Raw genomic sequence first — 111,205 nt, forward strand, 5'->3', positions numbered from 1 at the left:
AACCATCCGTGAATGGGTGCTGGCGCGCATCGCGCAGCGCCTGCCGGGGGAGGCCGCATGAGTTATCCGATTGAGCGCGTGCGCAGCGATTTCCCGCTGCTGGCGCGCGAGGTCAACGGCAGGCCGTTGGCCTACCTCGACAGCGCCGCCAGCGCGCAGAAACCGCAGGCGGTGATCGACCGCGAGCTGGATTTTTATCGCCATGGCTATGCCGCGGTGCACCGCGGCATCCACACCCTGAGCGCCGAGGCGACGCAGGAGATGGAAGCGGTGCGAGAAAAGGTGGCGCGGTTTATCAACGCCGCCTCGCCGGAAGAGACGGTGTTCGTCAAGGGCACCACCGAGGGCATTAATCTGGTGGCCAACAGCTTCGGCCGCCACTTGCTGCAGCCGGGCGACAGCCTCATCATCACCGAAATGGAACACCACGCCAACATCGTGCCCTGGCAGATGGTGGCGCAGGAGCGCGGGCTGAACCTGCGGGTCTGGCCGCTGCAGGCGGACGGCACCCTGGATCTGGCGCAGCTGCCGGGCCTGATCGACCCGTCGACCAAGCTGCTGGCGCTCACTCAGGTGTCCAACGTATTGGGCTGCGTCAATCCGATCGGTGAAATCATCGCCCGGGCCAAGGCGCTGGCGCCGGCGTTGAAGGTGCTGGTGGACGGCGCGCAGGCGGTGATGCATCAGCGGGTTGACGTGCAGGCGCTGGGCTGCGATTTCTACGTGTTCTCCGGTCATAAGCTGTACGGGCCTTCCGGCATTGGCATTCTGTACGGCCGCCGGGCGCTGTTGCAACAGATGCCGCCGTGGGAAGGCGGCGGGGCGATGATCCAGCAGGTCAGCCTGACCAACGGCACTACCTTCGCCGAACCGCCGTGGCGCTTTGAGGCCGGTTCGCCCAATACCGCCGGCATTATGGGGCTGGGGGCGGCGATCGACTACGTCAATGCGCTGGGGCTGGAGGCGATCCACGACTACGAGCAATCGCTGATGCACTATGCGCTTGAGGCGCTGCAGCAGGTGCCGACGCTGAAAATCTACGGCCCGGCGGATCGCGCCGGGGTGATAGCCTTTAATCTGGGCGAACATCATGCCTATGACGTCGGCAGCTTCCTCGATCAGTACGGTATCGCCATTCGCACCGGCCATCACTGCGCTATGCCGCTGATGGCGTTTTATCAGGTGCCGAGCATGTGCCGCGCCTCGCTGGCGTTATATAATACGCGGGAAGAGGTAGACCGGCTGGTGGCCGGTTTGCAGCGTATTCATCAGCTATTGGGCTAGGCCGGGGCGAACCCGGCGTAACTGAAAGGATCCTCATGGCGAATTTGCCGGACAAAGATAAATTGGTGCGTAATTTCTCCCGCTGCCTGAATTGGGAGGAGAAGTACCTGTACGTGATCGAGCTGGGCGCTAAGCTGCCGGCGCTGGACGACGCCGAGCGCCGGCCCGGCAACCTGATTTCCGGCTGCCAGAGCCAGGTGTGGATAGTGTTGAACCGCAGTGAGCAGGGGCTGGTGGAGTTTCACGGCGACAGCGATGCGGCGATTGTCAAAGGGCTGTTGGCGGTGGTGTTTATCCTTTACCAGCAGCTGACGCCGCAGCAAATTGTCGATCTCGACGTGCGGCCGTTCTTCGCCGAGCTGGCGCTCAGCCAGCATCTGACGCCGTCGCGCTCTCAGGGGCTGGAGGCGATGATCCGCGCCATCCGCGGCAAGGCCGCCCTGCTGGCCTGAGCCGATTTCCCTCTGAATTTATAAAGACTCATTGGTTTATTGCTATTGTCAATGAGTCTTTACAATCCCTTCACGCCATCCCCTTGTTTGTGCTAATTCAGTGACATATCAGCAGCTTATCTCTTGACGAACGCTTGACAATCGCATGCGGCAATTACGTTATAACATGTTGATTTTTAGAGGACTTATTGCCTTTGGTGCCAGCGTTGCTAGTATTAATCAGGTATTGTCTGATTTACCCACCGCCAAGTGCTCGTTAGCCTTGAGGCCGAACCGTAATAAAAAATATAGGGATGATAATGAAACGTGCGTTGAGTTTAATGGGCATGCTATTTGCCACCGTACTGACCGGCACCCAGGCTGCCAGCGCGACCGAGTATCCGCTGCCGCCGCCGGACAGCCGCCTGATCGGCGAGAATACCACCTATACCGTGCCGAACGACGGTCGCCCGCTGGAAGCGATCGCCGCCGATTACAAAATTGGCCTGCTGGGCATGCTGGAGGCCAACCCTGGCACCGATCCCTTCCTGCCAAAGCCGGGCAGCGTGCTGACCATTCCAACCCAGATGCTGCTGCCGGATACCAAGCGTGAAGGGATTGTCGTCAACCTGGCGGAGCTGCGCCTGTATTACTATCCGAAAGGCGAGAACAAGGTGATCGTCTATCCGATCGGTATCGGCCAGACCGGCATGCATACGCCGCTGCAGGTAACGTCGGTCAGCCAGAAGATCCCTAACCCGACCTGGACGCCGACCGCCAATATCCGCAAGCGCTATCAGGCTAAGGGCGTAACGCTGCCTGCGGTGGTGCCGGCCGGCCCGGAAAACCCGATGGGGCTGTTCGCCATGCGCCTGGCGATGGGCCACGGTGAGTACCTGATTCACGGCACCAACGCCAACTTCGGCATCGGCATGCGCGTCAGTTCCGGCTGTATCCGCCTGCGCCCGGCGGATATCGAGGCGCTGTTCAATATGGTGCCGCGCGGTACCCGCGTGCAGGTGATCAACGATCCGGTGAAGATTTCGGTTGAGCCGGACGGCAAACGCTATGTGGAAGTGCATCAGCCGCTGTCGCGCGTAGAGAGCGACGACCCGCAGACCATGCCGATCGCCTTGTCCAAAGACGAGAAAAGCTTTGCTGCCGATGGCCAGACCGATAAGGCAGTGTTCGACAGCGCGGTTGTACGCCGCTCAGGGATGCCGGTACTGGTTAACCTGGGGCAGAACCCGTCCGAGGTGAGTTTGACGCCTGCAGCGGCTCCTGCGGCGAATAAAAGCCCATTCGGCGGGGCACCTATCAGTTCGGTGAATTAAATACGAGATAAGGCTGAGAATTTGCCAAGGGGTTCAGCGCGCTGAGCCTCTTTTTTTTGCGTTGCAATGGGTGAAACGGTGGGGTTGGGGGAGTTGCGGCCAAAAAAAACGGCGCACAATGTGCGCCGTTTCAATAACCGAAGCTATCTTACTTTTTGTAAGCGTGAGCTTGGTTGTCCAGACGCTGGTTAGCGCGTGCTGCGTCGTCTTTAGCTGCTTGAACGTCAGAACGGATTGCGTTCACGTCGTTGCTCAGCTGGTCAACTTTAGCGTTCAGAGTCTGAACGTCAGAAGACAGTTGATCGATTTTAGCGTTGCTAGAGCAGCCTGCCAGCATAGTGGAAGCCAGGATTACCGCGCCCAGTACCAGTTTAGTACGATTCATTATAACACCCTCTAGATTGAGTTAATCTCCATGTAGCGTTACAAGTATTACACAAACTTTTTTCGAAAGAGAATAATTTTTTTGTATTGAGGCGCTTTATTTTGATCGTTCGCTCAAACTTGCATCTGCTTTTACAAAATAGTTAAAAAAACGAGGGAAAACAGCCGGATTCCATGGGACTACTCTGATTTGTAATTAGCCAAATAATGAGCAGTGCACGGTTGCGTTTTTGAAAAAACTGTTTACTGCTGCTAAAAAAAACGCCGCAAAGCGGCGTTTTCGTCAAGACAATTATGTCACGTTTATATTAAAGCACGTGTACCGAGGCGGTATTGGTGGTGCCGCTTGGCACCAGCGCGCCGGAAACCATCACCACCACGTCGCCTTTTTGCGCCAGGCCGCTGGCCAGCGCGGCTTCTTTGCCGATGCGGTAGAAGTCGTCGGTAGAGGCGATTTCCTTGACCATCTGCGGGATCACGCCTTTGCTCAGGATCAGCTGGTGGGCGGTGACTTCGTTGGTGGTCAGCGCCAGGATCACCGCGTTCGGGAAGTATTTGCGCACGGATTTGGCAGACTTGCCGCCGCTGGTGGCAACGACGATCAGCGGCGCGTCCAGCTTCTCTGCGGTTTCGACCGCGCCGCGGCAGACGGCTTCGGTGATGCGCAGTTTACGGTTGTCGTTCAGGCTGTCGATGCGGCTCGGCATCACGCGATCGGTGCGCTCACAGATGGTCGCCATGATGGTGACCGCTTCCAGCGGGTATTTGCCCTTGGCGCTCTCGCCGGACAGCATAACGGCGTCGGTGCCGTCCAGAATGGCGTTGGCTACGTCACCGGCTTCCGCACGGGTAGGGCGCGGGTTCTTGATCATCGAATCCAGCATCTGGGTTGCGGTGATCACCACTTTGCGCGCGCGGTTGCATTTTTCGATCATCATCTTCTGCGCGAAGATAACTTCTTCTACCGGGATCTCAACGCCCAGATCGCCGCGGGCAACCATGATGCCGTCGGAGGCTTCCAGAATTTCGTCGAAGTTGTTCAGGCCTTCCTGGTTTTCGATCTTGGAGATGATCTGGATCTGCTCGCCGCCGTGGGCTTTCAGGTGTTCACGGATCTCCAGCACGTCGGAACGCTTGCGGATGAAGGACGCAGCAACGAAATCCACGCCTTGTTCGCAACCGAAGATCAGGTCGCGTTTGTCTTTTTCCGCCAGCGCAGGCAGTTGAATGGAAACGCCCGGCAGGTTAACGCCTTTGTTTTCGCCCAGGTCGCCGTTGTTCAGCACCTTACAAACCACTTCGTTTTCGGTCACGTTGATGACTTCCATGCCGATCAGGCCGTCGTCAACCAGCACGGTGTTGCCGATTTTCAGGTCTGCGGAGAAGCCGGCGTAGGTTACCGCAACGCGTTCGCCGTTGCCGATCACGCTCTGGTCGGTGGTGAAGGTGAAGGTTTGGCCGGCGATCAGAGCTGCGTCTTTGCCGCCTTCCAGTTTCATGGTGCGGATTTCCGGGCCTTTGGTATCCAGCAGAATACCGGCATTCAGGCCGGTTTTAGCCATTACGGCGCGCATGTTCTTGATGCGGTTGCCGTGCTCTGCATAATCGCCGTGGGAGAAGTTGAGACGCATAACGTTCATGCCCGCGTTCAACAGGTTGGTCAGCATTTCTTCCGATTCGGTTTTTGGACCGATGGTACAAACAATTTTGGTCTTTTTCATGACGGAGTTTTCTACAAGTTGTGATGGATAAAAAAACGAAGTAAACCGGTGGCAAAGCCACGGGTAAGGAATTTGAATCGTGCCTGGTGGTGCAAAACATCGTTAAGGATAGGTGACGACAGTTGAAGTGGTGCGGAAAAATTCGGCCCGCGCCGGGGTGCGGGGATGCTGCGCAACGGGGTGAGGTGACAATATGTTGTTATTGCGTTTTCGCAGATCAAGGGCTGAAACCATTCAACTGAAAGACGTTGCGCATTATAAAGGCTAAGCGGCGGGAAACAAAATAAAAAACCGCTGGCCTCTATCCGATCCGTTAAATCGCCAGCAAATGTGGCGCAAATGTTCATCTTCTGAGGGCGGTTGTTGCGCAAATAACCTTGCTGTGCGTGGCGCAATCACGTGGTCTGGGTAATCTCCAGCAGAGTACCGGCCGCCAGGCAGAAGCAGCCGCTGGCGACGTTGGCCGGAACCTCCAGGGTTTCCCCGGTGAGCAAGATTTGCGTGTCGCCGCCGACGGTGAACTCGAACTCGCCCGATAACACCCGGGTTTGCAGCGCGCGATCGCGCTTTTGCAGTTGGCCGAAAGCGCCGGCCGCGAAACGCACTTCCACCGCCGCCAGGCCGTCGCTCATCGTGCCTTCGCGCCGGGCCAGGCCATTATCCAGCGGCTGAAAAGCGGTCTTGGCGATAAATGTGGTCATAATGCACTCCTGATGGGCGAGGGAGACTAAGGGTAACGCAACCTTGGGCGGAGATAAATCAACGGAAGTTTTGCACGGAAGGGAAGAACCGGTGATGGCAAATTTTGGTGCGTCCGAGTGGACTCGAACCACCGACCCCCACCATGTCAAGGTGGTGCTCTAACCAACTGAGCTACGGACGCACTGTATTGCTTCAGATTTTGGTGCGTCCGAGTGGACTCGAACCACCGACCCCCACCATGTCAAGGTGGTGCTCTAACCAACTGAGCTACGGACGCACTGTACTGCTTCAGGAATTTGGTGCGTCCGAGTGGACTCGAACCACCGACCCCCACCATGTCAAGGTGGTGCTCTAACCAACTGAGCTACGGACGCATCTTTTCCTGTCTGTCATGGCTGACAGCGGGGACGAATATTAACGAGCTACCTGCCTGCTGGCAAGGGGAAAAGCGCAATTTTATCCGGTATTTCACGCGATTGCTGCGCTTGTGTGCAGTCAGGCGGTTTTTTCCGCAAAGGCTGACGAGGAAGCCGGCGGCCGGAGAGAAATCGGCCGCCGGCAAGGGGTTAGCGGGTCGAGCGTTGCAGGATTAACGCCGCCGGCTGCTTCTGCAGCCAGCGCATGCGCAGCGCCATCATAATGGCCGCGAAGGTCAGGCCGATGATAAAGCCGAACCAGAAACCGCTCGGGCCCATCGCCGGCACGACGATGTCGGTCAACGCCAGCAGATAGCCGCTCGGCAGGCCCAACACCCAATAGGCGATAAAGGTGATGAAAAAGATCGAGCGCGTGTCCTTGTAGCCGCGCAGGATGCCGCTGCCGATCACCTGAATCGAATCGGAGATCTGATAAATCGCCGCCAGCAGCATCAGGTGCGAAGCCATCGCCACCACCGCCGGGCTGTCGTTGTACAGCAGGGCTATCTGTTCGCGGAAAGTGGCGGTGAACAGCGCGGTGCAGGTCGCCATGGCGATCCCGACGCCGATGGCCGAGTAGGCGGCCACGCGAGCGCCCTCCACCGAGCCTTGGCCCAGGCTGTAGCCGACGCGGATAGTGGCGCCGACCCCGAGGGACAGCGGCAATACAAACATCAGTGCGCTGAAGTTGAGCGCAATCTGGTGCCCGGCGACGGAAACAATGCCCAACGGCGAGACCAGCAGCGCCACCACGGCGAACAGCGTCACTTCGAAGAACAGCGCCAAAGCCACCGGCAGGCCGATGCCGACCAGGCGTTTGAGCGCCGCCCAGTCCGGTGCGCCGTTATCGCTTTCCTGCCGTTTGATATCGCGTTGCGACGGCGCATGCGTGACGTACCAGCGCATCAGCAGGAACATAATCCAGTACACGCTGCCGGTGGCCACGCCACAGCCAACGCCGCCCAGTTCCGGCATGCCGAACAGGCCGTGAATGAAGACGTAGTTGATCGGAATGTTAACCAACAGGCCGATAAAGCCGATCACCATGCCCGGTTTGGTTTTGGACAAGCCTTCGCACTGGTTGCGCATCACCTGGAAGAACAGATAGCCCGGCGCGCCCCACATGATGGCGTGCAAATAGCCGACCGCTTTGTCCGCCAGCTGCGGATCGATATTGTGCATCATGTCGATGACGAACTTGCAGTTGTACAGCACCGCGATCAGCAGCACCGAGACGCCGGAAGCCAGCCAGAAACCCTGGCGCACCTGGTGAGCGATGCGGTCGCGGCGGCCTGCGCCGTTGAGCTGGGCGATAACCGGGGTCAACGCCAGCAACAGCCCGTGGCCGAACAGGATCGCCGGCAGCCAGATCGAGGTGCCGACCGCGACCGCCGCCATATCCGTGGCGCTGTAGGCGCCGGCCATAATGGTATCCACCACGCCCATTGCGGTTTGTGATATTTGCGCGATGATCACCGGGATAGCGAGAGCCAATAAACTACGCGCTTCAATTAAGTACTTCTGCACGCATACACCTTTCTATTTATTTATGATGGAGGGAGGGTCGTCGCGAGAGGACAACAATTAAAAATAGCGGAATTTTGTCAAAAAGATTGTACCTGCTCGGCGTCGTTAAGCAAACGTTGTGATCAAATAGTTATTAAATGCGCACACGCAGATTTTTTGCCTCGGCGGATTTGGTTTTCCGCGCCATCTGGGGCAAACTGCCGGAAGCGCTTTAACACTTTCAGAAAGAAGAGGCATACATGTTCACCGGTATCGTACAGGGCACCGCGCCGCTGGTCGCCATTGATGAGAAACCCAACTTCCGCACCCACGTGATTGAGATGCCTGCCGAGCTGCTGCCTGGGCTGGAGCTTGGCGCGTCGGTCGCACACAATGGCTGCTGCCTGACCGTGACCGCGGTCGAAGGCAACCGCGTCAGTTTCGATCTGATCAAAGAAACGCTGCGTCTGACCAACCTCGGCGAACTGGCGTTGGGCGACGTGGTCAATATCGAACGCGCGGCCAAATTCAACGACGAAATTGGCGGCCACCTGATGTCCGGCCATATTATCTGCACGGCGGAAGTCGCCAAGATTTACACCTCGGAAAATAACCGCCAGGTGTGGCTGCGTATGCCGAATGCCGAATTAATGAAATATGTCCTGCATAAAGGCTTTATCGGCATCGACGGTATTAGCCTGACCATCGGCGAAGTGGTGAATAACCGTTTTTGCGTGCATTTGATCCCAGAAACGCTGGAGCGCACCACCCTGGGTAAAAAACGCCTGGGCGACAAGGTGAATATCGAGATCGATCCGCAAACCCAGGCGGTGGTGGACACCGTGGAACGGGTGCTCGCCAGCCGCGAGGCGGCCCTGGCGCCTGCGCACAAAGACTGACCCAGGTTCGGGCGCCGTCGCCGGGACCGCATCATAACCAGAGAGGAGCATACGCGTGAAGTTTTATGGGAAAACGTTAATGTTAACCGCGCTGCTGGCGCTCAGCGCCTGCAGCAGTTCACCGGAGAAGGGCGCTGATCCGCAGACGGCCGACGCGGACGATACCTGCGGCGCGTCGCAGTATCAGAGCTATGTCGGCAAACCGATGGCCTCGCTGGAGGGCCTGCAAATTGATGCCAAGGTTCGCGCCATTCCGTACAACTCGGCGGTGACCATGGACTTTAACCTGCGTCGCCTGAACTTCCTTGGCGACAGCGACGATAAAATCATTCGCGTTTATTGCGGTTGATGCGCAGTTTGCTGCCCGCAAAATAAAAATAGCCCCGGTTTAACGCCGGGGCTATTTTTTTACGCGGGGTCAATCAGCGGCTGACGCGGATACCGCCTTCGACGCCTTTCGGGCTGAATACCACCTGCCACAGCTGAATATCGCGCGCACGGAACGCGCCGGCGCAGGCGTTCAAATAATAGCTGAACATGCGTTCGAAACGTTCCGAATACCGCTGGGCCAGCTGCGGCCAGGCCTGTTTAAATCGTTCATACCAGGCCATCAGCGTGCGATCGTAATCGGCGCCGATATTGTGCCAGTCTTCCATCACGAAATGGCCTTCACTGGCTTCGGCAATATGGCTGACCGACGGCAGGCAACCATTCGGGAAGATATATTTGTTGATCCAGGGATCCACATTCATATCCGTCCGGTTGGAACCTATGGTGTGCAGCAGGAACAAACCGTCCGGTTTTAAATTGCGTTCGACCACCTTGAAATAGGTGCGGTAGTTTTTCGGACCAACGTGCTCGAACATGCCGACGGAAACGATGCGTTCAAACTGCTGATGCAAATCGCGGTAGTCCTGCAACAGAATTTCCACATCCAGCCCGGCGCAGCGTTGCTGCGCCAGCTTCTGCTGCTCGGCGGAAATGGTCACGCCCACCACCGAAACGCCGTAGTTTTTCGCCGCGTAGGCGGAAAGGCCGCCCCAGCCGCAGCCGATATCCAGCAGCCGCATGCCGGGTTTCAGCTGCAGTTTTTCGCAGATCATTTTCAGCTTGGCTTCCTGCGCCTGTTCCAGCGTAGTGGCGTCTTTCCAATAGCCGCAGGAATATTGCATATAAGGATCGAGCATCAGGGTAAAGAGATCGTTCCCCAGATCGTAATGTTCTTTGCCGACGATCCAGGCGCGCTTCTTCGACTGCAGATTGGTTAATCGCGCGGCGGCTATGCGCAGCGTATCTTTAAGATGGTGGGGGAGTTTCTTTTCCAGCCCGGCGCTGACCACGCGTTGAAAGAATATATCCAGCCGCTCGCACTCCCACCAGCCGTCCATATAACTTTCGCCCAGCCCCAAAGAACCTTCCTGCAGCACGCGTTTAAAAAAATCGGGGTTTTTAACCTGAATGTCGAAGGGGCGCGATCCGTTGATTTCAATACCGGCCATGCCGAGCATTTCATGAGCGATACGGTACCATTGGTTATCCTGAATGCTCAGATCTTCTATACACGATGAACTCATAGCTTCTCCATCACCTTCTTCTGACTGATGACCCGCAAGGAAAAAGCTTAGACAATTTCTGCGGGCGCATACGTTTACCGCGGAAAAATTACCCGCAGCGTCTGATATCCGACTATGAACAGAGGAAAATTTTAAGAAGGCTCCCAACGCAAAGGGCGCAGGATAAACACATCCTTAAAAAAGTGTGACGCCATACGCGTACACAATAGCTACTTGAGATATAGAGATTATAAGGTGTTACTTTAAAAGGTTGTTTTTGAGTATAGGCGTGCCGAGGCGCTTACTCAACCGTAAATCGCGCTCGGCAAAAATATTCTTTAAGTGACTATTAACCCAGGTAATTATGACGCCTGGTTAGCATGTTCCCGCGGCGCTTTCTGCTCCGCGTCGGCCGTTTTTCCCCGCTGCAGCCAATAGCCCAACGCGGCCAAAATCACCGTGGAAACCATCACCGTTACCGTCGCCAACAGCGGCTGGGCGATAAACGCCGAAACCAGCATGCTGGCGACAAAGCACAGGCCCAGCTGCAGGGTATTTTGCAGCGCCGCCGCCTTGCCGCTGCTTTCCGGGAACGGCGTCAGCGCATTGGCCACCATGATCGGGTAGCCGGCGCCGTTAACCAGTGCCATAACGCAAAACGGGATCAGCAAAGTGGTCAGGGTCGGTTCGGTTAGCGTCGCCACCAGATACAGCGCCACCATACTTATGCCGTAGGTTACCAACAGCCAGGGCAGCAGGGCTTTACCATTAATGCGTTTTAACGCGGCGCGGCAGCCATAGCCGCCGAGCAGGAAGGCCAGGGTTTGCGGCACATAACTCAGGCCGATATCATTCGGGCTGTAGCCCATGTCGCCAAGGATGAACGGCGAACCGGTCAGCCAGGCGAAAAAGCCGGCCGAGCAGGCGGCGAACATGGCGACGTTGCCGCTGAATACCGGCGACTTCAACAGCTGCCAGAAGCTGACGCCGCGGTTCTTTTCGGCGCTGGCCGCCGGTTGCGGTTTGGCATTTTCTTTCAGCAGCAGGGTCGGCAGCAGCAGCAGTACGGTGATGCCCAGCAGCACGGCGAAGATCGTCCGCCAGCTGCTATGGTTCAACAACCAGGCGCCCAGCAGCGGCGCCAGCGCCGGCGACAGCGCCACCAGCGGCATGATGGTGGCGAATACGCGGTTCGCCTTGCCGTCGCGGTAGCGATCGACCACCAACGCCTGCCAGGTCACCGCGGCGGAGCACACGCCGATCGCCTGAATAAAACGTAGCGACCACAGCTGCACGGCATTTTGCACCCATAGCATGCCGAGACAGCCGAGGGCGAACAGCGCCAGGCCGATCAGCAGCACCGGTTTACGGCCCAGGTGGTCGGAGAGCGGCCCCCACAGCAGTTGCGCAAAGGCGAAGCCGGCCAGGAAGATACTGAGGCTGGCGCTGATGGCGCCGGCGGAAATTTGCAGCTCTTCCCGCATGGCGCCGAAGGCGGGCAGGTACATGTCGGTCGCCAGATAACCCAGCATACTCAGGCCGGCGAGATAGAACATAAAGCCAAAGGAATTTCGCATGGTATTTCTCGTTAATATTTTGTTGTCGCAGGTTTTTAGCGCCGGCAAGTGTATCCGGCTGGATCTCTGCTTGTGAAACGGTAATATTTGCAAAGTGCTGTTAAAAAAATTGAAGGCAAGACAATGTGGTCTGAATACTCTCTGGAAGTGGTGGACGCAGTGGCGCGCACCGGCAGTTTCAGCGCGGCGGCGCAGGAGCTGCACCGGGTGCCGTCGGCGGTCAGCTATACGGTGCGCCAGCTGGAGCAGTGGCTGGCGGTGCCGCTGTTCGAGCGGCGCCATCGCGACGTGGAGCTGACGCCGGCCGGCGCGCTGTTTATCAAGGATGCGCGGGTTGTCATCAAAAAAATGCTCGACACCCGCCGGCAGTGCCAGCAGGTGGCCAACGGCTGGCGCGGCCAGCTGAACATCGCGGTGGACATCATCGTCAAACCGCAGCGCTGCCGCCAGCTGGTGCTGGACTTTTATCGGCACTTTCCCGACGTGGAACTGCAGGTTCAGCCGGAGGTATTCAACGGCGTGTGGGATGCGCTGGTCGATGGGCGGGCGGAGATGGCGATCGGTGCGACGCGCGCGGTGCCGGTCGGCGGCGGTTTTGCCTTCCGCGATATGGGGTATATGAACTGGCTGTGCGTGGCCAGCCCAGGGCACCCGCTGGCGCAGTTGGCCGGCCCGCTGCATGACGACCAGCTGCGGCCCTATCCCTCGCTGTGCCTGGAAGATACCTCGCGCAACCTGCCGAAGCGCGTAACCTGGACGCTGGATAACCAGCGGCGGCTGGTGGTGCCGGATTGGGTTTCGGCGCTGGATTGCCTGTGCGCCGGGCTGTGCGTCGGCATGATGCCGGCCCACCGGGTTTTGCCGTTGGTGCAGCGGGGCGAACTGGTGGCGCTGCAGCTGCAGCAGCCGTTTCCCGCCAGCCCCTGCTGCCTGACCTGGCAGCAGGATAAACCCTCACCGGCGATGGCCTGGCTGCTGGAATATCTGGGGGACAGTGAAACCCTGAACCAAGAGTGGCTGGGTGAAACGCTGCCGGAAGCCGCGCGGGCTCCCGGCAGCGGCGATTAGCGGCGGTAGTCGATGAACGGACCGTCGGCGACCGAACGGCGCTCGATCAGCTTCGGATGCACCTCTATCACCTGCGACTCTTCGCGCTTGCTGATGATGCGATCCAGCAGCATGGTGAAGGCCATTTCGCCCAAACGCTCCTTGGGCTGGTGGATAGTGGTCAGCGCCGGGGTGAAGTAGCGGGCGTTGCGCACGTTGTCGTAGCCGATCACCGAAATATCCTGCGGCACCCGCAGGCCCAATTCGTCGGCGGCGCAGATGGCGCCCATCGCCATGATGTCGCCGCCGCAGAACACCGCGGTCGGGCGCTGTTTTTGCGACAGGATCTGATGCATCGCCTTGTAACCGGATTCCGGTTCGAAGTCGCCCTGGACTATCCATTCGTCGCGCACCTCGATATTGGCTTCCTGCATCGCCTTCAGGAAGCCCTGATGGCGGCCGCCGCCGGTGTTGCGCGCCAGCTGGCCGGGAATGGCGCCGATATCGCGATGGCCGCGTTCGATCAGATAACGGCCGGCCAGGTAGCCGCCTTCGAAGGCGTTATCGATGATGGTGTCGGTAAAGTCACCGCGCGCCGCGCCCCAGTCCATCACCACCATTGGGATATTGCGGTAGTCTTCCAGCATGCCCAGCAGTTGGTCCGGGTATTCCGAGCACATCACCAGCAGCCCGTCGACGCGTTTTTGCGCCAGCATCGCCAGGTAGGCGCGCTGCTTGTCCAGGTTGTTGTGCGAGTTGCACAGGATCAGCGTATAGCCCTTGCTGTAGCAGCTGTTTTCCACCGCCTCAATCACTTCGGCAAAGTAGGGCGCCTCGCTCGAGGTGGCCAGCAGGCCGATCGACTTGGTGTGATTGACCTTCAGGCTGCGCGCTACGGCGCTCGGTGAGTAATGCAGTTCTTTGATTGCGGCCCACACGGCCGCTTTGGTCTCTTCGGCGACGAAACGAGTCTTATTGATGACGTGCGAAACGGTGGTGGTGGAAACGCCAGCGCGTTTGGCCACATCTTTAATCGTTGCCATGTAAGAAATGACTCCTGAACTTACATGTTGCAGCATGTAAGTGTGATGTTAATCGTTTGCCTGCGTAGATCCTCCTCCAGAGAAGCGAAAACTGAGTTTTTAGTGTATTGAAGTCGTCAGCGCTTGGTCAGGAGGGGCATTGTTGCCGGTACGCAGTTGTGAACTGCGAATTTTGTCGCATATTGAGCAAAAGGGGAAGAGGTAATCGGTATTATAAACAGGGAAATGATAACAAGATTTTATTGGCGAACTGTGGGAAAATGATTTGACGTACTAATTGTGCGCCTTTTATCCTTGGGAAAGCCTATCTGAGAAGGAGTAGTAATGGATACCGATCTGAAGATGTCGCTGTTCACCACCCTGTGTGCGCTGGCCGTGATCATTGCCTTCAGCTTCACCGCCGCGTTGAACTGAATCCCCGGCATTAAAAAGGCGCAGCTTGCTGCGCCTCGTCGCTCTCCCCGGCGGTTATCCGCGTTTTTCTGCAGCACAGGTCCGGTACGCCAACGCCCGGAGGTTCTCCAGGCATTTCGGTCGCGTATCGCGCCAGCCTGGTATTAGCGGATGGTTTTCGGCGTCACTACCCGGCGGGCGCCGATGTAGTGGTTCTGCCAGTAGTCGTTGTCGAGCTGGCTGATGCGGATCTCTTCGCCGGTACGCGGAGACTGGATAAACTTGCCGTTGCCGAGGTAAACGCCGACATGATCGGCCACGCCGCGGTTGTTGATGCGGAAGAACACCAGGTCGCCGCTTTCCAGTTCGTTTTTCTTGATCGGCGCGGCGTCGCGCAGGTGATACATCTCATTGGCGGTGCGCGGCATCTTGATTTTTACCACGTCCTTATAGGCGTAATAAATCAGGCCGCTGCAGTCAAAGCCGGTGCGCGGCGAGCTGCCGCCCCAACGATAAGGCTTGCCCATCTGATCCATCAGCTTGGCCATGGCAGTTTGTTTGGCGTGCTGATAGCGTTTTTTATGCGCCGGGCTAAGCTTCAGCGGCTTATCATCGAGCACCAGTTTGGCGGTTGCCATACCGGCTTCGCGGTGGCGACCGTAGCCTTTTTTGTAGCCCTTTTTCGGTGGGGTGACTTTGATCTTGGCGATTTTCTGGGGTTTGGCTTTCGACTTGGCGCTGACAATCTTTTTAGCGGTTTTCTCGGGTTTGGCCTTGGCGATCTTGGTTTTTTTCTCGCTTGCCGTGACTTTGGCTTTTTTGCCGGCCTTTACCGCTTTCTTTTTTTTGCGGTCATCCGGCCGTGCTTCATTAACATGGCTCTTGCGCTGCTCGGCGGCAACACGCGCCTGTGGCGCAGCGTGCGCCAAATTGAAGAATAGCTGCGTAAATAACAGCACAAAAAGCGTAAGAATTAAACGCATGTCGATGTCACCAACCTTGGCCCCGAAACGGATATCGAAAGAGTCACAGTATTCCCGAATTTCGCCATATAAAACAGCGAAGAACTCATAAATGATAATCCATATTGTGAGAAAAAGTTAATAGCATTTTTTTTGGTTTAAAATCAACCTGTTGATGTATAAAAAAACATCACCTCGTTTCCGTGGATATTATAAAGCGGGCGGTTGGGCCGCCAAAATATATTAGTGAAATGGTCGGATTAAAAATGTTATTCTGAGCGTATGTTTTAACCGGAATGGCGTTGCCGGTGAAGCGCGATCGGCGGCGGGTGAATGCCCTTGCAAAAGATGGCGTTTTCTTGCGGCTGTTCCAGCCGCTACAATAGCCCGTGTGATGCATGTTGTAGCCATGAGATGTGGCCTGAGGAAGCAATAAATGACGACGACGATTGAAAAAATTCAGCACCAGATTGCTGAGAACCCGATTCTGCTGTACATGAAAGGCTCGCCAAAGCTGCCAAACTGCGGTTTTTCCGCACAGGCGGTTCAGGCGCTGTCCGCCTGTGGCGAGCGCTTTGCCTACGTTGATATTTTGCAAAACCCGGACATCCGCGCCGAGCTGCCTAAGTACGCCAACTGGCCGACGTTTCCACAGCTGTGGGTTGACGGCGAATTGGTCGGCGGCTGCGATATTATCATCGAGATGTATCAGCGCGGGGAACTGCAGCAGCTGATCAAAGAAACCGCAGAGAAATACAAAGAGCAGGAAGACCAACAGCCTTAATCGGCCGGCGGCTTGTTGCCATCGCATATCGGGCGGCGCCAGTGCAGACTGGGCCGCCCGATTTTTTTGTCAGTCGTCGAGGTCGCCGGCGGCCAGCGGCCAGCCGCCGAGGCGTTTCCAGCGGTTGACCAGCTCGCAAAACAGCAGGGCGGTTTGCTCGGTGTCGTACAGCGCCGAATGCGCCTGGCTGCTGTCAAATGGCATGCCGGCGGCGATACAGGCTTTCGCCAGCACCGTTTGGCCCAGCACCAGCCCGCTCAGCGCCGCGGTATCGAAGGTGGCGAACGGGTGGAACGGGTTGCGCTTCAGGCTGGCGCGCTCGGCGGCGGCCATCAGGAAGCTGTGATCGAAGTTGGCGTTGTGCGCCACGATAATGGCCCGGTTGCAGCCGCGATCCTTGATGCCTTTGCGCACCGCTTTGAAAATGGCGTGCAGCGCGTCATATTCGCTGACCGCGCCGCGCAGCGGGTTGTGCGGATCGATGCCGTTGAACGCCAGCGCCTCCGGTTGCAGGTTGGCGCCTTCAAAAGGCTCAACGTGAAAGTGCAGGGTTTCATCCCGCTGCAGCCAGCCGTCCTCGTCCATTTTCAGCGTGACGGCGGCAATTTCCAGCAACGCGTCGGTTTTGGCATTAAAACCGGCGGTTTCAATATCTATTACTACGGGATAAAACCCACGAAAACGACCACTCAGGGCGTTAAGATCACTTTTTTCGGCCATCAGTTTCTTATCTTCATCGAATGCAGCGCGCATTATGGCAAATTTTGCGCCCGGTTGCAGGCGCTTATCACGGGATAAAAAGAAGGGCGCCGCTGCGCCCTGGGGTAGCCTTACTTGCCGAGGCCGTGGCCGGCGTGCTTGTTCTCGATCAGTTCGATCTTATAGCCGTCCGGATCTTCGACAAAGGCGATCACCGTCGTGCCGCCCTTGACCGGGCCGGCTTCTCGGGTCACTTTGCCGCCGGCGCGGCGAATGCCGTCGCAGGTGGCCGCCACATCGTCGACGCCCAGCGCCAGATGGCCGAATGCGGTGCCCATTTCGTAGCTTTCGGTGCCCCAATTGTAGGTCAGTTCAATCACTGCGCCTTCGCTTTCATCGCTGTAGCCGACAAACGCCAGCGAATATTTGTATTCCGGGTTCTCGCTGGTGCGCAGCAGGCGCATGCCTAATACCTTGGTATAGAAGTCGATGGAGCGTTGCAGATCACCGACGCGGATCATGGTATGGAGTAAGCGCATAATTCCTCTGATTGGCTGTGCCGTTGCCAACGGCGGGTGGGTCGAGGCGAAACTCAGTATAGCGTTGTCGCACAAGGGAATTCAACGCAGTATGAGTGACAGCGTCACACCTGTTGACCGAAAAAAAACGGCCATGATGCTGTCATGGCCGCTGGGGGGGATAAAGGTTCGTTAGTTGGTCAGGAACGGATAATCGGTATAGCCTTCGGCGCCGCCGCCGTAGAAGGTTTCCGGCTTGGGGTCGTTAAGCGCGGCATGCTGCTGCAGGCGCTCCACCAGATCCGGGTTGGCGATATAGCTGCGGCCAAAGGCCACCGCATCGATAAAGCCTTTATTGATCAGATCTTCGGCCTTCTCGGCGGTGTAGGCGCCGGCGCCGACGATCACCCCTTTATAGTGGGCGCGCACCGAATCGCGGAAGGCGTCGGAGTAAGGCTTGCCGCCGGCCCAGTCCGGTTCGGAGATGTGCAGGTAGGCCAGATTGCGCTTGTTCAGCTCTTCCACCAGGTACAGCGCGGCTTCTTCCTGATCTTCGCCGTTGTCCAGGCCGTTGAACGGGCCCAGCGGCGAAATGCGGATGCCGATGTGCTCGGAGCCCCATTCGGCGACGGCGGCGTCGACCACTTCCAGCGTCAGGCGGGTGCGGTTTTCGATGCTGCCGCCGTATTGATCGGTGCGCTGGTTGGAGGCCGGCGACATGAACTGGTGCAGCAGATAACCGTGCGCGGCGTGCAGCTCGATGTAATCGAAGCCGGCCTCGCGCGCGTTGGCGGTGGCCTGGCGGAAATCGTTGACGATGCCCGGGATCTCGTTGAGCTCCAGCGCGCGCGGGGTAGAGGTTGGCACCCGCACCCAGGCGCCGGTTTCGTCACGCACCGTAGTGCGGCTGTCGGCATTGATCGCGGATGGCGCTACCGGCGCCTGATGGCCCGGCTGCAGGCTATCGTGGGAGATACGGCCCACGTGCCACAGCTGCACGGCGATGTGGCCGTTTTTGTCATGCACCGCCTGGGTGATTTTTTTCCACGCGGCGATCTGCTCTGGCGTGTGCAGCCCCGGAGCGCCGGCGTAGCCCTTCGCCTGGAAAGAAATCTGGGTGGCTTCGGTCACGATTAACCCGGCGCTGGCGCGTTGAGCATAATACTCACCCATCAGCGGCGTCGGGATATCGCCAGGTTCGATGCTGCGCAGGCGCGTCAATGGCGCCATAAACACGCGGTTGGGCAGGGTGGTGGCGCCAACCTTCAGCGGGGAGAACAATTTTTCAATCTTCATGATGCATCCTATGTTTAATAGACCGGTCGACTAGTAACTGACTGACAAAAACTCAAAACCGTCATGTCGCGTAAGTTCAGGGTGTTACGCTCACTGCTGCGGCGGGCGCAACAGCAACTCAATGCTTTCCAGCGCGCTGGTCAACGGCGCCAGCGAACGGCGGATTTTGGCGCGCAGCGAAGCGCCGAGCCACAGCGAATACAGCGTTTCCGCCGTGGCCGCAGAGCTCATGGCAATCGACAGCGACCCTTCACGGATGCCGCGTTCGATGGCCGCCTGCAGGTGGCCGACCACCCGTGAAGTGCCGGTTTCCAACGCATGGCGCATCGGTTCCGACAGGTCGCTCACTTCGGCGGACAGCTTCACCGCCAGACAGGCGTTATGGCATTCGCTGCGGCAGTGGTAGCTGATCGCCTGGGCGTAATAGCTCAGCAATTGGTGGCGCGCATCGCTGTGGCCATCGTTAAACAGCTTTTGCATTTCGGCGTCGTAGTGCGCGAAATAGCGCTGCAGCATCGCTTCGCCGAAGGCTTCCTTCGAGCGAAAATAGTGGTAGAACGAGCCTTTAGGCACGCCCGCGGTGGCCAGCAGTTCGCTCAGCCCCATGCCGGTAAAGCCCAGGCGCAGGCTGAGGGTTTCGCCGGTAGCGAGCAGGTGTTCACGTGTGTCCACGGGGCAATGCGTTGATTTAGTCATAATGGCGATGAGCATAATAGACCGATTGGTCTAGGTCAAGAAGAATAAAAAACCGGCGTCGGAACGCCGGTGGTCTGTAGGGTATTTTGCCCCAGCGGGGCGTGGAAGTTAAGCCCTTATGCGCCGCTGCGGCAGCGCTGCAGGATATCCAGCTGCGGCTGATACTCGCGGGTTTGCACGTTCAGCATGCCCAGCAGGGTGTGGAACAGGTCGTCCTGCGAAACTTCGTCCTTTTCCGCCAGCGCAGTCAGGCATTGGCGATCGATGCCGAAATTGCGCTGGTAGTCGGCCGACATCCACATCAGGAAAGGCACGTGGGTCTGCTGGCTCGGGGCGAACACGTAAGGGGTGCCGTGCAGATACATGCCGTTTTCGCCCAGCGATTCGCCGTGATCGGAGAGGTAAACCAGCGCGGTGTTGAATTTGTCGCTGTACTGCTGCAGCAGCTTGATGGTGTCGTCCAGCATCGCATCGGTATACAGCAGCGAGTTGTCATAGGTATTCACCAGCTGCTCGTGGGTGCAATCCTGGATCTGATTGCTGTCGCAGGTGGGCGAAAACTTCTGGAATTCCGGCGTGCTGCGGCGGTAATAGGCCGGCCCGTGGCTGCCCATCTGGTGCAGTACGATCACGCCGTCGTCCTTCAGGCCGCCGATGTAGTCGTTCAGTTTGTACAGCAATACCTTGTCCATGCAGACATCGCCGTCGCAGTCCTGCGGCAGTTTCATCTTGGTCATGTCCACATGCGGCACGCGGTCGCAGGCGCCTTTGCAGCCGCCGTCGTTTTCGCGCCACAGCACGTTGACGCCCGCATGCGCCAGCACGTCGAGCATCCCTTCCTGGTGGGTCGCCAACGTGGCGTCGTAATCTTTGCGCGGCATATTGGAGAACATGCAGGGCACTGAAATCGCCGTTTCGGTACCGCAGGAGCTGGCGTTTTTGAAATACACCACGTTGTCTTGTTTCAGACGCGGATTGGTTTCTCGCGCATAGCCGCCCAGCGAGAAGTTCTCGGCGCGGGCGGTTTCGCCCACCACCAGGATCACCAGCGTTTTCTTTTGCTGCCCGGCGATCAGCGGGCCTTTATGCGCATCTTCACCGATTTTCACCAGCGGCAGGTTGTGGGTGAAATAGCGTTGCTGAGTAAATTTGATGGTGCCGGACACAAAGTTGGACGGCGTCAGCATTTTCACCACGCTTTTATTGTTGCGGATCAGCGAAGCGTAATCTTTGTAGAACAGCGCGGCGATAATCAGGATCACCACCAGCGACAGCATCACGTTGGCGGCGCGCAGCCCGAGCATGTACCACCAGGGGCGAGTTTTGCGGATGTGGGTGAAGCAGACCGCCACCGCCGGCAGGATGCCGAGCAGCGCCAGCCACAGCCCCATGCGCGGCGTCAGCAGCGCGGTCGCTTCCTGCGGGTTGGTTTCGAAGGCGTTTTGCATCATGTTGCCGTCGATCACCACGCCGTAGCTGTACATGAAGTAGTTGGCCGCCGCGCTGCCGAGCAGGAAGAAAATCATCAGCGGTTTGCGCAGGAAGGGCACGGTCAGCACGCTGAAGATGATGTTTAGCGCGCAGAAAATCACCACCGGCATGGTGGCGGCGAAAATCATGCTGTGAAGGTCATCGAAGCGGATATATGACCAGGCCTGGTGCAGGAATAACGCGTTCTGGAACAGGGTGAAAAACAGGGCGCTGGCGAGGATAAAACCGAGGCTGTTGCACTCTAAGCGTTGACGTAACCACATTGCCAAATCTAGATCCTGATAGTAGGTAATGCGTCGAAATATACAGGATGAAACTTAAGAAAACCTTAGAGAATCAGATTACTGGCGGGGCGCTTTATGGGGAGGCCAGGCCGGAGCCTGGCCGTATCCTTAATAGGCGGCGGTGAACTGCGCGCGGATAAACTGCGGTTTTTCGATTTCGTCGACAATCGCCACCGCCAGATCCTCCACCGAAATGCTGGCCGGCGCCTGGCCGTTCATCAGCAATTGGGTGGTGCCAAGGCGGAACTGGCCGGTGCGTTTGCCCGGTTCCAGCAGCGCAGCGGGGGACAGATAGGTCCAGTCCAGCGTAGATTCATCGCGCAGCTGGTTGCGTAAATCTCGCACCGCCTGTGCGCCCGGGCGAATATTTTCCGGGAACTGCGGGGTATCTACCAGCTCAACGCCGGGGGCCACTTCCAGGCTGCCTGCGCCGCCGACCACCAACAGGCGCTTCACGCCGGCCTGCGCTATCGCGCTGAGGATCTGCTGCGCGCCGCGGCGGGTTTTTTCATACAGATCGTCTTCGCTCCAGCCCGGATTATAGGCGCTGATTACTGCGTCCTGGCCGCTCAGCTGTTTCGCCAGCCAGGCGGTGTCGGCGATGTCGCCCAGCGCGACGGTCAGATTGGCGTTCTCCGGCAGGTCTTTCTTCTGACGGGCGATCGCCGTCACTTGCAAACCGCGGGACAGCGCTTCATCCACCACGCGGCGGCCTACAAAACCCGTTGCTCCAATAATGGCTACTTTCATCTGTTTGCTCCTGTCGGAAATGCGTTCACTGTCATTGTGCAGGCCGCTTGGCCTGCTGCTGAGTTCTACTCTAGTCCTTAACAATAGACTTGATTAGTGCCATATTCATGCTTTCTTGATTAAGTAAAACTTCATAATCGTGGATAAACTCAATCGAATGGCCGTGTTCGCCACCGTGGTGGCGGAGGGATCGCTGGCCGGCGCGGCCCGGCGGCTGGGCATGACGCCGTCGGCGGTCAGCCAGCATATGCGTTCGCTGGAGAAAGCGCTCGGCGTGCCGTTGCTGCACCGTTCCACCCGCCGGCTGGCGCTGACCGAGGCGGGCGAGGCGTTCTATCCCGGCTGCGAGGCGATGCTGCTGCAGGCGCAGCAGGCCGAGCAGCGGTTGGCGGAGCTGCGGGATACGCTGGTGGGGGAGCTGCGCATCGCCAGCACCGTCGGTATCGGCGGCCGGCCGCTGGCCGAGGCACTGGCGCCGCTGCTGCAGGCGCACCCCAAGCTGAGGCTGCGCGTGCTGGCGGATGATCGCATCGTCGACATGATTGAACAGCGGATAGACATTGCGCTACGGGTCAACCGCCAATTGGCGGACGCCAACATGATAGCCCACCCGCTGGCGGAATGGCCGATAGTGCTGTGCGCCGCGCCGCGTTACCTCAGCCAGCACGGGGTGCCGGAAAAGCCGCAGGACCTGGTGCGGCACAGCTGGATTTCCAGCGGTTACGTCGGCGTGCACCTGAATTTGCATCATCAGTCCGGCGAGCAGGTGAAGTTGCGCCTTGAGGAAGGGCAGATTATCAGCGGCAGCATGAACGTCATACGCGCTTTCACCCAGGCTGGGCTGGGGATCTCTTTCCAGCCGCTGTATGAAATCGGCGACGAACTCAAACGCGGCGAGTTGATCCACCTGATGCCGGAATGGCGCCCTGCGCCGCTGCGGTTGCATGCCCTGACGCTGGAACGGGCGATGCCGGAGAGGAACCGCCAGGCGCTGCGCTATTTGCGCGACTATTTTCGCCGCAAGTGTGAAAAGACACTTGCCAGCGGCGTCGATGACGTCTTCAATTAGCAAGAGAATGCAGGAGGCCCCGTGGCGCAGCAGCTTGAGTTTTTCGACATTCCCAGCCCGTGCCGCGGCATCTGCCAGGCCGACGAGCGCGGTTTTTGCCGTGGCTGCCTGCGCAGCCGCGAGGAGCGCTTCGGCTGGATGCAAATGAGCGACGCGCAAAAACGCGACGTGCTGCGCCTGTGCCGCCAACGCCTGCTGCGCCTGCAGCGGGCCAATAAACAGCCCGATGAGCCTCAGCCGGAGCAACCGTCGCTGTTTTAATCCTTTCCTGATCTGCCGCACGTTAGGGCGGCTTTCCGCTTTCCAGTTGCGCATCCGCTTGTGTATGCTGGCGTCAACTAATGTCATGAGGTTTTCGCAATGGTAGATCGTATTCGACTCGCGCCGCAGGGGCCTGAATTTTCCCGCATGATTTGCGGTTACTGGCGTTTGATGGAGTGGGGCATGACCCCTCAGCAGTTGCTGGGGTTTATTGAGCAGCATCTTGAGCTGGGCGTGACCACCGCCGATCATGCGGACATTTACGGCGGTTATGCCTGCGAACGGGCGTTTGGCGAGGCGCTGCGGCTGAAGCCGGCGCTGCGCCAGTCGCTAGAGCTGGTGTCCAAATGCGGCATCGCCACTACCGCCAAACCGGGCAACCCGATTGGCCATTACATTACCGACCGCGACCATATCGTGCACAGCGCCGAGCAGTCGCTGCAGCATCTGCATACCGACTACCTCGACCTGCTGCTGATCCACCGCCCGGATCCGCTGATGGACGCCGATGAAGTGGCGGAAGCCTTTGCGGCGTTGCACAAGAGCGGCAAGGTGCGCCATTTCGGCGTTTCCAACTTCACCCCGGCGCAGTTCCAGCTGTTGCAGTCGCGTCTGCCGTTTTCGCTGGTGACCAACCAGGTGGAGATTTCGCCGATCCACCAACCGGCGATCCTCGATGGCACTCTCGATCAGTGCCAGCAGTTGCGTATCAAACCGATGGCCTGGTCCTGCCTGGGCGGCGGGCGTCTGTTCAACGACGCCGAATTCCGGCCTTTGCGCGACGAGCTGCAGGCGGTGGCGCAGGAAATCGGCGCCGAGACCATCGAACAGGTGGTGTATGCCTGGGTGATGCGCCTGCCGTCTGCGCCGCTGCCGATTATCGGTTCCGGCAAGATTGAGCGCGTACGTTCGGCGCTGAAAGCGCAGCGTCTGGCGCTGAGCCGCCAGCAGTGGTTCCGTATCCGCAAGGCGGCGCTGGGCTACGACGTGCCTTAATCGGCAAAAATAAAAGCCGGGCAGCGCGGGCCGCCCGGCTTTTTTACGCCCGTCATTTATGCCAGCACGGCCTGGCCTTCGTTAAAGTGATCCAACGCAACGCCAACCAGCGTGACTTTACTGGCGCCGAAGGACAACACCAGATCGTTGTCCTGTTGAGAAATATAGTCGCCGATGTTGCTGCTGGCGCCTTGCGTGCCGATAAACACCAGTTTGTCGGTGGCGCTGAAGTTGTACAGCCGGTCGCTGCCGAACTCGCCGCTGAACAGGAAGGTGTTGTGGCCGCCGGCGCTTTTCAGCGTGTCGTCGCCGCTGCCGCCGACGAAGGTCAGCTTGCCGCCGGCGTGGCCGAGAAGCGTATCGTTGCCGTCCTTGCCGAACAGCCAGGCGTCGCCGGCCCGGGCCTGCAGAGTATCGTTACCCTCAGTGCCGTTGGTGGAGGCGGCATAGGCCTGCAGGCCGGCGTCCGATTTCAACCCGGCGGCGGTGACCTGGTGATCCACCTCTTTACTGAAGATAAGCCAAGAGGTTTCCTTGCTGCGCAACGTGCCGATATCGTCCGCCAGGGTGATGCCCCCCTTGGCGTCGCGCAGATAGAGCGTCTCGCCGTCGTAGGCTACCTGGGTATTTTTCAGCGCCTGCTGGGTATCGAAGACGTTATTGCCCTTGCCGCCGGAAACGATGTTGTAACCGCCGTCGTCGCGGAAAACATCATTGCCGTCGCGGCCTTCGAGATAATCGTTGCCGCTTCCGCCCTTGATCAGATCGTTGCCGTCGCTGCCGATGATAAAGGTCGGTCCGGTGTGGGTTTCGGCATTGCGATTCAGATCTTGCACCCAGGTATTGCCGCGGGTGACGTCGGACAGGTTGGAAACGATGATGGTCGAGTCTTTATCGGTGAGCGAATAAAACTCCGAGTTCAGCACCCGCATCAAACCGTCCTGATAAAAGAACGGCAGGTGAGACAGCCAGGTGGGGATATTCAGGATGGAGAACGGCAGCAGGTTCCAGGCGGCGGAGGCGTAATGGTCGTTGAAGTTGACGATATTGTTGGTGGCTGAATCCTGCGGCGCATCGTGCACCCCCAATGAGGCCGGGGTCAGCGTGGTGCCGTCCAGCGCGCGGAACACCGGGTCATTCTCATAGCCGATGTTGAGCACCTTGCCGCCGGTTTCATACTGGGTCGGCGAAGCGAAGGCCAGGTAGTTGGACTGAGAATAAAAACCGCCCCAGTTATCGTCGCTGAGCGCCGCCATGCTGTTTACCGCCAGGCCGCCCAGGCTATGGCCGCTAACGACAATATCATCCCCGGTCAGGCCGTTTGCCTGGGCGAATTTGGCTACGTCGCCCAGCAGCGTGCCAAAGGCTTTCAGCGTGTAATTGTCGGCGTAACCGGCCGGGCCAAATCCCGCCAGCAGGTCATTAATCACGTCGCCAATGGTATCTGTTATCAGGGATTCGCGCGGGCCGCTGGTGCCGCGGAAGGAGATGCCAATGGAGATGAGATTGCCGCCGCTGTCGTATTTGCCCAGCACTTCGGCCTGGGCGGTGGTGTAGCCCGCCGTTTCGCCATAATAGGTGCCGCGCGCGTCGGTCTTGCCCGCGTAGCCCAACTGGTCGGCGCCGATCACCGACCAGCCGGCGTTATTTACCGCTTCGGTCGCCGCCTGTTCAGAGTCGGGATTCCAGGGGATACCGGGCAGGCCGCCCTGTGACTGGGTGCTGCCGATCAGCGCGGTCAGCAGCGTCAGCGGCAACCCCAGGCCGAACCCGGTCTGGTGGTAGCCCTGATCGAAGCCGTTATCGATATTGTGATAGGCGTAGGTAGAGATCGCCAGCGCGTCGGAAAACAATGTCTTTGATTCGGACTCATCAAGATCTTTGTAGTTAAAGATGCCCATAACAGTTCCTTATGAGTATGCTGCCTGGCCCCGTTTCTTCATCAAAGGCTTCGGCCGCGGGGTAGAGTACAGGTATGCCGAACCACAGCTGGTCAGAGGACCAACATCGGTCAAATTATTATTAGCGTGAAATATTAATAATGCGAATTAAACGGCAAGATTGGCGCTGCCGGCCGGCAGTGGCGCGCATTCTCCTATACTGAAAGTTCACAACCTTGTTAAGGAGATGGATTGATGAAACGTTATTGGTATGCGGCGCTTGGCCTGATGGCCTGCGGCGCCGCTCAGGCGGCGACGGTCGAGGTGAAAATGAATTTGGTGACCGGGCAGGGCATTGGCCAGGATATCGGCAAGGTCAGCATCAGCGAAACCCCATACGGGCTGCTGTTTACGCCGCAGCTCAAAGCGCTGCCGGCCGGGGTGCACGGTTTTCACGTGCACGAGAAAGGCAGCTGCGAGCCGGGCATGAAGGACGGTAAGGCAGTGGCGGCGCTGGCGGCCGGCGGCCATCTGGATCCGCAAAAAACCGGCAAACACCTCGGGCCTTATGGCGACGGCCATTTGGGCGACTTGCCGGCCATTTACGTCACCGACGACGGCACGGCCACTTATCCGGTATTGGCGCCGCGGCTGAAAAAAATCAGCGAAATCGAAGGCAAGGCGTTGATGGTGCACGCCGGCGGCGATAACAGCGCCGATCATCCGATGCCGCTGGGCGGCGGGGGCGAGCGTTTCGCCTGCGGCGTGATTAAATGATCAACGCGCCGCGGCGGCCTGAGCCGGCTCGGGCGGGGTAATTGCCTGCTGCAGCTGCTGCAGCGAACAATAGAGCCGCCAGATCAAACCGGCCAGGTCGCGCGCCGCCTGCTCCGGGTGGTGCGCCAGCGCGTTGCTCATGCGCTGCAGCTCCTGCAAGGTGGCGTCCAGCGAACTGTGCTGTACGCCTTTCTCGGTCATGATGCCGCGCAGGCAGTGAATGCAGACGTCGCGCACCGCCGACAGCGGGTCTGAGCGGGTTTGCCAGTCGCGCAGTTGCCAGACGATATGGCTGCAGTTCAGCAATACCACGCCCCAACGCAGCAGCCAGCTGCGCGCTTCCTGATCCTGGCTCTGATTGAGCTGGCTGATGCGGTGATAGATCAGCGATTCAAATTGGCTTTCGCTCTGCTGCGGTTTCTTGCTCAGCTGATCGATAAAGTCGCGCCGCAGTGCGCGGATGATGCGGCGGCTTTTGCGCTTGTCCGAGCTGGGGCGCAGGATCTGGAACGCCAGGCCGGCCAGCAGCACCCCGACAATCTTGCCGATATTGTCATTGATAAACGACTGGTAGTCGTAGCTGGGCGGATTGGTAACGGTGAGAAACGACCCCATAAACACGATCAGTTGGCCCCACAGCGCCGCGTAACGCGGGTTCTGCAGTTTCAGCATTTGCATGGTGACCAGGATCGGCAGCAGGAAGGCGCAGAACACCCAAAAGTCGTCGATCTGAATCATCAGGCCAAATTTCACCACAAAGCAGCCGACGGAAAGCAGCAGCACCGCCTTGAGCAGCGTGGTGACGCTATTGATCGGCGAAGGCGTTGAGGAGTAGAGCACGCAGCTGATGGCGGTCAGGGTCAGGGCCGAGCTGCCGGCGTCCCACTGGGTGTTGATCCAGTAGGCGCAGCCGATGATGATGCACAGGAAGGTGCGCAGGCCGTTATAGGCCGCTTCATAGCTGTCGGTATGGCGCGCCAGCGAGGTGACGTGCGGCGGCTGGATGTCGCTCACCGGCGTCGCGCTTTCCAGCCGCAACAGCCAGCGGCTGCTGCGCAGATAGAGCCAGCAGAAATGGCGCAGCCGCAGCCAGAAGGCGCGGTGGCGGTAATCGGCGGCATCCTGCGGGGCAATTTGCTGCAGGATGCGCGCCAGCCGGTATTTGTCGGTGTCGGGATCGCGCAGCTCGGTCAGCAGCTGTTCCAGCACCGGCATCAGGTTGGCGGGGCGATCGGGCCAGTTCAGCAGCATGCGGCGCAGGCTGGATATCACGCTGGTAATGCGCAGCTGCTGGTGCAGCAGGTAGTTGAGCAGGTTGTTCTGCCGGCGTAGCCGGTAATGGCTCCAGAACGCCTGGATGCGCAACAGGTTCATGGTCAGGATCTGGCCGATGACGCCTTCATGCGAGGTGCGCATCTGCGCCGTCACCTCCGGCTGCCACAGCATGGCGGCGTGTTCCAGCAGCCGCAGCTGCATGCGGCGCAGCGAGGTCAGCAGGGCTTCGCCGTCCGAGGTGCTGGGCAGGATCATCATCATCAGCCCGCCGCACAGAATGCCGGTGATCACCTCGCACACCCGCGCCTGGGCGATATCGAAAATCTGTTGGGTATCGGTGACGTTGACCGTGGCGAAGGCGATGATGGCGGCGGTATAGCCGGCCAGCGCGAAGGCGTAGGAGGCGTTGTTCTGATAATGGTTGGAGATATAGGTGCACAACCCAATCCAGCTGGCGATAAACAGCGTGAACAGCCAGGGATCATTCAGGCAGTGCCCGGCGATCGCCACCGAGGCGGCGGCGCCGAACAGGCTGCCGATAATGCGGCCGATGCTCTTGCTGATCACGCCGCCCATGGTGGGGAAGCTGACCACTGCGGCGGAGGTCAACGCCCAGTAGGGCTCGTCGAGGTTGAGCGCGAAGGCCACCCACAGCGCCAGGCACATCGCCAGGGAGTTGCGCAGCGCATAACGCCATTGGCCGCCGGTCGCTTTGCCCCACGGGGTCCGGCTCCACTCAAGAAACGGCAGGTTCACACTTTAGCCTTGCTGATGAATTGAGATGGTGCAGGTGGTGCCCGCCACCAGCGGCAAATCGGCGGGAACCTTGAGCAATTTTATCCGCACCGGCACGCGCTGCGCCAGGCGAACCCAGGGCACGTTGGGTTTGACGTCCATTAATAAATCGCCGCTGCTGTCGACGCTTTGATCGTAAATGGCGCGGCCAATACTCTCCACCTGCCCCTGCAGCGGAATGTTGCCGTTATATAAAACGATATCCGCTTTATTGCCCTCTTTTATATGCTTCAGCTTGGTTTCTTCAAAATAACCGAGCACATAAAACGAGTGAACGTCCACCAGCGCCACCAGCGGCGTTCCTGCGCTGGCATAGTTTCCTACCCGCGCCTGTAAATTGGTGATGTATCCGTCCGTCGGGGCGTAAATTTTGGTTTTGCTTAAATTCCATTTCGCCTGTTCCAGATTGGCCTGGGCGGCTTTATAGGCGGCTTTCATTGCCTGTGCGGCTAAATTTGACTCGTCCATGTCTTCGGCGGAAATAACGCTTCTCGGCAGGCCGCGCCGGCGTGCGGCTTCATGCTCCGCCTTGGCCAGATCGGACTGCGCTTTCGCCAGCGCGGCCTCGGCGCTGGCGAGCGCGATCTGATACGGCACCGGGTCGAGAGTGAAAATCAGACTTCCCGCAGGTACGAACTGATTGTCATTAGCGTTTATTTTCTCTAATCTTCCAGAAACTTCTGGTGTGATATTGACGAGTTCGGCGCGCACTTTTCCATCACGCGTCCATGGGGATTGCATATAATAATTCCACAGCCACCAACCGGCGCAAAGGGCAAAGGCGCAGACGATCACCGTCGAAAAATACTTTAATGTTTTATGCTTCATGCGTTACCAACTCGCTAAAATCCATAGGGAACCGCTGACGGTCAGCACAAAAATAGACAAATCCATCAGCATGGGATGCCAGATTTCGCCGGAATAAATCCAGTCTCGTAACAGGTGATGTATCAGTAACCATAAAACCAGGCCCAGTAAAAAAGCTTTAAATATTGGTGGAAAATAAAGCGATGCGCCTAACACCAAATCGGGCAGGGGAGACGCAGTGTGTAACCATGATGTATTCACATTAACAATCCCTAAGGGTGAATATGTTGAATATTTGCATAACGTTTAAACAACAGCTGTTAAAAAGGGTGGCTATTTCCACAATATACATTATATACATTTGTGTTTTTAATGTGAGTTACCCAAAATAGACTAAACTCTGGGAAGGTAATGTTAGCATGCTAATTATAAGGAGGGGGAAGTGGAATCTACGTTAGGTTCGGATTTAGCACGATTAGTTCGTGTTTGGCGCGCGCTCATCGATCATCGGCTCAAGCCGCTGGAGCTGACCCAAACGCATTGGGTCACCTTGCACAATATCAATCGTTTGCCGCCGGAGCAGTCGCAGATCCAACTGGCTAAGGCGATCGGCATTGAGCAACCGTCGCTGGTTCGTACGTTGGACCAACTGGAGGAGAAGGGGCTGATTACACGTCATACCTGCGCCAATGACCGCCGAGCGAAGCGCATCAAGCTGACCGAAGCGGCCGATCCCATCATCAGGGAAGTGGACAGCGTCATCACTTCGACGCGCAGTGAGATTTTGAGCGGCATTAGCGCCGATGAAGTGCAGCTGTTGGTAGGTCTGATTGGCAAGCTGGAACAAAACATCACCGAACTGCAAAACAAACAATAATATTCTTTTTCTTTAGTACGATTACATTTCACAGCATCGGAAAGAAAAACCGGAGGCCATAGCCTCCGGTTTTACCCTCTCTATTACGCCAGCTTACAGCGGCGAGACGGTGATGGTATCGCCCATCTGCGCCAGACGTACGCGCTGCCCTGGGCTGAACTTGGTTGCGCCGGCCTTCTGAACCACCACAATGTTGTCTTTCTGATCGGTTTTGATTTCCAGCTCCAGGCCGTCGGTACGGCCCGCCGCCGCGCCAATCTGGTCGCCCGCTACGCCGCCGGCTACTGCGCCCGCCGCGGTTGCCAGGCTGCGGCCGGTACCGCCGCCGATGGTGTTACCCAGGAAGCCGCCCAGCACGGCACCGCCGATAGTGCCAATCATGTTGGAGCCGCCTTCGCCCTGGATCTTGACCGGACGCACCGAAACCAGCGTGCCGTAACGCACGTTCTGCACCTGTTTGGCCTGTGAGGCGCTGTAAACGTCGCCGGACATGGAATCATTGGAGCACCCCGCCAGAGTGACGGCGGCGATGGCAACGACGAGAAGACGCTTGATCATATAAAACTCCTGATAGTAGTAGTCCATAACCTGGGGAACCTTTCCAGGCCAGATTCAGTGAAAATGATAGACAAAGTATGGCGTAAAGCTACGTATATCACCATTCCCCATCGCTGCACGCAGCTTAACTTTCCTCTGTTCAACCAATAATAAACCGTGGTTTAGCTTTATGACAGCGCCGGGGAAGATTCCGTTGCAGGTTGAGCCGCGGTTTAACACGGATAATCAAAGCCTGTGCGGCCCGGCAAACGGACGCTGCGCTCACGGCAATGAAAAAAGGCATCATAATTCATGGCGTTAATCCTTTAATTCTGGTTTATTTGTCAGGTTAAAAGTTTGCTTCCCCGTGCGGGGTTAAAGGATGTCGCTATGAAGTCAGGCCGCTATATAGGTGTTATGTCCGGCACCAGTCTGGATGGCGTAGACGTGGTGTTGGCCGCGATCGACGAACGTATGGTGGCGCAGCAGGCCAGCTATAGCCACCCGATGCCGATCCAGCTGAAGAAAGACATTTTGGCTATGTGCCAGGGGCAACAGACCACGCTGGCCGCCGTTGGCCGGCTGGACGCGCAGCTGGGTACGCTGTTTGGCGAAGCGGTGCTCGGCTTGCTGAAGCAAACCGGCATTCCGCCGCAGCACATCACCGCTATCGGCTGCCACGGCCAGACGGTGTGGCACGAACCCGAGGGCGACGCGCGCTTTTCGATGCAGTTGGGCGACAACAACCGCATCGCGGCGCTGACCGACATCACCACCATTGGCGATTTCCGTCGGCGCGACATGGCCTACGGCGGCCAGGGCGCGCCGTTGGTGCCGGCCTTCCACCAGGCGTTGTTGGCGCATTCCACCGAACGCCGGATGGTGCTGAACATCGGCGGTATCGCCAACCTGTCGCTGCTGCTGCCCGGCACGCCGGTGCGCGGTTTCGATACCGGGCCGGGCAATATGCTGATGGACGCCTGGGTCTGGCGCCATTTATCGCAGCCTTACGACAAGGACGGCGGCTGGGCGATGCAGGGGCGCGTTTGCCTGCCGCTGCTGCAACAGATGCTGGCGGATCCCTATTTTGCCTTGCCTGCGCCGAAGAGCACCGGCCGTGAATACTTCAATATCGCCTGGCTGGAGCGGCAGCTGGCTGGCTTGCCGGCGGTCAGCCCGCGGGATGTGCAAACCACGTTGGCGGAGCTGACGGCCATCAGCATTTGCGAACAGGTGCAGTTGGCCGGCGGCTGCGAACGGCTGCTGGTGTGCGGCGGCGGGGCGCGCAACCCGTTGTTGATGGCGCGCATGTCGGCGATGCTGCCGGGCACCGAGGTGGGGCTGACCGACGATTTCGGCGTCAGCGGCGACGACATGGAGGCGCTGGCCTTCGCCTGGCTGGCGTTTCGCACGCTGTCCGGCCAGGCCGGCAACCTGCCGTCGGTGACCGGCGCCAGCCGCGAAACCCTGCTCGGTGGGATTTATCCGGTTTTGCCTTTAGGGCGTCGTTAGCTCTGTTAGGATAGAAATGGATTGATATCCCTAAGGAGCAACAGCATGAAAAAGGTCATTTTCGCCGCAGGCGCGCTGGCGCTGTCCGGTTGCAGCTACTTGCTGCCGCAAAGCAGCCAGACGCTGCATTATCAGTGCGGCACCACGCCGCTGACGGTATCGCTGGACGGCAAGGCCAGCGAAGTCAGCTTGCTGATGGACGGCGAACAGCTGCATCTGAAGCAGGTGTTGGCGCTGACCGGCGCCAAGTACAGCGACGGCAAGTACACTTTCTGGTCCAAGGGCCAAAACGCCTACCTCGAACGCAACGGCAAGGTAGTGATGAGCGACTGCGTACAGGCTAACTGATTGGCCGGCGGCGTCAGAACGATTGAGATCCTGACGCCGCAGGCGCAGAATGTAACGACACATTTTTCGGTTGGTTGATAAACCAGATGATTGAAAAGAATGAGTTTGATGTTGCGGACCTGCGCCGTGAATATACTCGCGGCGGGCTGCGCCGTAACGATCTGACCGCCAATCCGCTCGAGCTGTTCGAACGCTGGCTAAAACAGGCCTGCGATGCGCGCCTGGCGGACCCCACCGCCATGTGCGTCGCCACCGTAGACGAAAACGGCCAGCCTTATCAGCGCATCGTGCTGCTCAAGCATGTCGACGATAAAGGCCTGGTGTTCTATACCAACCTCGGCAGCCGCAAGGCGCAGCAGCTGGCGCACAACCCGCGCATCAGCCTGCTGTTTCCCTGGCACATGCTCGACCGCCAGGTGATCTTCCTCGGCCAGGCGGAGCGCCTGTCGACGCTGGAGGTGCTGAAGTACTTCCACAGCCGGCCGAAAGACAGCCAGATCGGCGCCTGGGTCTCCCAACAGTCGTCCCGCATCTCCGCGCGCGGCGTGCTGGAAAGCAAATTCCTCGAACTGAAGCAAAAATTCCAGCAGGGTGAAGTGCCGCTGCCCAGTTTTTGGGGCGGGTTCCGGGTGAATTTCGACTCCGTCGAGTTCTGGCAGGGCGGCGCCAACCGCCTGCATGACCGTTTCCTGTACCAGCGAGACGGGAATGACTGGAAAATTGACCGACTGGCACCCTGAAGACGGAAAATCCCTTCTAAGCGCTGGCACTGACGTCGCCGGCGCTTTATTCTATGCGCTACCCTGAATTTCGTATTTCGCCACTGGGCGGAAAGCCGTGTACCGGCAAAGGTGCATTCGTTTATACATGGAGTCATTGATGGCAAGCAGCAACTTGATTAAACAACTGCAAGAGCGGGGCCTCGTTGCCCAGGTTACGGATGAGGAAGCGTTAGCGGAGCGACTGGCGCAAGGGCCAATTGCACTGTATTGCGGTTTCGATCCGACCGCCGACAGCTTGCATTTGGGCCATCTGGTTCCTCTGTTGTGCCTGAAGCGCTTCCAGCTGGCCGGCCACCAGCCGGTAGCGCTGGTGGGCGGCGCCACCGGTCTGATCGGCGATCCGAGCTTCAAAGCGGCCGAGCGCAAGCTGAACACCACCGACACGGTGAACGAGTGGGTGGAGAAGATCCGCAAACAGGTTTCGCCGTTCCTCGACTTCGACTGCGGCGGCAACAGCGCTATCGCCGCCAACAACTACGACTGGTTCGGCGGCATGAACGTGCTGACCTTCCTGCGCGATATCGGCAAACATTTCTCCGTGAATCAGATGATCAACAAGGAAGCGGTCAAGCAGCGTCTGAACCGTGACGATTCCGGCATCTCCTTCACCGAATTCTCCTACAACCTGCTGCAGGGCTTTGACTTCTCCGAGCTGTACAACCGCCATCAGGTTGAGCTGCAGATTGGCGGTTCCGACCAGTGGGGCAACATCACCTCCGGTATCGATCTGACCCGCCGCATGCATCAGAAGCAGGTGTTCGGCCTGACCGTGCCGTTGATCACCAAAGCGGACGGCACCAAATTCGGTAAAACCGAAGGCGGCGCAGTCTGGCTGGCGCCGGAAAAAACCAGCCCGTACAAGTTCTACCAGTTCTGGATCAACACCGCCGACGCCGACGTTTACCGTTTCCTGAAGTTCTTCACCTTCATGAGCCTGGAAGACATCAACGCGCTGGAAGAAGAAGACAAGAACAGCGGCAAGGCGCCGCGCGCCCAGTACGTGCTGGCGGAAGAAGTGACCGGGATGGTGCATGGGGCGGAAGGCCTGGCTGCGGCCAAGCGCATCACCCAGAGCCTGTTCTCCGGTGCGCTGCACGACATGACCGAAGCGGACTTCGCCCAGTTGGCGCAGGACGGCATGCCGACCATCAAACTGGATGGCGAGGCGGACCTGCAGCAGGCGCTGGTGAATGCCGAGCTGGTGCCTTCACGCGGCCAGGCGCGCACCATGATCGGCTCCAACGCGGTGACCATCAACGGCGAAAAACAGTCTGACGCAGAATACCGCTTCAGCGATGCGGACCGCCTGTTCGGCCGCTACACGCTGCTGCGCCGCGGCAAAAAGCATTACTGCCTGGTGGACTGGAAGTAACGGAACAACAACGTCAAGGGGCCCCGGAGGCCCCTTTATTTTTGGCTATGCAGGGTAAAATGAAAAACATTCTTTCTATTCAGTCCCATGTGGTATTTGGCCATGCCGGCAACAGCGCAGCGGAGTTTCCCATGCGCCGTATGGGCGTCAACGTCTGGCCGTTGAACACCGTGCAGTTTTCCAACCATACCCAGTACGGCAAGTGGACCGGCTGCGTGATGCCGGCCAGCCACCTGACCGAAATCGTTCAGGGGATAGCGAATATCGACCAGTTGAAAAACTGCGATGCGGTGTTGAGCGGTTATATCGGCTCGCCGGAGCAGGGCGGCCATATCCTGGAGATCGTGCGCCAGGTCAAGCAGGCCAACCCGAACGCCTGGTATTTCTGCGATCCGGTTATGGGGCACCCGGAAAAAGGCTGTATCGTGGCGCCGGGCGTGGCGGAGTTCCACTGCCGAGAGGCGCTGCCGTGCAGCGACATGATCGCGCCGAACCTGCTGGAGCTGGAAATGCTGAGCGGGCGGGAGGTCGCCGACGTAGGCCAGGCGGTGAGCGCCGCCCGCGAGCTGATCGCCAAGGGGCCGAAACTGGTGCTGGTCAAGCACCTGAGCCGTGCCGGTTATCATGCGGACTGTTTCGAAATGCTGCTGGTAACGGCGGATGAAGCCTGGCACATCAGCCGCCCGCTGGTGGATTTCGGCGCGCGCCAGCCGGTTGGCGTGGGTGACCTGACCAGCGGCCTGCTGCTGGTGAGTTTGCTGAAAGGCCTGGCGCTGGACAAGGCGTTGGAACACGTTACCGCAGCGGTGTATGAAGTGATGCTGACGACGCAGCAAATGGGCGAGTACGAATTGCAGGTCGTGGCGGCGCAGGATCGGATAGCGCAGCCGCGCAGCGCATTCAAAGCGGTAAAACTGTAATCGGCATCGGGCCCCGGCTTTTGCGGCCGGGGCGGCGATATTACTTCAATCCTTCGGCGTTCAGCGCCGCATCAACCGCCGGCCGCGCCGCGACGCGATCGAACCAGGCCGCCAGATGGGCGTGCTGGCGGATATCAAACTGCAGGGCGATCGCCCAACGCGTCACGGTAAACAGATAGGCGTCGGCGACGCTGAAACGGCTCCCCAACAGGAAATGCTGCTTAGCCAGCACCGAATCCAGATAGCTGAACTGATGCTCCAGCTTGGCGCGCGCGAGGGCCTTGTACTCGTCCGGCGTTTTCGGGTTGAACAACGGGCTGAAGCCCTTATGCAGCTCGGTGGCGATATAGTTCAGCCATTCAATCGCATGGTAGCGCGACAGCGTGCCCGCCGCCGGGATCAGATTGCGATCCGGCACGCGGTCAGCCAGGTATTGCACGATAGCCACGCCTTCGGTCAGCAGGCTGCCGTCGTCGAGCACCAGCGCCGGCACCTGTCCTTTCGGGTTAATGCTCAGGTAATCGGCGCCGCTCTCGGTTTTTTTCTGCGCCAGGTCGACCTTTTCCGCCGTAAAATCCAGGCCGGCCTCGCGCAGCACGATATGCGGGGAGAGAGAACAGGCGCCGGCTTTATAGAACAGTTTCATCGATAGCTCCTTGATAGTGATGAATGACAGGCATGCTTAACCTCTCATCCTAGTTCCATAGCGCTAAAATTACAGCGGTTTAGCTAACAAATTTAGTCGATCAGCGCATCAGTCGGCTGCAGCCGTGCCAGCGTAGCGGCGATCTGCTGTTGCAGCGCCTGCGGGGCCGCCTGCATCGGTGAACGCAGCTCGTTGCGAATCAGCCCCTGCTGCGCCAATGCCGCCTTGACCGGCGCCGGGTTCGGGAAGCTGAACATCTGGTGGATCATCGGCAGCAGCGCGTAAAAGTTGCTGCGCGCCGCCGCCAGATCGCCATTGGCCACCTGCTGCACCAGCTGAACAAAGCGTTCCGGGTGCAGGTGTGCGGAAGCGGAGATGGCGCCGGTGCCGCCGAGGCACAGGGTGGTGAGGATCAGGTTGTCTTCGCCGGTCAGTACGTCAATCTCACCGTCGGCGATCAGCGCCATGGTGGCGTCCGGGTTGCCGCCGCAGTCTTTCACCGCCGCGATGCGCGGATGGCGGGCCAGTTGGCGCAGGGTCGCCAGCTCCAGCGGGATGCCGGTGCGCTGCGGGATATTGTAGAGGATCACCGGCACGCTGGCGGCGTCGGCCAGTTGGGTAAAGTAATCCACCAGGCCGCACTGCGACGGGCGAATGTAATAGGGCGCCGGGATCAGCAGGCCGGCGATGTCGCGCAGCTGAATGGCTTGCTGCATCTGCAGGGTGGCGGCCATGTTGTTGCCGGACAGCCCCATCACCACCTGGCGCGGCGGCGCCACTTCCAGCACGGCGTCAAGCACCGCCAGCTGTTCTTCTTTGCTCAGTGCGGCGGCCTCGCCGGTAGAACCGCAGACCACCAGCCCGGACACGCCGGAGGCGAGCAGGTGTTGCGCCAGCCGTTTGGTTGCCGGCAGGTCAACGGCGTCGTTATTGAAAGGGGTAACCAGCGCAACCCAAATACCGGAAAATGAGGCCATATAATGTTCCTTCTTGTGACCGAGCGAGAAGCCAGATGAGAAAGTCAGGGGAGGCGGCGTGCGCAGCGTCCCGAAAGCGGATGTGGGCTGATAATGAATATTCTTCATCAGGCTGTCAATTTACAACAGATTGATAACATTGTTATTCATGATTGCCTGGGGCGGATGAGTTTATCTAATAAATGAAAATCCCCGCCGCGGCGGGGATTATGATGGCGATTAGCGCGGGGGACGCGTGCTGATCGAGGCGGACCAGCTGAAGGTTTCGCCGCTCGGTTTGACCCGGTTGGCCTTGCGTTCGGCGCGCACTGCCTTGGCGATTTTTTCCCTGGCGGCCATGATGCGTGTTATCACTTCATCTTTGACCTTGTTCTGCTCGGCGTTGGTCAGCGGGCGCCCGTGCAGCTTGCGCGCCTTGTCCAGTTCGGTTTTTACTTCACGTTGCTCGCTTTCCGTCATTTCTTTCAGCGTCAGTTTTTTCATCTTTGCAGCCCGTTCGGTAACGTTGGCCGCCAGTGTAGCGGATTTATGTGACTGAAGATGCAACGGCGGTAACAGCGCGTCACATTTCTTCCAGCAGCGCGTCGCGAAAATGCCGCATACGCTCGGTGCGTTGCTGCGCCAGCCGGCGGCCGGCGGCGGTCTGGAATCCCTCCTGCAGTTTGAATAGCTTGGTTTCGAAATGATCGAGGGTGAAGCGTTTGTCGTCATACTGACGCTGCTGCGCCAGCGGATCGGCGGCATCGTACAGCGCGCTGCGCATGCGGCCGCCAATGTAAAAGCAGCGCGCTACGCCAATCATGCCGATGGCGTCGAGGCGATCGGCGTCCTGCAGGATCTTCGCTTCCAGCGTTTTCGGCGGGATGGCGGCGGAGAAACTGTGCGCTTCGATGGCGTGCGCCACTTGGGCGATGTCGTGCGCCGCCCAGCCCATCTGCTCCAGGGTCAGCGACGCCTTTTGCGCCGCCATGCGCGAGGCCAGGTGGCGCTGCGGCGAATTCTTCTCGACGGCCACGCAGTCATGCAGCAGCACGGCGGCGCAGAGAATGCGGCGATCGCCGCCTTCCTGTTCGCCGATTTGGCGGCAGTTCTTCCACACCCGGTGCAGATGCGCCACGTCGTGCGAGCCGTCATCGGAGCTTAAGGTCAGCGGCAACAGCGCCTGCGCCAGCTCCCGGTAGGGGGCGAACGGCAGCAGCAGCGCCGGAGAAAGGGGAGATAAATGCACGTTTTGCTCCTGATAGCGGGAAATCGTCAATAATCATAGCAGCCGCAAATACCGGTAACATGCCGCCGAAGCAGGGGATTGTTTACCCTATTGCAATTGACTATTGCCATAATTACGGTTTTTGTCGCGAATTAAGCAACCTACAATGGTCTGATTCCGGTCGTCCCCGCTGGGTGTTAGCCCTGTGTCTGTGGGGGCTTGGCCGGAATACCCCCTTTCAGCCACAGGAGAAAAGACATGCCAACCCATCTTGAGATCGTACGTGCGACCTATGAAGGCAGCTCCGAGGAAAATGGCCGCAACCTGCTGGCGGCGCTGGCGCCCGATGCGGAATGGACCGAAGCCGCCGGGTTCCCCTATGCCGGCACTTACATTGGCCCGGAAGCGATCATCAAAAATGTGCATCAGCGTTTGGGAACCGAGTGGCAGGGCTATCGCGCCGATGTCGACCATTTCTACGACGCCGGCGAACACGTTATCGCCCAGGGTTTTTACCATGGCACTTACAAGGCGACCGGCAAATCATTCAGCGCGTCCTTTGCGCATATTTATACGCTGCGTGATGGCAAGATAGTCAAGTTCGTACAGATTGTCGACAGCGCCAAGGTGTTGGAGGCGATGCAGGCTTAACCGCCGCTGTGCTTGCCGAATTTGCGGTCGTACTCGCGCCGATAGCCGCGGGCCTTGTTGCGATCGCGGATCCATAAATAGCCGCATACCAGCGCGACCGAGCCTGAGAAGGTGACGTTGCGCATATCCCGGTCATACCAAAACACCAGCACCGCATCCAGCGCAGCGATCAACGCAATCCATTTGTACATATGGGATTGGCGTCGCGTGGCGGCGTTAAGTCGCTTTAACTGTCTGGCTTCGTGCAGCACCGGCTTTTGTTGCATAGCAGTCCATCGGCAAGAGTTTTCTTACCGCTAAATTAGCAGAATCCTGGCAAGCGCCGCAAAGGGTAACGCACGCCGTCGCATTGTTTTTGTCCCCGCAGGCCCGACGCCCAAATTTCGCGCACGTCATCTTGAATTAACCTTGAAGCGTGATAGGTTATTTATTCGTTATTTGTGGTTTTTTATTCAAATTTACGACTGTATGCCGGCACCCTTGTCATCAAGATGCAGCAAAGCCTGGTTACCATCACCGATCCTGATGCGTGCGGCGGTATTTCTTCCCTTTAACCTCGCCTGGAGGATGTTATGAACGGTAAAACGATTCGTCCGGAAGATGTGGTTCAGCGGCAGCTGGACGCCTATAACGCCCGTGATATCGAGGCGTTTATCGCCTGCTGGGCGGAAGATGCGCAGTACTATGAGCACCCGGATACGCTGCTGGCCGGCGGCAAGGCGGCGATCCGCGAACGCCACGTCGCTCGCTTCAAAGAGCCGAGCCTGTACGGTGAGAAGGTGAAACGCATGGTGGTGGGCAATATGGTGGTCGATCAGGAAGTGGTGACGCGCAATTTCCCGCAGGGGCGCGGCAAAATGGACGTGATCGCCATTTACGAGGTGGATCAGGGGCGGATTGCCAAGGCCTGGTTCAAAATCGGCCCCTGCCGGCTGGACCAAGGTTCACTGTAGCCCCGCGCATTACACCGCCATCACCGCCTCTATCTCCACGTTGACCTGGGGAGAAAACAACGCGCTGACCGCCATCAAAGAACAGGCCGGCAGCGCGCCGTCAAAGTAATCAAACAGCACCGGCCGGATCGCCGGCAGGTCGGCGATATCGGTTAAAAACACGCTAATCTTGATCAGCGACTTGAGGTTGGTGCCTTCGGCCGCGGCGATGGTCGCCAGCTGTTCCAGGATTGCCTGGGCCTGCTGCTGCGCCGTCTGGCCCTGAGCCTCGGTGGCGAACGCCGTCAGGCCCGAAACGTACAGCAGACTGCCGTGGCGCACCGCGTGCACATAGGGCCCGCCCGGGGTGGGCAACTGCGGATAATTAATGCGTTTTAATGACGTCATGATAAAACCCCTCGCGAGATTTATTAAAAAAATCGGCAAACTTGGTTAGGATACCGGCGTAAACATCGGGAAAACGCTGTGATCTATTGATATCTAATAGTATCACTAACATTTATTTCCATATGCCGCATCTTTCACGCAACGGATAAAGAGGCGGCGTATCACCGCAATAAGGACGCCTGGGCGATGAACCCGCTATTTGTTCCCTATATGCAACGCTGGCGGCTGGAGCCGGACGGTAAAGCCTTTGAGACCCACAGCAGCCTGTTAATGCCGGTGCGCTATCGGGGCGGCGCCGCGATGCTGAAAATCGCCCGCGAACAGGAAGAAAAGTTCGGCGGCCTGCTGATGTGCTGGTGGCAGGGCGAGGGTGCCGCGCAGGTGTTGGCGTGGCATGAAGACGGCATTTTGCTCGAGCGCGCTCAGGGTGAAGGTTCGCTGGCGCAGTTGGTGCGTGACGGCGCGGATGAACAGGCCACGGAGATCCTGTGCCGGGTGATCGCCGGCCTGCATGCGCCGCGCGCGCAGCGGCCGCCGGAGCTGATCCCCTTGCATCAGTGGTTCAGCTCGCTGTGGCCGGCGGCGCAGGCGCATGGCGGCATGCTGCGCCTCAGCGCCACTGCGGCGGCCGAGTTGCTCACCAGCCCGCGAGAGGAAGGCGTGCTGCACGGCGATATTCACCATGATAACGTGCTGGATTTCGGCGAACGCGGCTGGCTGGCGATAGACCCCAAACGGCTGAGCGGTGAGCGCGGCTTCGATTACGCCAATATTTTCTGTAACCCCAATTACGGCGTGGCCACCGATCCGGACATTTTCCACCGCCGGGTGCAACAGGTCTGCCGGCTGGCCGGTTTGGATCGCCGCCGCCTGTTGCAGTGGATCCTGGCCTGGGCGGGGCTTTCCGCCGCCTGGTTTATGGAGGACGGCGAAGCGGCCGACATCGATTTTCGCGTGGCAGAGCTGGCGGCGCGCGCGCTGGGCCTGGCGCTGCCGGGCGGCGACTCAGGGTTCATCCTGCCAGTAATCGAGCGAGGCTGAAGGGCGCTGCAGGTAGCGTACCTGCTGCCCGTCGCCGCCTGCCGCGATCGCCTGAAACTTGCCCGAGTCGGGGTATTCCACCAGCTCCGGCTGTTCGCGCGTGCTGACCGACAGGTACTTCAGCGGCGCATCAGAGGTGTTGATAATCTGATGCGGATAGTCCGGCCCCGGCGGAATAAAAATGATATCGCCGGCGACAATCGGCAGCATCTCGCCCGCCACCCGCAGCGTGCCGCTGCCCTCCAGAATGATAAACATCTCCTCCTGCGCATAGTGAAAATGATAGGGGCAGGCGCGCATGCCCGGCGCCAGCAGGTCGATGGAGGCGCCCAGCTTGCTGGCGGCGGTGCCGGTGCCCAGCCGGGCGCCGAGGCTGTCATACAGCGGTGGCCGCTGGTCGCGATGTTTTTCTACCCGATCAACGTTGCGGATCAGGCGTTGGGCGAGCAGTGTGGCTTGTTCGTTCATAAGCTCCCTCGTGACAATGTCACCTAATAGTTGACGATGGCGAGGGAAAATCCGTCCCATCCCTTGCTGCCCACCGTTTGCAGGGCGGTGGCGCTGAGGCGCGGTTCTTGCGCCATCATGTCGAAGAAGCGCCGCACCCCCTGCACGCTGGCGTCCTTGCTGGCGGCATCGGTCACCGCACCGTTGCGTACCACGTTATCGCCGACGATCGCCGTGCCGGGGCGCGATAGCCTCAGCGCCCACTGCAGGTAGTCCGGGTTACCGGGCTTGTCGGCGTCGATAAATATCAGGTCGAACGGGGCCTCGGCCTGCAGCTGAGGCAAACTGAGGAGTGCGGGCCCTACCCGCAGCGCCACCTGGGCGCTCAGGCCGGCGTTGGCCACATTGCGCCGGGCCACCGCCGCGTGCCGCTCATTGGCCTCCAGCGTCACCAGCGTTCCGTCTGGCGGCAAGGCGCGGGCCAACCAGATGGTGCTGTACCCGCCAAGGGTGCCGATTTCCAGTATGCGTCTGGCGTTAACCATGCGGGCAAACAGCTGCAGCAGCTTACCCTGATTCGGCGCCACGTCGTGGTCCGGTAGCCCTGCGGCGCTGTTGGCGTCCAGTGCCTGCAGCAGGGGATCGTCCTGTTCAACCAGGCAGTCGACGATATAACGATCGACCTGCGCCCATTGTTCAATAGGGGTCATTTTGCCTCTCTAAAATGTGCTGTGGGCCGGCTGGCATAGGAAAGTCAAGGCGGCGACGGCGTCCTTGTCAAACCGGGGCGCACATTTGTTCCAGACATGGCATTATTTGTCTGCTTAGATAATCTGCCAAGAAGCTGTCACGGGGTGAATATGGGCAGTTGGATCGCATTGAAAAAAGACCCGCCTACCGGTATTGAACTGATCCGCGCCCATTTTGGCGGGCATCAGCACGCTTACGATCCGCACTGGCACGATGATTATCTGGTGGGCGTAACGGAACAGGGCGTCCAGCAGTTTCACTGTCGTCGACGGCGGCATCGCAGCACCCCCGGGCAGGTATTTTTGCTCGAGCCGGGTGAGGTGCATGACGGTGATGCGCCGGCCGAAGAGGGCTTTACCTACCAGATGTTGTATATCAGCCCAGGGTGGCTGGATGAGCAGCTGCGCCAGCTGTTTTCCCAGGTGCCGGACAGCTATCAGCTGAGCTTCGCCGCCACGCTGTCCGACGATCGGCTGTTGGCGCAGGCGACGATGCGCGCCTTTAGCCAACTGCAACAGCCGCAGCTGGGAGCATTGCAGCGCCAGCATGCGCTGGACGGTCTGCTGTGCGGTCTGACGTGTCATCTGCACTGGCGGCGGAGGCCGGTGCATGAAACCTCGCCTTACCAGGCGCAGCGCATTCGGGATTATCTGCATGCCAATAGTCAGCAGGACATTCGCATGGAGTCGCTGGTGGCGCTGACCGGCCTCGATCGTTTTCGTATCACTCGACTGTTTCGCCAAACCTACGGGCTGCCGCCCCATGCCTACCTGGTGCAGTTGCGGCTGGCGCAGGCGCGCCGCTTATTGGCCGCCGGCGGCAGGCCGGTAGAGGTGGCGGCCCGGGTGGGGTTCGCCGATCAAAGCCATCTGGGGCGCTGGTTTCAGCGCGCCTACAGGCTAACGCCGGCTCACTACCGCAATCTTTGCACAAAGCTTCCAGAATAAGCCGCGGTGCTTGGTTATGCTCAACGGCCCATTCAAAGACAGGAAGAACATCATGCACTCTGATTTGCCTGCCGCGTTCAAAGCGGAACGCTGCGTCATCGTCATCAATCGGGATTTGCCTCTGGGCAATATGGCCAACGCAGCGGCGGTGCTGGCGCTGACGCTGGGGCAGCGCCACCCGGCGCTGGTCGGCGACATGCTGGAAGACAGCGATGGTTTGCGTTGGCCGGGGCTGATCCCGATCGGCATCAGCGTGCTGGCCGCCGGCGAACAGGAGCTGAGCGAGTTGCTGCACCAGCCGCAGGCGGCGCAGCTGGATCGCATCCTGTTTCCACTGGATGGCCAGCAAACTACCGACTATGCGGCCTTTCGCGCCAGCGTGGCGGCCAGGCCCAGCCACCAGTGGCGTTTGCTGGGGGTGGCGCTGGCGGGGGAAAAGAAAGCCGTGCGCAAACTCACCGGCAAGCTGAAGCTGCTGGCCTGACGCCTTCAGCCCGCATTGCGCCGCGGCAGCGAAAGCAGCAGATGGGCGATGGCGCCGCCGACAATGCCCCAGAAGGCCGAGCCCACGCCCAATAGCGTCACCCCGGAGGCGGTGATCAGAAAGGCAATCAGGGCGGCGTCGCGCTGCTTTTCATCGTGCAGCGCGCGCTGCAGGCTGCCGCCGATGGTGCCGAGCAGCGCCAGGCCGGCGATGCAGTGGATAAGCGCCGGCGGCAGCGCGCCGAACAGCATGCCGATCATCCCGCCGAACAACCCGGCCAGCAGATAGAACCCCCCGGCGGCGACAGCGCCCATATAGCGGCGCTGCGGATCGGGGTTGACGTCCGGCCCCATGCAGATGGCGGCGGTGATGGCGGCGATGCACACTGAAAAACCACCGAACGGCGCCAGCAGCAGGGCGGCCAACGCCGTCCAGGCGATCAACGGAGAAGTGGGCACGCTGTAGCCGGCCGCCTTCAGCGTGGCGATGCCGGGGGCGTTTTGCGAAGCCATGGTGACCACGAAAAACGGCACGCCAATGCCCAGCAGCGTCGGCCAGCTGAAGTGCGGGGCGATAAACGCCGGCGAGGCGAACGCCAGCGGCTGTTGGGCGAGATGAATATTGCCCTGCAGCGCGGCGATCGCCAAGCCGGCCAATAAGGTCAGCACGATGGTATAACGCGCCAGATAGCGGCGGCCAAGCAGATACACCAGCCCCATAGCGGCGCTGAGGGTGAAGTTCACCTGCAGCGAAGCGAAGGCGTCGAGGCCGAACCGCAACAGTATGCCCGCCAGCATCGCCGCCGATATCGCCTGCGGTATGTGGTCCATCAGCCGGGCGAACAGGCCGGTGACGCCGCACAGCAGGATCAAGCCGGCAGCAAAGACAAACACCCCGACGGCCTCGTTGATCGGCGTGCCGGGCAGGCTGGTGACCAGCAGCGCCGCGCCGGGCGTCGACCAGGCGGTGAGGATCGGCGTGCGGTAATACAGCGAAAGCCCGATGGAGGTAACGCCCATGCCCAGCCCCAGCATGCTGAGCCAGCCGCCGATTTGCAGCGGGGTGGCGCCAGCGGCGGCGGCGGCCTGAAAGATGATGGCCGCCGAGCTGGTGTAACCCACCAATACGGCCACGAAGCCGGCCATGACGGCGGGCAGGGTCAGATGACGCAAAGCAAGGGCAGGACGCATGGCGGGCTCCGGTAACAATGTGCGTTATAACGCACAGTGAAAATCAGCATAGCATCGTGCGTTATAGCGCACAAGTGGTTATAATCGGCGCCAAACCGCTGCGGAGAAAACGATGCAAGAACTTGCCGGCCATCTGGCGCACACCCTACGCGCGCTGCGCGCCCAACGCGGCTGGAGCCTGACGCAGGCGGCGGAGAACACCGGCGTCAGCAAGGCGATGCTCGGGCAGATAGAACGCGGCGAGTCCAGCCCGACGGTGGCGACGCTGTGGAAGATCGCCACCGGCTTTAACGTGGCGTTTTCTGCCTTTCTCGAGGCTTCGCCGCTGCAACAGCAGGCCACGCTGCACCGCTATGGCGATCTGCCGGTGTTTAATCAGCATAATGCCGCGATGCGCGTGGTGCCGCTGTTCCCGTTCGACAGGCAGCTGGGCTTCGACATGTTCGTCATCGATCTGGCGCCGGGGGCGCTCAGCGAATCGTCGGCCCACGAGCCGGGGGTGATCGAACATGTGATCGTCATCAGCGGCCGGTTAGAGCTGGCGGTTGACGGCCAGTGGCACAGCCTGGGCGCCGGTGAGGCGCTGCGCTTTCAGGCCGATTGCCCGCACGCTTACCGCAATGCCGGCCAGGAAACGGTGCGCATTCACGATCTTATCCACTATCCTCAATCCTGACTCAACGCGCAGGGCGCAGCCTTTGACTCTGCGCCGCCAAACGCCTACCTTGTTGAAAATGCCTCTTATTCATGTTCAAAAGGAGCTTGATTTGCCGGTCAGCAATCGACGCCAGTTTATTAAACTCAGTGCGCAAACCGCAGGAGCCGTATTCGCGATGACTTCATTACCTAACAGTATCCGCCTGGCGATGGCGGCAGAGGGCGGCAGCGCCGCCAGCGATGAATTCCTGTGGCTGGAAGAGCTGCAGGGCAAGGCCGCCCAGCAGTGGGTGCAGCAGGAAAACCAGCGCACCGTCACGCGTTTTGCGCAGGGCGACGGTTTCCACCGCTTGGAACGGCAGGTGCTGGATATCCTCAATAAAGACACTCAGATCCCCTGGGTCAGCAAACGCGGCGATTATTACTACAATTTCTGGCAGGATCAGGCCAATCCGCGCGGCCTGCTGCGCCGCACCACGCTGCAAGAGTACCGCAAGGCCAAGCCGGCCTGGGAAACGGTGCTGGACATCGACGCGTTGGGCAAAGCGGAGGGCAAGGACTGGGTATTCCAGGGATCGCAGCCGCTGGCGCCGGAATACCGCTATTGCCTGATCCAGCTGTCGCCGGACGGCGGGGACGCCACCGAAATCCGTGAATTCGATCTGACCGCCAAAACCTTCGTCAAGGGCGGTTTTACGCTGCCTGCGGCCAAAAGCCAGGCGGCGTGGGTCGATCGGGATACGCTGTACGTCGCCACTGATTTCGGGCCCGGCTCGATGACCCAGTCCGGTTATGCGCGCATCGCCAAGCGCTGGCGGCGCGGCACGCCGCTGAGCGCCGCCGAGACGCTGTATGAGGCGCAGCCGGAAGATATGGCGGTATTCGCCTATCACGATCGCACGCCGGGCTTTGAACGCGACTACGTGGGCCGCAACCTGGATTTCTACCGCCGCGAATACTTCCTGCTGACGCCGCAGGATCAAAAAATCAAGATTGATATCCCGGCAGACGCCGAGTTCAACACCCATCGCGAATGGCTGTTGATCAAACTGAGCAGCGACTGGCAGGTGGGCGGCAAAAGCTATCCTTCCGGCGCGCTGCTGGCGGCGCATTTCGACGACTATTTGGCGGGCAAGCGCGAGCTGCAGGTGCTGTTCACGCCAACGGCCCAGATGGCGTTGAGCGGCTACAGCGGCACGCGCGGGAGCCTGATCCTCAGCATCATGGACAACGTGGTGAACCGTCTGGAGGTTCTGACGCCGCAAGGCGACGGCTGGCAGCGGCGGCCACTGGGCAACCCGGGCGGCATCAGCACCATTTCCGCCGGCGGCATAGATGAGGAAACCAACGATTATTTCCTGACCATCAGCGGCTTCCTGCAGCCGACCTCGCTGTACATGGGCAATCTCGACGGCGGCGAAGCGGAGCTGCTCAAGCAGGGGCCGCAGGACTTCGACGCCAGCGGCTACCAGGTCAGCCAGCATTTTGCCCGTTCCAAAGACGGCACCCGGGTGCCGTATTTCCAGATTGCGGCGAAAGATCTCAAACTGGATGGCGGCAACCCGACGCTGCTGTACGGCTACGGCGGCTTTGAAGTGTCGTTGCTGCCGGGCTATATGGGCAGCAAGGCGCCGGCCTGGCTGGAGCGCGGCGGGGTATACGTGGTGGCCAATATCCGCGGCGGGGGGGAATATGGCCCGGCCTGGCACCAGGCGGCGCTCAAGCAGGATCGTCAACGCGCCTACGAGGATTTCGCGGCGGTGGGGGAAGATCTGATTGCGCGAAAAGTGACGTCGTCACAGCACCTGGGCGCCCGCGGCGGCAGCAACGGCGGCCTGCTGGTCGGCAATATGTTGACGCAGTATCCGCAGCTGTTCGGCTGCATCGTCTGTGAGGTGCCGCTGCTGGACATGCAGCGCTATACTCAGCTTTCCGCCGGCGCCTCCTGGATCGCCGAATATGGCGATCCGTCCAAACCGGAGCAGTGGGCCTACATCAAGGCCTTTTCGCCGTATCACAATATCAAGCCGCAGGTGGCTTATCCGCCGGTGCTGTTCTATACCGCCACCAGCGACGATCGGGTCAACCCGGCGCATGCGCGCAAGATGGCGGCGCGCATGCAGCAGATGGGTTATCAGCAGGTGTATTTCTACGAGAATACCGAGGGCGGGCACAGCGCGGCGGCCGACAAGCAACAGGCGGCCTTCCATAGTGCGCTGGTCAGCGAATTCATGTGGGCTCAGCTGAGCCGCAAGCCGGCCTAAGGCGTCAGCTATTTTTCCTGCCATAAAAAAACCGGGGCTTTGCCCCGGTTTTTTTATAATGCGTAGCTAGCCTGCCGGCAATCAGTGGGCCGTGGCGGCGGCCTGCGCTTTCTTCTGGGTATCTTCAGCGTTATCCAGGGTCATGCGGTACAGCTTCGGCGCAGTCAGCATCATCAGGATGGCGATCACCGCGGTAGCGATACCGATTTGCATAAACACGTGGCTGTAGATGGCCAGCGAAGCGTGCGCGTCGCTGATGTCGCTCGGCACTGCGGTCAGGCCGGCGACTTTACCGGCGATCAGCGCGGCGGCGGCGGTGGTCAGGAACCATGAACCCATGATGAAGCCCATCAGGCGCTGCGGCACCAGCTGCGCCACCATCGCCAGGCCCAGGCCCGAGATCATCAGCTCACCGATGCTCTGCAGCGCATAGCTCAGGATCAGCCAGTTAACGGAGACGATGCCCTGTTCGTTGGCGAAGCTGGCGCCCCACGGCAGCACCAGGAAGGCGCAAGAGCACAGGATCATGCCGAACGCGAACTTGTGCGGCATTGGCAGGCGGTCGCCCATCTTGTTGTACAGCGCGGCCAGAATCGGGCTGGCCAGCATGATCCAGAACGGGTTCAGCGCCTGGTACTGCTCAGGCTCGAACGCCACGCCGAGGATGCTGTGTTCCACGTTGTGGATGGCGAAGAAGTTCAGGGAGGTAGGCATCTGGCTGTACAGCACGAAGAATACCACCGCTTCCAGCATCAGCAGGAAAGCGACAATCATCTTGCGGCGTGCGGCGCCGTGCAACGCAAAGGTCTCTTTGGCGAACACGATAACGATGCCGGCCGAGATGATCGCCAGCGCCCAGCGGGCAATCACCTGGTTGTGCAGCAACCAGCTGGAAACCGCGATCAGCGCCACCACGCCAACCAGCACCATCAGCAGCTTCGGCAGGTGCAGCGGTTTGAAGTCCGGTTTGGAGCCGTGCTTTTTCACCCATTTGTGGCAGAACATAAAGTTGACCAGGGTGATCAGCATGCCCACCACGCTCAGAGAGAAGGCGACGCTCCAGCCGTATTTCGCCGCCAGCCACGGGGTGGCCAGCATAGAGAAGAAGGAACCGATGTTCACCGACATATAGTACATGGTGAAGGCGCCATCGAGGCGCGGGTCGTCTTTCTCGTAGCAGGTCGACAGCAGCGAGGATGGGTTGGCCTTGAACAGGCCGCTGCCCACGGCGATGGTCGCCATGCCCAGATAAACCCAGAAGATCTCGTGGCCGGAGTAGGCCACCATCGCGTAACCGGCGGCCAGCACCAGCGCGCCCAGCACGATCACGCGCTTGGACCCCAGCACTTTGTCGCCCAGCCAGCCGCCGATGGCGACAAAGCCGTACACCAGCGCACTGAAGGAGGAGAACAGGGTAATGGAGTCGGCTTCGCTCAGGCCAAGCATCTTGACCAGGTAAACCGCCATGATGCCTTGCAGGCCGTAGTAACCGAAGCGCTCCCAGAGTTCGATCGAGAAGATCAGGTAGAACGCCTTAGGCTGTTTGAAGGCGTTGAGACTCACGCTTTCCGGTTGTTTGCTGTTGTTGTTTGCTGTTGACACTGGTACCTCTGTTTTTTCGCAGCCCGACTCAAGCAGACGGGAAAGTGCAAAAGGTGATGCGGAACTGCATCCTTCTGCGTTGTTATAGGATGGAATGACGGCGGTTAATGTTCACTATCTTTGTCAACGAGGCAAGCCGTTTGTCATATTCGGTTACATATATCGCTGGCGGGATTATGCAGCGATGTTGCAAATGTTATGCAGTATTAACTTTTGAGTTTGTATGCTTTGCCGATTTTTTATCTTGATTAAAAGCTATACGGAATTTAAACAGGTGTATATTCTGCTGATTTGCTGTTTTTTGGTTCATCTCGGTAGTGGTGGTGAATAATCCATTGGATTGTTGTGCATATGGGGTGTTTTGTAAAATTATAGAAATTTAAGAAAATGAGGCTGGCATTTGTAAACGCAATGTGATCCCGAAAGCGTGATGTTTACCGCAATTTTTAACTAATTTTCCGCTTGAAATTAACGTTGGGATGGGTTTTTCGCTGAAATCCTCGATAACACCGGGGTTACTGCTGCGCAATATCACATTTCTGATAAAAAATAAGCCGCAGAGCGAGGAGGTTAACGGCGGGCGCGGGGAGGCGCCCTGCAGGCATCAGGCGTCGGGATACACCTTCTCTTTAAACTCGCACAGGTCTTCGATAATGCAGGAGCCGCAGCGCGGCTTACGCGCGATGCAGGTATAGCGCCCGTGCAGGATCAGCCAGTGGTGGCAGTCGACCTTGAACTCGGGGGGAACCACTTTCAGCAGCTGCTCCTCGACCAGATCGACGTTCTTTCCCGGTGCGAAGCGAGTGCGGTTGCACACCCGGAAGATATGGGTGTCTACGGCGATGGTCGGCCAGCCAAAGGCGGTGTTGAGCACCACGTTGGCGGTTTTGCGTCCTACGCCCGGCAGCGCCTCCAGCGCAGCGCGGTCTTCGGGCACCTCGCCGCCGTGCAGCTCCAGCAGCATGCGGCAGGTTTTAATCACGTTTTCGGCCTTGCTGTTGAACAAGCCGATGGTCTTGATGTATTCCTTTACGCCGTCAACGCCCAACGCCAGCATGGCGGCGGGGGTGTTGGCGACCGGATAGAGCCTGGCGGTCGCTTTGTTGACGCTGACGTCGGTGGCCTGCGCGGAGAGCAGCACCGCAATCAGCAGTTCGAATGGGGTGCTGTACACCAGCTCGGTTGTCGGATGCGGGTTGTTGTCCCGCAGCCGGGTCAGAATTTCCAGTCGCTTCTGCTTATTCATCAGGCTTTCTCTGCGCGTCCTTGTGTCAACGTCGGTTCGACGGCCAGAGCCTGACTCTTGCGCGCCTTCATTTTCTCGTCAATCAGGTATTTCACCGCCAGCAGCAGGCCCAGGCCGATAAAGGCGCCCGGTGGCAGCATCGCCAGCAGGAAGGGGCTGTCGAAGTGCACCACTTCGATGCGCAGCACCTTGGCCCAGCTGCCCAGCAGCATGTCGGCGCCGTCGAACAGCGTGCCGTTGCCCAGCAGTTCACGCATCGAGCCCAGCGTCACCATCACGCCGGTAGCGCCGAGACCGATGGCCAGGCCATCCAGCGCCGACAGGCCGACAGGCTTCCTGGCGGCTACCGCTTCGGCGCGCCCAACCACGATGCAGTTGGTGACGATCAGGGGAATAAAGATCCCCAGCGACTGATACAGGCCGAAGGCATAGGCGTTGATCAGCATCTGTACGATGCTCACTACCGCCGCGATAATCATCACGTAAATCGGGATGCGCACTTCGCTTGGCACCCAGCGGCGCACCGCCGAGATGGAGGCGTTGGTCAGCGTCAGCACCAGGGTGGTGGCCAGCCCCAGGCCGAGCGCATTGGTCACGGTGGAGGTCACGGCCAGCAGGGGGCACATCCCCAGCAGCTGCACCAGGGCGGAGTTGTTCTTCCACAACCCCTGGACGATCAATTCTTTGGCTTCACTACTCATTCGCTGGCTCCACAGGCAGGCAGGTTATCAAGTTTAGGCGGCAGCGTTTCCATATACAACGCCGTGCGGCGCACTGCATTCACTACCGCGCGCGGGGTGATGGTGGCGCCGGTGAATTGATCGAACATACCGCCGTCTTTCTTCACCGCCCAGCGTTTATCGTCCGGGCCTTCAATTTTCTTGCCGCTGAAGAAGGAAATCCAGTCGGAAATACGCAGTTCGATTTTGTCGCCCAGGCCCGGGGTTTCGTGGTGCGAGATAACCCGGGTGCCCAGCACCGTGCCGCTGAAATCGGCGCCGACCAGCAGCTGAATCGCGCCGGAGTAACCATCCGGCGCGGTGGTTTCCAGCGCGGCGGCGCTCGGCTGGCCGTTCTTGCGCGCCAGGTACAGGCGATGCGGCGCGTCGTTGCCCAATGCCGGGTTGCTGACCAGGAAGCACTCGGTTTGCATGTCGTTGTCGTAGTTTTCCGGCGGCACTACCTGATCGAGCAGCGCTTTCTGCTGCAGCGCCGCCTGATGCGCGATGGTTTTCTGCGTCAGGCCGTTCACCACCGCGGTCAAACCTGTGGTCACCGCCGCGAAAACCGCCAGCGTAGTGCCATGCTTTCTCATTGACTTAAGCATCGCGGCTCCTTAACGATGGCCGTACACGCGTGGCTGCGTGTAGTGGTCGATTAACGGTACGGTGATGTTGGCCAGCAACACGGCGAAGGCGACGCCGTCCGGATAGCCGCCATACACGCGGATCAGCCACACCAGCAGGCCAATCAGCGCGCCGTAGATCAGTCGGCCTTTGGGGGTGGTGGAGGCGCTGACCGGGTCGGTAGCGATGAAAAACGCGCCCAGCATGCTGGCGCCGGAGAACAGATGGATCAGCGGTGACGCCTGATGGGCAGGATCCAGCATCCAGGCCAAGCCGGAACAAACGGCGATCGCCGCCAGCATGCTGAACGGGATCTGCCAGTGAATCAGCCGGCGGGCCAGCATAAACAGGCCGCCGGCCAGGAAACCGAGGTTGACCCACTGCCAGCCAATGCCCGCCAGCACGCCGCCGAACAGCGGCTGCTGCAGCATCTGCTCGACGCTGTGGCCGCTGCGCAGACCGGTTTTGAAGCCGTCGAGCGGGGTAGCCTGGCTGATGCCGTCCACGCCCATCTGCAGTTCATGAATAGTGGCGCCCTGCAGGGTGTGGCCGCTGAAAATGGTCAGCAGGGTATCCTGGAACGACAGCGCGGTGGCGCGCAGCGCGTCCGGCGGCAGCCAACTGGTCATCTGCACCGGGAAGGCGATAAGCAGCACTACATAGCCGACCATCGCCGGGTTAAACGGGTTCTGCCCCAGACCGCCGTACAGCTGTTTGGCGATCACGATGGCGAAGAAGGTGCCGATGACGATCATCCACCAGGGGGCCAGCGGCGGCAGGCTGACGCCGAGCAGCAGGGCGGTCAGCAGCGCTGAGTTGTCCGCCAGCCGGCTGCGCACCGGCAGCTTGCGCAGCGCCAGAATGGCGCCTTCAGCCAACAGCGCGACGATCATCGCCAGCGCGGTCTGCACCAGCGTGCCGTAACCGAAAAACCACAGCTGCGCGGCAATGCCGGGGATACAGGCCAACATCACCCACAGCATGATGCGGCTGGTGCTTTGCTGGTTATGGGTAAAAGGTGAACTGGCGATGTGTAAGCCTTTGGCGGCTGTGGGTGATATCGGCCTGAACTTCATAGAGTAACGACACCTTGCTTTGCCGGACTTGCGGCAGTTTCATCGCGCCGCACGACAGGGCGCTGTAAAAATTATAGCCGAGCATTCTACCTGATTCGCCGCAAGGGTAATACGCCTTAATAATAAGGGTATTCGGCTTTTAGCACACATTGAGGGGGCTATGAATCGGCGTGGCGCGATCGGATTTTTTTTCATCAGGAAAATGCGGTAATTTGTCTGCATGATGCGAAAATGCCTCGAAAAAATCCGCCGGGTAAGACTGGATAACCCCATGAATAAAATGTGGTTTTTGGTTCATTTTTTCGCACAAAATAACAACTTTTGCATAATCCATGTGGGTTACTATCCCGACCATAACTGAGTTAGTGAAAGCATAATAATGACAAATGAAGACATTTTTTTTATTGAAGAGCTAATAGAGTGGGTTGAGATACATCTGGAGAAAAGGCCTAACCTGGACGAAGTCGCGCGCATTTCCGGTTATTCCAAATGGCATCTGCAGCGTAAGTTCAAACGCATTACCGGCATTCAGCTCGCCACCTATATCCGTTCGCGTATCCTGACGCGCGCCGCGGTGGCGCTGCGCATCACCCGTCGCTCCATCATCGAGATTTCCGATGAGCTGGGGTTCGACTCGCAGCAGACTTTCACCCGCATGTTCAAGCAGCGCTTTGGCACCACCCCCAACCGTTACCGCTCAATGGATCACTGGGAGGTGAAGAATCTGATGCCGCGCTTCAACTTCGAAGCGAGCTACGGCGCCGGTTATTACCCGGAGGTGAAGCGCCTGATGATGCCGGACCTGCAGCTGGTGGGCTTTACGCGCCAGCTGGACTTCAGCACAGAGCAGGAAATCGAGTATTCCTCCTGCATGGCGATGAAAGACGAAATCTTCAACGACTTTTTCAAAGGCTTGAACGTTGATTGCCACCGCATCTACAGCATTCATTCGGTCCGCAATCAGCACGTGGATGATTTTTCATTTACCCACGTGATGGCGGTGGAGCCCGAAAACCGCAAGGATATTCTTTCCGGTCACCAGATCGAAAATATCCATATCCCCGCGCGTGAGTATATCTCGATCAATCATCAGGGATCGGCCAAAGAGTGCCTGCAATTCTTCGGTTATCTGGTGTCCCATGTGATGCCGGGGCTGCGGCATGAGGTGAAGGGCAGCGTGGAGCTGGAAATCATTCAGACCAAGGACTGGACGCCGGAATCCAAAATGCGCCAGATTGAAGTGGATTATACCTACCTGATTTCTATCGACTGAATAACGCCTTGCGCAGTGCAAGGCGTTATCGTCTTACTTTTTGTCTGCCTCAGTGGTCGCCGTTTCCCGCGCGGCCTTTTTGGCTTTGGCGCGGGCGATGGCTGCCGCTACCGCCGCCTTGCGCGGATCTTCCGGCGCGGCGTCCTGCACCTCTGGCGCCGCGCTGTCGGCCTGCGCCGCTTCTTTCTTGGCCTTCACCCGCGCCAGCGCCGCGGCAACCGCCGCCTTGCGCGGATCTTCCGGCGCGGCGTCCTGCACCTCTGGCGCCGCGCTGTCGGCCTGCGCCGCTTCTTTCTTGGCCTTCACCCGCGCCAGCGCCGCGGCAACCGCCGCCTTGCGCGGATCTTCCGGCGCGGCGTCCTGCACCTCTGGCGCTGCGCTGTCGGCCTGCGCCGCTTCTTTTTTGGCCTTCACCCGCGCCAGCGCCGCGGCGACCGCCGCCTTGCGCGGATCTTCCGGCGTGGCGTCCTGCACCTCTGGCGCTGCGCTGTCGGTCTGCGCCGCTTCTTTCCTGGCCTTCACCCGCGCCAGCGCCGCGGCAACCGCCGCCTTGCGCGGATCTTCGCCGTCAACGGTGGCGGCGGGGGCAGCCATCGCCTGAGTTTCCTGCTGGGCGCGGCGTTCGCGCGCCTGCGCCTTGCGCGCTTCACGGGCGGCGATCATTTCGCCGTTGTCCGGCAGCTGGCCGGTAACCGGTGCCGCCGTGGCTTCGGCGTTTTTGCTGCGCACCCGTGCCAGTGCGGCCTGCACGGCGTTTTGATCGTTGTCGGTCAGTTTGACCGCGGCTTTCTTATGGCGCTCTTCGCGCGCCAGTTTTTCACGTTCCAGCCGCGCCAGCTTGGCCTCATAGCGCGCCTTGGCTTCGGCGGTGCGCGCCGCTTCCTGATCGATAGCCTTGATTTCAGCCTTTTCCTGGCGGTAATACTGCACCAGCGGAATGTTGCTCGGGCAAACGAACGCACAGGCGCCGCACTCGATGCAGTCGAACAGGTTATGGTTGCGCGCCTTATCGTGTTCCTGGCCGCGGCTGAACCAGTAAAGCTGCTGCGGCAGCAGGCCTGCAGGGCAGGCGTCCACGCACAGACCGCAGCGGATACAGGATTGCTCATCCTCCTGCGGCGCCATTTCGTTTACCGTCGGCGCCAGTATGCAGTTGCTGATCTTCACGATTGGCACATTGAGGGCGGGCAGGGTAAAGCCCATCAGCGGGCCGCCCATCACCACCATCTGCTGCGCCTGCGGCTGGAAACCGGCAAACTCCAGCAGGTGCTGCACCGGCGTGCCGATGCGCGCCCACAGGTTGCCCGGCCGGCTGAGCGCTTCGCCGGTCAGGGTCACTACGCGCTCGATCAGCGGCTCGCCGTCGACGATGGCGCGCTTGATGGCAAAGGCGGTGCCGACGTTTTGCATCAGCACGCCGATGGCGGAAGAGTGTTTGCCGTGCGGCACTTCCTTGCCGGTCAGGATCTTGGTCAGCTGCTTGGCGCCGCCGGAAGGATATTTGGTCGGGATCACCCGCAGGTCTATGCCCTGCCGGCCGCGCAGCGCCTGCTTCAGCGCCGCGATGGCTTCCGGTTTGTTGTCTTCGATGCCAATCAGGGTGATTTTAGGCTGCAGCAGATGGCGCAGGATCTGCGTGCCTTCGATAACCTGGTCGGCATGTTCCTGCATCAGGCGATCATCGGCAGTGATGTAGGGTTCGCACTCGGCGGCGTTGAGGATCAGCGTTTCCACGCCGCTCATGCCGCCCTGCAGCTTGCTGGCGGTCGGGAAACCCGCGCCGCCCAGGCCGGCGATGCCGGCCTGATGGATGCGTTGGATCAGCGCCGCCGCCGGCAGTTGGCGATAATCCGCCACCGGTTCGCGCTCGCACCAACGGTCTTCGCCGTCCGCCTCAAGGATCACGCACAGTTCGGCCAGCCCGGACGGGTGGGCGGTGATGTGCGGCCTGATGGCGCTGACGGTGCCGGAGGTGGGCGCATGGACCGGAACGGTGCGGCCGCGGCCGACGGTCAGCGGTTGGCCTTTCAGCACCCGATCGCCGGGGTTGACGCACAATTCGCCTTCCGGCCCCAGATGCTGTTGCAGCGGAATAATAAAGGTCGTGGGCAGTGGAGCGGCACGCAGCGGCACGCCGCTGGACTGAGTCTTCATTTCCGGCGGATGGATCCCGCCATCGAAATCCCAAATCCGGTCTTTTTTAAAGGCGGCGAACAGATTAAGCATGTTGCTCCACGTGGATCACTTGCACCGGGATCGTCTTCATGTCCCACTTCCAGTTGGCGGTAGTGGTAGCGACCGGTCGCATTTCAATACAGTCGGTAGGGCACGGTGCGACGCACAGGTCGCAGCCGGTACAGAGGTCGGTAATCACGGTGTGCATGGCGCGGGTGGCGCCGACGATGGCGTCCACCGGGCAGGCCTGAATGCACTTGGTGCAGCCGATGCAGTTGGCTTCGTCGATATAGGCGACCTGGCGCACCGGCTCGGCGGCGGCTTCGCTGCCCAGCGGCTGCGGCTCGACGTTGAGCAGTTCGGCCAGCTTCAGCATGACCTGCTCGCCGCCGGGGGCGCATTTGTTGATCATCTCGCCGTTGGCCACCGCCTCGGCGTAAGGGCGGCAACCCGGGTAGCCGCACTGGCCGCACTGGCTTTGCGGCAGGATCTCGTCGACCTGCTCGGCGACCGGATCCTCTTCCACCTCAAAGCGGCGCGCGGCGAAGCCGAGCACCAGGCCGAACAGCAAACCCAGCGCGCTTAGAGCCGCGATAGCAATCCACAACGCGCTCATTAGAATTTCACCAGCCCGGTAAAGCCCATAAAGGCCAGCGACATCAGCCCGGCGGTAATCAAGGCAATAGAAGAGCCGCGGAACGGCGCCGGCACATCGGCCACGGCCAGGCGTTCGCGGATGGCAGCGAACAGCACCATCACCAATGAGAAGCCGGCGGCGGCGCTGAAACCATAGACCGCAGACTGCAGGAAGTTATAGCCGAGGTTGACGTTAAGCAAGGCCACGCCGAGCACCGCGCAGTTGGTGGTGATCAGCGGCAGGAAGATGCCCAGCAGGCGATACAGCGCCGGGCTGGTTTTACGCACCACCATCTCGGTGAATTGCACCACCACGGCGATCACCAGAATGAATGACAGCGTGCGCAGGTACACCAGATCCAGCGGAACCAGAATAAAGGTGTTGATCACCCAGGCGCTGACGGAGGCCAGCGTCATCACGAAGGTGGTGGCCATCCCCATGCCGATGGCGCTTTCCAGCTTTTTGGAAACGCCGAGGAACGGGCACAGGCCAAGGAACTTCACCAGGACGAAGTTGTTCACCAGTACGGTGCCGACAAACAGGAGCAGGTATTCGGTCATTGCGATGCCTAAAAAAATAAAAGCCGCCTATTATCGGGAATTGGCGGCGTAACGACAACACATGTATAGCAGGGTTATTGCTCTTTTTGGCCTGTTTTGGCGAAAATTTACACAACAAACCAGATAAAACGTGCTACAAGGGCGCTCACCTTTCGGTAAAGGTCCCTTTGACCCGCTGCGATCGTTTCATATACGGCACCAGCAGCGCCGCCATCAGCAGCGGCCAGCCCAGGCTGCGCACCGCGATTTCATCCGGCACCGGCGCAAACATGAAGGCTTTGATCGCCAGCAGCACCGTTACCAGCAGCCATGCCAGGAACAGCTTGGGGAAACGCTGCGAGCGGTGGCAGAACAGCCACAGCAGCCACAGGGTGAAACACCACATCGCCAGGGTCGTCAGCACCGAGAAATACCACTGCAGGGTAAAAGCCTGAGCGTTGGTCAGCAGGTATTCGCGCGATTCCGGCATGAAAATCGCCATGGCGTACAGGAGCAGCATCAGGCTGGCGCTGAGCAAGGTAACGATCAGATAGGCCATCGGGGCCAGCAACCAACCGCCGATACGGGAGTATTCAGCTTGGGACATAAACGGCTTCCTGAATGAAACAGAGGTAACAGGCGGCATAGCTTAGCGGGTAATGCGGGGTTCGTCATCAATATCAAACGGATGGCGCGCGGGAAAGGGCGCAGGCAGCACGTTTGGCTACCGGTTGCCGGCAAAAGCCCGCGAGAAGGGCCGCGCATCGCCCGGTATTAACATTACATTTACTTCTTGTTCCCGCCTGCATCATGGTGTCAAATCGCAAGAGTCCGTCTGGAGTCAGTAACCTGTAGAGGAAACACCATGGCTGAGAAAATTCGGGTTGGGCTGGTCGGCTACGGCTACGCCGGCAAAACCTTTCATGCACCCTTGATCGCAGGTACGCCAGGCCTTGAGTTGGCGGCCGTTTCCAGCAGCGATGCCGCAAAGGTGCGCGCCGACTGGCCGTCGATGGCGGTGGTTGACGATGCGCAGGCGCTGTTCAGCGATCCCACCCTTGATCTGGTCGTCATCCCCACGCCCAACGATACTCACTTCCCGCTGGCGCAGCAGGCGTTGGCGGCCGGCAAACATGTGGTGGTAGACAAACCTTTTACCGTGACGCTGTCACAGGCAAAAACGCTGCAGCAGCAGGCGCAGCAGAGCGGTTTGCTGCTCTCGGTGTTCCACAACCGCCGCTGGGACAGTGACTTCCTCACGCTCAAGGCGCTGCTTAAAGACGGCGTTTTAGGCGAGGTGGTTTACTTCGAATCGCATTTCGACCGCTTCCGCCCCGAGGTGCGCCAGCGCTGGCGCGAACAGGGCGGCGTCGGCAGCGGGGTCTGGTATGATTTAGCGCCGCATTTAATCGATCAGGCGTTGCAGCTGTTCGGCAAGCCGGACCGGTTATTCGTCGATTTGGGCGAGCTGCGCCCGGGCGCACAGGCGGTGGATTATTTCCACGCGTTGCTGAGCTATGGCGATCGCCGGGTGGTGCTGCACGCCACCCTGCTGGCCGCGGCGGAAAGCGCGCGCTACATCGTGCAGGGTACGCGCGGCAGCTATATCAAGTTCGGTCTGGATCCGCAGGAGGATCGGCTGAAGGCCGGCGAGCGCCTGCCGCAGGCCGACTGGGGTTATGATATGCGCGAAGGAGTGGTGACGCTGTCACGTGATGGGCTGTTGGCCGAACGGCCGCTGCTCAATATACCCGGTAATTACCCGGCCTATTACGCCGCCATTCGCGATGCCATCAGCGGCGTGGGCGAAAATCCGGTTCCGGCCGCCGATGCGATAGCCGTGATGGAACTGATCGAGCTGGGTATCGAGTCCGCCCAGCGGCAGCAGGCGTTGCCGGTGGTTTAAAAACAAAAAATCATGTCGGCCCTGCGCAACGCCGGGCCTTTTTACGGTTTTAATGCAAGGAATTTCACCTAATGTCCTGGTTGCAGCGTCTGCGTATCGATAAATTTTTGCTGGTTTTGATTCTGGTGGTGATTGTCGCCTCGGTTTTCCCTTGCGAAGGCATCTGGAAAACCTTCTTTGAGCGGCTGACCACCGCCGCTATCGCATTGCTGTTCTTTATGCACGGCGCCAAGCTGTCGCGCGAGGCGATCATCGCCGGCATGAGCCACTGGAAGCTGCATCTGGTGGTGTTTCTCAGCACCTTTGCGCTGTTCCCGCTGCTGGGGCTGGCGATGAACCTGATGGTGCCGGGCCTGATGACGCCGACGGTCTACCTCGGTTTCCTCTACCTGTGCGCGCTGCCGGCAACGGTGCAGTCGGCTATCGCCTTTACCTCGGCGGCGGGCGGCAACGTGGCGGCGGCGATCTGCAGCGCCTCGGCTTCCAGCATTCTCGGCGTGTTCCTGTCGCCGCTGCTGGTGGGCGCGCTGATGCATACCCAGGGCGGCAATACCGACGTGCTGCACGCCATCGGCTCGATAGTTCTGCAGCTGATGGTGCCGTTCATCATCGGCCATCTGGCGCGGCCGCTGATCGGCAAATGGGTCGATCGCCACCGCAAGCTGATCAATCTCACTGACCGGTCATCGATACTGCTGGTGGTGTATACCGCCTTCAGCGCAGCGGTGGTGGAAGGCATTTGGCAGCGGATCGACGGCTGGTCGCTGCTGACCATTCTGGTGATGTCGCTGGTGCTGCTGACGGTGGTCTTGATCATCAACACCTACGCGGCGCGCTGGCTGGGATTCGATACCGCCGACGAGATCACCATCGTGTTCTGCGGTTCCAAAAAGAGCCTGGCAAACGGTATCCCGATGGCCAACGTGCTGTTCCCGGCCGCGGCGGTGGGGGCCATGGTGCTGCCGCTGATGATTTTCCACCAGGTGCAGCTGATGGTCTGCGCGGTGTTGGCGCAGCGCTATGCGCGCAAAACCGCCAAACAGCGGGCGGAAGCGGAAGCGCTGACGGCGAAATGAAACATGGGCGCGGTTTTCGCGCCCATTGCTATCAGGCTTGCACTTTGTCGCGCAGGGCCTGTTTTTCCTGTTCGCTGAGGAACGCCATTTTCAGGCCGTTTTCCTGCGCGGTGCGGATCTCCGCCGGCGTCAACCCGGCCTGCGGCGCAGCGACGCGGTATTCGTGTTCGATCTCGATGCCCTGAACCGCCGGATCGTCGGTGTTGATCGACGCCAGCACGCCGTGGCGCAGGAACTTGGCCAGCGGATGCTGCGCCAACGACGACACCGTGCTGGTCTGAATGTTGGAGGTGAGGCAGGATTCGATGCCGATGCCGTGCTCCGCCAGAAAGTCCATCAGCGCCGGATCCTCGACGGCCTTAACCCCGTGGCCGATGCGCTCGGCACCCAGCTCGCGGATCGCCTGCCAGATGCTTTCCGGGCCGGCGGCTTCGCCCGCATGCACGGTGATGCGCAGGCCGGCGTCGCGTGCGCGGTTGAAATGGCTGAGGAACAGGCTGCCGGGGAAGCCCAGCTCGTCGCCCGCCAGATCCAGCGCGGTAATGCCGTCGCGGTGCGCCAGCAGGCCCTCCAGCTCTTGCAGGCAGGCGGCCTCGCCGAAGGTGCGGCTCATGATGCCAATCAGGCGGATATCGATGCCGCGGTCACGGCAGCCGGAACGAATGCCGTCAATCACCGCTTCCACCACGCCAGCCACCGGCAGCCGGTGTTTCATCGCCATGTAATAGGGCGAGAAACGCAGCTCCGCGTAGTGCAGACCGGCGTTGGCCGCATCTTCGACGTTTTCGTACGCCACCCGGCGGCAGGCGTCCAGGTTGCCCAGCACCGCCACGCCCCAGTCCAGCTTTTGCAGAAAGCTGACCAGATCGGGTTCGGCATGGGTGATTTGCACGTGCGGGCGCAGCGCTTCCAGATCGTTTGCGGGCAGCGCGAGGTTGAACTGGCGGCCAAGATCGAGAATGGTTTGCGCGCGGATGTTGCCGTCGAGGTGGCGGTGGATATCGGTAAGCGGTAGGCGGGAGTCGATCATGATTGGCACTCGTTATTTTGTTGTAGGTAAAGTGCAGATCAGTATAAAAACAAACTGATGAAAATTGCCATCACGTTACATAAAAAAGTGATGGCAGTCACAAATAATGCCCAATCAGGCTTTCAGAACGCTAACGCCGGCCTGCTGCAACGGCGCAATCAGCGCGTCGTCGGTGGCGTGTTCGACGATAACGGTCTGCGCCAGGCTGATATCGCCAATGGCATACTGCGAGGCGGCGTTGAGCTTGGCGGCGGAGGCCAATACTACGGTTTCCGCCGCTCGCGCCGCCAGCGCGCGCTTGATATAGGCCTCTTCCAGATCGCCGGTGCTCAGCCCGGCGGTGGGGTGCACGCCGGTGACGCCCATAAAGTAGATATCGGCGCGGATATGCGACATCGCCTCCACCGCGGCGGCGCCGACGCTGACGATCGAATGCTTGTACAAGCGGCCGCCGATCAGGATCACCTCCACCGACGGGTGCTCAACCAACCCGACCGCCACGCTGGGGCTGTGGGTGACGATGGTGGCGTTCAGAGTGGGCGGCAGCTGTTTCACCAGCTCGGCGGAGGTGGTGCCGCCGTCGATAATCACCACCTGGCCGGGAAGGATCATCGCCGCGGCGGCCTTGGCTATTGCGCGCTTGGCGCCGGATTCCAACTTATTGCGTTCGGCAAAGCTGGCGATGGCGGAAGACACCGGCAGCGCGCCGCCGTGCACCCGCTGCAGCAGGCCTTCGGCGTCCAGCTCACGCAGATCGCGGCGCAGGGTGTCTTCCGATAGCCCGAACATTTCGCTGAGCTGCTTGGCCAGCACCTGCCCGTCCTGGGCCAGTTTTTCCAGAATGATTTTTTTGCGTTGGCTGGTGAGCATGGCGCGATCCTCGTTAAATTTTCTCTGCACGAAATATCTTGATCATACACGAAATTGCACGATAGTATCAATTTCCTTTCCTGCATGACGGAGTTGCATCAATGATAGCCACCAAAGATCGGGTTCGCATTGTCGAAACCCGGGTGTTGTCCGACGACTGGTACCTGCTGAAAAAAACCACTTTCGACTTTCTGCGCCGCGACGGCGTCTGGCAGCGGCAGAGCCGCGAAACCTACGATCGCGGCGATGGCGCCGTCATTTTGCTGTTTAATCGGGCAGCACAATCGGTGGTGTTGACCCGCCAATTCCGCTTCCCGGTGTTCGTCAACGGCCACGACGGCATGCTGATTGAGGCCGCCGCCGGGCTGTTGGACAACGCCTCGCCGGAAGAACGCATCCGCGCCGAGGTGGAAGAAGAAACCGGCTATAGCGTGCAAAACGTGCAAAAGGTGTTCGAAGCCTACATGAGCCCCGGCTCGGTGACCGAAAAGCTGCACTTTTTTGTCGGCGAATACCGGGCGGCCGATCGGATTAACGGCGGCGGCGGGGTGGAAGCCGAAGGGGAAGATCTTGAGGTGCTGGAATTGCCGTTGGAGCAAGCGCTGCAGGCGATTCGCCAGGGCACTATCGTCGACGCCAAAACCATCATGCTGCTGCAGTATGTCGCGCTTAACCGCACTCTGGAGAACCGCCCATGACCCCACAGCTGATTTTGATTGCCGGCCCTTACCGCAGCGGCACCGACGGCGACTCGCAACGCATCGCCGCTAACCTGCGGCGGCTGGAGCAGGCGGCGCTGCAGGTGTATCAGCGCGGCCACGTGCCGGTGATCGGCGAATGGCTGGCGCTGCCGCTGGCGGCCGCGGCCGGTTCAACCGAGCATGGCGACGCTATCTGCCAAGAATACCTTTATCCGGTGGCCCACCGGCTGATCGCCCAGTGCCAGGCGGTGTACCGCATCGAGGGGGCGTCCGCCGGCGCGGACAAGGACGTGCAGGTGGCCAACGAGTGGGGGTTGGCGGTATATCACCGCCTGGAGGAGATCCCGCAGGCGGTGCGGTGACGCGCTATGCCCGATCCCGCAGCCACTGCAGGCCGGCAATCAGCTTATCCAACCCGGCCTCCAGCTTGCTGCGCGGGCAGCCGACGTTGAGCCGCAGGAAGCCGCGGCCTTCCTCGCCGTAGGTGAAGCCCGGCATCACCGCCACCTTCTCGCGCTCGATCAACACCTGCTGCAGTTGGCTGTCGTCCACCGCCAGCGGCCGCAGGTCGATCCAGGCCAGGTAGGTGGCCTGTGGCGGCTGCCAGTTCAGCGCCGGGAAGGCCTGGTTCAGGCGTTCGGCGACGTAGGTGAGGTTATCCTGCAGATAGTCGCGCAGTGCGTCCAGCCAGGGTTCGCCGTGGCGATAGGCGGCGATATGCGCCACCACCGCCAACACCGCCGGCGAAGACAGCCCGTCGCGGGCCTTCAGCTGCTGGAAGTAGGCCTCGCGACTGGCATCGTCGCTGATAAAACCATAGGCACCGGTCAGCGCCGGAATATTGAAGCTCTTGGAGCCGGAGGTCAGCAACGCCCAGGGCGTGATCGCCACCTGGCTCCACGGCGTATGGCGCTGCTCGCCCCACACCATGTCCATATGGATCTCGTCGCTGATGACCCGCACCTGGTGGCGTTCGCACAGCTCGGCCATCTGCAGCAGCTCGTCCCGGCTCCACACCTTGCCGGTCGGGTTATGCGGGCTGCACAGCAGCAGCACTTTGGTCTGCGGCCGCGCCAGCAGGGCTTCCAGATGCGCCATGTCGCAGCGCCAGTGGTTGCCGTCTTTCTGCAACGGGCAAGGCAGCAGCTGGCGCTGGTTGCCGAGGATCACCTTATAGAAGGCGTCATAGGCGGGGGTGTGGGTAACCACGTATTCCCCCGGCGCCGACCACTGGCGCAGCAGCTGCGCCACCATGTAAATCACCGACGGGCCGTACGCCGCCATGGCAGTGTCGATCGGCGCCGCGAAGCGCTGTTGATACCAGTGGCGCAGCGCACCGAGAAAATCCTCATGCTGCCAGCGGCTGTAGCCCAGCACGCCGTGCTGCAGGCGCTGTTGCAGCGCCTCGAGGATGCAAGGCGCGGTGGCGAAGTCCATATCCGAGATGGTGAAGGGCAGCAGGTCGGCGCTGCCGAAACGGTCGGCGATAAAATCCCACTGGGTGCACCAGGTGCCGTGCCGGTCGATAGGGGTGGAAAAATCAAACATGCGCTGCTCCCGGCAGGTCTGCGGCGGATTGCGCCGCGCTTATCAGTGAGTCTACTTCATCCTTCACCGATTGCACCTGCGGGCCGATCACCACCTGCAGATTGTGCTCGTTGAGGTGCACCACGCCGATGGCGCGGTTGGCCTTCAGCGCCGCGTCGTCCACCTTGCTCATGTCGTTGACCGACAGGCGCAGGCGGGTGATGCAGTTGTCCAGCGTCACGATGTTTGCGCTGCCGCCGAGCGCCGCCAGGATAGCCGGCGCGTTGTAACCGGACTTGCCGACTGCGCCGACCGGCGCGCTTTGGCTGGCCGCGCTCTCGCTCTCGCGGCCTGGCGTTTTGATGTTAAAACGCTGGATAGAGAAGCGGAAGATGACGTAATAGGCGGCAAACCAGATGGCGGCGACGATCGGCACCAGATACCACTTGGTGGCGGTGCCGTGCAGGATGCCGAACACCACGAAGTCGATGATATTGCCGTCGGTGTTGCCGATGGTAACGCCCAGCAGCGCCATCAGGGTGAAGCCCAGGCCGGTGAGGATGGCGTGGATCAGATACAGGAAAGGCGCGACGAACAGGAACAGGAATTCGATCGGCTCGGTGGTGCCGCCGACCACGCAGGCGACCACGCCTGAAATCAGCAGCCCTTTAATTTTATGGCGGTTTTCCGGCTTGGCGCAGTGGTACATCGCCAGCGCCGCGCCCGGCAGGCCACCGAGGAAGGCCGGCATCTTGCCCTGCGACAGGAAGCGGGTGGCGCTTTCGGCGAAGCCGGTGGTGGTCGGGCAAGAAAGCTGCGCCTGAAAGATGGTCAGCGCGCCGCTGACACTGTGGCCGCATACGTCCAGCGTGCCGCCCGCTTCGGTAAAGCGGATCAGGGCCACCAGAATATGGTGCAGGCCGAACGGCAGCAGCAGGCGTTCGCCGGTGCCGAAGATCATCGGGCCAAAGGCGCCGGCGCCGTTGATAACCCAACCCAGGCCGTTGATGCCGGCGGCGAACCACGGCCAGATCAGCGGGATCACCAGGCCGCACAGGCCCAGCACCACCGTGGTGACGATCGGCACGAAGCGGGTGCCGCCGAAGAACGCCAGCGCATCCGGCAGACGGATGGTGTTGAAGCGCTCATGCAGCAGGTAAACGATAATGCCGACGATCACCGCGCCGAGGATGCCGGTGTCGATCGACTGGATGCCAAGGATATTTTGAATGTTGTTGGCCTTCAGCACCAGCGGATCGTCGGTCGGTAAAATGCCGGCGGTGGTCAGATAGAAATTGGTCGCCAGGTTCAGCACCGCAAAGCCGACAAAGCCGGAGAAGGCGGCTACCCCTTTATTTTCCCGCGCCATGCCCAGCGGAATGGCGATGGCGAACATCACCGGCAGGAAGCTGAAGGCGAATGAGCCAATCTTGCTCATCCAGGTGAAGATCAGCTGGAAGATCGGATGGCCGATAAACGGCAGCAGGGTGATGACGTCGCGGCTGCTCAGCGAGCTGCCAATCCCCAGCATGATGCCGCAGAAAGAGAGTAATGCGACGGGCAGCATGAATGTTTTGCCCAGGCTCTGGAAAAACTCCCACAGCGTAATTTTTTGTTTTTTAGGTGCTGGCATAACCGACGGCTCCTGGCGAAAAGGCGTGCAAAAAGGGGTGTTGCTCTGTTAGGTAAAAATAAGATAAAACGTTTTACCTAGTAAAAATGCGCCGCTAATCACAATTTCTGCGCGCACTTTGCGGCCACAATGCCAGCGGCAGTAAAACGTTTTACTGGCCAAACACATTCGGTATACCATTTGTCATCAAGGTGCAGGTTGCCCAGGATCGGGTACGCAGAGGCTATGACCATCAAAAAGATCACTATCACCGATGTCGCGCAGCAGGCCGGCGTCTCTGTCACCACGGTTTCCCTGGTGCTGAGCGGCAAGGGGCGCATTTCTCCGGCCACGGTAGCGCGGGTGAATCAGGCGATTGAGCGGCTGGGCTACGTGCGCAACCGCCAGGCGGCCACGCTGCGCGGCGGCGAATCGGGGGTGATTGGCCTGATCCTGCGCGATATCTGCGAACCTTTCTACGCCGAGATGACCGCCGGGCTGAGCGAAGCGCTGGAGGCGCACGGCAAGGTGCTGTTCCTTACCCAAAGCGGCCGCGAAGGCAAAGGGCTGATGCGCTGCTTCGATACGCTGCTGGAGCACGGCGTCGACGGTATGGTGCTGGCGGGCGGCATTCGCGCCGCCGCCGGCCTGAGGGAAAAAGCCGCCGAGCAGGGGGTGCCGCTGGTGTGCGTGGCGCGATCCAGCGGGCTGGATGACGTGGACCTGGTGCGCCCGGACAATATGCAGGCCGCCAAAATGGCCACCGAATTCCTGATCAAGCGCGGCCACAGCCAGATTGCCTACCTCGGCGGCCAGAGCGATTCGCTGACCCGCGCCGAACGGCTGGGCGGTTTTTGCGCCACGCTGCTGCAGTATGGCCTGCCGTTTCGCAGCGAATGGATCGTCGAGTGCGATTGCCGGCAGCGCGCGGCGGCCGAAGCGGCGGAAAATTTGCTGCGCCAGCATCCGAACATCAGCGCCATCGTGTGCCACAAGGCTTCGGTGGCGCTCGGCGCCTATTTCGGCATTGTGCGCAGCGGCCGCAGCATCGGCTCGGACGGGGTAGACACCTATTACGGCCAGCAGGTGGCGTTGATCGGCTTTGGCGACGTGCCGGAGGCCGAACTGACCGAACCGCCGCTGACCTTCGTTTCCAGCTCGGCGCGCGAAGTGGGGCGCAGCGCCGCCGCGCGCCTGCTGCAACGCATCGGCGACGCCGATTTGCCGCCGCAGAATGTCATCCTGCCGCCGACGCTGATCAGGCGCGGGTCGGCTTAATCACCGCGGCGTTCATCCTCGGCCTGCCGGCTCATCCAACCGACGAACACCTTCATCGCCGGCGTCATGGCGCGCGATTTCAGCGACGTCAGCCAGTAACTGCCAAGATGCGCCTCGGCGGCGAACGGCCGCTGAAGCACCCCCTCGCGCAGCTCGCGGCCGAACATGCAGGGCGGCGCCAGCGCCACGCCGCCGCACTGGATGGCGCCTTCCACCATCAGGCGAGAAGAGTCGAAAACCGGCCCGTTAATGCGCCAGGGCGCAACCTGCGCGGCGGCAAACCAGCGTTCCCATTCGTCCTTGCGGTAGGTGCGCATCAGCAGCTCATGCTGCAGATCCTGCGGCGTGCGCAGGCGCGCGGCGACCGCCGGCGGGCACAGCACCGTGAGCGGCGCGTCAAACAGCTTGCGGTTGTGGGTGGCGGGCCAGCGCCCTTCACCGAAGCGGATGGCGAAGTCCATGCCGTCGGCAGACAAATTGACCAGATTGTTGTTGGTCATCACCCGCAGATCGATAAAAGGATGCGCCTCTTTGAACGCCGCCAGCCGCGGCATCAGCCAGCCGACGGCAAAGGTGCCGACCACCGCCACCGTCAGCACTTCGTGAAAATGCCCGCCTTCAAACTGTTGCAGCACCGATTCGATACGGTCGAAGGCGTCGTTCAGTATCGGCAGCAGCGCCTGGCCTTCTTCGGTCAGATCCAGGCCGCGCGGCAGGCGGCGGAACAGCTGAATGCCCAGTTGCTGCTCGAGCGCGCGCACCTGCTGGCTGACGGCGGCCTGGGTGACGCTCAGTTCCAGCCCGGCGCGGGTAAAGTTCAGGTGGCGAGCGGAAGATTCGAATGCCCGCAGGGCGTTGAGGGGGAGTCGGTTGCGCATTAAGGCCTGCCATAAGTTTTTCTTTATGCTGGCTGAAATTATTATCGCTTGTCAACCCGGCGTCAAACCCCGATATTTTGCCCAGCGGTTGCGCCAGTGGCGCAATTAACCCAGGAACAACACCATCATCCAAGGACGTTCTCGTGTCGAATGACAATAAAATCTTTTGCCATCGGCCGGTACCCTGCAACCAAAGAGTCTCTACCATGACGAAAATGAATCGCCTGGCGGCCGCGTTGCTCGCCGCTCTGATCTTGCCGGCCGGCCACGCCGCCGAAAAACAGGATATCGACGCCGTTATTCAGCCGCTGATGAAAAAATTCGGCGTACCGGGCATGGCGATTGCCGTGACGGTCGACGGCCAACAGCGCTTCTATCACTACGGCGTGGCGTCGAAGCAGACCGGCCAGCCAATCACCAACCAAACGCTGTTTGAAATCGGCTCGCTGAGCAAAACCTTTACCGCCACGCTGGCGTCCTATGCGCAGCAGCAGGGCAAGCTGTCGTTCAGCGATCCGGCCAGCCGCTATCTGCCGCAGCTGCGCGGCAGCGCGTTCGACGGCGTCACGCTGTTGAATCTGGCGACCCATACCTCAGGCCTGCCGCTGTTTGTGCCGGATGACGTCACCAACAATGCGCAGCTGATGGCCTATTACAAAAACTGGCGGCCGCAGCAGCCGGCGGGCAGCGTCCGGGTGTATTCCAACCTCGGCATCGGCATGCTGGGAATGATCACCGCCAAAAGCCTCAACCAGCCATTTGCGCAGGCAATGGAACGGCAGCTGCTGCCGGCGCTGGGCATGAGCCATACCTATATCCACGTGCCGGCCGATCAGATGGCCAATTACGCCCAAGGCTACGACAAGGGAGACAAACCGGTGCGGGTCAATCCCGGCCCGCTGGACGCCGAGTCTTACGGCATCAAATCCAACGCGCAGGATCTGATCCGCTATCTGGACGCCAATATGCAGCAGGTCAAAGTGGCGGATAAATGGCGCAGCGCGCTGGCCGCCACCCACGTCGGCTATTACAAGGCAGGGGTGTTCACGCAGGATCTGATGTGGGAGAACTACCCGTATCCGGTGGATCTGGCGCGGCTGACCGAGGGCAACAACGCCGGCATGATCATGAACGGCACCCCGGCGACCGCCATCACGCCGCCGCAGCCGGAACAAACCGCCGGCTGGTATAACAAGACCGGCTCGACCGGCGGCTTCTCGACCTACGCCGTGTTTATCCCGGCCAAGAAGATCGGCGTGGTGATGCTGGCCAATAAATGGTTCCCCAACGACGACCGCGTTGCGGCGACTTACCGCATCGTTCAGGCGCTGGAGCAGCGCTGATTGTCGCAGCTCAGGGGCGCTCGCCCCTGAGCTTCTCACTGTCGCCCCGCATCTCGCGCATAAAGTCGATAAACACCCGCAGCTTGAGCGGCAGATGGCGGCTGGCGGGGAAATAAATGAAAAAACCCGGCGCTTCGCTGGCGCACTCCGCCAGCAGTTCCACCAGTTGCCCCTGCGCCAGCTCGCGCCGCACCGTGCCGTGAAAGCGCTGGGTGATGCCCATGCCGGCCAGCGCCGCGTCCTTGAGCAGGCGATCCTCGTTGAAAATCAAACGGCCGTTGACCTCCAGCGCCCGCTGCTCGCCATTCAGATTAAACAGCCAGGGTTCGAGCTTGCCGCTGCCCGGGAAGCGATAGCGCAGACACTGGTGTTCAGCCAGCGCTTCCAGCGTGGCCGGCGCGCCGCACTGCGCCAGATAAGCCGGTGAGGCGACCAGCACGCGCCGTTGGCCGCGATCGATAGGCACCGCCACCATGTCTTTTTGCAGCATGGCGTGCATGCGAATACCGGCGTCGAAGCTGCCCAACACCAGATCGGAAAAGCGATCGTCGGTAAACAGCTCCAGCTGCACCTCAGGGTAGCGGCGCTGAAACTCCGCCAGATGCGGCATCACCAACAGCGAAGCGGCCAGCTGCGGCAGGGTAATGCGCAGCAGGCCGGCCGGCTGAGCGCGCAAGTCGTCCGCCGCCACGTCTATCTGGCTCATGGCCGGAGAAACCCGTTGGTAAAAGATGCGCCCTTCGTCGCTGAGCCGCACCGAACGGCTGGTGCGATGAAACAGCCGCACGCCCAGCCGGCTTTCCAGCGCCTGAATATTTTGCGACACCGCCGGCGGGGTTACCCCCAACTGACTGGCCGCCTGGGTGAAGCTGCCCAGGCGCGCGACGGCTTCAAAGAACGGCAGCAGCTGCAGCAATGAACTCATATATTGATAACCTGTACTTAATGATGCATTAAATTATGGCCTATTTTATTTTATGACAGGTACTTTAGACTGATTTTACTTTCCCTTCAGCGAGTAAAAATCATGTCGGCAGAACATCAGTCATTAGCGCAACGGATTACGGCGGCCAGCCAGCAGGCAATCGCCGACGGCCGCATCGTGGGCAGCGTGGTGTTGGTCGCCCGGCGCGGAGAAACGGTTTTCGCTTCCGCCAGCGGTTACGCCGATCGCGAGCAACGGCGGCCGATGCGCCGCCAGACGCAGTTCCGGCTGTCGTCGGTGTCCAAACCTTACACCACGCTGGCGGCGATGCGCATGATCGAACAGGGCAAACTCGGCCTGGACGATGCGGTCAGCCGCTGGCTACCGTGGTTCACCCCGGCGCTGGCCGACGGCACGCGGCCGGAAATTAACATCCGCCACCTGCTGAGCCACACCGCCGGGCTGGATTATCGCCTTAATCAGCCCGCCGGCGGCAGCTATCACGCTCTGGGGATCAAAGACGGCATGGAGCTTTCCTCGCTGACGCTGGAGCAGAATCTGCGGCTGCTGGCTCAGGCGCCGCTGCTGGCGCCGCCTGGCCGGGAATTCAACTATTCGCTGGCGATCGACGTGCTCGGTGCGGTGCTGGAGCAGGCGGCGGGCGAAACGCTGCCGCAGCTGTTCGAACGCTGGGTGGCGCAGCCGCTGGGATTGGGCAATACCGGTTTTTATGCCCGGGAGGCGGATAACCTGGCGACGGCGTATTACAACACCGCCGGGGGGCCGCAGCGCTTGCACGACGGCCAGCGGGTGGCGTTGCCGGAAGGGTTCGGCGCCGAGGTGGAATTCCAGCCGTCTCGGGCCCTCAACCCAAACGCCTATCCGTCCGGCGGCGCCGGCATGGTGGGCGACGCCGATGACGTGCTGCGGCTGGTGGAGACGCTGCGCAGCGGCGGGAAGGGCATTCTGCAGCCGCACAGTCTGGAGCTGATGCGCAGCCCGCATGTCGGGCCAGAGGCGCAAACCCAGGGGCCGGGCTGGGGCTTCGGCTTCGGCGGCGCGCTGCTGGTGGATGAGCGGCTGGCGACCACGCCACAGCGTACCGGGACCATGACCTGGGGCGGCGTATACGGGCACAGCTGGTTCTGCGATCCGCAGGAGGAATTGAGCGTGGTGGTCTTGACCAACACCGCCTTTGAAGGCATGTGCGGTTGGTACCCGCAGCAGATCCGCGACGCGGTGTATCAGGCGGGATAAGAAAAGGGCCCCGAAAGGGGCCCTTGCAGAGAACTTATTGCGCGGGAGCCGGAGCGGGCGCTTCTTCTTGCGCCGGTGCGCCGTCTTCAGCCGCCGGTGCGGCCAGCAGGCCGAACATGCCGATGAACTCCTGCAGCGACATTTTGTTGCCGTTCAGATCAACCTGGTTGTCGGCGTAGTGGAAGCTGCTGCCGATCACGCCGTCTTTCTGGGTAGTCAGTTTGAACATCTGGCCCATCGCCGCCATGCCCTGCACCTGCTGTTGCGCCAGCTTCTGCGCCTCTTCGGCGCTGTAACCCTGCAGCAGTGCGGTCTGTGCCGTGGTCTCGGTCGCCATGGCCACCGGAATGGTCAGGTTGGCGTCCAGCTTTTTCACCGAACGGGCGAGCAGTTGGTCTGGCGATTCGGCCGGGGAACCGGCCTGCGCCGGATCGGTCAACGCCAGATCCAGCGTGAAGCTGCTCTCGCCCTTGCTGTTTTTCCAGCTCAGCGGTGCGATGCTGATGGTGGGGTTGCCCTTCAGCAGCAGCGGCAGGTTCTGCACCAGAATGTCGGTGGTTTGCTGCTCATAGGCGGCAGGATCCAGGCTCTGGCCCTGTTGCAGCATGGCCATGGTCTGCTGGTTGTAGCGGTCGGCGAACTCTTTCAGCGATTTGCCGTCCAGCTTGTCGATTTTCAGCGTCAGCTTGCCGGCGCCGAAGTCGTTGCCCTGAACCTTCAGCGCATCCATGGTGTAATCAACCTGGCCGCCGATATTCGCGCCTTGCTCGCCGAATTTGCTCACCAGGTTGAAGCCGTCCAGCGCCACGGTGTCTTTACCGTCGACCGCCAGTTTGAACTGCTTCATGGTCAGGGTTTGATCGCCGAGGTTCACATCGAACTGGCTGGCGTGGCTGGTGCCTTTCAGGCTCACGCCCTGGAAGCTGACCTGCTCGGTCTGGCCGAATTCGTTCGGGCCGCTGAACACGGCGCTGTCGCTGTTCGCATCGAGCGCAATGGCTTTCATGTCGCGTGAAACGTCGGCATTCACCTTGGCGCCGCTGAATTTCAGCGAGGATTTATCCTTCTGGTATTCCAGCGGGATGATGTCGATGGCGGAAGAGGTATCGCCGCTGTAGGAAATGCGCGAATCAGCGGTGAACAGCGATTTGCCCTTGGTGATATCAAACAGGGCTTTGACCGCCGGGGTGTTTTCCAGCTCGGTGTGCACCGAGGCCATGCTTGGCACCAGGTTGAATTTCTTGAGTTGGGCGAACGGGAACGGGCCGTGATCGATGGTTTCCAGGAACGCCACTTCGTCGCCGGGCTTCAGCGCGGCGTCGTCGGTGGTCACGCTGCCGTCTGCGCGCAGCACATAGCGGATCTTGCTGCTGAAAATGCCGCGCTGGTAGTTCTCATACCCCAGTTTGACCCCGGCCTTCGGCAGATAGGCTTTCAGTTGGCTGTTGGCGTTGTCCACCACTTCGCCCATCCGTTGTTCGATCAGTTTGCCGGTGTACCAGGAAGCCCCGGTCCATGCTGCGCCAAGAACCACAATGACGCTGACAGCGACTAACGATTTTTTCATAGTTCTGTTCATCCTTTATCAAACCATCTGTCTCTTGCAGATGGATGGGCAAAATAGGGCCAATAAAAAAACGCCCGCAGGCGTTTAATTGTGAAGGTAAGCCTATCTTTCAGCAACCAATTTGCAGAAATTTACCCTGATATCAGGATAGCTGGTTGTAAACCCGGGCGATACGCCCATTTCCGCTGACGCTGACCGGCGACTCAAAAGCGCCGATAAAGCAGGATTCGCCCGGTTTCAGCACCAGCCGTTGCCCCTGTTTTTCCAGCACCGCCTCGCCGTTGACGCAAAATACGATGGCCGCGCTGTGCTGCGCCAGCGCCTGGGGCGCCGCGCTCAGATCGTGCAGCGAGAAGGCGAAGTCTTCTACCGGGATCGGGAAGAACAGCGCATTGTCGCGCTGCTCCGGCTGGGTCAGCAGGCCGGAAGCCGGCTGCGGGCGGAACTGCAGGTTGGCCAACAGCTCCGGAATATCGATGAACTTCGGCGTCAGGCCGGCGCGCAGCACGTTATCGGAGTTGGCCATCACCTCCAGCGCCACGCCTTTCAGGTAAGCGTGCGGCGTTTCGGCGTACAGGAACATCGCCTGGCCCGGCTCAAGCTGCACCACGTTCAGCAGCAACGGCGAAAACAGGCCGCTGTCGTCCGGGTAGAAACCGGCGATAAAGCGCACGGTGTCCCAGGGTTCGCCCTGTTGGTTATTCAAGGCGGCTTTCAGCACCGCCAGCGCCAGCGACTTCTGCTCGCCGCTCATCGCCAACAGGGCGGCGAACAGGCTGGCCAGGTGCGCGGTATCCGGCTGCTGCAGGAAGGCGGCGATATCGTGGTGCGCACCGGCGATCGGCTGCAGCAGCGAGACGATGTCGGCCAGCTCGCGAAAGCCGTTCATCGCCAGGAACGGCGTCAGGGCGAACACCAGCTCCGGCTTGTGGTTGGCGTCCTTGTAGTTGCGTTCGGGCGCGCTCAGCGGAATGCCGGCGGCGTTTTCTTTGGCATAGCCGGCAACGGCTGAACTTTTGCTGGGATGAACCTGGATAGACAGCGGCTGATCGGCGCACAGCACTTTAAACAGGAATGGCAACTCGCCAAAGCGGCTGGCGACCTCGGCACCCAGCTGCTTTGGCTGGTCTTCATCGATCAGTTCGCGCAGCGAACGCAGGCCGCCGTTGCCGTCCGCCACGCGGGAAGGGCTTTTCGGATGTGCGCCCATCCACAGCTCGGCCATCGGTTGCCCATCGGGATTGGCGATGCCGTAGAGTTGGGTCAGCGCATCTTGGCTGCCCCAGGCGTAGTTCTGCACCGAGTTGGTCATTTTTTGCATCTTGGTCAACATCCTTTGCGTTCGCCGAGTAACTGGCTGATTTTATACGGTTAAAAATACAACCTGCAAGCAGCCATCATACCCCGTTTCCGCGGCGATGAAGCGGGGCGCGATCAAATAATGGGTTCAGCGCAGTATAGCCTGATAGCGGGCCTCTCAAAAGACGGGCGGCGGATGATCATTATGTGCCTGGTGCGAGATAAAACTCTCTTAATGCGAATAATTATTATGTCACTATACTGGATGAGCGTGCCAGCGGGCATAAGCGCGTTGGCGTTACCCTACATTATAGGCATTGTGCAAAGGAGACAGAGATGGCAGCCGTTCGTATTGAAAAAGACTCTATGGGGCCCATCGAAGTACCGGCCGACCGGCTATGGGGGGCGCAGACCCAGCGTTCTCTGGAGCATTTTCGCATCTCTTCCGAGAAGATGCCGACCGCGCTGATCCATGCGCTGGCGCTGACCAAGCGCGCCGCCGCCGCCGTGAATATGGATCTGGGCCTGCTGCCCGCCGAGCGCGGCAACGCCATCATCAAAGCCGCCGATGAAGTGCTGGCGGATCGGCATAGCGACGAATTCCCGCTGTCTATCTGGCAAACCGGCTCCGGCACCCAGACCAACATGAACATGAACGAAGTGTTGGCCAACCGCGCCAGCGAGCTGCTGGGCGGCGTGCGCGGAGAAGAGCGGCGGGTGCATCCGAACGACGACGTCAACAAAAGCCAAAGTTCCAACGACGTATTCCCTACCGCGATGCACGTGGCGGCGGTGATCGCGGTGCGCGAGCACCTCATCCCCGAGCTGAAGGTGCTGCACAAGACCCTGAGCGACAAGGCCGAAGCCTTCCGTGACATCGTTAAAATCGGCCGCACCCACCTGCAGGACGCCACGCCGCTGACGCTGGGCCAGGAGATTTCCGGCTGGGCGGCGATGCTGGCGCATAACCTGCAGCATATCGAAGCCGGCATTCCGCATATCTGCGAGCTGGCGCTGGGCGGCACCGCGGTCGGCACCGGCCTGAATACCCACCCGGAATACGCGGTGCGCGTCGCCAAAGCCCTGGCGGAGCTGACCCAACAGCCGTTCGTCACCGCCCCCAACAAATTTGAAGCGCTGGCGACCTGCGATGCGCTGGTGCACGGCCACGGCGCGCTGAAGGGGCTGGCGGCTTCGCTGATGAAGATCGCCAACGACGTGCGCTGGCTGTCGTCCGGCCCGCGCTGCGGCATCGGTGAAATTTCTATCCCTGAGAACGAACCGGGCAGCTCTATCATGCCGGGCAAGGTCAACCCGACCCAGTGCGAAGCCATGACCATGCTGTGCGCCCAGGTGTTGGGCAACGACGTGGCGGTCAATATCGGCGGCGCCTCCGGCAACTTCGAGCTGAACGTATTCCGCCCGATGGTGATCCACAACTATCTGCAATCCATTCGCCTGCTGGCCGACGGCATGCAGGGCTTCAACGAGCACTGTGCGGTGGGGATAGAACCTAACCGCGATCGCATCACGCAACTGCTGAACGAGTCGCTGATGCTGGTGACCGCGCTGAATACCCATATTGGCTATGACAAGGCGGCGGAAATCGCCAAGAAGGCGCATAAGGAAGGGCTGACGCTGAAAGCCGCGGCGCTGAAGCTGGGTTATCTCACCGAAGAACAGTTCGACCAGTGGGTGCGCCCGGAAGATATGGTCGGCAGCATGAAGAAATAATTGCCTGCGGGCGTGACTAAGGGCTTACTGAGGTAAGCCCTTTTTTTATGGAGAAGCATTATGTCGCGCACTCAGCGCCTGCTTGACCTGATGCAACTGCTGCGTTGCCATCGCTATCCGGTGGCCGGCCACGCGCTGGCGCAGGCGCTGGGGATCAGCATGCGCACGCTGTATCGCGATATCGCGACGCTGCAGCAGCAGGGGGCGGACATTGCCGGTGAGGCGGGCGTGGGCTACGTGCTGCGACCGGGCTTTACGCTGCCGCCGTTGATGTTTTCGCAGCAAGAAATCGAAGCGTTGGTGCTCGGCATGCGTTGGGTCAGCCGGCGCGGCGACAGCCAGCTGGCCGGGGCGGCCGACAACGCGCTGGCCAAGATCGCCGGCGTGCTGCCGGCGGCGCTGCGCGAGGAGTTGGACGCCAACACGCTGCTGATTGGCCCGGTCCAGGCGCCGGAAGCGCGGGACGAAATGCGGGTGATGATCCGCGACGTTATCCGCCAGGAGCGCAAGCTGGCGGTGCGCTATCTCACTTTGGCGGGAGAAGACAGCGAGCGCACGCTGTGGCCGTTTGCGCTGGGGTATTTCGAACAGGTGCAGGTGCTGATCGCCTGGTGCGAACTGCGCCAGGCATTCCGCCATTTTCGCCTCGATCGCATCAGCCAGGCCACGCCGCTGGCGCAGCGCTATCCGCGCGGCCGCCGCCGGCTGCTTAAAGAATGGCGCGAGAGCGAGGGCATTCATTGACGCGCAGCCCTGCCATCCTGCTGCCATAAACTGTCAGCAGGGCGTTTTAGTCTGTGGCTAGCGGGAGCCGGCCGGTTCCCCTCAACCATAAGGACTTTATGATGACGACGCCCGGCATGATCATTCTGTACGCAGACCACCCGCAACGCAGCGCGGCCTTTTATCAGCGGCTGCTGGGGCAGGCGCCGGTGGAGCTGTCCGCCACCTTTGCGCTGTTTGTGTTGCACAACGGCTTTAAACTGGGGATATGGTCAAAACATACGGTAGTGCCCGCGGCGACGGCGGGCGGTGGCGGCGGCGAACTGTGCTTTATGTGCGAGCAGCCGCAGCAGGTGGATGCGCTCTACAATCAGTGGCGTGAAATGGGGCTGACCATCGCCCAGCCGCCGATGGCGCTGGACTTCGGCTACAGTTTCGTGGCGCAGGATCCGGACGGCCACCGCCTGCGGGTCTATACCCTCAGCGAGTAGGCGCGTCGGTATACAGGTGCAGGCGCGGCACCAGCAGCCGCAGCGGCCGGGCCTCCGGCTTGTAGCGGTGCTTTACCGCGGCGGCGTCGTAGTCGAGCAGCTCGCCAATCTTCGGCACCGCCGCGCCGTTTTCCACCTGGCACAGGGCGATCAGCGGCAGCGGGCAAGGGTGTTGCACCTGCTTTTGCTGCTGCTGGTACCACACCCGGGCGATCGGCTGCACCTTCACCGGCCGTTTGATCTTCAGCGCTGCGTGCTGCGGCAGGCGGCCGACGTCGTCGATCTCGCGGCTGACCAGCGCGGCCCACTGCTCGCGAGTATGCGGCGGCACGGCGCGGCCGGCCTTCAGGCTTTTCTCCAGCTGCGCCAGCACATCGTCGCGTTTGACGTTCTTGATGACGTGTTTGTTGGCCCAGCCGAAGCGCACCGAATCCGGATTGGTCAGCAGGGTGAGGGTGCGGTAGGCGCTGAGGGTGATCAGGCCGTGCAGGTGGGTGTGCACAAACTCGAAACGCTGCTCGGGCGCCAACCCGGACTCCTGGGTAATAATCTGCTCCAGCTCGGCCTTCAGCCGGTTAATCAGCGCAATTTGCGCCTGCAGCGCCAAATACTCCGGCCGTTCCGCCGCCAGGCAGATCACCCCGGGCAGGCGCACGGCGGCCTTGCTGCTGACGTTTTGCCGGTTGTGGTGGATAAACAGCCGCTGGTAGTGTTCCAGCGCCAGATCGCGCGCCGCCTGGCCGAGGTGTTGTTCCACGGCGATGCGTTCAATGGCCTGGTGCTCATGGCCTTTCTCGATTTCCGGCAGGCTGAACACCCGCGCCGCCAGCAGGCGCAACGGCGTGATGTGCTGCTGCAGCGCGCCGAGCGCCTGTTCCAACGCATTGAAGCAGGCGTTCATTCGGCCAATTAAGTCGTGCTTGCCCATTTTTACCTCCACTTTAGTTACAACATACTATATGAACCTAACAAACGGAAGGGCAACATCGGCAAACGAGACGACGGCAGCTCTCGCGTGGTCCAAGCCTGGCAGGGAAACATGGGCGAAGGCCCCCTCATGCGGGAGGGGGCGGGGATGGCGTTAAACGCGCGCCGCTTCCGGCAGGCGTTTCAGGTAGTGCACGACCAGCAGGGCAAGCAGCAGCATGCCGCTGATGAACGCCACCACGCCGTTCCAGCCGAAGCTGTGCCAGAACACGCCGCCGAGCGTGCCGGCGACGCTGGAGCCGACGTAATAGCAGAACAAATACAGCGATGAAGCCTGGCCTTTGGCGCGGCGCGCGCGGCGACCGATCCAGCTGCTGGCTACCGAATGGGCGGCGAAGAAGCCGGCGGTAAACAACATCATGCCGATAAATATCACCGTCACCGGCGCCAACGCGGTAATCAGGATCCCGATCAGCATAATGATAATGGAGACCAGCAGCACCGGGCCGCGGCCAAAGCGCGAGGTCAGCGCGCCGGCTTTGGGGGAGCTGTAGGAGCCGGTGAGGTACACCACCGACAGCAGGCCGACGATAGCCTGGCTAAGGTGGTAAGGGTCCGTCAGCAACCGATAACCGATGTAGTTGAATAGGGTGACAAAGCTGCCCATCAGCAGAAAACCTTCGGCAAACAGCAACGGCAACCCTTTATCGTGCCAGTGCAGCCTGAAATTGATCAGCAGGGTGCGCGGGCGCAGCGAACTGGCGCGAAAATGCGTCGAGGCGGGCAGAATGCGCCAGAACATAAAGGCGGCGGCCAGGGCGAACAGGCCGATCACCGCCAGCGACATGCGCCAGGAGAAGAAGTCGGTCAGTACCCCGGTGACCAGACGGCCGCTCATGCCGCCGATCGAGTTGCCGCTGATATACAGCCCCATCGAGAAAGCGACAAAGCTCGGGTGGATCTCTTCGCTAAGATAGGTCATGCCGACCGCGGCCACGCCGCTCAGCGACAGGCCAATCAGGGCGCGCATCAGCAAAATGTCGTGCCAGCTGGTCATAAAGGCGCAGATTAGCGTGCAGATCGCCGCCAGCAACAGCGCCACCACCATCACTGACTTGCGGCCGATGGCGTCGGACAACGGGCCGGTGAACATCAGGCCAATCGCCAGCAGGCCGGTGGAGACCGAGAGCGACAGGCTGCTTTCCGCCGGCGAAACGCCGAAGTCCTGCGACAGCACCGGCAGGATCGGCTGCACGCAATACAGCAGGGCGAAAGTCGCCAGCCCGGCGGAGAACAGCGCCAGGGTCACGCGCATAAATTGCGGCGTGCCGCGTTCAATATAGGGGAGCTTGTTGTTGAGGGTGGATCGCTTCACTTTTGGCGCAGCGGCCGCGTCATCATTGGCGGCCAGCGTCGACGGCATTGCAGCCGCAGAACGCACAGGGGTTGTCACAGCGTTTCCTTACCGAACATCGGGAGAGATCAACAGACACTTATTGGTTAACAAAATGATAGGGAGCAGGCATTTTTTTGTCTAATATATTAATAATTCAAATTAAGACGTTTTAAGTATGAATATCGAGCTGAGACACCTGCGCTATTTCATCGCCGTGGCGGAAGAGTTGCACTTTGGCCGTGCGGCGGAACGGCTGCGCATCTCCCAGCCGCCGCTCAGCCAGCAGATCCAGGCATTGGAGGAGATGGTCGGCGCGCGGCTGCTGGCGCGCAATAACCGCAACGTCAGCCTGACTCAGGCCGGAGAAATGTTCCTTAAAGAGGCCTATCAGGTGGTCGATCAGGTGGCGCGCGCGGCGGAAAAGGCGGCACGGCTGGAGCGCGGCGAGCTGGGCGAGCTGACCATCGGCTTTACCTCGTCCGCGCCCTTTATCAGCGTGGTGTCTCGCAGCCTGCGGGCCTTCCGGCAGCAGCATCTGCAGGTGCACATTAAAATGCGCGAAATCAACACCAAGCAACAGATCGAACCTTTGCTGAACGGTGAGCTGGATCTGGGCGTGATGCGCAATACCCGCCTGCCGGACGCGCTCAGGCATCATCTGCTGCTGTGCGAGCCGCTGGTGGCGGTGGTGCCGGAAGGGCATCCGCTGAGCCGGTTGGCGCCCGGCGCGCTGCGCTTTCAGCATCTGGCCGAAGAGCCATTCGTGTTTTTTTCACGCGAAGTCGGCACCGCGCTGTACGATGAAATCCTGCTGCTGTTGAGCAGGGCGGGCATTACGCCTTATATCACTCAGGAAGTGGGTGAGGCGATGACCATTATCGGCCTGGTGGCCGCCGGGTTGGGCGTTTCTATTCTGCCGGCGTCTTTCAGCCGGGTGCGGATCGATGGGGTAAAATATCTGCCGCTGGCCGAGCCGGATGCGGTGACCGAGGTGTGGTTAGTGCATCATCGCCAACGGCCGCTGACCGCCGCGGCCAAATCGCTGATGGCGCTAATGCTTCCCTGAGCAAATAAACCGCGATCCGGCGGTAAAATGCAGTGAATTTGTGCAGCAAATCACATAACGAATCAAATAGTTGACGCTGTATTACAAAAGCCCCACCATAGCCGATAGTCTTTATTTAGAAGCGCGAAAAATAGCAGGAGCAGGTGTGTGATTGCGGTTGGGCAGCCTGGACATATCGATCAAATCAAGCAGACCAATGCGGGAGCGGTTTACCGGCTAATCGATCAGCTGGGCCCGATTTCGCGCATCGAACTGTCAAAGCGCGCGCAGCTGGCACCCGCCAGCATCACCAAGATCGTGCGCGAGCTGCTGGAAGCGCATCTGGTCAAAGAAACCGAGTACCAGGAAATCGGCAGCCGCGGCCGGCCGGCGGTGGGGCTGGTGCTGGACACCGAAGCCTGGCATTACCTTTCCGCCCGCATCAGCCGCGGCAGCATCACCCTGGCGCTGCGCGATCTCAGCAGCAAGCTGGTGGTGGAGGAACAGCTGCCGCTGGCGGCCGAACATCCCGATCCGCTGCTGAAACGCATCCTCTCCGAAGTCGACCAGTTCTTTATCCGCCACCAGAGCAAACTCGAACGCTTGACGGCCATCGCCATTACGCTGCCGGGCATTATCGACGTGGCGTCCGGCGTGGTGCATCGCATGCCGTTCTATGACGTGCTGGAGATGCCGCTCGGCCCGGCGTTGGAAACCCGTACCGGCCTGCCGGTCTACCTGCAGCACGACATCAGCGCCTGGACGATGGCGGAGGCGTTGTACGGCGCATCGCGCGGCAGCCAAAACGTCATTCAGGTGGTTATCGATCATAACGTCGGCGCCGGGGTGATTACCGGCGGCCGCGTGCTGCACGGCGGCAGTCACCGGGTGGTGGAAATTGGCCACACCCAGGTCGATCCCTACGGCAAACGCTGTTACTGCGGCAACCACGGCTGCCTGGAAACCGTCGCCAGCATTGAAAACATGCTGGAAATCGCCCAGCAGCGCCTCGGTTCTTCGATGAGCTCCAGCCTGCACGGCGCGCCGCTGACGGTTGAATCGCTGTGCGACGCCGCGCTGGCGGGCGATCAGCTGGCCCGGGACATCATCCTCGGCGTTGGCCACAGCGTGGGGCGCATTCTGGCGATCATGGTCAACCTGTTCAACCCGGAGAAAATCCTGGTGGGTTCACCGCTGAACCGCGCGGCGGAAATTCTGCACCCAGCCATCGCCTCCTGCATTCGTCAGCAGTCGCTGCCGGCCTACAGCGAGCAGCTGCAGGTCGAGCCTACCCAGTTCTTCAATCAGGGCACCATGCCCGGCGCGGCGCTGGTCAAAGAAGCGCTGTACAACGGTTCGCTGTTGGTGCAGCTGTTACAGGGCTAACATCAGAACTTCTTATTAATTAACGACAAAAGATTGAGCTATCTCAAGCCCCGCACCGGCCGCATCCCCTAGAATTTTCCCGTTCGACTTCCTCGCCGCAGCATTGGCGACACTTTGGTTAACGGAGCATTCCGGGGCATTACAGTCATGTTAAAGCGTTTATTTGTTACAGGAACGGATACCGACGTCGGTAAAACCGTCGTTTCCCGCGCGTTGTTGCAGGCCTTGGCGGCGAATGGCCGCTCGGTGGCCGGCTATAAGCCGATCGCCGCACGCTGCCAGGAAACCAGCGAAGGCATTCGCAATAAAGACGCTTTGGTTTTGCAGGCATCCTCGACCTTGCCGCTGTCATACGGCGAAATCAATCCCATTACCTGCCTGGACGAGGTGTTTCACGCTCACGCCACCGACGACATTAACTACGGGTTGATGAGCAGCGGGCTGCGCGATTTGTCCGCCAAGGCGGATACGGTGGTGGTGGAGGGCAGCGGCGGTTGGCGGGTGCTGATGAACGATTTGCGCCCTTACGCCGAATGGGTGGTGCAGGAGCAACTGCCGGTGGTGCTGGTGGTGGGCATCAAGCTGGGCTGCGTCAGCCATGCATTGTTGACCGCTCAGTCGATCATCAACGACGGCCTGCCGCTGATCGGTTGGGTAGCCAACCGCATCAATCCGGGGTTGGCGCACTACGCCGAAACTATCGCCGCGTTGCAGCAGCGCATTCCCGCGCCGCTGCTGGGGGAGATCCCCTATTTGCCGCGCGCCGAGCAGCGCGAGCTGGCGCACTACCTCGACATCTCCACGCTGCTCGCCCCTCAGGCGTTGTGATAAACCGAGACCGGCCGCAGCCCGCGCGAAACCGTCGTGGCTATCACGCAGGCCAGCAGGATGCCGGGTAACAGGCTGTACTCGCCGGTCATCTCGAAGACCATCAGCGCCGCCATGATCGGCGCATGGGTGGTAGCGGCCAACAGGGTCGCCATGCCGGTCAGCGCCAACAGCAGCGGCACCGCCGCCCCCAGTTCCGGCCAGAAACCGAACAGTTGGCCTAGCACCGAGCCGAGCGCGGCGCCGACAAACAGCGTTGGGGTAAACACGCCGCCGGGCGCGCCGGAACCGCTGCTGGCGAGGATCGCCAACAGTTTGCACAGCAGAATGGCGCCCAGCAGCAACACGCCGGGCGGTGCGGTGAGCAGCGACTGCACCACGCTGTAGCCATTGCCCCACACCTCGGGGAACAGCAAGGAAAGCAAACCGACGATCAATCCGCCCAGCGCCAGCTGCAACGGCGGCTTCAGCCGCAGCGAGCGGAATGCGCGGCCGGTGGCGGACATCGCCCACAGGAACAGCGGGCCGCAGGCGCCGGCCACTACGCCCATCAGCGCCATCAGCGCATATTGCACCGGCAAGGGGGCGGGCAAAGGCGCCGCCAGATACAGCGGCGCCTGGCCGCCGTTGAGCAGGTTAGTCATCAGCAACGCGCTGACGGCGGCGATCACCACCGGGCCGAGCGAGGCCAGCATCAGGGTGCCGAACAGGATCTCGGCGATAAACAGGCTGCCCGCCAGCGGGGCGTGATAGGCGCTGGCCATACCGGCGGCGGCGGCGCAGGCGACCCACAGCTTCCACTCTTTTTCCTGGGTAAAACGCTGGGCGAATACCGAGCCCACCAGCGCCGCCAGCAGGATCATCGCGCCTTCGCGGCCGATGGCGCTGCCGCTCGACACCACCAGCAGCGACGCCAGGCACTTCACCAGGCTGGCGTTGATGTCCAGCTTGCCGTTGCCGGTTTCGATCGCTTCCATATAGTCGGTGGGTGCCGACGGCCGCTGCTGCCGGTAGCGTTGGTAGATAAACAGCAGCAGACCGGCCGCCAGGCCGCCCAACGCCGGGGTCAGCGCACGCCGCCAGCCGGGCAGCGCGGCGGCGGCGGCCACCAGGCTGCCGTCTGCGTTGCCGAGCAGCAGCCACTCCAGGCCAATCATCGAGCGGTGGAACAACCAAACGGCAAATGCGGCGGCAATGCCGAGAAACACGGCGATAAACAGGCTGCGCAGCAGGGCGCGATAGTGGTGCAGGTGGACCAATCTTTTCATGCGTCGGCAAAATTTGGTGAAAAATGAAAGGGTCGGCGAACATTGTGCTTGGCGGCCCGGCCGAAGGCCAGCGAATCTTTGCGCGATGGCGGGATTGCGGGGGCGGCGGGCGCCCCCGGCGGCGTTATTGCGGGTTCAACGCCCGGCGCGTGCGGCCGGAGCTGAGGTAGTCGGCGATGTAATCCTGCGAGATTTCGCCGCTGTAGCGGCCTTCTTCATCGACGATAGGCATCCACGAGGTGTTGTGCTCATACAGCTTCGACAGCACCACGCGCAGGTTTTCTTCCGCCCGGGCGGAGACGCGGAAGCGGTGCAGGCTGTCGGCGCAGATCCCCTGAGCGCCGCGCGCTTCACGGCGTTTGACGTACCCCAGCGGCCTGCCGTCCTCGTCGACCACCGTCACCGAGCGGGCGTCGAGGTCGTCCATCAGCCCGAAGGCCTGCGCCAGCGGGGTCTCTTTGCGCACCGTCACGGTTTCCTGTTGGTCGGCCACGTCGCCGGCCTGCACCAGCAGCAGGCGTTTTAGCGTACGATCCTGGCCGACGAAGGACGCGACGAATTCGTCTGCCGGCCGCGCCAACAGCTCGTCGGCGCTGGCGTTTTGCACGATTTTCCCCTGACGGAACACCGCGATGCGGTCGCCCAGTTTCAGCGCTTCGTCAATATCGTGGCTGACCAGCATCACGGTTTTCTTCAGCTGGCGTTGCATATCAAGAAACTCATTCTGGATGGTCTCGCGGTTGATCGGGTCTACCGCGCCGAAGGGTTCGTCCATCAGCAGCACCGGCGGATCGGCCGCCAGAGCGCGGATCACCCCGATGCGCTGCTGCTGCCCGCCGGACATTTCCTTCGGGTAGCGGTGCAGGAAACGTTGCGGATCCAGCGCCACCATGCTCATCAGCTCTTCGGCCCGCGTGCGGCAGCGTTTTTTGTCCCAGCCGAGCATGCGCGGCACCACGGTGATGTTCTCCTCGATGGTCATGTTGGGAAACAGGCCGATCTGTTGGATGACATAGCCGATTTTGCGCCGCAGGCTGACGGTATCCAGCCCGCTGGTGTCTTCGCCGTTGATCAGAATGGTGCCGCTGCTGGGAGCGATCAGCCGGTTGATCATTTTCAGCGTGGTGGTTTTGCCGCAGCCGGAAGGGCCGAGCAGCACGCAGATTTCGCCTTCCGGCACCTCCAGGCTGACGTTGTCGACGGCGTTAAAGGTTTTACCGTTCTTTTGGGCAAACTGTTTGGTCAGATTTTCCAACTTAATCATTATCGAATCCCCTTTGGCGTAAGCGCAATTTGCAAGCGGTGCAGCAACCAGTCGAGCGCGATCGCCAGCAGGCTGATCATCACCGCGCCGGTAATCAGCTGGCGGATATCGCTGCTGCTGATGCCGTTGAGCAACAGCAGGCCAAGGCCGCCGGCGCCGATCACCGCGGCGATCGCCATCACGCCGATGTTCATCACCACGGCGGTGCGGATGCCGCCGAAAATCACCGGCAGCGCCACCGGAATTTCCACCCAGCGCAGGCGCTGCCAGAAGGTCATGCCGATGCCGCGGCCGGCTTCGCGCAGGCCGCCCGGCAGGTTGTCCAGCGCGGTATGGGTGTTGCGCACGATCGGCAACAGTGAATACAGAAATACCGCGGTGATCGCCGGCACAGAGCCGATGCCGTGGCCGACCAGCGAAAACAGCGGGATCATCAACCCGAACAGGGCGATGGAGGGAATGGTCAGCACTATGGTGGCCAGGCTCAGCACCGGCGCGGCCAGCCACTTGTGGCGAACGATCAGGATGCCGAGCGGCACGCCGATCAGGATAGCCAGGCCGACGGCGACGCCGACCAGCATCAGGTGTTCCAGCGTCAGCCCCGCGACGTAAGCCCAGTTTTGCCAGGCGTAGATTAAGGTGTCCATCATGCCTCCTAGATCAGGCCGCGCTGCTTCAGGAACGCATCGGCGACCTGTTGCGGCGTCTGATATTCGATATCGACTTTGGCGTTGAGCTCGGTAATTACCTGATTATTGAACTGTTTGGACAGCGTGTTCAGCGCCTGCTCAAGCCCCGGGGTATTTTTCAGCACCTCCGCGCGCACCACCGGGGTGACCGCATAGCTGGGGAAGTAGCCCTTGTCGTCTTCCAGCACCTGCAGATCGAACCCTTTTACCCGGCCGTCGGTGGTGTACACCAGCCCGGCGTCGACGAAGCCGTCGCGAATGGCGTTGTACACCAGCCCCGGGTCCATTTGGCGGATCTGCGGGCGATCCAGCGGCATGTTATACAGCTGCTGCATCGGTTTCAGGCCGTCGGAGCGGCCGGCGAACTCCAGATCCAACCCGAGCATCCAGTTATGTTTGGGGTCGGTTTTGCGCACCTGCTCGATTTTCGCCACCAGTTGCGAAACGGTGCTGATGTGCTCTTGTTCGGCGCGTTTGCGCTGCATGGCGAAGGCATAGGTGTTGTTCATGTCCGCCGGCTGCAGCCACACCAGGCCGAGTTTGGCGTCGAGCTCTTTCACCTTGTCGTAGGTTTCCTGCGGCGTCATGCGCTGATTGATGTGGTTGAAGATGATCAATGAGGTGCCGGTGTATTCCCAGGTCATGTCGATCTGCTTGTTAATCATCGCATTGCGGGTGATTACCGTCGCCAGGTTGGTTTTCGGCTGTACCTGAAAGCCCTTGGCCTGCAGATATTGCACGGTGATGGCCGACAAAATGCGCTGCTCGGTAAAGTTCTTGCTGGCCAGGGTTAACGGCGCGGCCCAACTGCCGGCGCTGATGCACAGCAGGGAGAGCAGCAGTGCGTTGCGGGTTCGTTGCAACCATGTCGCCATAGCGTTTTCTCCTGTCAGGATGCGGTGTGCGGGCTGAGCCAGCGGCCCAGGCCGGCGATGGCCAGATCGAGCAGCAGCGCGATCAGCGCGGTGGCGGCGGCCCCGAGGATCAGGGTGGGGAAGTCATTCAGGTAGATGCCCGGGAAGATCAGTTCGCCGTAGCTGCTGGCGCCAATCAGGAACGCCAGCGGAGCGGTGCCGACGTTGATCGCCATGGCGATGCGCACCCCGGACAACATCACCGGCAGCGCATTGGGCAACTCAACCTGGCGCAGCCGCTGGCCGGCGGTCATGCCGATGCCGTTGGCCGCCTCGATCAGCGCCGGCGGCACCGAACACAGCCCGGAATAGGTGTTGCGCACGATGGGCAGCAGCGAGGCGAGGAACAGCGCCACTACCGCCGGTTTGTCGCCGATGCCGATGATCACCATCGCCAACGCCAGCACCGCCAGCGGCGGCAGGGTGTTGCCGACGTTAAAAATTTGCATCACGTATTCGGCCCAGCTGCGGGCGAATGGGCGGCTCAGCAGAATGCCGCTGGGGATGCCGACCAGCAGTGACAGCAGCATCGAACAGCCCACCAAAAACATATGCTGTTTGCCGAGATACACCAGATCCTCCTGGCGCTCCTTAAGGGTATCCCAGCCAATGCCGTACACCAGCAGGGCGATGACGGCGAAAAACAGCAGGCCGCCGAGGGCCAGGCGCTGGTATTGCGCTGACGTTTGCATGATGTTGCGTCCTCCGTTGCGCGGAATGGCCGACGGCGCGGCACGGTTCCACTCTGATCGTTACCCACTGCCGCAGGCGGCGTGGCGGTACAAAACGGGCGTTTCGCATGGGGTTGCGATATCGAGCGCAGGGTGCCTTCGGCATAGCATGCTGAAAGGCGGCTCAATATGTGAGTTTATCAGCATAAGATGCTGATAATTTAACTAAGGAAAGCACGAAGCCCAAAGGCCGCGGCTAGGAAAAGGTATAGCATCCCCTTGTTTTGCATGACAAGTTTTATGGCCAATATTGGGCGATTGCCCAGGCGCCGATTTTGGCCTCAGGCCGCATCAGCGCTGGGATAAGCGCAATTGAAAAAATTTCGCAGCTCATGCGTTACGCCGTAACTATCAGTTCAAATGGTGCGTTTTTCATCAATAAAAACAGAGAAGTGGACGCCGGTAACGGCGCGCTTGCGCTTGCTGGTATAATCTGCTGAAAACAAAATGCCGGATCGAACCCTAACGCCATGACGACTAACGCCGTATCTGCCCCCATCGCCCACCGTCCGCTGATCCTCATCGCCTGCATGCTGGCGATGTTTATGTCGGCGATCGAAGCCACCATCGTCGCCACCGCCATGCCGACCATTATCGGCGATCTGGGCGGCTTCTCGCTGCTGGGGTGGGTGTTTGCGGTCTATTTGCTGTCGCAGGCGATCACCATTCCCATTTATGGGCGGCTGGCCGATCTCTATGGCCGCAAACGGGTGTTCTTCTTCGGCGCCACGCTGTTTTTGCTGGGATCGGTGCTGTGCGGTTTCGCGCCGAACATGTACTGGCTGATCGGTTTCCGCCTGCTGCAGGGGCTGGGGGCGGGGGCTATCATGCCTATCGCCTCCACCATCATCGGCGACATCTACAGCGCTACCGAACGGCCAAAGGTCATGGGCTACCTGTCCAGCGTGTGGGGCGTGTCGGCGATCATCGGCCCGCTGTTGGGCGCCTTTATCGTGCAGCATCTGCCCTGGGCGTTGGTGTTCTGGGTTAACCTGCCTATCGGCCTGCTGGCGATGCTTTTCCTCTGGCGCTATCTGCCCGCCCATCAGCAACTGCGCAAGCATGCGCTGGATCTGGCGGGCACCGCCTGGCTGACGCTGTTCGTGTCGGCACTGCTGCTGGCGCTGCTGCAGATGGAAAGTCTCGGTTGGTGGGTGGCGCCGCTGTTGGCGCTGTCGGCCGCGGCGCTGGCGCTGCTGATCCGCCAGGAGCGCCGCACCGCCGAACCGCTGTTTCCGCTGGCGCTGTGGCAAAGCCGGGTGATCGTCGCCGGCAATATCGGCGGGTTGGTGATCGGCGCGGCGATGATGGGCATCAGCGCCTTTCTGCCGACCTTTATTCAGGGCGTCATGGGCGGCACGCCGTTGGCAGCGGGCACCACGCTGGCGCTGATGTCGATCGGCTGGCCGCTGGCCAGTACGCTGAGCGGCCGCCTGATGCTGATGACCTCTTACCGCACCACCGCCTTGTTGGGGGCGCTGCTGCTGGCGGCCGGCGGGCTGATCCTGCTGATGCTGCAGCCGAGCGGCGGCCTGTTGTGGGGCCGGGTAGCGGCCTTTATGGTCGGCGCCGGCATGGGCCTGTGCAACACCACCTTCCTGGTGTCGGTGCAAAACGCGGCGCACTACAGCATTCGCGGCATCGCCACCGCCTGTACGGTATTTACCCGCATGGTGGGTTCGGCAGTCGGCACCGCCATTCTGGGGGCCACGCTCAACCTCAATCTGCAGCTGCGGTTGCCGCAGACCGCCGATCCGGTGCAGCAGTTGATGGAGCCGGCGGCGCGCCAGGCCATGGGGGCGGACAGCCTGGCGCTGATGACGCAGCAGGTGGCGGCTTCGCTGCACTGGGTGTTCCTGGCGTCGGCGATGATTTCACTGTTGGCGCTGGCGGCGGCGATGCTGATACCGGCGCGCTGCAGGCCGCAAGGCGAGGGGGAAGAGGCGGAGCAGGCGTAGATCGAGGGGGCGCAGCCATGGCGCGCCCCGAAGTGCGGGTTACTGTGCGTTCTTGCTGTCCTGGCTGGTGCCGGCCTGCGCCGCGTCACCACCTTCGTCGCCATTGCTCAGGCGAGTGTAGACAATCTTCTGAGTGTCGTTTTCGCAGTGGCCAACCACCAGGCCGCCGGCCTGATCGGCCTGATCGTTAGGCACGATGTCCAGTTTGAAACCGGATTCGGGAACGCCGTTCTTGACGATCTTTTGCGAAATGTCCGCCTTCACGCTTTCGCAGGAGGCCAGGGCCGCCAGCGGTGCGCCGGCCAGTAACAGAGCCGCTAATACAAGCGCTTTTTTCATCGGTTCGTCCTTATTTAACAATGAACTTCCTTTATCAGGATAGCAGCCGCGGCGCGGGAATTTAACGCCTGCGGCCCGTATCGCGCCGATTAAGGATTAATCCGACGCCCGGTCTGGCGATCCAGACATTTGCGGGTGCCCGGCTCCCAGTAGGCGTTGACGTTGGCGCTGTCGTTGCAGCGATCTTCGTCATCCGCCGCGCGATCGACCTTGTCGAACTCCTTCTCTACGCGGGTATTGACCTTATGGCGCAGGGTTTTGGTATCATTCCACTGTTCTTTGCTCTGGCGCGCTTCTTCGGTGCTCATCGCGCCGCTGCCTTTGCCGTCGACGGTGACACAGGTGCTGCCCTGGGTGCAGCTGGCGGCCAGCGCCGGGGCCTGCCAGGCGCCGAGCAGCGCCAGCAAGGCGACCGGCAGCAGGCGTTGGGTCAAAAGTGTTTTCATCGTTTCATCCTTATGAGTTAGTGCGGCCTGATGACGGCGGCACCGGCATAACCTCGCCCGCAGGCGTGCCGATAAATATACCATCCTGGTCTTAGACTGCACCAGTTAAGCGCCGTTTCGTTTAATTAACCGAGAGAAAACCGATTCCGATGTTGAAAACCACGCTGCTGTTTTTCGCTACCGCTCTGGCCGAGATTATCGGCTGTTTCTTGCCTTATTTATGGCTGAAGAAGGGCGCCGGCGCCTGGCTGTTGCTGCCGGCGGCGGCCAGCCTGATGCTGTTCGTTTGGCTGCTGACGCTGCATCCTGCGGCCAGCGGGCGCGTTTATGCGGCCTATGGCGGGGTTTATGTGGCGACGGCGTTGCTGTGGCTGCGGGTGGTGGACGGGGTGAAACTGTCGGCGCTGGACTGGCTCGGCGCCGGCGTGGCGCTGGCGGGGATGCTGATCATCGTTTCCGGCTGGCGCGCGGCCTGAGGGTAAGGCGGCGGGGAGTGCCCGCCGCATGGGATCAGGACTCGCGGTGGATGCTCAGCCCGGCGAAGGACTGGCTGACCGGCATCATTTCCAGCGTGTTGATATTGACGCGGGCCGGCAGGGTCGCCACCCAGAATACCGACTCGGCGATGTCTTCCGGCGTCAGCGCGTCCGCGCCTTCGTAGGTTTTGCTCACCTTGCCGTCGTCGCCCTTGAAACGCACGTTGGAGAACTCGGTGCCGCCCACCAGGCCAGGTTCGATGTCGGTCACGCGAATGCGCGTGCCGTGCAGGTCGGCGCGCAGGCCGAGGCTGAACTGCTTGACGAACGCCTTGGTGGCGCCATAAACGTTGCCGCCGGCGTACGGCCAGTTGGCGGCGGTGGAGCCGATGTTGATCACGTGGCCGATATTGCGTTCCACCATGGTGGGCAGCAGGGCGCGGGTCATGTTCACCAGGCCTTTGGCGTTGGTGTCGATCATGGTTTCCCAGTCGTCGGCGTTGGCCTTGTGCGCCGGTTCCAATCCCAACGCCAGCCCGGCGTTGTTGACCAGCACGTCGACCTGGCGCAGCGCGGCCGGTAGTGCTTCAATCGCCTGCTGAATGGCGGCGCGGTTGCGCACGTCGAGGCGCACGATATGCAGCGCTGCGCCCAGTTCATCCTGCAGCTCTTCCAGGCGCTCGATACGGCGGCCGGCGGCGATAACCTGATGGCCTTCGCGAATGAAACGGCGGGCGATAGCTTCGCCGAAACCGGACGTAGCGCCGGTGACAAAAATGATCATGTTGCTGTTCCTCAACTGTTTTTACCTACATGCGCATATCATTAGCATAAACCCGTACGCAGTGGCAGCGGTTATCGCGGCGGAAAGCGAAAAAGGGGCAAGCGGGGCCGGCTGGACAGCAGCCCCGCGGAGGGGTTACAGCTGTGGCGGTACCTGGTAGACGACGCAGTCGTACTTGATGTTTTCACGCTTTCCGGCCACTACGCCGCCGAGCGATTCCGCAATGCGGCGGCTGGCGGTATTCTGCTCGGCCACCGGGTAGAGGAAGTGCTGCGGCCGGTAGCGTTCGCTGGCCCACAGCGCCATCGCCTGTACGATCTCGCGGCCATAGCCCTGGCCATGCAGGTTCTCTTTCACCCAGATGCCCAGCTCCGGCGTGTGGCTGTGCAGATTGTGCACCCCGCCCACGCCGACGAACTGCTTGCCTTCGCGCAGCCGGGCGATAAAAATCACTTCCTCGCCTTCGCGGATCAGCGGCAGCCAGCCCTGCCAGACATTGGCGAACGCCTCCGGCGACTCTTCCGGCTCAAAATTCATAAAGCGCGTCAAGGTAGGGGTAATCGCCTGGTAAACATCGTCGGCGTCTGCTGCGGTAAAAGGGGCAATCAACAAACGGTCGGTGTCAACGCGGCACTGAGAAAGGTCACTGTGATTCATTATTATTACCTCGCTTTTCAGGCCAAAACGGCAAAAATCCGCCCCCGAAAAAATGAGGCGGATCGTTGATACTACGTGGATTGGCGACAGATGCGACTTATTTTTGCGGCAGGCTCGGCGCCCGCGGCGCGGAAACCGATTTTTTCTGGCGGATTTCGTTGCCGGCGTCCGGGTTGAGGGTAACGCTGTCCACCACCGCCAACAGGGCGATAACGCCGATGGCGGCAAACGCCAGTTGGAAATCGGCCAGCGGCACGGCGGCGGCGTGGCCGGGGAACAGCATCTCCGCCAGCCGCAGCGCCAGCGCGCCGAAGGCGATGCTCAACCCGCAGCCCAACTGCTGCATCATGTTGAACAGGGTGTTGGCGCCGCTCATTTTCGGCTGCGGCACCTCGGAGAACGCCAGGGTGTTAAGGGCGGTGAACTGCATCGAGCGCGTCAGGCCGCTGACAAACAGCAGCGCCAGAATCAGCCAGGTCGGGGTCTGCGGCGTGAGCAAGGCGCAGGCGAAAATGGTGGCGGCATTCAGCAGCCCGTTGCCCACCAGGATGGTGCGGAACGGGAAACGAAACAGCACCGCGCTGGTAAAGGGTTTCATCACCAGGTTGCCGGCGAACACCGCCAGCACCAGCAGCCCGGCGTCGAATGCGCTGAGGCCGAACGCCAGCTGGAACATCAGAGGCAGCAGGAAAGGCACCGCGCCGATGGCGATGCGGAACAGCGTGCCGCCCCATATGGTGACGGCGTAACTTTTTATGCGCATCGCCCACAGCTCCACCAGCGGGTGCGGGCTGCGTTTGGCGTGGCGCACCGCCAGCAGCCCGAGCGCCAGGCTGCCGCCGACGCACAGCACCGGCACCAGCCAGGAAAGCTGCGGGTGGCTGATCAGGTCCAGCCCGAACATCAGGCCGAAGCAGGCGACGCCGGTCAACAGAAAGCCGGGCATATCGAAGGGCGTGCCGGGCTGCGGGGCCTCCCTCGGGATCAGCCGCGCAGCCAGCAGCAGGGCCAGCAGCCCGAGCGGGACGTTAAGAATGAAGATCCAATGCCAGGAAGCGTAAGTGGTGATAAAACCGCCCACCGGCGGCCCGAGGATCGGCGCCACCAGCGCCGGCCAGGTAATGGTGGCGATGGCTTTGATCAGGTCCGGCTTGGCGGTGTTGCGTAACACAATCAGCCGCCCGACCGGCACCATCAGCGCGCCGGCGAAGCCCTGCAGAATGCGCGCGGCGGTAAACAGCGGCAGGCTGGGGCTGAGCGCGCAGAGGATCGACGCCAGGGTGAAGATGGCCACCGCCGCAGAAAACACCGCGCGGGCGCCGAAACGGGTGGCGATCCAGCCGCTGGCGGGAATGAACACCGTCAGCGCCAGAATATAGGCGGAAACCCCAATGTTCATGTCCACCGGCTGCACGCCGAACGAGGCCGCCATCTGCGGCATGGCGGTGACGATCACCGTGCCGTCGAGGTTTTCCATAAACATGGCGCCGGCCACCAGCAGCGGCAACGCGCTGGCGCGGGAAAAAAGGCTCATAGAGGCAGGCTCCGGGCGGAGCTCAGGCAAACTGCAGGCATAAAAGAAATCCCGTTTCAAAAATTTTGGCGCCGGAAGAATTTTCGAGCATAGCGCATCGGCCACGGGTTAAAAAGAGGTTAAGCGGGTGATAATTAGCGGGCGCAGCAGGCGCGCCCGCCGGAGGCTTAGAACTTCACCGAGCCTTGCAGATAGACGGTGCGCGGTTGGCCGACGTACAGACCCTTGTTGTTGTCGTCATAGGCGCGGGTGAAATATTGATGATTAAACAGATTCTTCACCCCAACGCCCAGGTTCAGGCCGGCCATTTCCGGGCCGAAATCATAGGCGGCGCGCAGGCCCCACAGCAGATAGCCCGGGATGCGGCCAGTGCTGCCGTCGGCGCTTTCCGCCACGGTGTTGGCGTTGTCGGCGAACTGGCTGGACTGGAACTCGCCGTTGAGGTTAAACGCCCAGTTGCCCGGAGTATAGTCCAGTCCCAGCGTGCCCTTGTGCTTCGGCGAGAACGGCACCTGGTTGCCGCGGTAAGCGCCGTCCTCACGGATGGTGGCGTTGACGTAGGCGTAGCTGGCGTAAATCGTCATGTCCTCCAGCTGCGGCGTCAACGGCGCCAGATCGTAACGCAGGCTGCCCTCCAGCCCGGCGTGGCGGGTCTTGCCGCGCGCGGTGACGCTGTCGGTCACCTGGTTGGAATCGTACTGGTTGTTGAAGTTGATCAGGAACAGCCCGATCTCGCCGGTCAGCGCATCGCCGGCGTAGCGGGTGCCCAGTTCCCAGGTGCGCGCTTTTTCCGGTTCGATATTGCCGCTGTCCACCGCTTTGCCCATCTGGCTGTATTGCACGGTGCCGAACGAGCCTTCGGTGTTGGCGTACAGATTCCAATATTCGTTCAGGTGATACATCAGGTTAAGCGCCGGCAGCGGGGCATTGTAGCTGACGTCCAGGCGGTTGTTTTTGATGTGGTTGTTCTGATACGACGTGATGTGCTCGTAGCGCATGCCCGGCGTGATGGTCCAGTCGCCGATATCAATGCGGTCATCGATATAAAAGGCGTGCGCCTCGGTGCCGGACTGGGTGTCGCGGTCGTACGGGCCGTTGCCGGAAGGCAGCTTGCCGCCGCTGGCCTTGCTGTAGTAACGCAGCTCGTGGGTGGACTCGCTGACATAGCGGTAGCCGACGCCGACCTCATGGGCCGATGAACCCCAGCGGAAACTTTGGCTGTAGCGCGGTTCCACGCCGCGCACCCAGTATTCACGCGGCGAGAGCGTCAGGTTTTTGCCCTGATCCAAATAGCCGCTGCGCAGGGTGTAAGTATAGAAGCTCTGCACGTTGAACTTGTGCTGTTGGTCCGGCTGGTACTGATAGCCGAAGTTCGCCAACTGGCGGCGGCCCCAGAATTTGTCGTACGGGCGGGTCGACTGAAACGGGTTGGCGTTGTAGTCCGCCCGGCTAAGGCCGCCCGGCATCTCCGCCTCGCCCTGGTAGTATTGCAACAGGCTGTTGAAGGTATGCGCCTCGTTGGGGGCGTAGCGGCTCTTCAGCATCACGTCGTCAATTTTGGTGGCGCTGTGCTCGCGCCAGTCGCTGCCGCGGGTGCCGGAGTAGAGCAGCGCCGCGCCGAGGCCGTTGTCGGCGGTGCCGCCGATCATCAGGTTGCCGGTGCCTTTCGGATGATCCTGGCGGGAGGTCGGGCTGAGCTGGCCCTGCATGCCGGCCGCCATGCCGAAGGTTTTCGGAATGGCGCGGGTCACGAAGTTGACCACGCCGCCGACGCTTTGCGGCCCATAACGCACCGCGCCGCCGCCGCGCACCACGTCAATCGCGTCCATATTGCCGAGCGAGACCGGCGCCAGCGACAGCTGCGGCTGGCCGTAGGGCGCGAAGGGCACCGGGATGCCGTCCATCAGCACCGTCGAGCGGCTGGCCAGGCGCGGGTTGAGGCCGCGAATGCCGAAGTTCAGCGCCATATCGTGGCTGCCGGTGCCGTTATTTTCCGGCGCCACCACGCCGGGCACGCGGTTCAGGGCTTCGCGCAGCGTGGTGGTGCCGGTTTTGGCGAATTCTTCGCGGCGCACCACATCGCGGGCGCCGGGATGTTCGAACACGTCAATCTGGCGGCCTTCCGCCAGCCAGTCGCCGACCACGCTGATGTCTTCTTCTTTCTGCGGCGCGGGCAGCTTGACCAGCGTATAGCCCCGATTGCCGAGCGCTTTGGCCTGCAGGCCGCTGCCGGCCAGCAGCGCATTCAGGCCGTCGTCGGCGCCGTAGTTGCCGCTCAGCCCCGGCGAGCGTTTGCCGGCGGTCAGCGTACCCTCGACCGACAGCGCCAGGCCGGCCTGGGCGGCGAAGGCGTTCAATGCGCCGTCCAGTTCACCGGCCGGGATGTTGTAGCTGGCGGCCATCAGCGGTGAGGCGAAGGCCAGCCCGAGGGCGATCGCCAAAGGTTTCACCCGTTTTCCCCAAGAATTGTGCATAGCTTCTCCCGAATCGTTTTCATTATTGCTGCAGTGTTTTATCTGGAGTCGAATGAAAAACGGAAAGGGACAATCAAGAATGCGATTTTTTATCATTTTCATTTAAAAAGTTCAGGCGGGGACGATTTGCAGCCAGTAGCGGGTGAAGCTTTGCAGGCGCACCGGCAGCGTCTGGCTGAGCAGGGCCAGGGCGCGATCGGTGTCGTTGAGCGGGAAACTGCCGCTGACGCGCAGGCCGGCGACCGCCGGATCGCAGCTCAGGCGGCCGTGGCGATAGCGAGCCAGTTCGGCAACCAGCCGATCCAGCCGCCACTGGCTGACGCTGATCGCCCCTCGAGTCCAGCCGTCGCTTACCGCCGCGGGCTGTTTCGCCTCGAAGGCTCCGGCGCTGAAGCTAACCTGTTCACCGGCGTTAATCAGGCGCTTCTCCTGCGGCCGCTGCGCCAGCTGGGCTTCGACCGCATGTTCCAGCACCGTCAGCCGCGTTTCGCCGCCGTTCTCGCGCACCAGGAAGCGGGTGCCGAGTGCGCGCATGGCGCCCTGCGGGCTTTCTACCCACAGCGGCCGGGCGTCGCGGCCGGTAATCAGGCTGATTTCGCCGGCGTGCAGGCGAATGAGCCGTTGCCGTGCGTCGTAATGCACGTCGACCGCGCTGGCGGTGTTCAGCACCATCTGCGTGCCGTCGCTCAGCACCACCGGTTTGATCTCGCCGGTGGCGGTGCGGTAGTCGGCGCGCAGCTCGCGGCCCAGCGGCGATTGGTAACCCAGCCAGCCGCCGCCCACGCCGAGCAACAGCAGCAGGCTTTTCAGCAGGGCGCGGCGATCCAACGCCGCCTGTTTGCCGGCCTGCTCGAGCGTGCGGTAGCTGAACTTGCCCGGCATGTCCTGCAGCTGGCTTTGCAACGCCTCGACGCGTTGCCAGGCCCAGCGGTGGTCTTCATGCTGTTGATGCCAGGCCCGCCACTGTTGCCGCTGGCGCGCGCCGGCGTTTTCGTCGCACAGCAGGGCGAACCACTGGGCGGCCATTTTCAGCGCCTGGCGCTGTTCGGGGGTGATTGGGGTGTTCATCGGAAGGCGTCGTTTTCCAGGGCGAACAGCAGGCAGTGTTCAGTGGCCCTGGCCATGTATTTTTTAACCGAGCTGACGGAAACCCCAAGCTGCAGGGCGATGTCGGCATAGCTCAGGCCTTCCAGCTGCGACAGCAAAAAGGCCTGCTTCACCTTTGGCCCCAGCCCGTCGAGCATGCCGTCGATCTGCTGCAGGCTTTCCAGCAGGCACTGCCGCTGCTCCGGCGACGGGGCGCAAGCTTCCGGGATCAGCGCCAGCATTTCCAGATAGGCGCGCTCCAGCGTTTTGCGGCGGAAGAAATCGACCATCACCCGCTTGGCGAGGGTAACCAAAAAATCCCTGGGTTCGCGGACCGCAGCGGCCGCATCGCTTTTCAGAATGCGCAGGAAGGTGTCCTGCGCCAGATCGTCCGCGTCGAAGGCGCACCCCAGCCTGCGTCTCAGCCAGCCCTGTAGCCAGGAATGGTGGGTCGCATACAGACGCGACAGGGCGTCGTGAGGTGAGGTGGCGGTGGCGGACATGGTTTTCGCATTGCTGGTCAGGAAAGATGCGCGGATGATAATTGAGAATGGTTATCGTTTCAAGTTGGAAGCCGTCCCTGGCGTGCAGATAGTCAGCTTTCGCTTAGCCGTTTGCCGCTGGCGGCGTCGAACAGATGGATGGCGTCGAGGTTGGGCGCCAGCCACAGCGGCTGGCCGGCGGCCGCGGCAACCCGCCCGGCCAGCTGCACGTGCAGCCGGAAACCGCCCCAGTTGAGGTGCAACAGGCTGACGTCGCCGGTCACTTCCATAACCCGCAGCTCGGCCGCCGGGTGTTCGCTCTGTTCCGCCAGGCGGAAGTCATGGGGCCGCAGCCCGAGGATCACCCGGCTGTCCGGCGCCGCCAGCCGCCATTTGGCGGGCAGCTGCAGCCACAGAGTGCCGCAGGCGACGCCGCGCCGGCCCTGGCGGTCGGTAATCACCCCCTCCAACAGGTTCATCGGCGGTGAGCCGATAAAACGCGCCACGAAGGTATCGGCCGGGGCATCGTAAATCGCCAGCGGCTCGCCTTGCTGCACGATGTCGCCGTCTTTCATCACCACTATCTGGTCAGCCAGCGTCATCGCTTCGATTTGATCGTGAGTGACGTACACCGTGGTGGTTTTGAACTGCTGGTGCAGCGCCTTGATTTCGGCGCGCAGCTCCATGCGCAGCTGGGCGTCGAGGTTGGACAGCGGTTCGTCGAACAGAAACACCTTCGGGTTGCGCACCATGGCGCGGCCCATCGCCACCCGCTGGCGCTGGCCGCCGGACAGCTCGCGCGGGTAACGCTGCAACAGCGGTTCGATCGCCAGAGTGCGCGCCGCCTGCTGCACCTTGCTGTGCTGTTCGGCTTTGGCGACCTTCATCACCTGCATGTGAAACGCCATGTTTTCCGCCACCGTCAGGTGCGGATAGAGCGCATAGCTCTGGAACACCATGGCGATATCGCGATCGGCCGGATCCAGATCGTTAATCTTCTGTTTATCCAACAGGATGGCGCCGCCAGACAGGCTGTCCAGCCCGGCCAGCAGGCGCAGCAGGGTGGATTTCCCGCAGCCGGAAGGGCCGACCAGCACGGTAAAGCTGCCGTCTGGAATGATCAGGTCGAGCGGGTTCAGCACCCGCTGCTTGCCATAGCGTTTGGCCACTTGCACCAGTTCTACGCGTGCCATCAAATCATCTCCCCGGCGCAGGTTTTCAGGGTCTGCCAGTCCAGATACTGGCGCGGCGAGCTGCTGATGGCGTGGCTGGCGGCGCGGATACCCCAGCGCAGCGCCACGGCGGCGGAGTGGCCGTGCAGGCAGGCGGTCAGGAAACCGGCGTTGAAGCTGTCGCCGGCGCCGATGGTGTCCACTACGGCGATCGGGTGCGCCGCCGCCTGCAGCTGCCGTTCACCGCACCACAGGCGGGCGCCGTCCGCGCCGCATTTCACCACGCAGGCGGCGTCGGCCGGCTGCTGGCGGTTCAGGGTGCGGGCGGCGGTATAGAGATCGTCGCTGTCGGCCATGCCGCAGGTTTCCACCTCATTGAGCAGCAAAATATCGCAAAACGGCAGCCAGTCGGCGATCTGCGCGCGCAGCGTTCCGCTCCAGCCCTGCGGCGGCCAGCCGGTGTCGACCGCAATGCGATAGCCGCGCCGGCGCAGGGTTTGCAGCAGCGCCGGGTAGTCCGCCAGCAAGGTGGTGCACAGGAAAGTGCCGCACAAAAGCACGGTATCGCCGTTGCCGGCGAACAGCGGGATTTGGTGCAGCACGTCGTCCTGGCTCAGGCGGGTAATATGCCCCTGATTGCTGAAGAAGGTGCGCTCGTTGTCCGGGTGGGTCACGCCGAAGGTCAGCGAGGTTTCACAGCTGTAGGTCGGCCAGTACGGCGAGCTGTCCGGAAACAGCTGCGCCAGCCAGGGGCTGAAGTAATCGTTGCCCTGATTGGCCACCAGCCGAAAGGGCGTTTCCAGCGCCGCCAGCGCCAGGGCACAGTTGCCGGCCGAACCGCCCGGGCGCAGTTCGCTGTGCTCGAGCATCGCTTCGGTGCCCTTCTGCGGCCACTGTTGCAGGGTGCTCATGATCAGGTCGACGTTGATATTGCCGACCACGTACAGCGTGGGTTTGGTAGCGGTATTCATCATGTGAAAATTCTCCCTTTAAAATCAGCCTTTGCTGCCGCCGCTGGTCAACCCGCTGACCAGCGTCTTTTGCAGCCAAAGGGCGATAAACAGTGGCGGAACGGCGGCCAAAATGCCGACTGCGGCGATAAGCCCGTCGTCGGTGGCGCGCCCGGCGGTGAAACCGGCGATGGTCACCGGCAGCGTTTGCGCCTGAATATTGCTGGTGAACAGCAGCGCATAGAAAAATTCATCCCAGGCCAACAGCCAGCCGAACAGCGCCGAAGCCCCCAGCGCCGGCTTGGCCAGCGGCAGGGTAATGCGCAGCAGCACCCGCCACTGGCGCAGCCCGTCCAGGCGCGCCGCCTGTTCGATATCGATCGGCAGGGCATCGAACTGGTTTTTCAGCATCCAGGTGAGGAACGGCAGGATCAGCGAGCAGTAGACCAGCACCAGCCCGAGATGGGTATTGAGCAGCGTCAGCTGCTGCAGAATAAAGTACAGCGGCAGCACGAAGGCCACCTGCGGCACCATGTATATCGCCAGGCTGGCGAACAGCCAGGCGTCGCGCCCCGGGTAGCGGGAAAAGCTGAAGGCTGCCGGGATCGCCAATAGCAGCGAAATCAGCGTGGCGCCGCAGGCCACCAGCAGGCTGTTGAACAGCGCATGCAGGAACAGCGCGCCGGGTTGGCCGGGCTGCAGCGACAGCAGGCCGGCGTAGCGTGAGAAATCCCAGCGGCGCGGCAGCCATTCCAGCGGCACCCGGGCCAGATCGGCGGATGAGCTGACGCTCATCAGAAACAGCCACAGCATCGGCGCCAGAATCGAGGTCGCCAGCAGCAGCGCGGCGCCGTAGCGCAACAGCAAACGCATTTTACGCTTCATCATTCAGGCTCCTTCTGCGCTGGCGAAACAGCATCAGCAGGTACAGGGCAATCAACAGGCCGCACAGCAGAGTCATCAGCACCGCATAGGCGGCGCCGCTGCCGGCGCGCAGGTAGCTGAACGATTCCTGGTAAACGAAGAAACTGAGGGTTTTGGTGCTGTCCATCGGGCCACCGCGCGTCATCACATAAATGATGTCGAATACCTTGAAGGCGTCGATGGTGCGCAACACCAGCGCCACCGCCAGCGGCGCCAGAATGGCGGGCAGGGTGATGGCGCGGAACCGCCGCCAGGCCGAGGCGCCGTCCAGCCGCGCCGCCTCGTACAGATCGTCCGGGATCGACTGCAGCGCCGCCAGCGTCAGCAGAGCGATCAGCGGATAGTTCTTCCAGATGTCCGCCAGCATTACCGCGTTCAGCGCCGAGGACGGATCGCCGAGCCAGCTGCGATACTGGCCGATCAGCCCCAGTTGGGTCAGCAGGGCGTTGATGCTGCCGTAGTCCGGGTTGAAGTTCAGCCGCCACATCGTCGCGTTGACGATGGTTGGCAGCGCCCAGGGCAAAATCACCAGCACCCGCAGCAGGTTGCGGCCGTGAAACTGTTGGTTGAGCAGCAGTGCCACCAGCACGCCGATGACGCCCTCGAACGCCACCGACACCAGGGTGAAATACAGCGTGCGCCACAGTGCGGCGCGAAAGTCCGGGTCGGTCAGGGCATACAGGTAGTTGTCCGCGCCGATCCAGCCGGGGGTTGCGCCGTCGCCGACCAGCGCGGCGTCGGTAAAGCTCAGCCACAGGGTGCGGCACAGCGGCCAGGCGGTCAGCAGCAGCATCATCAGCAGCATGGGCGCCAACAGCACCCATGCCTGACGCCGCTCACGTTGAGGCAGTGTGAGCATGATTACCCCTTAACGCAGCCGCGCGGCGCTTTTGCTGGCCGCGTCCAGCCCTTCCTGCGGCGTGACCTTGCCCTGCAGGATCTGCTGCAGGTCCTGCTGCAACCCGTTGGACAACCTTGAATAATCGGCGGTTTCAGGGCGTGACAGCATCACGTTTAGCGCCTGTTTGGCGGCGGCGATCAGCGGCTCCTGGCCTTTTTGCACCGCGGGATCGTCATAGGAAGATTTCCAGATAGGCAGGCTCAGCCTGGCATATTTGTCCTGCACCGGCTGCGAGGTCATGTAGCTGATGTATTGCCAGGCCTGATCGGGATGCGCGCTGGCTTTGGCGATGCCGAGGCCCATCGAGCCGTTCACCGCCGCGACCTGGCCATCGACCGATCCCGGCGCCGGAACGATGCCGACGTCGCCGGCCACTTTGCTCTGTTTCGGATCGTTGGCCATGTTGTACATGTAGGTCCAGTTGAGCGCGAAGGCGGCATCGCCGTTGGAGAAGACCTTGCGCACGTCTTCTTCCAAATATTCACGCGAGTTCGGGTTGCTCAACCCCTTGTCCAGCGAGTCTTTCATGTAGTTGACCGCCTGCAGCGAGCCGGGGGAGGAGAAGCTGATTTTCCCCTGCTGAACGAACTGGCCCTTGAAGGCCGACACCAGCGTGGTGTAGTCGCAAATCAGCGCTTCGGCCTGCGACCAGCTCCATACCAGCGGGTACTTGACCTGATTTTTCTGCTTGATGATTTCCGCCTGCTGCGCCAGCTCCTGCCAGGTTTTCGGCGGGGCGCTGATGCCGGCCTTGGCCAACATCGCTTTGTTGTAATACAGGTACTTGGTATCGAGGATCCATGGCATGCCCCAGCGTTTGTCCTTATAGGTGACGGTGGTCATGGCGCCGTCGAAGATCTTGCCGCTGTCGGCGGCGCTGATGCGCGAGGTGACGTCCTGCAGCAGGCCGAACCTGGTGAACTCGGCCGGCCAGATGGCGTCGAACAGCACCACGTCGTAGCCGTTGCTGCCGGCGCCGCGCGCCGCGACGATTTTATCGTGCAGCGCTTCGTAGGGGACGAACTCCAGATTGACGGTGATATCCGGGTGCTGTTTGGTGAAGTCCGCGGTCATGGCGCGGATGTCGTTTTCGCTGTAGGCCGCCTGAGTCATGAACAGCGCGTTGATCTGCGTTGGGGCGGCGATGGCGCAGGACGCGCCGAACGCCAGGGCGGACAGGGTACAGACGGCCGTAGCGGCGAGGGTATGGCTTTTCATTTGTGCGTTCTCCGGTGTTAAAAAGCGTTGAACCGCAGCCATTGGGCAAGCGAGGCGTCGGTTACTTAAATCAATTTGATTGCTTTAAAGGAGGGCACCATACTGCTAAGACGATTTCCCTTTCTGCATAGGCAGTTATGACGACATCCGGCACTAACCTTGAACATGCTCGCGCACATAACCGGCGCGTAGTGATAGAGGCTATTCGTCTGCACGGCGAGCTGACCCGTGCCGAAATCGCCCGGCTGACGTCGCTGACGCCGCAAACCGTGTCAAACATCGCGACGGAGCTGGAGCAGGCCGGCATTCTCTCCTCGCACCTGCCGCGCCGCGCCGGCGGAAGGGGCCAACCGGCGACGCCGTTGACCCTGAACCCGGACAGCGCATACTCCATCGGCATCCATCTGGATCACCAATCGCTGCTGATTATCCTGGTCGATGTTTCAGGCAGCGTGCGCTTCCACCGGCTGATTATGGTGCAAAAGCCGCAGCCTGCCGCCACCTTGAAACTGATTTGTGATGTACTGCAAGAAATGCGCCAGCAGCCGGATCTGGCCTGGGGGAAAATGCTCGGCATCGGCGTGGTGATGCCGGGGCCGTTTGGCGTGGAAGGCATTTCCTCGGTGGGGCCGACCACGCTCAACGGCTGGGAAAATATCGACGTAGTAGCCGAGCTGGCGGCGCAGAGCGGGCTGCCGGTAACGCTGGAGAACGACGCCACCGTCGCCGCCATCGGCGAGCGTTTGCACGGGGTGGCCAAGCGGCTCAATTCATTTATTTATCTGTACCTCGGCACCGGGCTGGGGGCGGGGATCTTCACCGATGGGCGGATTTACACCGGCCATGCGCACAATGCTGGTGAAGTCGGCCACATGATTGTGCAACCGGGCGGCAAAGACTGCTACTGCGGCAACCGGGGCTGCCTGGAACGTTACGTCTCGCTGCAGGCGGCCTACGAGAGCTGCGGGCTGGATCCGATGCGCGCCATGCCGCAAGATCTGCTGGCGTTGCCGCAGGAAAAGCTCGACGCCTGGCTGGATTCGGCGGTGCCGGCGCTGCGGCAGGCGATCAACATCATCGAATGCATGTTCGACGCCGAGGCGGTGATTATCGGCGGCCTGATGCCGGAAAGCGTCGTCGGGCAGCTGATCAAGCGGCTGGCGCCGCTGCACCGTTCGGTGCGCAGCAAATACCTCGACGGCCTGCGGGTGCGGCTGGGCACCACCGGCGCGGACACCGCGGCGCTAGGGGCGGCGGCGTTGCCGCTGTTCGACGAATTTAACCCGCGCTACGAAGTGTTATTGAAATAACCGCTTTCTTTTCCGCTCGGGCTATTCCTGCCCACTATTGGTGCAACCCGTCATTAACCGAATATAAGCAAACGGTTGCCCTGAAATAGCAACCGTTTGCTTGCTTTGGTATTATTTCTTTCGCCGGCTAATATTTAATGACTAATTAATATGCCTTTGTTTTAAATAAAAATTTTCCAATTTAAAACCAACTGGCACGCCGCTTGCTATTCTTAAATCAACACCTGCGATCGTTAAAAGGCCGTCATAATTTCGTCGGGCTGAGCTCACTCAGCCGGATGCCCTGTGGTGGTCGGTAAAAAAGGAATGGCAAATGAGCATGCAATTCACCACGGCTATCCGTGGCAACTTTTTCGATATCGCCGCCTGCGTGGAGGAACCGCAGCAGCTGGACGCGCAGCTGCGGCATATTCCCGACGGCCTGCTGCTGTTGAACGGCGGCGCCATCGTCTGGTTCGGCAGTTGGCGGCAGGGCGCGGCGCTGCTGCCGCCGGGCTTTGCGGTGACCGACTATCGCGACAAGCTGATCGTGCCGGGGTTTATCGACAGCCATATTCATTACCCGCAAACCGAAATGATTGGCGCTTATGGCGACCAACTGCTGGGATGGCTGGAAAACTACACCTTCCCGGCGGAAAGCCGCTTTGCCTGTGAAAAACACGCCGGTGAAATGTCGGCCTTCTTTCTGCAGCAGCTGTTGAGCAACGGCACCACCACCGCGCTGGTGTTCGGCACCGTGCATCCGCAGTCGGTGGATGCGCTGTTCAGCCAGGCGGCGGCGCTGAACATGCGCCTGATCGCCGGCAAGGTGATGATGGATCGCCATGCGCCGCCGGCACTGCTGGAAACGCCCGAACAAAGCTACCGCCAGACGCGTGAGCTGATTGAGCGCTGGCACGGCAGGCAGCGCCTGAGCTACGCCATCACCCCGCGCTTCGCGCCGACCAGCACGCCGGCATTGCTGGCGCAGGTGCGGCGGCTGCGGGAAGAATTCCCGGACGCCTATCTGCATACCCACCTGAGCGAGAATCCGGATGAAATCGCCTGGGTGAAAGCATTGTTTCCGGAAAGCCGCAGCTATCTGGACGTTTACCACCGCTACGGCCTGACCGGCGGCAAAAGCGTGTTCGCCCACTGCCTGCATCTGGATGAACAGGAGTGGGACTGCCTGTGCCAAACTCAGTCGTCCATCGCTTTCTGCCCCACCTCCAACCTGTTCCTCGGCAGCGGACTGTTCAACCTGCAAAAGGCCTGGCGGAAGCGGGTGAAGCTGGGCATCGGCACCGACGTGGGCGCAGGCACCACCTTCAACATGCTGCAGACGCTGGGCGAGGCCTACAAAGTGGGGCAGCTGCAACGTTACAAGCTCTCCGCCGGCGAGGCGTTTTACCACGCCACCCTGGGCGGCGCGCGGGCGCTGGCGCTGGACGACAAGATCGGCAATTTCAACCCCGGCAAAGAGGCGGATTTCGTGGTGCTGGATCCGGCGGTAACGGCGCTGCAAAAGCTGCGGCATGAAAACAGCCCCAAGCTGGCGGACCAGCTGTTCGTGCTGATGACGCTGGGGGACGACCGCAATATTTACCGCACCTACGTCGACGGCAAGGTGGTGTATCAGGCGCCTGCGCGCCAGGAGGCGGCATGATCCGGTTTCTGCTCAATAACAGATTGCAAAGCGAGGCGGCGCTCGACCCGAACACCACGGTGCTCAACTACCTGCGCCGTGATCTGGGGCGTTGCGGCACCAAAGAAGGCTGCGCCTCCGGCGACTGCGGCGCCTGCACCGTGGTGCTGGCGGAGCCGCATGACGGCCGGTTGCGCTACCGCAGCGTCAACGCCTGCCTGACGCTGGTCAGCGCGCTGCATGGCAAGCAGCTGATCACCGTGGAGGATTTGAAGCAAAACGGCCGGCTGCACAGCGTGCAGCAGGCGATGGTGGACTGCCATGGTTCGCAGTGCGGATTCTGTACGCCGGGCTTCGTGATGTCGATGTTCTGCCTGCAAAAAAACAGCGTCGATTACCGGCGCGAATCGGCGCAGCAGGCGCTGGCCGGCAACCTGTGCCGCTGTACCGGCTATCGCCCGATTATGGCGGCGGCGCAACAGGCCTGTGAACGGCAAGCCCCGGATGGCTTCGATCTTGAACAACACCAGACGCTGCAGCAACTGCAGGCTATCGAACCCGCCAGATCGCAGGAGGCGGCGGGCAAGCGCTGCCTGATGCCGCAGACCCTCGACGAACTGGCGGCGCTGTATTGGCAACATCCTCAGGCCAAACTGCTGGCGGGCGGCACCGATTTGGCGCTGGAAATCACCCAGCGTCATCAGGATCTGCCGCTGTTGATCGCGCTCGGCCAGGTGGCCGAGCTGAAGCGGACGCAGCGCGAGGGCGGCAGGCTGGTGATCGGCGCCGGGGCGACGCTGAGCGATCTGCACCCGCTGCTGGCAGGGTACCACCCGGCCTTTGGCGAGCTGCTGGCGCGCTTCGCCTCGCAGCAGATCCGCAATCAGGGCACGCTGGGCGGCAATATCGCCAACGCTTCGCCGATCGGCGACGGCGCGCCGTTGCTGCTGGCGCTGGATGCGCAGCTGACGCTGCGCTGCGGCGAGCAACGGCGCATGCTGCCGCTGCACCAGTTTTTCCTCGGCTATCGGCAAACCGCGCTGCAGCCCGGCGAATTGATCGAAAGCCTCTCGCTGCCGGCCGACGCGCCGGCGGATTTGCGCGCCTGGAAGGTGTCCAAACGGCTGGAGGATGACATCTCTGCGGTGTGCGGCGCATTCAATCTGACCATCGAACAAGGCGTGGTGCGCGAGGCGCGGGTGGCGTTCGGCGGCATGGCCGCCATACCGCAGCGCGCGCTGCGCTGTGAACGGCGCCTGGTGGGGCAGCCGTGGCGCAGGGCCACGGTGGAACTGGCGGCGCAGGCGTTGGCGCAGGACTTCACCCCGTTGAGCGACTTCCGCGCCAGCAGCGCTTACCGGCTATTGGTGGCGCAAAACCTGCTGCGCCGCTATTTCATCGCGCTGACCGAGCCGCAGACGGCAATCGAGGTGACCGCCCATGAGCCACGCTAAACGCATCGCGTACAGCCAGCAGCAGCTGGCCGAGTTTTTTCGCCAGGGCTTGAGCAGCGGCGTTGGCCGCAGCCGCAAGCATGAAAGCGCCGACAAACACGTCAGCGGCGAGGCGCACTACATTGACGATCGGCTGGAGTTCCCCAATCAACTGCATCTGGCGGCGAAGCTGAGCGAGCGGGCGCATGCGCGCATCACGCGTCTGGATGTTTCCGCCTGTGGGGATTTCCCCGGCGTGGCGCGGGTCATTACCTGGCGAGACGTACCGGGCGAGCTGGACATCGCGCCGCTGACCCAGGGCGACCCGCTGCTGGCGAAAGACGAGGTGGAGTACCTCGGCCAGGTGATTGCGGTAGTGGCGGCCGAGGATCCGGAAATCGCCTGGCGCGCCGCACAGGCGATCCGGGTGGAGTATCAGGATCTGCCGGCGCAGCTGGACGTCACCCGGTCATTGCGCGAAGGCTATCTGGTGCAGGAGGCGCACCGCCATCAGCGCGGCGACGCCGATGCCGCGCTGGCGCAGGCGAAACACCGCCTGCAGGGCGAGCTGCACGTCGGGGGCCAGGAGCACTTCTATCTGGAGACCCAAATCGCCTCGGTGCTGCCGACCGAGGACGGCGGCATGCTGGTCTATTCCTCCACCCAGAACCCAACCGAAATCCAGAAGCTGGTGGCCTCGGTGCTCAACCTGCCGATGCACCGGGTGACCGTCGACATGCGCCGCATGGGCGGCGGCTTTGGCGGCAAGGAGACCCAGGCCGCCGGCCCGGCCTGCCTCTGCGCCGTCGTCGCGCATCTCACCGGGCGGCCGGTCAAGATGCGCCTCAACCGGCGCGACGATATGCTGATCACCGGCAAACGCCACCCGTTTTATATTCGCTACGACGTCGGCTTTGACGACGAGGGCCTGCTGAACGGGGTGAAAATCGACCTGGCGGGCAACTGCGGTTATTCGCTCGATCTCTCGGGATCGATCGTCGATCGCGCGATGTTTCATGCCGATAACGCCTATTTTCTGCAGGACGTGCTGATTGTCGGCCACCGCTGCAAAACCCACATCGCCTCCAATACCGCCTACCGCGGCTTCGGCGGGCCGCAGGGCATGATGGCCATCGAAGAAATCATGGACGGCATCGCCCGCTATCTGGCGCGCGATCCGCTGGCGGTGCGTAAAATCAATTACTACGGCAAAGATCGGCGCAACGTCACCCATTACCATCAGCCGGTGGAGCAAAATCTGTTGCAGGAGATCACCGCCGAGCTGGAGTTGAGCGCCGACTATCAGGCGCGCCGCACCGCGATCCGCGATTTCAACGCGCAGAACCCGATCCTGAAGAAAGGGCTGGCGCTGACGCCGGTCAAATTCGGCATTTCCTTTACCGCCAGCTTCCTGAACCAGGCCGGCGCGCTGGTGCTGGTATACACCGACGGCAGCATCCAGCTCAACCACGGCGGCACCGAGATGGGCCAGGGGCTGAACACCAAGGTGGCGCAGATTGTCGCCGAGGTGTTTCAGGTGGATATCGAGCGCATTCAGATCACCGCCACCGACACCGGCAAAGTGCCCAACACTTCGCCGACCGCCGCCTCGTCCGGCACCGATCTGAACGGCAAGGCGGCGGAGAACGCCGCGCAGAAAATAAAACGGCGGCTGGTCGACATGCTGGCCAAACAGCATGCCGTCAGCGCCGACCAGGTGGCGTTCAGCAATGGTCAGGTGCGGGTCGGCGAGCGCTACTTCAGCTTTGAACAGGTGGTCGAGCAGGCTTATTTCAATCAGGTTTCGCTGGCCAGCACCGGTTACTACCGAACGCCGAAAATTTTCTACGATCGCGACAAAGCCTGCGGCCATCCGTTTTACTACTTCGCCTATGGTGCGGCCTGCGCGGAGGTGGTGATCGACACCCTGACCGGGGAATACCGGCTGCTGCGCGCCGACATCCTGCACGACGTAGGCGACTCGCTGAACCCGGCGCTCGATATCGGCCAGGTGGAGGGCGGGTTTGTGCAGGGCATGGGGTGGCTGACCAGCGAAGAGCTGGTGTGGGACGAGACCGGCAAACTGCTGACCAACGGCCCGGCCAGCTACAAAATCCCGGCGATTGGCGACGTGCCGGCCGATTTGCGCGTCCGGCTGCTGGAAAACCGCCAAAACCCGGAGGACACGGTGTTTCATTCCAAAGCGGTGGGCGAACCGCCGTTTATGCTGGGCATCTCGGTGTGGTGCGCCATCAAGGACGCGGTGGCCAGCCTGGCGGACTATCGCCTGCAGCCCGTC

General features: G+C 60.9%; 113 protein-coding genes and 3 tRNA genes (2 of these 116 running past the window's edge). 47 read left to right on the plus strand and 69 right to left on the minus strand.

The features are described 5' to 3' along the window. The 4 genes from sufD to KHA73_RS11115 form a co-directional block, all read left to right on the plus strand. On the plus strand, positions 1-61 hold the end of the coding sequence (gene sufD, locus KHA73_RS11100) for a Fe-S cluster assembly protein SufD (RefSeq protein ID WP_234590891.1). The gene continues 1,226 nt to the left of window position 1, outside the view; only the last 61 of its 1,287 coding nucleotides appear in the window; its start codon lies beyond the left edge, outside the window; its stop codon occupies positions 59-61. Beyond that, positions 58-1,284, plus strand: coding sequence for a cysteine desulfurase SufS (gene sufS, locus KHA73_RS11105; protein ID WP_234590892.1), 1,227 nt, complete (start codon positions 58-60; stop codon positions 1,282-1,284). Before sufD ends, sufS begins: the two co-directional genes overlap by 4 nt. Positions 1,285-1,319: 35 nt before the next feature. Beyond that, entirely contained in the window at positions 1,320-1,736 is a 417-nt protein-coding gene (gene sufE, locus KHA73_RS11110) for a cysteine desulfuration protein SufE (RefSeq protein WP_234590893.1), read from the plus strand. A gap of 299 nt (positions 1,737-2,035) precedes the next feature. Further along, entirely contained in the window at positions 2,036-3,049 is a 1,014-nt protein-coding gene (locus KHA73_RS11115) for a L,D-transpeptidase family protein (RefSeq protein ID WP_234590894.1), read from the plus strand. A gap of 148 nt (positions 3,050-3,197) precedes the next feature. On the opposite strand, the gene KHA73_RS11120 is transcribed toward KHA73_RS11115, so the two are convergent. From KHA73_RS11120 to KHA73_RS11150, 7 genes are all read right to left on the minus strand, one after another. Beyond that, a complete protein-coding gene (locus tag KHA73_RS11120) occupies positions 3,198-3,434 on the minus strand; it encodes a major outer membrane lipoprotein (RefSeq protein ID WP_005165631.1) in 237 nt (78 codons plus the stop codon). Positions 3,435-3,741: 307 nt separating this feature from the next. Continuing rightward, entirely contained in the window at positions 3,742-5,154 is a 1,413-nt protein-coding gene (gene pykF, locus KHA73_RS11125) for a pyruvate kinase PykF (RefSeq protein ID WP_234590895.1), read from the minus strand. Between the two features lie 395 nt (positions 5,155-5,549). Then, positions 5,550-5,855 carry a cupin domain-containing protein gene (locus KHA73_RS11130; protein WP_234590897.1) on the minus strand — a complete coding sequence of 102 codons (306 nt, stop codon included), beginning with the start codon at positions 5,853-5,855 and terminating at the stop codon, positions 5,550-5,552. 105 nt (positions 5,856-5,960) lie between these two features. Continuing rightward, positions 5,961-6,037, minus strand: a tRNA-Val gene (locus KHA73_RS11135). Positions 6,038-6,056: 19 nt separating this feature from the next. Further along, positions 6,057-6,133, minus strand: a tRNA-Val gene (locus tag KHA73_RS11140). 20 nt (positions 6,134-6,153) lie between these two features. Continuing rightward, positions 6,154-6,230, minus strand: a tRNA-Val gene (locus KHA73_RS11145). Between the two features lie 192 nt (positions 6,231-6,422). Next, entirely contained in the window at positions 6,423-7,799 is a 1,377-nt protein-coding gene (locus tag KHA73_RS11150) for an MATE family efflux transporter (RefSeq protein WP_234590898.1), read from the minus strand. Positions 7,800-8,038: 239 nt separating this feature from the next. Between KHA73_RS11150 and KHA73_RS11155 the strand changes: the two genes are divergently transcribed. After that, positions 8,039-8,677, plus strand: coding sequence for a riboflavin synthase subunit alpha (locus KHA73_RS11155; protein ID WP_234590899.1), 639 nt, complete (start codon positions 8,039-8,041; stop codon positions 8,675-8,677). Positions 8,678-8,732: 55 nt separating this feature from the next. Next, complete coding sequence (locus tag KHA73_RS11160; protein ID WP_234590900.1) at positions 8,733-9,026, plus strand: I78 family peptidase inhibitor; 294 nt, start codon at positions 8,733-8,735, stop codon at positions 9,024-9,026. Positions 9,027-9,099: 73 nt separating this feature from the next. On the opposite strand, the gene cfa is transcribed toward KHA73_RS11160, so the two are convergent. Further along, positions 9,100-10,251, minus strand: coding sequence for a cyclopropane fatty acyl phospholipid synthase (cfa, locus tag KHA73_RS11165; protein ID WP_234590901.1), 1,152 nt, complete (start codon positions 10,249-10,251; stop codon positions 9,100-9,102). Between the two features lie 341 nt (positions 10,252-10,592). Continuing rightward, positions 10,593-11,807 carry a purine nucleoside transporter PunC gene (gene punC / locus KHA73_RS11170; RefSeq protein WP_234590902.1) on the minus strand — a complete coding sequence of 405 codons (1,215 nt, stop codon included), beginning with the start codon at positions 11,805-11,807 and terminating at the stop codon, positions 10,593-10,595. Between the two features lie 123 nt (positions 11,808-11,930). Here punC and punR point away from each other — a divergent pair, with 123 nt between their 5' ends. Beyond that, positions 11,931-12,875: a DNA-binding transcriptional activator PunR gene (punR, locus tag KHA73_RS11175; protein ID WP_234590903.1), complete on the plus strand. Its 945-nt coding sequence runs from the start codon at positions 11,931-11,933 to the stop codon at positions 12,873-12,875. Here punR and purR read toward each other — a convergent pair. Next, positions 12,872-13,897 (minus strand): HTH-type transcriptional repressor PurR, encoded by a 1,026-nt coding sequence (purR, locus tag KHA73_RS11180; RefSeq protein ID WP_234590904.1) that lies wholly within the window; start codon positions 13,895-13,897, stop codon positions 12,872-12,874. The two genes, punR and purR, sit on opposite strands and share 4 nt — an antisense overlap. 324 nt (positions 13,898-14,221) lie before the next feature. Here purR and cydH point away from each other — a divergent pair, with 324 nt between their 5' ends. Then, the gene (cydH, locus tag KHA73_RS11185; RefSeq protein ID WP_095097282.1) at positions 14,222-14,311 is read left to right on the plus strand and encodes a cytochrome bd-I oxidase subunit CydH; all 90 of its coding nucleotides are present in this window, start codon (positions 14,222-14,224) and stop codon (positions 14,309-14,311) included. Positions 14,312-14,454: 143 nt separating this feature from the next. Here cydH and KHA73_RS11190 read toward each other — a convergent pair whose 3' ends face one another. After that, entirely contained in the window at positions 14,455-15,273 is an 819-nt protein-coding gene (locus tag KHA73_RS11190; protein ID WP_234590905.1) for a C40 family peptidase, read from the minus strand. A gap of 415 nt (positions 15,274-15,688) precedes the next feature. Here KHA73_RS11190 and KHA73_RS11195 point away from each other — a divergent pair, with 415 nt between their 5' ends. Then, on the plus strand, positions 15,689-16,036 hold the full coding sequence (locus KHA73_RS11195) for a Grx4 family monothiol glutaredoxin (protein WP_061795547.1): 348 nt from the start codon (positions 15,689-15,691) through the stop codon (positions 16,034-16,036). A gap of 69 nt (positions 16,037-16,105) precedes the next feature. Here KHA73_RS11195 and rnt read toward each other — a convergent pair whose 3' ends face one another. The 6 genes from rnt to KHA73_RS11225 all read right to left on the minus strand — a co-directional run bounded on the left by rnt (position 16,106) and on the right by KHA73_RS11225 (position 21,770). Then, positions 16,106-16,789 (minus strand): ribonuclease T, encoded by a 684-nt coding sequence (gene rnt, locus KHA73_RS11200; RefSeq protein WP_234590906.1) that lies wholly within the window; start codon positions 16,787-16,789, stop codon positions 16,106-16,108. Between the two features lie 77 nt (positions 16,790-16,866). Beyond that, entirely contained in the window at positions 16,867-17,274 is a 408-nt protein-coding gene (gene gloA / locus KHA73_RS11205) for a lactoylglutathione lyase (protein ID WP_234590907.1), read from the minus strand. 171 nt (positions 17,275-17,445) lie between these two features. Beyond that, on the minus strand, positions 17,446-18,549 hold the full coding sequence (gene nemA, locus KHA73_RS11210; RefSeq protein ID WP_234590908.1) for an alkene reductase: 1,104 nt from the start codon (positions 18,547-18,549) through the stop codon (positions 17,446-17,448). 90 nt (positions 18,550-18,639) lie between these two features. Continuing rightward, positions 18,640-19,245, minus strand: coding sequence for a TetR/AcrR family transcriptional regulator (locus KHA73_RS11215; protein ID WP_234590910.1), 606 nt, complete (start codon positions 19,243-19,245; stop codon positions 18,640-18,642). A gap of 116 nt (positions 19,246-19,361) precedes the next feature. Next, entirely contained in the window at positions 19,362-20,999 is a 1,638-nt protein-coding gene (gene eptA / locus KHA73_RS11220) for a phosphoethanolamine transferase EptA (protein ID WP_234590911.1), read from the minus strand. A gap of 129 nt (positions 21,000-21,128) precedes the next feature. Beyond that, the gene (locus tag KHA73_RS11225; protein ID WP_234590913.1) at positions 21,129-21,770 is read right to left on the minus strand and encodes an NAD(P)-dependent oxidoreductase; all 642 of its coding nucleotides are present in this window, start codon (positions 21,768-21,770) and stop codon (positions 21,129-21,131) included. A 139-nt stretch (positions 21,771-21,909) separates the two neighbouring features. On the opposite strand from KHA73_RS11225, the gene KHA73_RS11230 reads away from it, so the two are divergent. From KHA73_RS11230 to KHA73_RS11240, 3 genes are all read left to right on the plus strand, one after another. Beyond that, complete coding sequence (locus KHA73_RS11230) at positions 21,910-22,839, plus strand: LysR substrate-binding domain-containing protein (protein ID WP_234590914.1); 930 nt, start codon at positions 21,910-21,912, stop codon at positions 22,837-22,839. A 21-nt stretch (positions 22,840-22,860) separates the two neighbouring features. Beyond that, entirely contained in the window at positions 22,861-23,100 is a 240-nt protein-coding gene (locus tag KHA73_RS11235) for a DUF1289 domain-containing protein (protein WP_234590916.1), read from the plus strand. Between the two features lie 99 nt (positions 23,101-23,199). Further along, on the plus strand, positions 23,200-24,096 hold the full coding sequence (locus tag KHA73_RS11240; RefSeq protein WP_234590918.1) for an aldo/keto reductase: 897 nt from the start codon (positions 23,200-23,202) through the stop codon (positions 24,094-24,096). 56 nt (positions 24,097-24,152) lie between these two features. Here KHA73_RS11240 and KHA73_RS11245 read toward each other — a convergent pair whose 3' ends face one another. After that, on the minus strand, positions 24,153-25,997 hold the full coding sequence (locus KHA73_RS11245; protein WP_234590920.1) for a polyurethane esterase: 1,845 nt from the start codon (positions 25,995-25,997) through the stop codon (positions 24,153-24,155). Between the two features lie 234 nt (positions 25,998-26,231). On the opposite strand from KHA73_RS11245, the gene sodC reads away from it, so the two are divergent. Continuing rightward, complete coding sequence (gene sodC / locus KHA73_RS11250; protein ID WP_234590921.1) at positions 26,232-26,753, plus strand: superoxide dismutase [Cu-Zn] SodC; 522 nt, start codon at positions 26,232-26,234, stop codon at positions 26,751-26,753. Here sodC and KHA73_RS11255 read toward each other — a convergent pair whose 3' ends face one another. The 3 genes from KHA73_RS11255 to KHA73_RS11265 are packed head-to-tail and all read right to left on the minus strand — an operon-like array spanning position 26,754 to position 29,891. Next, positions 26,754-28,784 (minus strand): FUSC family protein, encoded by a 2,031-nt coding sequence (locus KHA73_RS11255; RefSeq protein WP_234590923.1) that lies wholly within the window; start codon positions 28,782-28,784, stop codon positions 26,754-26,756. Between the two features lie 3 nt (positions 28,785-28,787). Continuing rightward, complete coding sequence (locus KHA73_RS11260; RefSeq protein WP_234590925.1) at positions 28,788-29,651, minus strand: efflux RND transporter periplasmic adaptor subunit; 864 nt, start codon at positions 29,649-29,651, stop codon at positions 28,788-28,790. A 3-nt stretch (positions 29,652-29,654) separates the two neighbouring features. Continuing rightward, on the minus strand, positions 29,655-29,891 hold the full coding sequence (locus KHA73_RS11265) for a DUF1656 domain-containing protein (protein ID WP_234590926.1): 237 nt from the start codon (positions 29,889-29,891) through the stop codon (positions 29,655-29,657). A gap of 181 nt (positions 29,892-30,072) precedes the next feature. On the opposite strand from KHA73_RS11265, the gene slyA reads away from it, so the two are divergent. Next, entirely contained in the window at positions 30,073-30,507 is a 435-nt protein-coding gene (gene slyA / locus KHA73_RS11270) for a transcriptional regulator SlyA (RefSeq protein ID WP_234590928.1), read from the plus strand. 93 nt (positions 30,508-30,600) lie between these two features. On the opposite strand, the gene KHA73_RS11275 is transcribed toward slyA, so the two are convergent. Then, on the minus strand, positions 30,601-31,065 hold the full coding sequence (locus KHA73_RS11275) for an outer membrane lipoprotein (protein WP_234590930.1): 465 nt from the start codon (positions 31,063-31,065) through the stop codon (positions 30,601-30,603). Positions 31,066-31,434: 369 nt separating this feature from the next. Here KHA73_RS11275 and anmK point away from each other — a divergent pair, with 369 nt between their 5' ends. From anmK to pdxY, 5 genes are all read left to right on the plus strand, one after another. Then, positions 31,435-32,556, plus strand: a complete 1,122-nt coding sequence (gene anmK, locus KHA73_RS11280) for an anhydro-N-acetylmuramic acid kinase (RefSeq protein ID WP_234590932.1) — start codon at positions 31,435-31,437, stop codon at positions 32,554-32,556. Positions 32,557-32,601: 45 nt separating this feature from the next. Next, a complete protein-coding gene (locus KHA73_RS11285; RefSeq protein WP_234590934.1) occupies positions 32,602-32,904 on the plus strand; it encodes an MliC family protein in 303 nt (100 codons plus the stop codon). Positions 32,905-32,990: 86 nt separating this feature from the next. Continuing rightward, positions 32,991-33,644, plus strand: a complete 654-nt coding sequence (pdxH, locus tag KHA73_RS11290) for a pyridoxamine 5'-phosphate oxidase (RefSeq protein ID WP_234590935.1) — start codon at positions 32,991-32,993, stop codon at positions 33,642-33,644. A gap of 139 nt (positions 33,645-33,783) precedes the next feature. Beyond that, positions 33,784-35,058, plus strand: a complete 1,275-nt coding sequence (gene tyrS, locus KHA73_RS11295) for a tyrosine--tRNA ligase (RefSeq protein WP_234590936.1) — start codon at positions 33,784-33,786, stop codon at positions 35,056-35,058. A 59-nt stretch (positions 35,059-35,117) separates the two neighbouring features. Then, a complete protein-coding gene (gene pdxY, locus KHA73_RS11300; protein WP_234590937.1) occupies positions 35,118-35,978 on the plus strand; it encodes a pyridoxal kinase PdxY in 861 nt (286 codons plus the stop codon). A gap of 40 nt (positions 35,979-36,018) precedes the next feature. Here pdxY and gstA read toward each other — a convergent pair whose 3' ends face one another. The 4 genes from gstA to KHA73_RS11320 all read right to left on the minus strand — a co-directional run bounded on the left by gstA (position 36,019) and on the right by KHA73_RS11320 (position 38,829). Further along, positions 36,019-36,624, minus strand: coding sequence for a glutathione transferase GstA (gene gstA, locus KHA73_RS11305; RefSeq protein WP_234590938.1), 606 nt, complete (start codon positions 36,622-36,624; stop codon positions 36,019-36,021). Between the two features lie 92 nt (positions 36,625-36,716). Continuing rightward, complete coding sequence (gene dapA, locus KHA73_RS11310; RefSeq protein ID WP_234590939.1) at positions 36,717-37,601, minus strand: 4-hydroxy-tetrahydrodipicolinate synthase; 885 nt, start codon at positions 37,599-37,601, stop codon at positions 36,717-36,719. Positions 37,602-37,820: 219 nt separating this feature from the next. Then, entirely contained in the window at positions 37,821-38,084 is a 264-nt protein-coding gene (locus KHA73_RS11315) for a DUF3811 domain-containing protein (protein ID WP_234590940.1), read from the minus strand. 79 nt (positions 38,085-38,163) lie between these two features. Next, a complete protein-coding gene (locus KHA73_RS11320; RefSeq protein ID WP_234590941.1) occupies positions 38,164-38,829 on the minus strand; it encodes an HD domain-containing protein in 666 nt (221 codons plus the stop codon). A gap of 237 nt (positions 38,830-39,066) precedes the next feature. Between KHA73_RS11320 and KHA73_RS11325 the strand changes: the two genes are divergently transcribed. Beyond that, the gene (locus KHA73_RS11325) at positions 39,067-39,459 is read left to right on the plus strand and encodes a nuclear transport factor 2 family protein (protein WP_234590942.1); all 393 of its coding nucleotides are present in this window, start codon (positions 39,067-39,069) and stop codon (positions 39,457-39,459) included. Here KHA73_RS11325 and KHA73_RS11330 read toward each other — a convergent pair. Then, on the minus strand, positions 39,456-39,725 hold the full coding sequence (locus KHA73_RS11330) for a hypothetical protein (RefSeq protein WP_234590943.1): 270 nt from the start codon (positions 39,723-39,725) through the stop codon (positions 39,456-39,458). The two genes, KHA73_RS11325 and KHA73_RS11330, sit on opposite strands and share 4 nt — an antisense overlap. 306 nt (positions 39,726-40,031) lie before the next feature. Here KHA73_RS11330 and KHA73_RS11335 point away from each other — a divergent pair, with 306 nt between their 5' ends. Continuing rightward, on the plus strand, positions 40,032-40,412 hold the full coding sequence (locus KHA73_RS11335) for a nuclear transport factor 2 family protein (protein WP_234590944.1): 381 nt from the start codon (positions 40,032-40,034) through the stop codon (positions 40,410-40,412). A 9-nt stretch (positions 40,413-40,421) separates the two neighbouring features. On the opposite strand, the gene KHA73_RS11340 is transcribed toward KHA73_RS11335, so the two are convergent. Beyond that, a complete protein-coding gene (locus tag KHA73_RS11340; protein WP_234590945.1) occupies positions 40,422-40,799 on the minus strand; it encodes a RidA family protein in 378 nt (125 codons plus the stop codon). Between the two features lie 186 nt (positions 40,800-40,985). Here KHA73_RS11340 and KHA73_RS11345 point away from each other — a divergent pair, with 186 nt between their 5' ends. Next, positions 40,986-41,840 (plus strand): aminoglycoside phosphotransferase family protein, encoded by an 855-nt coding sequence (locus KHA73_RS11345; RefSeq protein ID WP_234590947.1) that lies wholly within the window; start codon positions 40,986-40,988, stop codon positions 41,838-41,840. Here KHA73_RS11345 and KHA73_RS11350 read toward each other — a convergent pair. Continuing rightward, positions 41,805-42,308, minus strand: a complete 504-nt coding sequence (locus tag KHA73_RS11350) for a cupin domain-containing protein (RefSeq protein WP_234590949.1) — start codon at positions 42,306-42,308, stop codon at positions 41,805-41,807. The genes KHA73_RS11345 and KHA73_RS11350 overlap by 36 nt on opposite strands. Positions 42,309-42,331: 23 nt before the next feature. After that, positions 42,332-42,997: an O-methyltransferase gene (locus KHA73_RS11355; protein ID WP_234590951.1), complete on the minus strand. Its 666-nt coding sequence runs from the start codon at positions 42,995-42,997 to the stop codon at positions 42,332-42,334. Positions 42,998-43,147: 150 nt separating this feature from the next. Between KHA73_RS11355 and KHA73_RS11360 the strand changes: the two genes are divergently transcribed. Together KHA73_RS11360 and KHA73_RS11365 are read left to right on the plus strand one after the other, a co-directional pair. After that, a complete protein-coding gene (locus KHA73_RS11360) occupies positions 43,148-43,984 on the plus strand; it encodes an AraC family transcriptional regulator (protein ID WP_234590952.1) in 837 nt (278 codons plus the stop codon). 52 nt (positions 43,985-44,036) lie between these two features. Then, the gene (locus tag KHA73_RS11365; RefSeq protein ID WP_234590954.1) at positions 44,037-44,468 is read left to right on the plus strand and encodes a DUF2000 domain-containing protein; all 432 of its coding nucleotides are present in this window, start codon (positions 44,037-44,039) and stop codon (positions 44,466-44,468) included. 5 nt (positions 44,469-44,473) lie between these two features. Here KHA73_RS11365 and KHA73_RS11370 read toward each other — a convergent pair whose 3' ends face one another. Continuing rightward, positions 44,474-45,658 carry a benzoate/H(+) symporter BenE family transporter gene (locus KHA73_RS11370; protein WP_234590956.1) on the minus strand — a complete coding sequence of 395 codons (1,185 nt, stop codon included), beginning with the start codon at positions 45,656-45,658 and terminating at the stop codon, positions 44,474-44,476. 112 nt (positions 45,659-45,770) lie between these two features. Here KHA73_RS11370 and KHA73_RS11375 point away from each other — a divergent pair, with 112 nt between their 5' ends. Together KHA73_RS11375 and KHA73_RS11380 are read left to right on the plus strand one after the other, a co-directional pair. Further along, positions 45,771-46,334 (plus strand): helix-turn-helix domain-containing protein, encoded by a 564-nt coding sequence (locus tag KHA73_RS11375; protein ID WP_234590957.1) that lies wholly within the window; start codon positions 45,771-45,773, stop codon positions 46,332-46,334. Positions 46,335-46,491: 157 nt separating this feature from the next. Continuing rightward, positions 46,492-48,579 carry a prolyl oligopeptidase family serine peptidase gene (locus KHA73_RS11380; RefSeq protein ID WP_234590959.1) on the plus strand — a complete coding sequence of 696 codons (2,088 nt, stop codon included), beginning with the start codon at positions 46,492-46,494 and terminating at the stop codon, positions 48,577-48,579. 81 nt (positions 48,580-48,660) lie between these two features. Here the strand turns inward: KHA73_RS11380 and dtpA are convergent, their stop codons facing one another. From dtpA to KHA73_RS11410, 6 genes are all read right to left on the minus strand, one after another. Next, positions 48,661-50,181: a dipeptide/tripeptide permease DtpA gene (gene dtpA, locus KHA73_RS11385; RefSeq protein ID WP_234590961.1), complete on the minus strand. Its 1,521-nt coding sequence runs from the start codon at positions 50,179-50,181 to the stop codon at positions 48,661-48,663. A 604-nt stretch (positions 50,182-50,785) separates the two neighbouring features. Then, positions 50,786-51,427 (minus strand): endonuclease III, encoded by a 642-nt coding sequence (gene nth, locus KHA73_RS11390; RefSeq protein WP_234590963.1) that lies wholly within the window; start codon positions 51,425-51,427, stop codon positions 50,786-50,788. Then, complete coding sequence (locus tag KHA73_RS11395; RefSeq protein ID WP_234590964.1) at positions 51,427-52,128, minus strand: electron transport complex subunit E; 702 nt, start codon at positions 52,126-52,128, stop codon at positions 51,427-51,429. The genes nth and KHA73_RS11395 overlap by 1 nt, the downstream gene beginning before the upstream one ends. After that, positions 52,125-52,754 (minus strand): electron transport complex subunit RsxG, encoded by a 630-nt coding sequence (gene rsxG, locus KHA73_RS11400; protein ID WP_234590965.1) that lies wholly within the window; start codon positions 52,752-52,754, stop codon positions 52,125-52,127. Before rsxG ends, KHA73_RS11395 begins: the two co-directional genes overlap by 4 nt. A gap of 9 nt (positions 52,755-52,763) precedes the next feature. Beyond that, the gene (gene rsxD, locus KHA73_RS11405) at positions 52,764-53,849 is read right to left on the minus strand and encodes an electron transport complex subunit RsxD (RefSeq protein WP_234590966.1); all 1,086 of its coding nucleotides are present in this window, start codon (positions 53,847-53,849) and stop codon (positions 52,764-52,766) included. Between the two features lie 139 nt (positions 53,850-53,988). Beyond that, the gene (locus KHA73_RS11410) at positions 53,989-54,183 is read right to left on the minus strand and encodes a hypothetical protein (protein ID WP_234590967.1); all 195 of its coding nucleotides are present in this window, start codon (positions 54,181-54,183) and stop codon (positions 53,989-53,991) included. 45 nt (positions 54,184-54,228) lie between these two features. Here KHA73_RS11410 and KHA73_RS11415 point away from each other — a divergent pair, with 45 nt between their 5' ends. Continuing rightward, on the plus strand, positions 54,229-55,122 hold the full coding sequence (locus tag KHA73_RS11415; protein WP_234590969.1) for a helix-turn-helix domain-containing protein: 894 nt from the start codon (positions 54,229-54,231) through the stop codon (positions 55,120-55,122). Positions 55,123-55,155: 33 nt separating this feature from the next. Here the strand turns inward: KHA73_RS11415 and rsxC are convergent, their stop codons facing one another. From rsxC to KHA73_RS11435, 4 genes are all read right to left on the minus strand, one after another. Next, positions 55,156-57,348 carry an electron transport complex subunit RsxC gene (gene rsxC, locus KHA73_RS11420; RefSeq protein ID WP_234590970.1) on the minus strand — a complete coding sequence of 731 codons (2,193 nt, stop codon included), beginning with the start codon at positions 57,346-57,348 and terminating at the stop codon, positions 55,156-55,158. Next, positions 57,341-57,913 carry an electron transport complex subunit RsxB gene (gene rsxB, locus KHA73_RS11425; RefSeq protein ID WP_234590972.1) on the minus strand — a complete coding sequence of 191 codons (573 nt, stop codon included), beginning with the start codon at positions 57,911-57,913 and terminating at the stop codon, positions 57,341-57,343. Before rsxB ends, rsxC begins: the two co-directional genes overlap by 8 nt. Continuing rightward, entirely contained in the window at positions 57,913-58,494 is a 582-nt protein-coding gene (rsxA, locus tag KHA73_RS11430; RefSeq protein WP_004938443.1) for an electron transport complex subunit RsxA, read from the minus strand. Before rsxA ends, rsxB begins: the two co-directional genes overlap by 1 nt. Positions 58,495-58,639: 145 nt before the next feature. Next, on the minus strand, positions 58,640-59,080 hold the full coding sequence (locus KHA73_RS11435) for a DUF2569 domain-containing protein (protein ID WP_234590974.1): 441 nt from the start codon (positions 59,078-59,080) through the stop codon (positions 58,640-58,642). Positions 59,081-59,338: 258 nt separating this feature from the next. Between KHA73_RS11435 and KHA73_RS11440 the strand changes: the two genes are divergently transcribed. Both KHA73_RS11440 and KHA73_RS11445 read left to right on the plus strand, forming a co-directional pair. Continuing rightward, the gene (locus tag KHA73_RS11440; RefSeq protein WP_234590975.1) at positions 59,339-60,379 is read left to right on the plus strand and encodes an oxidoreductase; all 1,041 of its coding nucleotides are present in this window, start codon (positions 59,339-59,341) and stop codon (positions 60,377-60,379) included. Positions 60,380-60,450: 71 nt separating this feature from the next. Beyond that, positions 60,451-61,455, plus strand: coding sequence for a bile acid:sodium symporter family protein (locus tag KHA73_RS11445; protein ID WP_234590976.1), 1,005 nt, complete (start codon positions 60,451-60,453; stop codon positions 61,453-61,455). Positions 61,456-61,486: 31 nt separating this feature from the next. Here KHA73_RS11445 and add read toward each other — a convergent pair whose 3' ends face one another. Together add and KHA73_RS11455 are read right to left on the minus strand one after the other, a co-directional pair. After that, a complete protein-coding gene (gene add / locus KHA73_RS11450; protein ID WP_234590977.1) occupies positions 61,487-62,485 on the minus strand; it encodes an adenosine deaminase in 999 nt (332 codons plus the stop codon). Between the two features lie 114 nt (positions 62,486-62,599). Continuing rightward, positions 62,600-63,355 carry a DeoR/GlpR family DNA-binding transcription regulator gene (locus tag KHA73_RS11455; RefSeq protein ID WP_234590978.1) on the minus strand — a complete coding sequence of 252 codons (756 nt, stop codon included), beginning with the start codon at positions 63,353-63,355 and terminating at the stop codon, positions 62,600-62,602. A 101-nt stretch (positions 63,356-63,456) separates the two neighbouring features. Here KHA73_RS11455 and KHA73_RS11460 point away from each other — a divergent pair, with 101 nt between their 5' ends. Together KHA73_RS11460 and KHA73_RS11465 are read left to right on the plus strand one after the other, a co-directional pair. After that, the gene (locus tag KHA73_RS11460) at positions 63,457-64,053 is read left to right on the plus strand and encodes an NUDIX domain-containing protein (protein WP_234590979.1); all 597 of its coding nucleotides are present in this window, start codon (positions 63,457-63,459) and stop codon (positions 64,051-64,053) included. Then, positions 64,050-64,418 carry an NUDIX hydrolase gene (locus KHA73_RS11465; RefSeq protein WP_234590980.1) on the plus strand — a complete coding sequence of 123 codons (369 nt, stop codon included), beginning with the start codon at positions 64,050-64,052 and terminating at the stop codon, positions 64,416-64,418. Before KHA73_RS11460 ends, KHA73_RS11465 begins: the two co-directional genes overlap by 4 nt. A gap of 4 nt (positions 64,419-64,422) precedes the next feature. On the opposite strand, the gene KHA73_RS11470 is transcribed toward KHA73_RS11465, so the two are convergent. After that, positions 64,423-65,604, minus strand: coding sequence for a MalY/PatB family protein (locus tag KHA73_RS11470; protein ID WP_234590981.1), 1,182 nt, complete (start codon positions 65,602-65,604; stop codon positions 64,423-64,425). Next, positions 65,597-67,216: a maltose/glucose-specific PTS transporter subunit IIBC gene (gene malX / locus KHA73_RS11475; RefSeq protein WP_234590982.1), complete on the minus strand. Its 1,620-nt coding sequence runs from the start codon at positions 67,214-67,216 to the stop codon at positions 65,597-65,599. Before malX ends, KHA73_RS11470 begins: the two co-directional genes overlap by 8 nt. 225 nt (positions 67,217-67,441) lie before the next feature. On the opposite strand from malX, the gene KHA73_RS11480 reads away from it, so the two are divergent. Further along, on the plus strand, positions 67,442-68,473 hold the full coding sequence (locus KHA73_RS11480) for a Mal regulon transcriptional regulator MalI (protein WP_234590983.1): 1,032 nt from the start codon (positions 67,442-67,444) through the stop codon (positions 68,471-68,473). Here KHA73_RS11480 and KHA73_RS11485 read toward each other — a convergent pair. Then, entirely contained in the window at positions 68,470-69,351 is an 882-nt protein-coding gene (locus KHA73_RS11485; protein ID WP_234590984.1) for a LysR family transcriptional regulator, read from the minus strand. The two genes, KHA73_RS11480 and KHA73_RS11485, sit on opposite strands and share 4 nt — an antisense overlap. Positions 69,352-69,557: 206 nt before the next feature. Here KHA73_RS11485 and ampC point away from each other — a divergent pair, with 206 nt between their 5' ends. Then, positions 69,558-70,694, plus strand: coding sequence for a class C beta-lactamase (ampC, locus tag KHA73_RS11490; RefSeq protein WP_234590985.1), 1,137 nt, complete (start codon positions 69,558-69,560; stop codon positions 70,692-70,694). Between the two features lie 10 nt (positions 70,695-70,704). Here ampC and KHA73_RS11495 read toward each other — a convergent pair whose 3' ends face one another. Next, positions 70,705-71,619: a LysR family transcriptional regulator gene (locus tag KHA73_RS11495; protein ID WP_234590986.1), complete on the minus strand. Its 915-nt coding sequence runs from the start codon at positions 71,617-71,619 to the stop codon at positions 70,705-70,707. Between the two features lie 102 nt (positions 71,620-71,721). On the opposite strand from KHA73_RS11495, the gene KHA73_RS11500 reads away from it, so the two are divergent. Beyond that, positions 71,722-72,876, plus strand: a complete 1,155-nt coding sequence (locus tag KHA73_RS11500; RefSeq protein WP_234590987.1) for a serine hydrolase domain-containing protein — start codon at positions 71,722-71,724, stop codon at positions 72,874-72,876. A 34-nt stretch (positions 72,877-72,910) separates the two neighbouring features. On the opposite strand, the gene KHA73_RS11505 is transcribed toward KHA73_RS11500, so the two are convergent. Both KHA73_RS11505 and manA read right to left on the minus strand, forming a co-directional pair. Next, on the minus strand, positions 72,911-74,443 hold the full coding sequence (locus KHA73_RS11505) for a YdgA family protein (RefSeq protein WP_234590988.1): 1,533 nt from the start codon (positions 74,441-74,443) through the stop codon (positions 72,911-72,913). Positions 74,444-74,585: 142 nt separating this feature from the next. Next, on the minus strand, positions 74,586-75,764 hold the full coding sequence (gene manA / locus KHA73_RS11510) for a mannose-6-phosphate isomerase (protein ID WP_234590989.1): 1,179 nt from the start codon (positions 75,762-75,764) through the stop codon (positions 74,586-74,588). Between the two features lie 314 nt (positions 75,765-76,078). Between manA and fumC the strand changes: the two genes are divergently transcribed. From fumC to KHA73_RS11525, 3 genes are all read left to right on the plus strand, one after another. Next, entirely contained in the window at positions 76,079-77,476 is a 1,398-nt protein-coding gene (gene fumC / locus KHA73_RS11515) for a class II fumarate hydratase (protein ID WP_234590990.1), read from the plus strand. A 60-nt stretch (positions 77,477-77,536) separates the two neighbouring features. Then, positions 77,537-78,220, plus strand: coding sequence for a helix-turn-helix transcriptional regulator (locus KHA73_RS11520; RefSeq protein WP_234590991.1), 684 nt, complete (start codon positions 77,537-77,539; stop codon positions 78,218-78,220). A 101-nt stretch (positions 78,221-78,321) separates the two neighbouring features. Next, entirely contained in the window at positions 78,322-78,690 is a 369-nt protein-coding gene (locus KHA73_RS11525; RefSeq protein ID WP_234591251.1) for a VOC family protein, read from the plus strand. Here KHA73_RS11525 and tus read toward each other — a convergent pair. Further along, positions 78,680-79,618 carry a DNA replication terminus site-binding protein gene (gene tus / locus KHA73_RS11530; RefSeq protein WP_234590992.1) on the minus strand — a complete coding sequence of 313 codons (939 nt, stop codon included), beginning with the start codon at positions 79,616-79,618 and terminating at the stop codon, positions 78,680-78,682. The two genes, KHA73_RS11525 and tus, sit on opposite strands and share 11 nt — an antisense overlap. Positions 79,619-79,771: 153 nt before the next feature. Beyond that, complete coding sequence (locus KHA73_RS11535) at positions 79,772-81,040, minus strand: MFS transporter (protein ID WP_234591252.1); 1,269 nt, start codon at positions 81,038-81,040, stop codon at positions 79,772-79,774. Positions 81,041-81,188: 148 nt separating this feature from the next. On the opposite strand from KHA73_RS11535, the gene KHA73_RS11540 reads away from it, so the two are divergent. The 3 genes from KHA73_RS11540 to bioD all read left to right on the plus strand — a co-directional run bounded on the left by KHA73_RS11540 (position 81,189) and on the right by bioD (position 84,272). Continuing rightward, a complete protein-coding gene (locus KHA73_RS11540; protein WP_234590993.1) occupies positions 81,189-82,079 on the plus strand; it encodes a LysR family transcriptional regulator in 891 nt (296 codons plus the stop codon). 147 nt (positions 82,080-82,226) lie between these two features. Then, complete coding sequence (gene mlc / locus KHA73_RS11545; protein ID WP_234590994.1) at positions 82,227-83,444, plus strand: sugar metabolism global transcriptional regulator Mlc; 1,218 nt, start codon at positions 82,227-82,229, stop codon at positions 83,442-83,444. Between the two features lie 147 nt (positions 83,445-83,591). Continuing rightward, complete coding sequence (bioD, locus tag KHA73_RS11550; RefSeq protein ID WP_234590995.1) at positions 83,592-84,272, plus strand: dethiobiotin synthase; 681 nt, start codon at positions 83,592-83,594, stop codon at positions 84,270-84,272. Here bioD and clcB read toward each other — a convergent pair. From clcB to KHA73_RS11575, 5 genes are all read right to left on the minus strand, one after another. Continuing rightward, positions 84,260-85,540 carry a voltage-gated ClC-type chloride channel ClcB gene (gene clcB / locus KHA73_RS11555; protein ID WP_234590996.1) on the minus strand — a complete coding sequence of 427 codons (1,281 nt, stop codon included), beginning with the start codon at positions 85,538-85,540 and terminating at the stop codon, positions 84,260-84,262. The genes bioD and clcB overlap by 13 nt on opposite strands. Positions 85,541-85,664: 124 nt before the next feature. Next, complete coding sequence (osmV, locus tag KHA73_RS11560; RefSeq protein ID WP_234590997.1) at positions 85,665-86,804, minus strand: osmoprotectant ABC transporter ATP-binding protein OsmV; 1,140 nt, start codon at positions 86,802-86,804, stop codon at positions 85,665-85,667. Then, positions 86,804-87,451, minus strand: coding sequence for an osmoprotectant ABC transporter permease OsmW (osmW, locus tag KHA73_RS11565; RefSeq protein WP_234590998.1), 648 nt, complete (start codon positions 87,449-87,451; stop codon positions 86,804-86,806). Before osmW ends, osmV begins: the two co-directional genes overlap by 1 nt. A gap of 8 nt (positions 87,452-87,459) precedes the next feature. Next, complete coding sequence (locus KHA73_RS11570) at positions 87,460-88,368, minus strand: glycine betaine ABC transporter substrate-binding protein (protein ID WP_234590999.1); 909 nt, start codon at positions 88,366-88,368, stop codon at positions 87,460-87,462. A gap of 14 nt (positions 88,369-88,382) precedes the next feature. Further along, entirely contained in the window at positions 88,383-89,099 is a 717-nt protein-coding gene (locus tag KHA73_RS11575) for an ABC transporter permease (RefSeq protein WP_234591000.1), read from the minus strand. 263 nt (positions 89,100-89,362) lie between these two features. Between KHA73_RS11575 and KHA73_RS11580 the strand changes: the two genes are divergently transcribed. After that, a complete protein-coding gene (locus KHA73_RS11580; protein ID WP_234591001.1) occupies positions 89,363-89,578 on the plus strand; it encodes a hypothetical protein in 216 nt (71 codons plus the stop codon). A 30-nt stretch (positions 89,579-89,608) separates the two neighbouring features. Further along, positions 89,609-91,096, plus strand: a complete 1,488-nt coding sequence (locus KHA73_RS11585) for an MDR family MFS transporter (protein WP_234591002.1) — start codon at positions 89,609-89,611, stop codon at positions 91,094-91,096. A gap of 39 nt (positions 91,097-91,135) precedes the next feature. Here the strand turns inward: KHA73_RS11585 and KHA73_RS11590 are convergent, their stop codons facing one another. Continuing rightward, positions 91,136-91,435, minus strand: coding sequence for a DUF1161 domain-containing protein (locus KHA73_RS11590; RefSeq protein WP_234591003.1), 300 nt, complete (start codon positions 91,433-91,435; stop codon positions 91,136-91,138). 89 nt (positions 91,436-91,524) lie between these two features. Beyond that, on the minus strand, positions 91,525-91,881 hold the full coding sequence (locus KHA73_RS11595) for a DUF1283 family protein (protein ID WP_234591004.1): 357 nt from the start codon (positions 91,879-91,881) through the stop codon (positions 91,525-91,527). 149 nt (positions 91,882-92,030) lie between these two features. On the opposite strand from KHA73_RS11595, the gene KHA73_RS11600 reads away from it, so the two are divergent. Continuing rightward, positions 92,031-92,357 (plus strand): YnfA family protein, encoded by a 327-nt coding sequence (locus tag KHA73_RS11600; protein WP_234591005.1) that lies wholly within the window; start codon positions 92,031-92,033, stop codon positions 92,355-92,357. A 34-nt stretch (positions 92,358-92,391) separates the two neighbouring features. On the opposite strand, the gene ydfG is transcribed toward KHA73_RS11600, so the two are convergent. The 11 genes from ydfG to KHA73_RS11655 form a co-directional block, all read right to left on the minus strand. Continuing rightward, positions 92,392-93,141 carry a bifunctional NADP-dependent 3-hydroxy acid dehydrogenase/3-hydroxypropionate dehydrogenase YdfG gene (gene ydfG, locus KHA73_RS11605; RefSeq protein ID WP_234591006.1) on the minus strand — a complete coding sequence of 250 codons (750 nt, stop codon included), beginning with the start codon at positions 93,139-93,141 and terminating at the stop codon, positions 92,392-92,394. A 135-nt stretch (positions 93,142-93,276) separates the two neighbouring features. Then, positions 93,277-93,798, minus strand: a complete 522-nt coding sequence (locus KHA73_RS11610) for a GNAT family N-acetyltransferase (RefSeq protein ID WP_234591008.1) — start codon at positions 93,796-93,798, stop codon at positions 93,277-93,279. 97 nt (positions 93,799-93,895) lie between these two features. Beyond that, the gene (locus KHA73_RS11615) at positions 93,896-95,332 is read right to left on the minus strand and encodes an MFS transporter (RefSeq protein ID WP_234591009.1); all 1,437 of its coding nucleotides are present in this window, start codon (positions 95,330-95,332) and stop codon (positions 93,896-93,898) included. Between the two features lie 167 nt (positions 95,333-95,499). Continuing rightward, positions 95,500-97,806: a TonB-dependent Fe(3+) dicitrate receptor FecA gene (gene fecA / locus KHA73_RS11620; protein ID WP_234591011.1), complete on the minus strand. Its 2,307-nt coding sequence runs from the start codon at positions 97,804-97,806 to the stop codon at positions 95,500-95,502. 111 nt (positions 97,807-97,917) lie between these two features. Continuing rightward, the gene (gene fecR / locus KHA73_RS11625) at positions 97,918-98,874 is read right to left on the minus strand and encodes a ferric citrate uptake sigma factor regulator FecR (protein ID WP_234591013.1); all 957 of its coding nucleotides are present in this window, start codon (positions 98,872-98,874) and stop codon (positions 97,918-97,920) included. Beyond that, complete coding sequence (fecI, locus tag KHA73_RS11630) at positions 98,871-99,395, minus strand: ferric citrate uptake sigma factor FecI (RefSeq protein ID WP_234591015.1); 525 nt, start codon at positions 99,393-99,395, stop codon at positions 98,871-98,873. The genes fecR and fecI overlap by 4 nt, the downstream gene beginning before the upstream one ends. Positions 99,396-99,487: 92 nt before the next feature. Beyond that, positions 99,488-100,567: an ABC transporter ATP-binding protein gene (locus tag KHA73_RS11635; RefSeq protein WP_234591016.1), complete on the minus strand. Its 1,080-nt coding sequence runs from the start codon at positions 100,565-100,567 to the stop codon at positions 99,488-99,490. Then, entirely contained in the window at positions 100,567-101,520 is a 954-nt protein-coding gene (locus tag KHA73_RS11640; protein WP_234591017.1) for a carbohydrate kinase family protein, read from the minus strand. The genes KHA73_RS11635 and KHA73_RS11640 overlap by 1 nt, the downstream gene beginning before the upstream one ends. A 21-nt stretch (positions 101,521-101,541) precedes the next feature. Next, positions 101,542-102,381 (minus strand): carbohydrate ABC transporter permease, encoded by an 840-nt coding sequence (locus tag KHA73_RS11645; protein WP_234591254.1) that lies wholly within the window; start codon positions 102,379-102,381, stop codon positions 101,542-101,544. Beyond that, a complete protein-coding gene (locus KHA73_RS11650; RefSeq protein WP_234591018.1) occupies positions 102,371-103,279 on the minus strand; it encodes a carbohydrate ABC transporter permease in 909 nt (302 codons plus the stop codon). Before KHA73_RS11650 ends, KHA73_RS11645 begins: the two co-directional genes overlap by 11 nt. Before the next feature lie 9 nt (positions 103,280-103,288). Continuing rightward, a complete protein-coding gene (locus KHA73_RS11655; RefSeq protein ID WP_234591019.1) occupies positions 103,289-104,539 on the minus strand; it encodes an extracellular solute-binding protein in 1,251 nt (416 codons plus the stop codon). A 137-nt stretch (positions 104,540-104,676) separates the two neighbouring features. On the opposite strand from KHA73_RS11655, the gene KHA73_RS11660 reads away from it, so the two are divergent. The 4 genes from KHA73_RS11660 to xdhB all read left to right on the plus strand — a co-directional run. Beyond that, positions 104,677-105,849, plus strand: coding sequence for an ROK family transcriptional regulator (locus KHA73_RS11660; RefSeq protein ID WP_234591020.1), 1,173 nt, complete (start codon positions 104,677-104,679; stop codon positions 105,847-105,849). 313 nt (positions 105,850-106,162) lie between these two features. Then, complete coding sequence (gene guaD, locus KHA73_RS11665) at positions 106,163-107,494, plus strand: guanine deaminase (RefSeq protein ID WP_234591021.1); 1,332 nt, start codon at positions 106,163-106,165, stop codon at positions 107,492-107,494. Then, the gene (gene xdhA, locus KHA73_RS11670; protein WP_234591022.1) at positions 107,491-108,927 is read left to right on the plus strand and encodes a xanthine dehydrogenase small subunit; all 1,437 of its coding nucleotides are present in this window, start codon (positions 107,491-107,493) and stop codon (positions 108,925-108,927) included. The genes guaD and xdhA overlap by 4 nt, the downstream gene beginning before the upstream one ends. Continuing rightward, positions 108,914-111,205: the 5' portion of a xanthine dehydrogenase molybdopterin binding subunit gene (gene xdhB, locus KHA73_RS11675; RefSeq protein ID WP_234591023.1), read on the plus strand. 84 nt of this gene lie beyond the right edge of the window; 2,292 of the gene's 2,376 nt are visible here — the first part of the coding sequence; the start codon lies at positions 108,914-108,916; its stop codon lies beyond the right edge, outside the window. The genes xdhA and xdhB overlap by 14 nt, the downstream gene beginning before the upstream one ends.

Source organism: Serratia entomophila, assembly GCF_021462285.1.
Lineage (GTDB): Bacteria > Pseudomonadota > Gammaproteobacteria > Enterobacterales > Enterobacteriaceae > Serratia > Serratia entomophila.

Bases quoted from the DNA above. Each gene is read 5' to 3' on its own strand.
- fecR (WP_234591013.1), bottom strand. From the start codon at position 98,874: ATGAACACCCCAATCACCCCCGAACAGCGCCAGGCGCTGAAAATGGCC.
- rsxD (WP_234590966.1), bottom strand. From the start codon at position 53,849: ATGAAGTTCAGGCCGATATCACCCACAGCCGCCAAAGGCTTACACATC.
- nemA (WP_234590908.1), bottom strand. From the start codon at position 18,549: ATGAAGATTGAAAAATTGTTCTCCCCGCTGAAGGTTGGCGCCACCACC.
- KHA73_RS11590 (WP_234591003.1), bottom strand. From the start codon at position 91,435: ATGAAAAAAGCGCTTGTATTAGCGGCTCTGTTACTGGCCGGCGCACCG.
- KHA73_RS11355 (WP_234590951.1), bottom strand. From the start codon at position 42,997: ATGACCCCTATTGAACAATGGGCGCAGGTCGATCGTTATATCGTCGAC.
- KHA73_RS11345 (WP_234590947.1), top strand. From the start codon at position 40,986: ATGAACCCGCTATTTGTTCCCTATATGCAACGCTGGCGGCTGGAGCCG.
- osmW (WP_234590998.1), bottom strand. From the start codon at position 87,451: ATGGACACCTTAATCTACGCCTGGCAAAACTGGGCTTACGTCGCGGGG.
- cydH (WP_095097282.1), top strand. From the start codon at position 14,222: ATGGATACCGATCTGAAGATGTCGCTGTTCACCACCCTGTGTGCGCTG.
- KHA73_RS11470 (WP_234590981.1), bottom strand. From the start codon at position 65,604: ATGTTTGATTTTTCCACCCCTATCGACCGGCACGGCACCTGGTGCACC.
- KHA73_RS11495 (WP_234590986.1), bottom strand. From the start codon at position 71,619: ATGAGTTCATTGCTGCAGCTGCTGCCGTTCTTTGAAGCCGTCGCGCGC.
- KHA73_RS11460 (WP_234590979.1), top strand. From the start codon at position 63,457: ATGATAGCCACCAAAGATCGGGTTCGCATTGTCGAAACCCGGGTGTTG.
- KHA73_RS11660 (WP_234591020.1), top strand. From the start codon at position 104,677: ATGACGACATCCGGCACTAACCTTGAACATGCTCGCGCACATAACCGG.
- KHA73_RS11380 (WP_234590959.1), top strand. From the start codon at position 46,492: ATGACTTCATTACCTAACAGTATCCGCCTGGCGATGGCGGCAGAGGGC.
- clcB (WP_234590996.1), bottom strand. From the start codon at position 85,540: ATGAAAAGATTGGTCCACCTGCACCACTATCGCGCCCTGCTGCGCAGC.
- sufE (WP_234590893.1), top strand. From the start codon at position 1,320: ATGGCGAATTTGCCGGACAAAGATAAATTGGTGCGTAATTTCTCCCGC.
- KHA73_RS11375 (WP_234590957.1), top strand. From the start codon at position 45,771: ATGCAAGAACTTGCCGGCCATCTGGCGCACACCCTACGCGCGCTGCGC.
- pdxH (WP_234590935.1), top strand. From the start codon at position 32,991: ATGATTGAAAAGAATGAGTTTGATGTTGCGGACCTGCGCCGTGAATAT.
- KHA73_RS11195 (WP_061795547.1), top strand. From the start codon at position 15,689: ATGACGACGACGATTGAAAAAATTCAGCACCAGATTGCTGAGAACCCG.
- KHA73_RS11440 (WP_234590975.1), top strand. From the start codon at position 59,339: ATGGCTGAGAAAATTCGGGTTGGGCTGGTCGGCTACGGCTACGCCGGC.
- add (WP_234590977.1), bottom strand. From the start codon at position 62,485: ATGATCGACTCCCGCCTACCGCTTACCGATATCCACCGCCACCTCGAC.
- KHA73_RS11635 (WP_234591016.1), bottom strand. From the start codon at position 100,567: ATGGCACGCGTAGAACTGGTGCAAGTGGCCAAACGCTATGGCAAGCAG.
- guaD (WP_234591021.1), top strand. From the start codon at position 106,163: ATGAGCATGCAATTCACCACGGCTATCCGTGGCAACTTTTTCGATATC.
- KHA73_RS11115 (WP_234590894.1), top strand. From the start codon at position 2,036: ATGAAACGTGCGTTGAGTTTAATGGGCATGCTATTTGCCACCGTACTG.
- KHA73_RS11190 (WP_234590905.1), bottom strand. From the start codon at position 15,273: ATGCGTTTAATTCTTACGCTTTTTGTGCTGTTATTTACGCAGCTATTC.
- fumC (WP_234590990.1), top strand. From the start codon at position 76,079: ATGGCAGCCGTTCGTATTGAAAAAGACTCTATGGGGCCCATCGAAGTA.
- KHA73_RS11640 (WP_234591017.1), bottom strand. From the start codon at position 101,520: ATGATGAATACCGCTACCAAACCCACGCTGTACGTGGTCGGCAATATC.
- KHA73_RS11540 (WP_234590993.1), top strand. From the start codon at position 81,189: ATGAATATCGAGCTGAGACACCTGCGCTATTTCATCGCCGTGGCGGAA.
- sufS (WP_234590892.1), top strand. From the start codon at position 58: ATGAGTTATCCGATTGAGCGCGTGCGCAGCGATTTCCCGCTGCTGGCG.
- KHA73_RS11350 (WP_234590949.1), bottom strand. From the start codon at position 42,308: ATGAACGAACAAGCCACACTGCTCGCCCAACGCCTGATCCGCAACGTT.
- KHA73_RS11455 (WP_234590978.1), bottom strand. From the start codon at position 63,355: ATGCTCACCAGCCAACGCAAAAAAATCATTCTGGAAAAACTGGCCCAG.
- KHA73_RS11480 (WP_234590983.1), top strand. From the start codon at position 67,442: ATGACCATCAAAAAGATCACTATCACCGATGTCGCGCAGCAGGCCGGC.
- KHA73_RS11505 (WP_234590988.1), bottom strand. From the start codon at position 74,443: ATGAAAAAATCGTTAGTCGCTGTCAGCGTCATTGTGGTTCTTGGCGCA.
- KHA73_RS11415 (WP_234590969.1), top strand. From the start codon at position 54,229: ATGACAAATGAAGACATTTTTTTTATTGAAGAGCTAATAGAGTGGGTT.
- KHA73_RS11570 (WP_234590999.1), bottom strand. From the start codon at position 88,368: ATGGCGACATGGTTGCAACGAACCCGCAACGCACTGCTGCTCTCCCTG.
- nth (WP_234590963.1), bottom strand. From the start codon at position 51,427: ATGAATAAGCAGAAGCGACTGGAAATTCTGACCCGGCTGCGGGACAAC.
- eptA (WP_234590911.1), bottom strand. From the start codon at position 20,999: ATGTGGTTACGTCAACGCTTAGAGTGCAACAGCCTCGGTTTTATCCTC.
- KHA73_RS11610 (WP_234591008.1), bottom strand. From the start codon at position 93,798: ATGAATCACAGTGACCTTTCTCAGTGCCGCGTTGACACCGACCGTTTG.
- KHA73_RS11525 (WP_234591251.1), top strand. From the start codon at position 78,322: ATGACGACGCCCGGCATGATCATTCTGTACGCAGACCACCCGCAACGC.
- KHA73_RS11315 (WP_234590940.1), bottom strand. From the start codon at position 38,084: ATGAAAAAACTGACGCTGAAAGAAATGACGGAAAGCGAGCAACGTGAA.
- KHA73_RS11325 (WP_234590942.1), top strand. From the start codon at position 39,067: ATGCCAACCCATCTTGAGATCGTACGTGCGACCTATGAAGGCAGCTCC.
- fecI (WP_234591015.1), bottom strand. From the start codon at position 99,395: ATGTCCGCCACCGCCACCTCACCTCACGACGCCCTGTCGCGTCTGTAT.
- KHA73_RS11155 (WP_234590899.1), top strand. From the start codon at position 8,039: ATGTTCACCGGTATCGTACAGGGCACCGCGCCGCTGGTCGCCATTGAT.
- tyrS (WP_234590936.1), top strand. From the start codon at position 33,784: ATGGCAAGCAGCAACTTGATTAAACAACTGCAAGAGCGGGGCCTCGTT.
- rsxA (WP_004938443.1), bottom strand. From the start codon at position 58,494: ATGACCGAATACCTGCTCCTGTTTGTCGGCACCGTACTGGTGAACAAC.
- rsxB (WP_234590972.1), bottom strand. From the start codon at position 57,913: ATGAGCGCGTTGTGGATTGCTATCGCGGCTCTAAGCGCGCTGGGTTTG.
- ampC (WP_234590985.1), top strand. From the start codon at position 69,558: ATGACGAAAATGAATCGCCTGGCGGCCGCGTTGCTCGCCGCTCTGATC.
- KHA73_RS11410 (WP_234590967.1), bottom strand. From the start codon at position 54,183: ATGGATTATGCAAAAGTTGTTATTTTGTGCGAAAAAATGAACCAAAAA.
- xdhA (WP_234591022.1), top strand. From the start codon at position 107,491: ATGATCCGGTTTCTGCTCAATAACAGATTGCAAAGCGAGGCGGCGCTC.
- gstA (WP_234590938.1), bottom strand. From the start codon at position 36,624: ATGAAACTGTTCTATAAAGCCGGCGCCTGTTCTCTCTCCCCGCATATC.
- gloA (WP_234590907.1), bottom strand. From the start codon at position 17,274: ATGCGCTTACTCCATACCATGATCCGCGTCGGTGATCTGCAACGCTCC.
- fecA (WP_234591011.1), bottom strand. From the start codon at position 97,806: ATGCACAATTCTTGGGGAAAACGGGTGAAACCTTTGGCGATCGCCCTC.
- purR (WP_234590904.1), bottom strand. From the start codon at position 13,897: ATGGCAACGATTAAAGATGTGGCCAAACGCGCTGGCGTTTCCACCACC.
- KHA73_RS11260 (WP_234590925.1), bottom strand. From the start codon at position 29,651: ATGAAGCATAAAACATTAAAGTATTTTTCGACGGTGATCGTCTGCGCC.
- KHA73_RS11285 (WP_234590934.1), top strand. From the start codon at position 32,602: ATGAAAAAGGTCATTTTCGCCGCAGGCGCGCTGGCGCTGTCCGGTTGC.
- KHA73_RS11435 (WP_234590974.1), bottom strand. From the start codon at position 59,080: ATGTCCCAAGCTGAATACTCCCGTATCGGCGGTTGGTTGCTGGCCCCG.
- sodC (WP_234590921.1), top strand. From the start codon at position 26,232: ATGAAACGTTATTGGTATGCGGCGCTTGGCCTGATGGCCTGCGGCGCC.
- KHA73_RS11215 (WP_234590910.1), bottom strand. From the start codon at position 19,245: ATGACTAAATCAACGCATTGCCCCGTGGACACACGTGAACACCTGCTC.
- tus (WP_234590992.1), bottom strand. From the start codon at position 79,618: ATGGGCAAGCACGACTTAATTGGCCGAATGAACGCCTGCTTCAATGCG.
- KHA73_RS11585 (WP_234591002.1), top strand. From the start codon at position 89,609: ATGACGACTAACGCCGTATCTGCCCCCATCGCCCACCGTCCGCTGATC.
- rsxG (WP_234590965.1), bottom strand. From the start codon at position 52,754: ATGCTTAAGTCAATGAGAAAGCATGGCACTACGCTGGCGGTTTTCGCG.
- KHA73_RS11595 (WP_234591004.1), bottom strand. From the start codon at position 91,881: ATGAAAACACTTTTGACCCAACGCCTGCTGCCGGTCGCCTTGCTGGCG.
- punR (WP_234590903.1), top strand. From the start codon at position 11,931: ATGTGGTCTGAATACTCTCTGGAAGTGGTGGACGCAGTGGCGCGCACC.
- dapA (WP_234590939.1), bottom strand. From the start codon at position 37,601: ATGGCCTCATTTTCCGGTATTTGGGTTGCGCTGGTTACCCCTTTCAAT.
- KHA73_RS11500 (WP_234590987.1), top strand. From the start codon at position 71,722: ATGTCGGCAGAACATCAGTCATTAGCGCAACGGATTACGGCGGCCAGC.
- pykF (WP_234590895.1), bottom strand. From the start codon at position 5,154: ATGAAAAAGACCAAAATTGTTTGTACCATCGGTCCAAAAACCGAATCG.
- KHA73_RS11445 (WP_234590976.1), top strand. From the start codon at position 60,451: ATGTCCTGGTTGCAGCGTCTGCGTATCGATAAATTTTTGCTGGTTTTG.
- KHA73_RS11340 (WP_234590945.1), bottom strand. From the start codon at position 40,799: ATGACGTCATTAAAACGCATTAATTATCCGCAGTTGCCCACCCCGGGC.
- anmK (WP_234590932.1), top strand. From the start codon at position 31,435: ATGAAGTCAGGCCGCTATATAGGTGTTATGTCCGGCACCAGTCTGGAT.
- pdxY (WP_234590937.1), top strand. From the start codon at position 35,118: ATGAAAAACATTCTTTCTATTCAGTCCCATGTGGTATTTGGCCATGCC.
- KHA73_RS11465 (WP_234590980.1), top strand. From the start codon at position 64,050: ATGACCCCACAGCTGATTTTGATTGCCGGCCCTTACCGCAGCGGCACC.
- rnt (WP_234590906.1), bottom strand. From the start codon at position 16,789: ATGCGCGCTGCATTCGATGAAGATAAGAAACTGATGGCCGAAAAAAGT.
- punC (WP_234590902.1), bottom strand. From the start codon at position 11,807: ATGCGAAATTCCTTTGGCTTTATGTTCTATCTCGCCGGCCTGAGTATG.
- KHA73_RS11335 (WP_234590944.1), top strand. From the start codon at position 40,032: ATGAACGGTAAAACGATTCGTCCGGAAGATGTGGTTCAGCGGCAGCTG.
- bioD (WP_234590995.1), top strand. From the start codon at position 83,592: ATGTTAAAGCGTTTATTTGTTACAGGAACGGATACCGACGTCGGTAAA.
- KHA73_RS11650 (WP_234591018.1), bottom strand. From the start codon at position 103,279: ATGCTCACACTGCCTCAACGTGAGCGGCGTCAGGCATGGGTGCTGTTG.
- KHA73_RS11615 (WP_234591009.1), bottom strand. From the start codon at position 95,332: ATGAGCCTTTTTTCCCGCGCCAGCGCGTTGCCGCTGCTGGTGGCCGGC.
- KHA73_RS11655 (WP_234591019.1), bottom strand. From the start codon at position 104,539: ATGAAAAGCCATACCCTCGCCGCTACGGCCGTCTGTACCCTGTCCGCC.
- KHA73_RS11130 (WP_234590897.1), bottom strand. From the start codon at position 5,855: ATGACCACATTTATCGCCAAGACCGCTTTTCAGCCGCTGGATAATGGC.
- KHA73_RS11245 (WP_234590920.1), bottom strand. From the start codon at position 25,997: ATGGGCATCTTTAACTACAAAGATCTTGATGAGTCCGAATCAAAGACA.
- KHA73_RS11575 (WP_234591000.1), bottom strand. From the start codon at position 89,099: ATGCAAACGTCAGCGCAATACCAGCGCCTGGCCCTCGGCGGCCTGCTG.
- KHA73_RS11275 (WP_234590930.1), bottom strand. From the start codon at position 31,065: ATGATCAAGCGTCTTCTCGTCGTTGCCATCGCCGCCGTCACTCTGGCG.
- KHA73_RS11240 (WP_234590918.1), top strand. From the start codon at position 23,200: ATGGTAGATCGTATTCGACTCGCGCCGCAGGGGCCTGAATTTTCCCGC.
- malX (WP_234590982.1), bottom strand. From the start codon at position 67,216: ATGCCAGCACCTAAAAAACAAAAAATTACGCTGTGGGAGTTTTTCCAG.
- KHA73_RS11225 (WP_234590913.1), bottom strand. From the start codon at position 21,770: ATGAAAGTAGCCATTATTGGAGCAACGGGTTTTGTAGGCCGCCGCGTG.
- KHA73_RS11120 (WP_005165631.1), bottom strand. From the start codon at position 3,434: ATGAATCGTACTAAACTGGTACTGGGCGCGGTAATCCTGGCTTCCACT.
- ydfG (WP_234591006.1), bottom strand. From the start codon at position 93,141: ATGATCATTTTTGTCACCGGCGCTACGTCCGGTTTCGGCGAAGCTATC.
- KHA73_RS11535 (WP_234591252.1), bottom strand. From the start codon at position 81,040: ATGCCGTCGACGCTGGCCGCCAATGATGACGCGGCCGCTGCGCCAAAA.
- manA (WP_234590989.1), bottom strand. From the start codon at position 75,764: ATGCAAAAAATGACCAACTCGGTGCAGAACTACGCCTGGGGCAGCCAA.
- KHA73_RS11600 (WP_234591005.1), top strand. From the start codon at position 92,031: ATGTTGAAAACCACGCTGCTGTTTTTCGCTACCGCTCTGGCCGAGATT.
- KHA73_RS11370 (WP_234590956.1), bottom strand. From the start codon at position 45,658: ATGCGTCCTGCCCTTGCTTTGCGTCATCTGACCCTGCCCGCCGTCATG.
- KHA73_RS11365 (WP_234590954.1), top strand. From the start codon at position 44,037: ATGCACTCTGATTTGCCTGCCGCGTTCAAAGCGGAACGCTGCGTCATC.
- KHA73_RS11485 (WP_234590984.1), bottom strand. From the start codon at position 69,351: ATGCGCAACCGACTCCCCCTCAACGCCCTGCGGGCATTCGAATCTTCC.
- KHA73_RS11520 (WP_234590991.1), top strand. From the start codon at position 77,537: ATGTCGCGCACTCAGCGCCTGCTTGACCTGATGCAACTGCTGCGTTGC.
- KHA73_RS11645 (WP_234591254.1), bottom strand. From the start codon at position 102,381: ATGAAGCGTAAAATGCGTTTGCTGTTGCGCTACGGCGCCGCGCTGCTG.
- KHA73_RS11395 (WP_234590964.1), bottom strand. From the start codon at position 52,128: ATGAGTAGTGAAGCCAAAGAATTGATCGTCCAGGGGTTGTGGAAGAAC.
- osmV (WP_234590997.1), bottom strand. From the start codon at position 86,804: ATGATTAAGTTGGAAAATCTGACCAAACAGTTTGCCCAAAAGAACGGT.
- rsxC (WP_234590970.1), bottom strand. From the start codon at position 57,348: ATGCTTAATCTGTTCGCCGCCTTTAAAAAAGACCGGATTTGGGATTTC.
- cfa (WP_234590901.1), bottom strand. From the start codon at position 10,251: ATGAGTTCATCGTGTATAGAAGATCTGAGCATTCAGGATAACCAATGG.
- KHA73_RS11360 (WP_234590952.1), top strand. From the start codon at position 43,148: ATGGGCAGTTGGATCGCATTGAAAAAAGACCCGCCTACCGGTATTGAA.
- KHA73_RS11330 (WP_234590943.1), bottom strand. From the start codon at position 39,725: ATGCAACAAAAGCCGGTGCTGCACGAAGCCAGACAGTTAAAGCGACTT.